Source organism: Actinocorallia populi, from assembly GCF_002995495.1.
Classification (GTDB): Bacteria; Actinomycetota; Actinomycetes; order Streptosporangiales; family Streptosporangiaceae; genus Actinocorallia; species Actinocorallia populi.
In genome coordinates this window covers 443,121-555,303 of record NZ_PVZV01000004.1, presented here as the reverse complement: position 1 = coordinate 555,303, position 112,183 = coordinate 443,121, and the positions used below count along the sequence as shown (strand labels likewise).

General features: G+C 70.8%; 106 protein-coding genes, 1 tRNA gene and 1 pseudogene (1 of these 108 running past the window's edge). 55 read left to right on the top strand and 53 right to left on the bottom strand.

Features of this window, described 5'->3' with window-relative positions; translation table 11 throughout:
* Positions 1 to 119: 119 nt before the first annotated feature.
* From C2865_RS19335 to C2865_RS19315, 5 genes are all read right to left on the bottom strand, one after another.
* Positions 120 to 530 carry a VOC family protein gene (locus C2865_RS19335; RefSeq protein ID WP_106399874.1) on the bottom strand — a complete coding sequence of 137 codons (411 nt, stop codon included), beginning with the start codon at positions 528 to 530 and terminating at the stop codon, positions 120 to 122.
* 87 nt (positions 531 to 617) lie between these two features.
* Positions 618 to 1,481, bottom strand: coding sequence for a hypothetical protein (locus tag C2865_RS19330; protein WP_106399873.1), 864 nt, complete (start codon positions 1,479 to 1,481; stop codon positions 618 to 620).
* 71 nt (positions 1,482 to 1,552) lie between these two features.
* Positions 1,553 to 2,185 (bottom strand): DJ-1/PfpI family protein, encoded by a 633-nt coding sequence (locus C2865_RS19325; RefSeq protein ID WP_106399872.1) that lies wholly within the window; start codon positions 2,183 to 2,185, stop codon positions 1,553 to 1,555.
* 11 nt (positions 2,186 to 2,196) lie between these two features.
* On the bottom strand, positions 2,197 to 3,132 hold the full coding sequence (locus tag C2865_RS19320; RefSeq protein ID WP_106399871.1) for a GlxA family transcriptional regulator: 936 nt from the start codon (positions 3,130 to 3,132) through the stop codon (positions 2,197 to 2,199).
* Positions 3,133 to 3,226: 94 nt separating this feature from the next.
* A complete protein-coding gene (locus C2865_RS19315) occupies positions 3,227 to 4,960 on the bottom strand; it encodes an FAD-dependent oxidoreductase (RefSeq protein ID WP_106399870.1) in 1,734 nt (577 codons plus the stop codon).
* 142 nt (positions 4,961 to 5,102) lie between these two features.
* Here C2865_RS19315 and C2865_RS19310 point away from each other — a divergent pair, with 142 nt between their 5' ends.
* A complete protein-coding gene (locus tag C2865_RS19310) occupies positions 5,103 to 5,360 on the top strand; it encodes a DUF6401 family natural product biosynthesis protein (RefSeq protein ID WP_106399869.1) in 258 nt (85 codons plus the stop codon).
* A gap of 49 nt (positions 5,361 to 5,409) precedes the next feature.
* Here the strand turns inward: C2865_RS19310 and C2865_RS19305 are convergent, their stop codons facing one another.
* The 6 genes from C2865_RS19305 to C2865_RS19280 all read right to left on the bottom strand — a co-directional run bounded on the left by C2865_RS19305 (position 5,410) and on the right by C2865_RS19280 (position 11,046).
* A complete protein-coding gene (locus C2865_RS19305) occupies positions 5,410 to 6,183 on the bottom strand; it encodes a mechanosensitive ion channel family protein (RefSeq protein WP_106399868.1) in 774 nt (257 codons plus the stop codon).
* A 111-nt stretch (positions 6,184 to 6,294) separates the two neighbouring features.
* Positions 6,295 to 7,551, bottom strand: a complete 1,257-nt coding sequence (locus C2865_RS19300) for an ABC transporter substrate-binding protein (protein ID WP_106399867.1) — start codon at positions 7,549 to 7,551, stop codon at positions 6,295 to 6,297.
* Complete coding sequence (locus tag C2865_RS19295; protein ID WP_106399866.1) at positions 7,548 to 8,123, bottom strand: GTP-binding protein; 576 nt, start codon at positions 8,121 to 8,123, stop codon at positions 7,548 to 7,550. The genes C2865_RS19300 and C2865_RS19295 overlap by 4 nt, the downstream gene beginning before the upstream one ends.
* On the bottom strand, positions 8,104 to 8,475 hold the full coding sequence (locus C2865_RS19290) for a DUF742 domain-containing protein (RefSeq protein ID WP_106399865.1): 372 nt from the start codon (positions 8,473 to 8,475) through the stop codon (positions 8,104 to 8,106). The genes C2865_RS19295 and C2865_RS19290 overlap by 20 nt, the downstream gene beginning before the upstream one ends.
* Positions 8,475 to 8,897, bottom strand: a complete 423-nt coding sequence (locus C2865_RS19285; RefSeq protein ID WP_198653428.1) for a roadblock/LC7 domain-containing protein — start codon at positions 8,895 to 8,897, stop codon at positions 8,475 to 8,477. The genes C2865_RS19290 and C2865_RS19285 overlap by 1 nt, the downstream gene beginning before the upstream one ends.
* The gene (locus C2865_RS19280) at positions 8,881 to 11,046 is read right to left on the bottom strand and encodes a sensor histidine kinase (RefSeq protein ID WP_198653427.1); all 2,166 of its coding nucleotides are present in this window, start codon (positions 11,044 to 11,046) and stop codon (positions 8,881 to 8,883) included. The genes C2865_RS19285 and C2865_RS19280 overlap by 17 nt, the downstream gene beginning before the upstream one ends.
* 212 nt (positions 11,047 to 11,258) lie before the next feature.
* On the opposite strand from C2865_RS19280, the gene C2865_RS19275 reads away from it, so the two are divergent.
* The 4 genes from C2865_RS19275 (at position 11,259) to C2865_RS19260 (ending at position 14,381) form a co-directional block, all read left to right on the top strand.
* A complete protein-coding gene (locus C2865_RS19275; protein WP_106399863.1) occupies positions 11,259 to 12,164 on the top strand; it encodes an LLM class F420-dependent oxidoreductase in 906 nt (301 codons plus the stop codon).
* Between the two features lie 97 nt (positions 12,165 to 12,261).
* Positions 12,262 to 12,777, top strand: a complete 516-nt coding sequence (locus C2865_RS19270) for a helix-turn-helix domain-containing protein (protein WP_106399862.1) — start codon at positions 12,262 to 12,264, stop codon at positions 12,775 to 12,777.
* A 234-nt stretch (positions 12,778 to 13,011) separates the two neighbouring features.
* Entirely contained in the window at positions 13,012 to 14,283 is a 1,272-nt protein-coding gene (locus tag C2865_RS19265) for an MFS transporter (RefSeq protein ID WP_106399861.1), read from the top strand.
* Between the two features lie 24 nt (positions 14,284 to 14,307).
* Positions 14,308 to 14,381, top strand: a tRNA-Lys gene (locus C2865_RS19260).
* A gap of 516 nt (positions 14,382 to 14,897) precedes the next feature.
* Here the strand turns inward: C2865_RS19260 and C2865_RS19255 are convergent.
* The 5 genes from C2865_RS19255 to C2865_RS19235 form a co-directional block, all read right to left on the bottom strand.
* Positions 14,898 to 15,377 carry an ATP-binding protein gene (locus C2865_RS19255; protein WP_106399860.1) on the bottom strand — a complete coding sequence of 160 codons (480 nt, stop codon included), beginning with the start codon at positions 15,375 to 15,377 and terminating at the stop codon, positions 14,898 to 14,900.
* A 73-nt stretch (positions 15,378 to 15,450) separates the two neighbouring features.
* A complete protein-coding gene (locus C2865_RS19250) occupies positions 15,451 to 16,290 on the bottom strand; it encodes an aldo/keto reductase (RefSeq protein WP_106399859.1) in 840 nt (279 codons plus the stop codon).
* Positions 16,287 to 16,943, bottom strand: coding sequence for a dTMP kinase (gene tmk / locus C2865_RS19245; protein WP_106399858.1), 657 nt, complete (start codon positions 16,941 to 16,943; stop codon positions 16,287 to 16,289). The genes C2865_RS19250 and tmk overlap by 4 nt, the downstream gene beginning before the upstream one ends.
* Positions 16,918 to 17,508 (bottom strand): 3'-5' exonuclease, encoded by a 591-nt coding sequence (locus tag C2865_RS19240; RefSeq protein WP_106399857.1) that lies wholly within the window; start codon positions 17,506 to 17,508, stop codon positions 16,918 to 16,920. The genes tmk and C2865_RS19240 overlap by 26 nt, the downstream gene beginning before the upstream one ends.
* Complete coding sequence (locus C2865_RS19235) at positions 17,505 to 18,716, bottom strand: radical SAM family protein (RefSeq protein ID WP_198653426.1); 1,212 nt, start codon at positions 18,714 to 18,716, stop codon at positions 17,505 to 17,507. The genes C2865_RS19240 and C2865_RS19235 overlap by 4 nt, the downstream gene beginning before the upstream one ends.
* 73 nt (positions 18,717 to 18,789) lie before the next feature.
* Here C2865_RS19235 and C2865_RS19230 point away from each other — a divergent pair, with 73 nt between their 5' ends.
* The 4 genes from C2865_RS19230 to C2865_RS19215 all read left to right on the top strand — a co-directional run bounded on the left by C2865_RS19230 (position 18,790) and on the right by C2865_RS19215 (position 21,789).
* Positions 18,790 to 19,890: a helix-turn-helix domain-containing protein gene (locus C2865_RS19230; RefSeq protein WP_332873372.1), complete on the top strand. Its 1,101-nt coding sequence runs from the start codon at positions 18,790 to 18,792 to the stop codon at positions 19,888 to 19,890.
* A 263-nt stretch (positions 19,891 to 20,153) separates the two neighbouring features.
* Positions 20,154 to 20,762, top strand: coding sequence for a YdcF family protein (locus C2865_RS19225; RefSeq protein ID WP_106399855.1), 609 nt, complete (start codon positions 20,154 to 20,156; stop codon positions 20,760 to 20,762).
* Positions 20,763 to 21,297: 535 nt separating this feature from the next.
* Positions 21,298 to 21,480 carry a hypothetical protein gene (locus C2865_RS19220; protein WP_106399854.1) on the top strand — a complete coding sequence of 61 codons (183 nt, stop codon included), beginning with the start codon at positions 21,298 to 21,300 and terminating at the stop codon, positions 21,478 to 21,480.
* Positions 21,481 to 21,603: 123 nt separating this feature from the next.
* Positions 21,604 to 21,789, top strand: a complete 186-nt coding sequence (locus tag C2865_RS19215) for a hypothetical protein (protein ID WP_106399853.1) — start codon at positions 21,604 to 21,606, stop codon at positions 21,787 to 21,789.
* A gap of 321 nt (positions 21,790 to 22,110) precedes the next feature.
* Here C2865_RS19215 and C2865_RS19210 read toward each other — a convergent pair whose 3' ends face one another.
* Both C2865_RS19210 and C2865_RS19205 read right to left on the bottom strand, forming a co-directional pair.
* Entirely contained in the window at positions 22,111 to 23,844 is a 1,734-nt protein-coding gene (locus C2865_RS19210) for an AIPR family protein (RefSeq protein ID WP_106399852.1), read from the bottom strand.
* Between the two features lie 155 nt (positions 23,845 to 23,999).
* The gene (locus C2865_RS19205; protein WP_157963804.1) at positions 24,000 to 24,302 is read right to left on the bottom strand and encodes a helix-turn-helix domain-containing protein; all 303 of its coding nucleotides are present in this window, start codon (positions 24,300 to 24,302) and stop codon (positions 24,000 to 24,002) included.
* A 954-nt stretch (positions 24,303 to 25,256) separates the two neighbouring features.
* On the opposite strand from C2865_RS19205, the gene C2865_RS19195 reads away from it, so the two are divergent.
* From C2865_RS19195 to C2865_RS19180, 3 genes are all read left to right on the top strand, one after another.
* A complete protein-coding gene (locus C2865_RS19195; protein ID WP_106399849.1) occupies positions 25,257 to 25,619 on the top strand; it encodes a type II toxin-antitoxin system RelE/ParE family toxin in 363 nt (120 codons plus the stop codon).
* A gap of 2 nt (positions 25,620 to 25,621) precedes the next feature.
* Complete coding sequence (locus C2865_RS19190; RefSeq protein ID WP_106399848.1) at positions 25,622 to 25,972, top strand: helix-turn-helix domain-containing protein; 351 nt, start codon at positions 25,622 to 25,624, stop codon at positions 25,970 to 25,972.
* An 831-nt stretch (positions 25,973 to 26,803) separates the two neighbouring features.
* On the top strand, positions 26,804 to 27,121 hold the full coding sequence (locus tag C2865_RS19180) for a helix-turn-helix domain-containing protein (RefSeq protein ID WP_106399847.1): 318 nt from the start codon (positions 26,804 to 26,806) through the stop codon (positions 27,119 to 27,121).
* Positions 27,122 to 27,405: 284 nt separating this feature from the next.
* Here C2865_RS19180 and C2865_RS19170 read toward each other — a convergent pair whose 3' ends face one another.
* Positions 27,406 to 28,281: an LLM class flavin-dependent oxidoreductase gene (locus tag C2865_RS19170; protein WP_106399846.1), complete on the bottom strand. Its 876-nt coding sequence runs from the start codon at positions 28,279 to 28,281 to the stop codon at positions 27,406 to 27,408.
* Positions 28,282 to 28,300: 19 nt separating this feature from the next.
* Positions 28,301 to 29,320 carry an aldo/keto reductase gene (locus tag C2865_RS19165; RefSeq protein ID WP_106399845.1) on the bottom strand — a complete coding sequence of 340 codons (1,020 nt, stop codon included), beginning with the start codon at positions 29,318 to 29,320 and terminating at the stop codon, positions 28,301 to 28,303.
* A 153-nt stretch (positions 29,321 to 29,473) separates the two neighbouring features.
* Here C2865_RS19165 and C2865_RS19160 point away from each other — a divergent pair, with 153 nt between their 5' ends.
* On the top strand, positions 29,474 to 30,064 hold the full coding sequence (locus tag C2865_RS19160; protein WP_106399844.1) for a TetR/AcrR family transcriptional regulator: 591 nt from the start codon (positions 29,474 to 29,476) through the stop codon (positions 30,062 to 30,064).
* Between the two features lie 112 nt (positions 30,065 to 30,176).
* Here C2865_RS19160 and C2865_RS19155 read toward each other — a convergent pair whose 3' ends face one another.
* The 4 genes from C2865_RS19155 to C2865_RS19140 all read right to left on the bottom strand — a co-directional run bounded on the left by C2865_RS19155 (position 30,177) and on the right by C2865_RS19140 (position 32,920).
* Positions 30,177 to 31,070: a YwqG family protein gene (locus tag C2865_RS19155; RefSeq protein ID WP_106399843.1), complete on the bottom strand. Its 894-nt coding sequence runs from the start codon at positions 31,068 to 31,070 to the stop codon at positions 30,177 to 30,179.
* Positions 31,071 to 31,214: 144 nt separating this feature from the next.
* Complete coding sequence (locus C2865_RS19150) at positions 31,215 to 31,856, bottom strand: NAD(P)-dependent oxidoreductase (protein ID WP_106400068.1); 642 nt, start codon at positions 31,854 to 31,856, stop codon at positions 31,215 to 31,217.
* Positions 31,857 to 31,887: 31 nt separating this feature from the next.
* Entirely contained in the window at positions 31,888 to 32,583 is a 696-nt protein-coding gene (locus C2865_RS19145) for a hemerythrin domain-containing protein (RefSeq protein ID WP_106399842.1), read from the bottom strand.
* The gene (locus tag C2865_RS19140; RefSeq protein WP_106399841.1) at positions 32,576 to 32,920 is read right to left on the bottom strand and encodes a hypothetical protein; all 345 of its coding nucleotides are present in this window, start codon (positions 32,918 to 32,920) and stop codon (positions 32,576 to 32,578) included. Before C2865_RS19140 ends, C2865_RS19145 begins: the two co-directional genes overlap by 8 nt.
* A gap of 84 nt (positions 32,921 to 33,004) precedes the next feature.
* Between C2865_RS19140 and C2865_RS19135 the strand changes: the two genes are divergently transcribed.
* The gene (locus tag C2865_RS19135) at positions 33,005 to 33,874 is read left to right on the top strand and encodes a LysR family transcriptional regulator (RefSeq protein WP_106399840.1); all 870 of its coding nucleotides are present in this window, start codon (positions 33,005 to 33,007) and stop codon (positions 33,872 to 33,874) included.
* 188 nt (positions 33,875 to 34,062) lie between these two features.
* On the opposite strand, the gene gdhA is transcribed toward C2865_RS19135, so the two are convergent.
* Positions 34,063 to 35,403: an NADP-specific glutamate dehydrogenase gene (gdhA, locus tag C2865_RS19130; protein ID WP_198653425.1), complete on the bottom strand. Its 1,341-nt coding sequence runs from the start codon at positions 35,401 to 35,403 to the stop codon at positions 34,063 to 34,065.
* 244 nt (positions 35,404 to 35,647) lie between these two features.
* Here gdhA and C2865_RS19125 point away from each other — a divergent pair, with 244 nt between their 5' ends.
* From C2865_RS19125 to C2865_RS40085, 3 genes are read left to right on the top strand one after another with little or no spacing between them, the layout of a single operon-like run.
* Positions 35,648 to 36,493, top strand: a complete 846-nt coding sequence (locus C2865_RS19125) for a peptidoglycan-binding domain-containing protein (RefSeq protein ID WP_106399838.1) — start codon at positions 35,648 to 35,650, stop codon at positions 36,491 to 36,493.
* Between the two features lie 41 nt (positions 36,494 to 36,534).
* Complete coding sequence (locus C2865_RS19120) at positions 36,535 to 37,422, top strand: peptidase inhibitor family I36 protein (RefSeq protein WP_106399837.1); 888 nt, start codon at positions 36,535 to 36,537, stop codon at positions 37,420 to 37,422.
* A gap of 33 nt (positions 37,423 to 37,455) precedes the next feature.
* Entirely contained in the window at positions 37,456 to 38,397 is a 942-nt protein-coding gene (locus tag C2865_RS40085; protein WP_198653424.1) for a SpoIID/LytB domain-containing protein, read from the top strand.
* 72 nt (positions 38,398 to 38,469) lie between these two features.
* On the opposite strand, the gene C2865_RS19105 is transcribed toward C2865_RS40085, so the two are convergent.
* On the bottom strand, positions 38,470 to 39,453 hold the full coding sequence (locus C2865_RS19105; RefSeq protein ID WP_232835722.1) for an NBR1-Ig-like domain-containing protein: 984 nt from the start codon (positions 39,451 to 39,453) through the stop codon (positions 38,470 to 38,472).
* A 323-nt stretch (positions 39,454 to 39,776) separates the two neighbouring features.
* Positions 39,777 to 40,397, bottom strand: a complete 621-nt coding sequence (locus C2865_RS41460) for a DUF305 domain-containing protein (RefSeq protein WP_106399835.1) — start codon at positions 40,395 to 40,397, stop codon at positions 39,777 to 39,779.
* Positions 40,398 to 40,568: 171 nt separating this feature from the next.
* On the opposite strand from C2865_RS41460, the gene C2865_RS19095 reads away from it, so the two are divergent.
* From C2865_RS19095 to C2865_RS19085, 3 genes are all read left to right on the top strand, one after another.
* On the top strand, positions 40,569 to 41,993 hold the full coding sequence (locus C2865_RS19095; protein ID WP_106399834.1) for an LVIVD repeat-containing protein: 1,425 nt from the start codon (positions 40,569 to 40,571) through the stop codon (positions 41,991 to 41,993).
* 162 nt (positions 41,994 to 42,155) lie between these two features.
* Positions 42,156 to 43,970, top strand: coding sequence for an ABC transporter ATP-binding protein (locus tag C2865_RS19090; RefSeq protein ID WP_198653423.1), 1,815 nt, complete (start codon positions 42,156 to 42,158; stop codon positions 43,968 to 43,970).
* Between the two features lie 36 nt (positions 43,971 to 44,006).
* Positions 44,007 to 44,615 carry a phosphoribosylanthranilate isomerase gene (locus C2865_RS19085; protein ID WP_106399833.1) on the top strand — a complete coding sequence of 203 codons (609 nt, stop codon included), beginning with the start codon at positions 44,007 to 44,009 and terminating at the stop codon, positions 44,613 to 44,615.
* 16 nt (positions 44,616 to 44,631) lie between these two features.
* Here C2865_RS19085 and C2865_RS19080 read toward each other — a convergent pair whose 3' ends face one another.
* The 3 genes from C2865_RS19080 to C2865_RS19070 all read right to left on the bottom strand — a co-directional run bounded on the left by C2865_RS19080 (position 44,632) and on the right by C2865_RS19070 (position 48,447).
* A complete protein-coding gene (locus tag C2865_RS19080) occupies positions 44,632 to 46,365 on the bottom strand; it encodes a class I adenylate-forming enzyme family protein (protein WP_106399832.1) in 1,734 nt (577 codons plus the stop codon).
* Positions 46,366 to 46,507: 142 nt separating this feature from the next.
* Positions 46,508 to 47,788, bottom strand: coding sequence for an acyl-CoA dehydrogenase family protein (locus C2865_RS19075; protein ID WP_106399831.1), 1,281 nt, complete (start codon positions 47,786 to 47,788; stop codon positions 46,508 to 46,510).
* A gap of 41 nt (positions 47,789 to 47,829) precedes the next feature.
* On the bottom strand, positions 47,830 to 48,447 hold the full coding sequence (locus tag C2865_RS19070; protein ID WP_106399830.1) for a helix-turn-helix domain-containing protein: 618 nt from the start codon (positions 48,445 to 48,447) through the stop codon (positions 47,830 to 47,832).
* Between the two features lie 144 nt (positions 48,448 to 48,591).
* Here C2865_RS19070 and C2865_RS19065 point away from each other — a divergent pair, with 144 nt between their 5' ends.
* Positions 48,592 to 49,194, top strand: coding sequence for an NUDIX hydrolase (locus tag C2865_RS19065; protein ID WP_232835699.1), 603 nt, complete (start codon positions 48,592 to 48,594; stop codon positions 49,192 to 49,194).
* Between the two features lie 88 nt (positions 49,195 to 49,282).
* Here C2865_RS19065 and C2865_RS39485 read toward each other — a convergent pair whose 3' ends face one another.
* Complete coding sequence (locus C2865_RS39485) at positions 49,283 to 49,513, bottom strand: EF-hand domain-containing protein (RefSeq protein ID WP_157963802.1); 231 nt, start codon at positions 49,511 to 49,513, stop codon at positions 49,283 to 49,285.
* Between the two features lie 97 nt (positions 49,514 to 49,610).
* Positions 49,611 to 50,474 carry an alpha/beta hydrolase gene (locus C2865_RS19055; protein ID WP_106399827.1) on the bottom strand — a complete coding sequence of 288 codons (864 nt, stop codon included), beginning with the start codon at positions 50,472 to 50,474 and terminating at the stop codon, positions 49,611 to 49,613.
* Positions 50,475 to 50,614: 140 nt separating this feature from the next.
* On the opposite strand from C2865_RS19055, the gene C2865_RS19050 reads away from it, so the two are divergent.
* Entirely contained in the window at positions 50,615 to 50,956 is a 342-nt protein-coding gene (locus C2865_RS19050; protein WP_106399826.1) for a winged helix-turn-helix transcriptional regulator, read from the top strand.
* 39 nt (positions 50,957 to 50,995) lie between these two features.
* On the opposite strand, the gene C2865_RS19045 is transcribed toward C2865_RS19050, so the two are convergent.
* From C2865_RS19045 to C2865_RS19035, 3 genes are read right to left on the bottom strand one after another with little or no spacing between them, the layout of a single operon-like run.
* A complete protein-coding gene (locus C2865_RS19045; protein WP_157963801.1) occupies positions 50,996 to 51,676 on the bottom strand; it encodes a hypothetical protein in 681 nt (226 codons plus the stop codon).
* Positions 51,673 to 51,888 carry a matrixin family metalloprotease gene (locus C2865_RS41455; RefSeq protein WP_106399824.1) on the bottom strand — a complete coding sequence of 72 codons (216 nt, stop codon included), beginning with the start codon at positions 51,886 to 51,888 and terminating at the stop codon, positions 51,673 to 51,675. The genes C2865_RS19045 and C2865_RS41455 overlap by 4 nt, the downstream gene beginning before the upstream one ends.
* Before the next feature lie 18 nt (positions 51,889 to 51,906).
* Positions 51,907 to 53,307 (bottom strand): sugar porter family MFS transporter, encoded by a 1,401-nt coding sequence (locus C2865_RS19035; protein ID WP_106399823.1) that lies wholly within the window; start codon positions 53,305 to 53,307, stop codon positions 51,907 to 51,909.
* Between the two features lie 214 nt (positions 53,308 to 53,521).
* Here C2865_RS19035 and C2865_RS19030 point away from each other — a divergent pair, with 214 nt between their 5' ends.
* Positions 53,522 to 54,583 carry an NAD(P)H-dependent amine dehydrogenase family protein gene (locus C2865_RS19030; RefSeq protein ID WP_198653422.1) on the top strand — a complete coding sequence of 354 codons (1,062 nt, stop codon included), beginning with the start codon at positions 53,522 to 53,524 and terminating at the stop codon, positions 54,581 to 54,583.
* Here the strand turns inward: C2865_RS19030 and C2865_RS19025 are convergent.
* The 4 genes from C2865_RS19025 to C2865_RS19010 form a co-directional block, all read right to left on the bottom strand.
* Positions 54,543 to 55,937, bottom strand: a complete 1,395-nt coding sequence (locus C2865_RS19025) for a glucose-6-phosphate dehydrogenase (protein ID WP_106399821.1) — start codon at positions 55,935 to 55,937, stop codon at positions 54,543 to 54,545. The two genes, C2865_RS19030 and C2865_RS19025, sit on opposite strands and share 41 nt — an antisense overlap.
* A complete protein-coding gene (locus tag C2865_RS19020) occupies positions 55,934 to 57,763 on the bottom strand; it encodes a glycoside hydrolase family 15 protein (protein ID WP_106399820.1) in 1,830 nt (609 codons plus the stop codon). The genes C2865_RS19025 and C2865_RS19020 overlap by 4 nt, the downstream gene beginning before the upstream one ends.
* Before the next feature lie 156 nt (positions 57,764 to 57,919).
* On the bottom strand, positions 57,920 to 58,822 hold the full coding sequence (locus C2865_RS19015) for a sensor histidine kinase (protein ID WP_106399819.1): 903 nt from the start codon (positions 58,820 to 58,822) through the stop codon (positions 57,920 to 57,922).
* 3 nt (positions 58,823 to 58,825) lie between these two features.
* Positions 58,826 to 59,734, bottom strand: a complete 909-nt coding sequence (locus tag C2865_RS19010; RefSeq protein ID WP_106399818.1) for an MEDS domain-containing protein — start codon at positions 59,732 to 59,734, stop codon at positions 58,826 to 58,828.
* A 191-nt stretch (positions 59,735 to 59,925) separates the two neighbouring features.
* On the opposite strand from C2865_RS19010, the gene C2865_RS19005 reads away from it, so the two are divergent.
* Positions 59,926 to 61,293, top strand: a complete 1,368-nt coding sequence (locus C2865_RS19005; RefSeq protein ID WP_106399817.1) for a hypothetical protein — start codon at positions 59,926 to 59,928, stop codon at positions 61,291 to 61,293.
* A gap of 89 nt (positions 61,294 to 61,382) precedes the next feature.
* Here C2865_RS19005 and C2865_RS19000 read toward each other — a convergent pair whose 3' ends face one another.
* Complete coding sequence (locus tag C2865_RS19000) at positions 61,383 to 62,228, bottom strand: LLM class F420-dependent oxidoreductase (protein ID WP_106399816.1); 846 nt, start codon at positions 62,226 to 62,228, stop codon at positions 61,383 to 61,385.
* A gap of 211 nt (positions 62,229 to 62,439) precedes the next feature.
* Here C2865_RS19000 and C2865_RS18995 point away from each other — a divergent pair, with 211 nt between their 5' ends.
* The 3 genes from C2865_RS18995 (at position 62,440) to C2865_RS18985 (ending at position 64,286) form a co-directional block, all read left to right on the top strand.
* Entirely contained in the window at positions 62,440 to 63,726 is a 1,287-nt protein-coding gene (locus C2865_RS18995; protein ID WP_198653421.1) for a cytochrome P450, read from the top strand.
* Positions 63,726 to 63,914 (top strand): ferredoxin, encoded by a 189-nt coding sequence (locus C2865_RS18990; RefSeq protein ID WP_106399815.1) that lies wholly within the window; start codon positions 63,726 to 63,728, stop codon positions 63,912 to 63,914. Before C2865_RS18995 ends, C2865_RS18990 begins: the two co-directional genes overlap by 1 nt.
* A gap of 69 nt (positions 63,915 to 63,983) precedes the next feature.
* Positions 63,984 to 64,286 carry a DUF1330 domain-containing protein gene (locus C2865_RS18985; RefSeq protein ID WP_106399814.1) on the top strand — a complete coding sequence of 101 codons (303 nt, stop codon included), beginning with the start codon at positions 63,984 to 63,986 and terminating at the stop codon, positions 64,284 to 64,286.
* A gap of 179 nt (positions 64,287 to 64,465) precedes the next feature.
* Here the strand turns inward: C2865_RS18985 and C2865_RS18980 are convergent, their stop codons facing one another.
* Positions 64,466 to 65,233 (bottom strand): group II truncated hemoglobin, encoded by a 768-nt coding sequence (locus tag C2865_RS18980; RefSeq protein WP_106399813.1) that lies wholly within the window; start codon positions 65,231 to 65,233, stop codon positions 64,466 to 64,468.
* Between the two features lie 422 nt (positions 65,234 to 65,655).
* On the opposite strand from C2865_RS18980, the gene C2865_RS18975 reads away from it, so the two are divergent.
* The 4 genes from C2865_RS18975 to C2865_RS18960 all read left to right on the top strand — a co-directional run bounded on the left by C2865_RS18975 (position 65,656) and on the right by C2865_RS18960 (position 69,975).
* The gene (locus C2865_RS18975; RefSeq protein ID WP_106399812.1) at positions 65,656 to 66,900 is read left to right on the top strand and encodes a helix-turn-helix domain-containing protein; all 1,245 of its coding nucleotides are present in this window, start codon (positions 65,656 to 65,658) and stop codon (positions 66,898 to 66,900) included.
* Positions 66,901 to 66,975: 75 nt separating this feature from the next.
* On the top strand, positions 66,976 to 68,493 hold the full coding sequence (gene adh, locus C2865_RS18970) for an aldehyde dehydrogenase (protein WP_106399811.1): 1,518 nt from the start codon (positions 66,976 to 66,978) through the stop codon (positions 68,491 to 68,493).
* The gene (locus C2865_RS18965; protein ID WP_106399810.1) at positions 68,493 to 68,939 is read left to right on the top strand and encodes a DUF779 domain-containing protein; all 447 of its coding nucleotides are present in this window, start codon (positions 68,493 to 68,495) and stop codon (positions 68,937 to 68,939) included. The genes adh and C2865_RS18965 overlap by 1 nt, the downstream gene beginning before the upstream one ends.
* 520 nt (positions 68,940 to 69,459) lie before the next feature.
* Positions 69,460 to 69,975 (top strand): hypothetical protein, encoded by a 516-nt coding sequence (locus tag C2865_RS18960; protein WP_106399809.1) that lies wholly within the window; start codon positions 69,460 to 69,462, stop codon positions 69,973 to 69,975.
* Between the two features lie 127 nt (positions 69,976 to 70,102).
* On the opposite strand, the gene C2865_RS18955 is transcribed toward C2865_RS18960, so the two are convergent.
* Positions 70,103 to 71,107, bottom strand: a complete 1,005-nt coding sequence (locus C2865_RS18955; RefSeq protein ID WP_106399808.1) for a saccharopine dehydrogenase family protein — start codon at positions 71,105 to 71,107, stop codon at positions 70,103 to 70,105.
* A gap of 503 nt (positions 71,108 to 71,610) precedes the next feature.
* Between C2865_RS18955 and C2865_RS39480 the strand changes: the two genes are divergently transcribed.
* The 8 genes from C2865_RS39480 to C2865_RS40080 all read left to right on the top strand — a co-directional run bounded on the left by C2865_RS39480 (position 71,611) and on the right by C2865_RS40080 (position 80,517).
* Entirely contained in the window at positions 71,611 to 72,117 is a 507-nt protein-coding gene (locus tag C2865_RS39480; protein ID WP_157963800.1) for a hypothetical protein, read from the top strand.
* 182 nt (positions 72,118 to 72,299) lie between these two features.
* On the top strand, positions 72,300 to 72,950 hold the full coding sequence (locus tag C2865_RS18945; RefSeq protein ID WP_106399807.1) for a histidine phosphatase family protein: 651 nt from the start codon (positions 72,300 to 72,302) through the stop codon (positions 72,948 to 72,950).
* 302 nt (positions 72,951 to 73,252) lie between these two features.
* Positions 73,253 to 74,425 (top strand): cytochrome ubiquinol oxidase subunit I, encoded by a 1,173-nt coding sequence (locus C2865_RS18940; RefSeq protein ID WP_106399806.1) that lies wholly within the window; start codon positions 73,253 to 73,255, stop codon positions 74,423 to 74,425.
* Between the two features lie 10 nt (positions 74,426 to 74,435).
* Entirely contained in the window at positions 74,436 to 75,155 is a 720-nt protein-coding gene (locus tag C2865_RS18935; RefSeq protein ID WP_106400064.1) for a cytochrome d ubiquinol oxidase subunit II, read from the top strand.
* Positions 75,152 to 77,080: a thiol reductant ABC exporter subunit CydD gene (cydD, locus tag C2865_RS18930; protein ID WP_198653420.1), complete on the top strand. Its 1,929-nt coding sequence runs from the start codon at positions 75,152 to 75,154 to the stop codon at positions 77,078 to 77,080. The genes C2865_RS18935 and cydD overlap by 4 nt, the downstream gene beginning before the upstream one ends.
* Complete coding sequence (gene cydC / locus C2865_RS18925; protein WP_157963799.1) at positions 77,077 to 78,759, top strand: thiol reductant ABC exporter subunit CydC; 1,683 nt, start codon at positions 77,077 to 77,079, stop codon at positions 78,757 to 78,759. The genes cydD and cydC overlap by 4 nt, the downstream gene beginning before the upstream one ends.
* A gap of 89 nt (positions 78,760 to 78,848) precedes the next feature.
* Complete coding sequence (locus tag C2865_RS18920; protein WP_106399805.1) at positions 78,849 to 80,243, top strand: FAD-binding oxidoreductase; 1,395 nt, start codon at positions 78,849 to 78,851, stop codon at positions 80,241 to 80,243.
* A 124-nt stretch (positions 80,244 to 80,367) separates the two neighbouring features.
* A complete protein-coding gene (locus C2865_RS40080) occupies positions 80,368 to 80,517 on the top strand; it encodes a hypothetical protein (protein WP_198653419.1) in 150 nt (49 codons plus the stop codon).
* Between the two features lie 185 nt (positions 80,518 to 80,702).
* Here C2865_RS40080 and gndA read toward each other — a convergent pair.
* Positions 80,703 to 82,040: pseudogene (gene gndA / locus C2865_RS18915) on the bottom strand (NADP-dependent phosphogluconate dehydrogenase); the annotation flags it as partial.
* A 462-nt stretch (positions 82,041 to 82,502) separates the two neighbouring features.
* On the opposite strand from gndA, the gene C2865_RS18910 reads away from it, so the two are divergent.
* The 9 genes from C2865_RS18910 to C2865_RS18870 all read left to right on the top strand — a co-directional run bounded on the left by C2865_RS18910 (position 82,503) and on the right by C2865_RS18870 (position 91,698).
* Positions 82,503 to 83,942 carry an MFS transporter gene (locus tag C2865_RS18910; RefSeq protein ID WP_232835697.1) on the top strand — a complete coding sequence of 480 codons (1,440 nt, stop codon included), beginning with the start codon at positions 82,503 to 82,505 and terminating at the stop codon, positions 83,940 to 83,942.
* A gap of 124 nt (positions 83,943 to 84,066) precedes the next feature.
* Complete coding sequence (locus C2865_RS18905) at positions 84,067 to 85,230, top strand: low temperature requirement protein A (protein WP_232835696.1); 1,164 nt, start codon at positions 84,067 to 84,069, stop codon at positions 85,228 to 85,230.
* 547 nt (positions 85,231 to 85,777) lie between these two features.
* Positions 85,778 to 85,885, top strand: coding sequence for a keywimysin-related RiPP (locus C2865_RS18900; protein ID WP_198653418.1), 108 nt, complete (start codon positions 85,778 to 85,780; stop codon positions 85,883 to 85,885).
* 24 nt (positions 85,886 to 85,909) lie between these two features.
* Positions 85,910 to 87,760: a lasso peptide isopeptide bond-forming cyclase gene (locus C2865_RS18895; protein WP_106399802.1), complete on the top strand. Its 1,851-nt coding sequence runs from the start codon at positions 85,910 to 85,912 to the stop codon at positions 87,758 to 87,760.
* 12 nt (positions 87,761 to 87,772) lie between these two features.
* Positions 87,773 to 88,030 carry a lasso peptide biosynthesis PqqD family chaperone gene (locus C2865_RS18890; protein WP_106399801.1) on the top strand — a complete coding sequence of 86 codons (258 nt, stop codon included), beginning with the start codon at positions 87,773 to 87,775 and terminating at the stop codon, positions 88,028 to 88,030.
* On the top strand, positions 88,027 to 88,455 hold the full coding sequence (locus C2865_RS18885) for a lasso peptide biosynthesis B2 protein (RefSeq protein ID WP_106399800.1): 429 nt from the start codon (positions 88,027 to 88,029) through the stop codon (positions 88,453 to 88,455). Before C2865_RS18890 ends, C2865_RS18885 begins: the two co-directional genes overlap by 4 nt.
* 55 nt (positions 88,456 to 88,510) lie before the next feature.
* Positions 88,511 to 90,256 carry an ABC transporter ATP-binding protein gene (locus C2865_RS18880; protein ID WP_198653417.1) on the top strand — a complete coding sequence of 582 codons (1,746 nt, stop codon included), beginning with the start codon at positions 88,511 to 88,513 and terminating at the stop codon, positions 90,254 to 90,256.
* 201 nt (positions 90,257 to 90,457) lie between these two features.
* On the top strand, positions 90,458 to 91,078 hold the full coding sequence (locus C2865_RS18875; RefSeq protein ID WP_106399799.1) for a TetR/AcrR family transcriptional regulator: 621 nt from the start codon (positions 90,458 to 90,460) through the stop codon (positions 91,076 to 91,078).
* Between the two features lie 80 nt (positions 91,079 to 91,158).
* The gene (locus tag C2865_RS18870) at positions 91,159 to 91,698 is read left to right on the top strand and encodes a DUF7822 domain-containing protein (protein WP_106400059.1); all 540 of its coding nucleotides are present in this window, start codon (positions 91,159 to 91,161) and stop codon (positions 91,696 to 91,698) included.
* A 139-nt stretch (positions 91,699 to 91,837) separates the two neighbouring features.
* On the opposite strand, the gene C2865_RS18865 is transcribed toward C2865_RS18870, so the two are convergent.
* The 9 genes from C2865_RS18865 to C2865_RS18825 all read right to left on the bottom strand — a co-directional run bounded on the left by C2865_RS18865 (position 91,838) and on the right by C2865_RS18825 (position 104,337).
* Complete coding sequence (locus C2865_RS18865) at positions 91,838 to 92,716, bottom strand: NAD(P)-dependent oxidoreductase (protein ID WP_157963798.1); 879 nt, start codon at positions 92,714 to 92,716, stop codon at positions 91,838 to 91,840.
* Between the two features lie 174 nt (positions 92,717 to 92,890).
* Positions 92,891 to 95,866, bottom strand: coding sequence for a glycosyl hydrolase (locus C2865_RS18860; RefSeq protein WP_106399797.1), 2,976 nt, complete (start codon positions 95,864 to 95,866; stop codon positions 92,891 to 92,893).
* Positions 95,867 to 96,016: 150 nt separating this feature from the next.
* Entirely contained in the window at positions 96,017 to 98,077 is a 2,061-nt protein-coding gene (locus C2865_RS18855) for a bifunctional aldolase/short-chain dehydrogenase (protein WP_106399796.1), read from the bottom strand.
* 5 nt (positions 98,078 to 98,082) lie between these two features.
* On the bottom strand, positions 98,083 to 99,240 hold the full coding sequence (gene rhaI, locus C2865_RS18850; protein WP_106399795.1) for an L-rhamnose isomerase: 1,158 nt from the start codon (positions 99,238 to 99,240) through the stop codon (positions 98,083 to 98,085).
* A gap of 42 nt (positions 99,241 to 99,282) precedes the next feature.
* Positions 99,283 to 99,603 (bottom strand): L-rhamnose mutarotase, encoded by a 321-nt coding sequence (locus C2865_RS18845; protein ID WP_106399794.1) that lies wholly within the window; start codon positions 99,601 to 99,603, stop codon positions 99,283 to 99,285.
* Positions 99,604 to 99,670: 67 nt separating this feature from the next.
* A complete protein-coding gene (gene rhaS, locus C2865_RS18840; protein WP_232835695.1) occupies positions 99,671 to 100,735 on the bottom strand; it encodes a rhamnose ABC transporter substrate-binding protein in 1,065 nt (354 codons plus the stop codon).
* A 74-nt stretch (positions 100,736 to 100,809) separates the two neighbouring features.
* The gene (locus C2865_RS18835) at positions 100,810 to 101,799 is read right to left on the bottom strand and encodes an ABC transporter permease (RefSeq protein WP_106399792.1); all 990 of its coding nucleotides are present in this window, start codon (positions 101,797 to 101,799) and stop codon (positions 100,810 to 100,812) included.
* Complete coding sequence (locus C2865_RS18830) at positions 101,789 to 102,829, bottom strand: ABC transporter permease (RefSeq protein ID WP_106399791.1); 1,041 nt, start codon at positions 102,827 to 102,829, stop codon at positions 101,789 to 101,791. Before C2865_RS18830 ends, C2865_RS18835 begins: the two co-directional genes overlap by 11 nt.
* Positions 102,826 to 104,337 carry a sugar ABC transporter ATP-binding protein gene (locus tag C2865_RS18825; protein WP_232835694.1) on the bottom strand — a complete coding sequence of 504 codons (1,512 nt, stop codon included), beginning with the start codon at positions 104,335 to 104,337 and terminating at the stop codon, positions 102,826 to 102,828. Before C2865_RS18825 ends, C2865_RS18830 begins: the two co-directional genes overlap by 4 nt.
* A gap of 204 nt (positions 104,338 to 104,541) precedes the next feature.
* On the opposite strand from C2865_RS18825, the gene C2865_RS18820 reads away from it, so the two are divergent.
* From C2865_RS18820 to C2865_RS18800, 5 genes are read left to right on the top strand one after another with little or no spacing between them, the layout of a single operon-like run.
* Positions 104,542 to 105,564, top strand: a complete 1,023-nt coding sequence (locus C2865_RS18820) for a LacI family DNA-binding transcriptional regulator (RefSeq protein WP_106399790.1) — start codon at positions 104,542 to 104,544, stop codon at positions 105,562 to 105,564.
* Entirely contained in the window at positions 105,561 to 106,289 is a 729-nt protein-coding gene (locus C2865_RS18815) for a (Fe-S)-binding protein (protein WP_106399789.1), read from the top strand. The genes C2865_RS18820 and C2865_RS18815 overlap by 4 nt, the downstream gene beginning before the upstream one ends.
* Positions 106,286 to 107,686 (top strand): LutB/LldF family L-lactate oxidation iron-sulfur protein, encoded by a 1,401-nt coding sequence (locus C2865_RS18810; RefSeq protein ID WP_106399788.1) that lies wholly within the window; start codon positions 106,286 to 106,288, stop codon positions 107,684 to 107,686. The genes C2865_RS18815 and C2865_RS18810 overlap by 4 nt, the downstream gene beginning before the upstream one ends.
* Entirely contained in the window at positions 107,670 to 108,269 is a 600-nt protein-coding gene (locus C2865_RS18805; protein WP_106399787.1) for a LutC/YkgG family protein, read from the top strand. Before C2865_RS18810 ends, C2865_RS18805 begins: the two co-directional genes overlap by 17 nt.
* On the top strand, positions 108,266 to 109,684 hold the full coding sequence (locus tag C2865_RS18800) for a rhamnulokinase (RefSeq protein ID WP_106399786.1): 1,419 nt from the start codon (positions 108,266 to 108,268) through the stop codon (positions 109,682 to 109,684). The genes C2865_RS18805 and C2865_RS18800 overlap by 4 nt, the downstream gene beginning before the upstream one ends.
* Positions 109,685 to 109,761: 77 nt before the next feature.
* On the opposite strand, the gene C2865_RS18795 is transcribed toward C2865_RS18800, so the two are convergent.
* Positions 109,762 to 110,673 (bottom strand): hypothetical protein, encoded by a 912-nt coding sequence (locus tag C2865_RS18795; RefSeq protein WP_106399785.1) that lies wholly within the window; start codon positions 110,671 to 110,673, stop codon positions 109,762 to 109,764.
* 157 nt (positions 110,674 to 110,830) lie between these two features.
* Between C2865_RS18795 and C2865_RS18790 the strand changes: the two genes are divergently transcribed.
* Positions 110,831 to 112,156 carry an SWIM zinc finger family protein gene (locus C2865_RS18790; RefSeq protein ID WP_106399784.1) on the top strand — a complete coding sequence of 442 codons (1,326 nt, stop codon included), beginning with the start codon at positions 110,831 to 110,833 and terminating at the stop codon, positions 112,154 to 112,156.
* A 1-nt stretch (position 112,157) separates the two neighbouring features.
* Positions 112,158 to 112,183: the 5' portion of a DUF6493 family protein gene (locus C2865_RS18785; RefSeq protein ID WP_106399783.1), read on the top strand. 2,650 nt of this gene lie beyond the right edge of the window; 26 of the gene's 2,676 nt are visible here — the first part of the coding sequence; it begins with the start codon at positions 112,158 to 112,160; the stop codon falls past the right edge of the window.

Genomic DNA, 112,183 nt, shown 5'->3' with positions numbered 1-112,183 from the left:
GGACGAGCCCGAGCACGGACCCGAACGCGAGGCCGGGCACGAGAGGTCACGGCCTGGTCGCGGGCACCGACGCGAGGAGCCCCCGGGCACCGGAGTGTTTCGGTGGCTTCGGAACAGCCCTAGCCGCGCTCGGGCCAGATCGGGCCCTGGTCGGTCCAGATGACGCCCTTGTTGCGGCACAGGCAGAAGGGGTGGCCGATCGGGTCGGTGTAGACCCGCCAGCCGTAGCCGTCGGGGCCGATGAAGTCCTGCCGCAGCGTCGCGCCGAGGTCGAGGACCCGGCGCTGCTCCGGCTCGATCTCGTCCACTTCGAAGTCGAGGTGGAACTGCTTGGGGTGCTCGCTGTCGGGCCACTGCGGAGCGCGGTAGTCGTCCACCCGGATGAAGGCCAGTTCGATCTCGCCGAACTTGATGCCGGCCCAGTCCTCGTGGCTGCCTTCCTTGATCGGGCGGCCCGTCACCTCGGAGTAGAAGGCCGCCAGGCTCATCGTGTCCGGGCAGTCGATGATGAAGTCGGTGAGTCGCAGCATCCCGCGATCTTGCCACGAGATCACGGGAGCCGGGCCCTGCCTCGGAGTGAGGTCGGGCCGGTCGCTCGCCCCGGGCCGGAGGCCCGGTCATCGCGAGACGGCCGCGGGTCGGTTGAGCTCGGCGATCAGGGAGCGCAGCCAGGGCTCGCCGCGGGTCGGTTCCGACGCCATCACCCGGGCCAGTCGCGCGCGGACCTCGGTGCTCCGGCCCCGTTCGGTCAGGGCGACGGCCTCGGCGAGCGCGGTCCGGGTGGCGAGGTCGTGCCGGGGTGCTCTGACCTTCTCGTCCTGCCAGCGCTTCCGGTGGAACGAGGGCGTCAGTTTGGTCTGGGTGTTGCCGAGGTAGTCCCAGAGCCGCCCGCTGATGGACACGTTGGTCACGGACCGTGCGGGCAGCCGGTCCGTCCAGCCGGCGTGCTGGTGCCAGCGCCAGGTGCGGGGGCTGGTCCTGCGCCGGCCGGTGATCCCGACGAACCGCAGGCTGCGGCGGAGGATCCGGTCGTCGTCCGCCCAGCGGGCCAGGAAGGTGAACAGGTTCTCGAAGGTCGATCCCTCGCTGACCAGGTCGGCGAGGACGACCGGGCCGCGGCGGTGGGCCAGCCGGTCGGGCGACAGGCCCTGCGCGGCGAGGTTCGCGCGGAGCGCGTCCCGTTCCGCGGCGTCGAGGTCGTCGGCCGACCGGCCGTAGAGGGAGAGCGGGAGCTGGAACATCCTGTCCTGCCGGGAGGTACCGCTGAAGGCGCCGCTCAGCAGGTCGAAGACGCTGTCGGGGGACCTCCCCACGAGGTAGAGGTCGCCTCCCGCCGACCGTGAGACGACCTTGGCGGCGCACTCGACGAGTTCGTCCAGGAACCAGAGGTCCGGCGGCTCCACCCCGTCGAGGAGGGTGCCGAGCCGGTCGGCCCGGATCAGGTCCCACCGGAACGGCCTGTTCGCCTCGGATGTCCGCATGGCTCAGTGAAGCAGCGACGGCGGCGGGACGGCAACGCGATAAGGGACGTTCCGGGTCCGTTTCCGCCCGTTCAGACCTCGGACAGGATCTGCTGCCGGACGCGCTCCACCATGGGGGCCGGGGCCTTGGCCGGAGAGCCGGTGTCGAAGGGGGGCTGGGGGTCGTACTCGATGAAGAGCTGGATGGACTCGGCGGTCTCGCGGTCGGTGAGCTCGGCCGCCAGGGCCAGCGCCATGTCGATGCCGGAGGCGACGCCGGCCGCGGTGACGACCTTGCCGGTGAAGACCGTGCGCCGGGCCGTGGGGGCCGCGCCGTACACCGGCAGGAGCTCGGTGACCGCCCAGTGCGAGGTGGCGGGCAGCCCCTGGAGGATGCCGGCCGCGCCGAGCAGCATCGAGCCCGAGCAGACCGAGGCCGTCCAGCGGGTCTTCGGGTGGACGGCGGCCAGCCAGCCGGTGTAGGCGGCGTCGTTCCCCGCGGCCACGCAGCCGGGTCCGCCGGGGACGACGACCACGTCGCATTCGGTGATGTCGGCGAGGGCGGTCTCGGCGAGCACCGTGAGGGCGCCGGTGTCCGTGGTGACCGGGCCCGGCTCGACGGCGGCGAACACCGCCTCGGCGCCGGGCAGCCGGGAGAGCACCTCGTACGGGCCGATCGCGTCCAGCGCGGTGAAGTTCGGGTAGAGGGGGAAGACGATGCGCATGAGCGCCTCCTTCAGTGGGTGCCGAACCGGCGCCGGTAGGCGCCGGGGGTGACCGAGATGCGGCGCCGGAAGCTCCGGTGCATGGTCTCGGGGGTGCCGAACCCGCAGGTCCGGGCGATCACGTCCACCGGGAGCGCGGTGGACTCCAGCAGCCGGCGGGCGGTCTCGACCCGGACCGACTCGACGTAGGAGCCGGGCGTCACGCCGACCTCCCGGACGAACATCCGGGCGAAGTGCCGGGGGCTCATCGCCGCGCGTTCGGCGAGGGCGGGCACGCTCAGGTCGGCGTCCAGATGCTCGGGGATCCAGCTCTGGAGCCCGGCCAGCGCGGGGTGCCGCGGCCTGGACGCGCTGAGCTGGGCGCTGAACTGCGCCTGGCCGCCGGGCCGCTGGACGAACACCACCAGTTCGCGGGCGACCCGCAGCGCCGCCTCCGGCCCGAGGTCGCTTTCCACCATGGCCAGCGCCATGTCGATCCCGGACGTGACGCCCGCGCTGGTCCACAGCGGCCCGTCCACGACGAAGATCCGGTCCTCGTGCACGTCCACCCCGGGGAAGAACTCCCCGAGCATCCCGCAGGCCCGCCAGTGCGTCGTGGCGGCCCGTCCTTCCAGCAGTCCCGCCGCGGCCAGGACGAACGCCCCGCTGCACACCGAGGACACCCTGCGGGACCGTCCGGCGGCCTCGCGCACCCAGTCCAGCAGCGCCGTGTCCGCCACCGCCTGGCGGGTGCCCTCGCCGCCGACCACGACGAGCGTGTCGATCGGCCCCGCGCACTCCTGCGCGGCCCGGTCCGGCGCGAACCCGAGCCCGCTGTGCGCCCGCACCACGCCCCCGCCCATGCCGACGGTCTCGACCTCGTATCCCCCCGCGAGGCTGAACACCTCCAGGGGCCCCGTCAGGTCGAGGCTCTGGAACCCCGGGTAGATCAGGAACACCACTCGCACACCCCCAGGTTCCCGTCCGGCCCGGATGGCAGCAAGGACACGAACCTGACGTTTCCTGCCACCGGCCCGCCGGGCCCGGTGCGGGGAGGGGCGCTCAGGTGGGCCAGCCGGCGAGGTTCTCCAGGTCGGCGAGGGGGGTGACGCCGGGGAGGCGGACACGCAGGGCGGCGGGCGCTTCCTCGGGGACCCGGGGGTGGCGGGGCGGGACGGGCGCCAGGCGGGCGTAGGGCTCGCCCTGGGCGGGTCGGGTGTCGGGGTCGCCCTTGTTGGGCCACAGGGACATGGCGCGTTCGGCCTGGGCGAGGATGGTCAGGACCGGGCTGGGGCCGGGGTCGGCGGTGAGGGCGGAGCCGTCCGCGACGTGCAGGCACGGGTGGCCGAAGACGCGCTGGTAGGGGTCGATGACGCCGGTCCGGCGGGACGAGCCGATGGCGCAGCCGCCGAAGAAGTGGCCGGTGGGCGGCAGGCCGAGCAGGTCGAGGAGCGAGCCGGACGGCGGGCCGCCCAGGCGCCGGGCCAGCAGCCGGGCGGCCCGGTGCGCCAGGGGGATCCATCCGGGCCGCTGCTCGCGCGCTCCGGGGCCGGCCGCGTGCAGGGCGCGGCTGAAACGCCGGGGGCGCAGGGTGAGCGGGGCGTCCCAGGGCTGCCGGACGAGGGCGGTCATCCCCCGTTCCGACCAGCGGCGCACGTCCCGCAGGTCCAGCGCCCGGAAGGGGTGGCGCAGGGTGTAGCCGAGGAGCTTGAGCGGGCGCGGCAGCCCGGTCCCGTCCAGCAGCGGGACCCGCAGCAGCCCGGTGAGGTCGGAGCCCCGGCCGAACCGGAACGCCTCGATGACCGTGCGGGCCTCGGGGTGCAGCGACGAGGTGACGGCCACGCCCTCGTACAGGGGCCGTCCGGTCGGCCTGGGACGCGCCGCCCCGGCGTAGGCCTCGGCGTAGACGCGGGTGAGCGCGCCGAGCCGGTCGGACAGTCCGGGCAACGCGCCGGTCGCCTTCATCCGGTGCAGCAGCCGCTGCGTGCCGTACGCGCCCGCGGCGAGGACCACCTGGCGGGCGGTGAACGTCCGTCCGGTGCCGGGCGGCCGCATCCCCGGACGGACGGCCCGGACGGCGTACCCCCCGGAGCGCAGGGGGCGGACGCGGACCGCCTCGCTGTCGGGGTGGATCACCGCGCCCGCGCGTTCGGCCAGGTGGAGGTAGTTCACGGTGAGCTTGTTCTTCGCCCCGTGCCGGCAGCCGATCACGCATTCGCCGCACTCGATGCAGCCGCGCCGCGGCGGTCCGGCCCCGCCGAAGTAGGGGTCGGGCACCTCGGCCCCGGCGGGCTCGTTGAAGAAGACCGCCACGGGCGCGCGCCGGTAGGTGGCGGCCAGGCCGAGGTCCTCGGCCACGTCGTGGAGCAGGATGTCGGCGTCGGTGGTCGAGGGGTTCTCGGTGAGGCCGAGCATCCGCGCCGCCTGGTCGCAGTGGGGGGCGAGCTCGCTCCTCCAGTCGGTGATGTGCGCCCAGCGGGGGTCGGCGTAGAAGTCGTCGGGCGGCTGGCGCAGGAGGTTGGCGCTGACGAGGGAGCCGCCGCCGACCCCCGCCCCGCCCAGCAGCAGGGCGCGGCCGCGCCGGCCGCGCAGCAGCTGGAAGCGCTGGATGCCGCGCAGGCCGAGGGCGGGCAGCCACAGGTAGTCGCGCACCCGCCAGGTGGTGCGGGGCAGCTCGTGGTCCCCGCGCCGGGGCCCCGCCTCCAGGACTCCCACCCGGTAGCCCTTCTCGCTGAGCCGCAGGGCGGCGACGGCGCCGCCGAAGCCCGAGCCGATCACCAGCACGTCGTAGTCCATGGCTCGGGACGTACCCGGCGGCTTCCACCCACGAATCTGGACATTCTTCGCCTTACCGGATTCTTTGCGGAAGCGAGAAGGCCCGCTCCGGCGACTCCGGAGCGGTGCGAGCATGACGGAACTTTGACTATCTTTGGGGCTTATGCCGGAATCTTCGTTCCTCCCCCTCCTGAGCCGCGCCCCCTGGGCCCCCGGCCTGGGCGCCGCCGCCGACCAGCACGCCGCCGCGGTGCGGGACATCATCGAGGCCAGCGGGCTCCCGGTCACCAGGGCCACCCTGCGGGACTACCTCGACGGCTTCCTGGAGGCGCTGGAGGAGACCGGCTGGCGGCTGGGCTCCCGGCTGGACTGGCACGCCCAGCGCATGCTCGCCGTCCAGCGGCTGATCGACCAGAGCTGACAGGCCGTCCCGCCCGCCGGGATCCGGCGGGCGGGACGGCCTGTCAGGGTCAGATGTTGCGGGTGCGCTGCTCGGCCTCCCACGCGGTCCCGGACGTCGCGCCCTCGCCGCGCAGGGCGTCCTCCCGGCCCCGGGTGCGGGCGGCCCCGGTGTTGATGCCGCCCTTGCGGGCCGTCTCGTCCTCGACGCCGCTCAGCCAGCGCTCCCAGCGCTGCTGCATCGGCCGGACCAGGCCGCCGCCGACACCGATCGCGATCACCGCGCCGACCGTGGCCAGCACCGCGACCAGCACCGGAGTGGTGACGGTGGTGGCGATGCCCACCTGGTTCAGCGCCGCGATCACACCGAGGACCACCACGAAGATCTCCGCGATGACCGCCAGGATCCGCCCGTAGGACAGATGGCCGATCGCCCCCTCCACGAGGTTCCTGATCGCATGCCCGATCGCGGCGGCGATCACGACCAGCACGATCGCGACGATCGCCCTGGGGATCCAGGCCACGATGGCGCTCAGCAGCTCGCTGATCGGGTTGGGGCCGAACACGCCGAACGCCAGCTGCAGCGTGATCAGCAGGATCGCGTAGTAGACCAGCGCCGCGACCAGGCCGCTGGCGCTGTACTCGCTGCGGTCCATCGCCCGGCCCAGCCAGCCGCGCTCGGTGAGCCGGTTGAAGTGCAGCTTCTCCAGCACCTTGGCGACCACTTTCCGCAGCACCTTCGCGATGATCCACCCGATGACCAGCACCACGATGAACACCACGATCTGCGGCAGTGTCCGGATCACGGTGTCGAACACGTCCCGCAACGTATCGCCGAAGTTCATGGCCTCTCCCCCGGAAGGTGACTATCTGTGATGTCCTTACCCTGGGGATAGATGCAGAAAGTACGCCTCTGTCAAAGCTCCGGCATGGAGCGGACATATGGCATCAGCGGGTCAAGCCTCGGCGCACGGCTCCGTGAGTTCGTGGGTGCGGGCCGTCGGTCCCTCGTAGAAGTCCTCCACGACCCGGATCCCGGTGTACTGCCGCTTGTCCGGCACGCTGAACACCGTCTGCCGGAAGGGGTGGCTCATGTTCCCCGCCTCCTCCGGGAGGATGCCCTCGTAGTCGACCTGCGTGAGCTCCCCCGCGGCCTTCAGCAGTCCCGCGCGGGTGAGGCGGCCGGTCTTCACCGTGTTCTCCAGGGCCGCCTTGAGCCCGTAGGAGTACGTCCAGCCGCTGACATAGGCGTCGGACTCGGCGACGTCGCCGAGCGCGGCGCGCATCGCCGCGTGGCCGGGAGAGTCGGTGGCGTAGGGCCGCCACGGCCCCGCCAGCCAGAAGCGGCCGCGGAAACCCTGCATCCCGGCCATCGACTGGATCCAGGACGGGTTGTTGCCGATGAACCTGCCCTTGTAGCCCTGCTGGACCGCCGCCTTCACGATCGCGGTGGTGTCGCCGGGAGCGGCGGCGATGACGACCAGGTCGGGTCTGCGCTTCAGGATCTGCGCGACGGGCTTCGCGCCCGTCCCCTGGTCCATGAGGACGGGGTGGTAGTCCAGGCCCCGCCGCTGCGCGGCGATCCGCGCCCCGCCGGCGGAGTCGGCGCCGAACTCGCCCGGGTAGCCGATCGACATCACGCTCTCGACCTTGTAGGGCTTCTTCTCCCGCGCGAACGTGTCGGCCGCGTAGTCCACGGCGTTCATCGCCTCCACGCAGTAGCTGCCCCCGGCCTCCAGCACGTTCGGGACGAAGTTCCACTGCGACGTCCAGCTCAGCGGCGTGGTGATGACCTTCTCCGCCAGCATCGCGTGCAGGACGCGGTTGGTGTGCGGGGAGCCGATCATCTGGGCGTAGGCCAGGACGTGGTCCTTGGTCTCCGCGTAGAGCCTCTCGTGCGCCGCCTCGTCGTACCCGGTGTCGCGCAGGTACCGGGTGACGTCGATGTCGTGGCCGCCGATCCCGCCCTGCTGGTTCACCCGTTTCCAGAACGCCTCCTGAGCCCGGGTCGCCGGCGAGGAGATCGCGCTGAACGGGCCCGTGAGGTCGGTGAGCGTGCCGAGGTAGATGCAGCCGTTGTCCGGGTTGGTCGCGTCGGGGCAGGGCGCCGCGGTGACGCCCGGCGTCCCCCGCGCGTCCGCGCGCCCGTCCTCCCCCGAACAGCCGGAGAGCGCCAGCAGCAGCGCCGCCGCGGCCAGACGAGCCCTCCTCACGCCCTCGACCCCACTCCGTCCAGGACGTGGCCGACCAGCGTGATCAGCGCCTCCTTCGCCGACTCGCGGGAGCGGGCGTCGCAGAGCACGATCGGCACCCTCGGGTCGAGGTCCAGCGCCGTCCTGATGGCCTCGGTGGAGTGGCGCCTGGCCCCGTCGAAGCAGTTCACCGCGACGATGAACGGGAGGCCGCGCCCCTCGAAGTAGTCGATCGAGGCGAAGCACTCGGCCAGCCTGCGGGTGTCGGCGAGCACCACCGCGCCCAGCGCCCCGTGCGCCAGCTCGTCCCACATGAACCAGAACCTGTCCTGGCCGGGCGTGCCGAACAGGTAGATGCTCAGGCCCTCCCGCATGGTGATGCGGCCGAAGTCCATCGCGACCGTGGTCGTCGTCTTGCCGCGGACGTGCCCGGTGTCGTCCACGCCCTCGCTCTTCTCGGTCAGGGCGGCCTCGGTGCGCAGCGGCTTGATCTCGCTGACCGCGCCGACCATGGTCGTCTTGCCGACACCGAAGCCACCCGCGATCATGATCTTGATCGCGACGGGGTCGTGGCTATAGGGCTGAGAGTCCATCGATCACTTCCTTGAGCAGTCGCGCATCCGTCAGGCGCGACACCGATGCCGGCTTTCGCAGGCGGACCAGCCCGTGTCTGAGCAGATCCCCCAGCAGGACGCGGACCACGTCCAGCGGCAGATCCAGGTCGGCGGCCACCTCGGCCACCGAGAGCGGTTCGGCGGTGAGCCGCCGGATCCGCAGGTGTTCGGGACCGAGGTCCGCCTTCCGCTCCGGCTCCTCGCCCGTCGTCTCGACGAGGTCGAGCAGGTCCAGCCGCCCGCCGAGGTCGTCCCGGGTCCGGCCGCCGGTCAGCGCGTACGGGCGTACGATCGGGCCGGCGTCCTCGTCGGCCCAGGCGGGCTCGTCCATCAGGCCGGGCCCGGCTGCCTCGCCTCGGCGGACAGGTGCTGCCCGACCCGGCTGACCAGCAGCGCCATCTCGTAGGCGATCACGCCCACGTCCGCGCCCTCCTCGGCGAGCAGGGCCAGGCAGGCGCCGTGGCCCGCCGCGGTGACGAACAGGAAGCCCCGCTCCATCTCCACGATGGTCTGCCGGACCGCGCCCGCCTGGAAGTGCTCGGCCGTGCCCCTGGCCAGGCTCTGGAACCCCGAGGCGACGGCGGACAGGTGCTCGGCCTCCTCCCGCTCCAGACTCCTGGACGAGGCGATCCGCAACCCGTCGCCGGAGAGCAGCACGATGTGCCGAGCCTCCACCACCCGCTCGAGCATCGCGTCGAGCAGCCAGCTGAGTTCCCCCTTGACCTGCGTGGAGAGGTCACTGGTCATGGTCATCCCGTCCTTCTTCTCGCGCCTGCGACGCGACCTCGTCCCTTCCGCGCTGCCAGCCCTGCTGCATCGCGGACATGAGATCGCGCGCCTGTTCCGGTGGGCGGACCGCGGGGCCGCCGGCCACCGCCGCCGGCCCCGCCTCGCCCTGGTCCCGCAGCTGCGGCGCCAGGTTGCGCTGGCGCACCCGCCGCGGCAGCTCGCCCTCCCCGGCCGCGGGGATCGCGACCGGCTGCTCCATCCGCGGCCGGGGCCGCGGCTCCGGCCGCGGCTCCGGCACGGCCGGCTCCTCCTCCGCCGTCACCAGCACGCCCGGCGGCAGCAGCACGATCGCCGTCGTCCCGCCGTAGGGGGACGGGCGGAGCCGCACCCTGATGTCGTGCCGCCGGGCCAGCCTCGCCACCACGAACAGGCCGAGCCTGGCGCTGTCGAACAGGTCGAAGTCCGGCGCCTCGGCCAGGGTCTGGTTGAGGCTCTCGCGCTTGTCGTCGTCCAGGCCCAGACCCCGGTCCTCCACCTCCAGCGCCAGGCCGTGCGCGACGGCCTGCGCGGTGATCTGCACCTGCATCTCCGGCGGGGAGTACATGGCGGCGTTCTCGATCAGCTCGGCCAGCAGGTGCACGACGTCGGCGGTGGCGGTGCCGGCCACGGCCAGGTCGTCCGGGATCGGCGGGACCTTGACCCGCTGGTAGTCCTCGATCTCCGCGACCGCGGCCCGCACCACGTCCACGACCGGGACGGGGCGGCGCCAGGTCCGCCCGGCGGGCCGCCCGGCGAGGATGACCAGGCCCTCGGCGTGGCGGCGCATCCGGGTGACCAGGTGGTCGATCTCGAACAGGTCGGTGAGGTCCTCGGGGGTCTTGGCCTTGCGCTCCATGGCGTCCAGCAGGCGCAGCAGCCGCTGCAGCAGCACCTGGTTGCGGCGGGCCAGGTTGACGAACACCTCGCCGAGACCGCGCCGCGCGGCGACCTCGCTGACGGTCGCGGCGACCACCGCCCGGCGGGACTGGGCGAAGGCCTCGTGCACCTGGGCGACCTCGGTGATGGTGAAGTCGCGAAGCGGCGCGCCCTCGTCCGGGTCGATCTCGACGCCCTCGTGCACCAGTTCGGCGATGGTCGGCAGCCGCTCGTTGGTGAACCCCTCCAGGGCGCGGACCATCCGGCGGTTCTCGCGGACCAGCCGGCGGCCCGTCCGGATGCCGAACACGATCGAGACGACGACCGCGACGAGGCCGAGGCCCCCGGCGAGCGCCAGCCGCAGCAGGACGCCACCGGCGTAGTCGGTGGCCCGCACGGACAGCGAGGCGCGGGTGTCGGCGTGGAAGCGCACCAGGTCGTTCAGCCAGCGCTCGCTGGCAGTGTGCCACTGCCCGGCGTCGACGGTGGGGTCCGCCTCGGTGCCCGGGTCGGCCACCAGTCTGTCCTCCAGCTCCCGGAAGTCCAGGTAGTGCGCGGAGCGCTGGAGCCGTTCGAAGTAGAGGCGGTCCTCGACGTTGAAGCCCTTGAAGATCTCGGTGTACCGGGAGCGGTGGGCGCCGACCGCCTTGACGAACTCGGCGTGCTCGGCGGGGGTGGGGGCGCCGGCGGTGAGGGCGCCGGTCAGCAGCGCGTCCTCGTAGGAGATGATCTCGTGGGCGTGGGCGAGGGAGACGTGGATGCGGATCTCGCGGTTGAGGGTGGCGTCGCCGGTCTCGGCCGAGTCGTAGATCATGTTCCCGGCGGCGACCAGCGAGGAGTAGCGCTCCAGGACGGTCGCCCGGTCGATCACGTCGCGGTCGGCGGCGTGCCGGTCGATCTGCGCGCGCAGGACGTCCAGCCCCTCGAGGTCCTGGACGAGGGCGTCGGCCCGCAGGTCGAGCAGCTCGGTGGAGACGTCGTCGAGCTCGGGGCCGCGGTGGACGGCGAGGAGCCGCTCGCGCGCCGCGTCGGTGCGCGAGCGCTGGGCCTTGAGGCCGACCTCGCCGACGGTGGGGCTGTCGGCGAGCAGCGCCATCGACATGCGCCGCTCGTGCTGCAGGGCGGCGGTGAGCGTCTCGACGGGTTCCACGACATGGGTGAGGAAGGTGTTCGCCCGCACGAGCCGGAGGCTGTCCTTCAGCGCCACGGAGACGGCGAATCCCCAGAGTACGACCAGCGTCGCCAGGGGTACCGTCAACAGCGAGATGATCAACCGCCGGATGGAACGGGTCGGACGCCGCTGCTCACCACCCATCGCACCAATCCCCCAATGTGACCCATTTCACAAAGATATCGATCATAGCGTGCGACTTCGCCAAACATAAGGAGGCTTCGGAAACAGATTGGCAACCATCTCGACACATGACCTTCCGTGACAATACAGCTACACGACACTTAAGGGGATGAAACATGCGTTTGCGTATCTTCACCGAGCCCCAGGAGGGGGCGACCTACGAACAGCTGCTCGCGGTGGCCAGGCGGGCCGAGGAGTGTGGTTTCGATGCCTTTTTCCGCTCTGACCACTACCAGGTCATCGGCGGTGGCGACGGCCTGCCCGGACCGACGGACGCCTGGCTGACGCTGGCGGCCCTGGCCCGCGAGACCTCGACGATCCGGCTGGGGACCATGGTCACCAGCGCCACCTTCCGGCTGCCCGGACCGCTGGCCATCAGCGTCGCCCAGGTGGACCAGATGAGCGGCGGGCGGGTCGAGCTGGGCCTGGGCGCCGGCTGGTTCGAACGCGAGCACGCCTCCTACGGCATCCCGTTCCCGCCGACCGCCGAGCGCTTCGCCCGGCTCGAGGAGCAACTCGAGATCGTCACGGGGCTGTGGCGCGCCTCGGGCCCCTACTCGTTCTCCGGCGAGCACTACACGCTGACGGACTCGCCCGCACTGCCCAAGCCCGTCCAGGACGGCGGGCCGCCGATCATCATCGGCGGGGTCGGCCGCAAGAAGACGCCCGCCCTCGCCGCCCGGTACGCCGCGGAGTACAACGTGCCGTTCCACTCCGTCGCCGAGACCGCCGAGGCGTACGAGCGGGTGCGCGCGGTGGCGTCGCGCGAGCTCGTCTACTCCGCGGCGCAGGTGCTGTGCTGCGGGCGGGACGAGGCGGAGCTGGCGCGGCGGGCCGAGGCGACCGGCCGCTCGCCCGAGGAGCTGCGCAACGACGGGCTGGCGGGGACGCCTTCCGAATTGGTGGACAAAATCGGACGGTTCGCCGAGGTCGGCACCGGAAGGCTGTATTTGCAGGTCCTCGATCCTTCTGATCTGGACCATCTCGATCTGGTGGCCTCCGAAGTGCTTTCCCAACTATGAGAAATTGCTGCACAATGCAGTGACAGAAGGCTATACCGGCGGTTAGGATCCCGGCTTATCCGAACGGGCAAAGCCTTAGACATCGGGAGAAACCGGTATGGCCACGGGCACGACCACGGACGGACGCGAACCGCTCAGAGTCCTGGTGACACACGCGGACCCTGAGGCGCGCGCGTCCATGGTCGTGCGCCTGAACGCCGGCGGCGAGGCCGTCGTCATCGGTGACACCCCCGGCGACCCGCTCCCGCTCGTCCTGCAGTTGCGGCCCGACGTCGTCATCCTGGACGACCCGGCCTTCGCATCGGCGGTGAACCAGCGCTGCAGGGTGCTCGTGCTGGGAACCGACCTCGCCGCGGACTTCGGCCACCTGGACTTCGTGCGGGCGGTGCGGGCGGCGGCCCGGGCCGGGCTCGGGCTGTCCGCCCGCGAGGCGGAGGTGATGGACCTCATCGCGGCCGGGCGCTCCAACGGGGAGATCGCCCGCGAGCTGTATCTCAGCGAGAAGACCGTGAAGAACCACGTGAACCGGATCTACGCCAAGCTCGGGGTGCCCAACCGGGCCACGGCCATCTCGTTGTGGCGCGGGGTGCTGAGCGAGCGGCTCATCGGCTGAGGCCGCGCCGCGGTGAGTAAATTGTCACCCTGGGTAATCGCGCCGAAGCCGAGTGTGCCGGGTCCGAACGGGGAATGCTTGCCCTCGATAAATTACTCTTTTAGTTGAAGGAGGGCAGTCGTCCATGTATTGGACGTGATCGATGAGGCCGCTGTGTTCAGGGCCACGCACCCCGAGGCCAGGGCACCTTCCCCATCCGGCATAAAGTGTTGGATCGTGCCAAACGCCCCACAAATGCCCGCCGTCCTTCCGTCCGAGCGCACCCGCGCCCCGCGGCTCGCCTGGATCCTGTGGGCGGTGGGCATTTGCGCCTACATCACCGCCGTGCTGCACCGCACGTCCTTCGGCGTCGCCGGCATCGAGGCCGCCGAGCGCTTCGGGACCAACGCGAGCATGCTGTCGACGTTCACCGTCCTGCAGGTGCTCGTCTACGCCGCCTGCCAGATCCCCGTGGGGCTGCTGCTCGACCGGTTCGGACCCCGGGTGATGATCACGGCCGGAGGGCTGCTCATGGCCGCCGGGCAACTCCTCCTCGCCTTCGCCCCCGACGTCGGGACGGCCATCGGCGCCCGCGTCCTCGTCGGCGCCGGCGACGCCGCCACGTTCATCAGCGTCCTCAGCCTCGCCTCCGGCTGGTTCCCCGTCCGGCAGGTCCCGCTCATCACCCAGCTCACCGGCCTCCTCGGCCAGGGCGGCCAGGTGATCAGCGCCCTGCCGCTCGTCGCCCTCCTGCACGGCCCCGGCTGGAGCGCCGCCTACGGCTCGGCCGCCGCCCTCGGCGTCCTCGTCGCCGTCCTGTGCCTCGCCGTCCTGCGCGACCCGCCCCGCACCGCCGCCGCCCCCACCCTCGGCCAGACCCGCGCCAACCTCGCCGACGCCTGGCGCAACCCCGGCACCCGCCTGGGCCTGTGGACGCACTTCGCCACCCAGTTCGCCGCCAACACCTTCGCGCTGATGTGGGGCTACCCCTACCTCGTCTCCGCCCAGGGCCTCTCCCCCACCGCCGCCGGCACCCTGCTGATCATCTTCGTCCTGGCCAACATCGCCTCCGGCCCGGTGATCGGCCGCTGGCTCAGCACCCACCCCGCCCACCACCTCCGCGTCACCGCCGGCGTCATCTGGGCGATCATCCTCACCTGGACCGCCGTCCTGGCCCTGCCCGACCGCGCCCCCCTCTGGCTCCTGACCGCCCTCGTCATCGTCACCGCCGTCGGCGGCCCCGCCAGCATGGCCGCCTTCGACCACGCCCGCACCCACAACCCCCCGGCCCGCCTCGGCACCGCCACCGGCATCGTCAACGCCGGCGGCTTCACCGCCGCCCTCATCGCCATCCTCGCCATGGGCGTCATCCTCGACCTGGCCGGCGGCTCCGGCGGCACCTTCACCCCCGAGGCCTTCCGCCTCGCCTGGCTCGCCCAGTACCCCCTGTGGTTCCTCGGCCTCTGGCAGATGCACCGCGCCCACCGGACCGTCCGCCGATTCGCACAAGTCCCCGGACCCCGGTAATGTTCTCTCCGTCGAAAGACATCCGCGCCGCTAGCTCAGTTGGTTAGAGCAGCTGACTCTTAATCAGCGGGTCCGGGGTTCGAGTCCCTGGCGGCGCACTCTCCGTCTACCAGCGCGTTCATGATTTCGATCATGGGCGCGCTGGTGGCGTTTACGAGGTGGTTCGTCCGGCGGGTTAGCTCCATGTCGGCTCGACCGCCCATCCGGCAAAACGATCATTCGGCCGACGGCCATCGCCCGAGGCCCATCCACTTCAGGCCCTCGCTCTCCACACGCGTGGCCCCTCGCTCCGCTCGGGACCGTGCCCATCGGGGGCCGAGCCCCCGAACCCCGGCAAGGGGCTCCGCCCCCTGCACCCCCGGCCTTCCAGAACGTCAAGGGTCCTCCCGTTCAAGAACGAGGTGAAGGACTCGTCCATAGACAGAGACGTCCACCCGGGACGAAAAGCCGTCCCCGATCCGAATCAGTCGCCCCACACAGTTCAGCTCAGGGCACCCGGCATCTTCAAAAGCAGGAGGCCCCACCCAAATCGGGCAGGGCCTCGGTCAGCACGGCTTGCGCGCCTTATGCTCGGCCTTGGAGGGCCAGCCTGTTAGCGGCAGGCTGGGTCTCCTTCACCAGGCTCCCGGAAGTGCTTCGGGTTCGGTGTCCAAGTCGATGTCGGCCCACACGGTGTGCCCGTGAGCGGGGCTTCCGTGGACGCCGATGCCGACCGTCTTCGCCCGGACCAAGAACAGGCCCCGGCCGCTGGTGCACAGCTCTGACCCGGCGAGCAGTTCGATCCGGACGTTCGGGGTTCCGGCTCCGCCGAGGTCACGGACCGCGATGCGGACGAGCTTGTCGATGATGACCTCCAGCCCGAACCAGCCTCCGGGCCGACCGGAGCGCGTGTGCACCACCGCGTTGGCGGCCAGCTCCGAGACCAGCTCCCGGACGTCCTCCTGGCGCTTGGATCCCTCGAAAAGGGATGCGGCGAAGTTCCGTGCGCAGCGGATCTGATCGGTTCTGCCCGGGAAGGTGCGACGCCACACCATCGCACCCGGCCAGGTCAGCCATTCCTCCGCCGAGGCATGGCCCGGCGTCTTGTCGATCATCCTTGTCGTACCTCCTGTGTCAGCGCCGCCCGCTGCCGCTGTCCGGCCCTGATATCGCGGACGGCTGTGGCCCCTATGGGCGGACATCTCGTGCGGAAAGGTCAAGCCTGTGATCTTCGTAGACACCTCGCGCGCGGAGGTTCTCTTCCAGGTGGTGGACCTTGGAAGTGCCAGGGATGGGCAGCATGACGGGCGACTGGGCGAGGAGCCATGCCAGTGCTCGTTGGCTGGGCGTACCGCTGAGGACAGCAGTCGTCTCGGTGGGCTGCTCGGCGAGTCGTCCCTGGGCGAGCGGGCCGTAGGGGATGAAGCCGAGGCCCAGGACGGTGCAGCGGTCGAGAACGTCCTGGCTGGTCCGGTCGTGGAAGTGGTAGCGGTTCTGGATTGTCGCTATGGGGCTGATCTGCAGAGCGTTCTCGAGATCGGTGACGGTGGCCTTGGACAGGCCGATATGGCGGATCTTGCCTTCAGTCCGCAGCTCAGCAAGGACGCCGATCTGATCTTCGAGCGGCACGCTCCGGTCGATGCGGTGGAGTTGGTAGAGGTCGATGGTCTCCTTTCGGAGGCGGCGCAGGCTCATCTCCGCGCACTGTCGTAGGTACTCGGGGCGTCCGACCGGCGCCCACCGGTTGGGGCCTTGGCGGGTGAGTCCACCCTTGGTGGCGATGACGAGCTCGTCCGGGTAGGGGTGGAGGGCTTCGGCAATCAGGTTCTCGGCGGTGTGGGGGCCGTAGGCGTCGGCGGTGTCGATGAAGTTGACGCCGAGGTCGATGGCACGGCGCAGGACGCGGAGGGCTTCGTGCCGATCGGCCGGCTTGCCCCAGTGTCCGGGTCCGGTGAAGGACATCGTGCCCAGGCCGAGCCGGTTGACGGTGAGGTCTCCGCCGATGCGGAAGGACTCGGGTTCGGTCATCGCACGGTCTCCTGATCCGGGACGGCGAAGAACGCTCGGAGTCGGTCGCGGATGGTGGCGGCGAGTTCTTCGGCGGGCTTGTCGGTGCAGTCGATGGGCAGGACGTCGTATCCGGCTCGGATGAGGCGGTCACAGGCCTGCCGGTAGAAATGGGTCTCAGCGTGGGAGGAGCCCGGCGTGAGCTGGAACCGGTTGTGGGCACCTCGGACGGCGAGGCGTTCGGCGATGGTTTGCGGGTGGGCTTCCAGGATGACGGCGAGGTCGGGCCGGTCGGCGTGGGAGTTCAGGCCCCACAGGAAGGCGGGGTCGAGGCCGTCGAAGCGTTGCATCACCAGACCGGAGGGCACGTACCGGTCGCAGATGACGAGCTGTCCGGATTCCAGACGGGGTCGGATCTCCTGGTCGAGGTGGTGGTAGCGGTCCGCGCTGTACAGGCAGGCCAGCGCCGGGCCGGTGACGGTCTCGGTCAGCTCTCGGGCGAGCACCCCGATCCGGCTGCCGGACGGTTCGGCGGTTGTGTGGACGTCTTCTCCGTCAGCGGTGAAAAGTTCGGCCAGGTGCGCGACGATCGTTGACTTTCCCGTTCCGGACGGGCCGTCCACCGAGACGAACAGGCCGCGCCGCTGCTCAGAAAAGGGTCTCAGCTTCGTCATCCCTCGCCTCCTTTCCCAGGAGTGCCGCCAAGGTCAGCGCGGGTTCGTCCGTCGGGGACGCAAGCCGGACCAGGAGGCGGGCGCAGACGAGCGCGTCATAGGCCGCCCGGTGAGGCCGGAGCTCCTGGCCGAGACCGGCGGCCAGCGAGAAGGCTTCGACCAGGGAGCCCAGCCGGTAGGACACTTGGCCGGGGACGAGTCGACGCGCGAGCTTGAGAGTGTCGACCACCTCGGCCGGTTCGTATCCGGGCAGGGTGCGGGTCAGGACGCCGAGATCGACGTGCGCGTTGTGCGCGACGAAGATCGCTCCGTCGAGTTCTTTGCGGATCTCGTCCGCGACCTCGTCCATCGCAGGGGCGGTGGAGACCTCGGCGTTCGTGATGCGGTGGATTCGCTGGGCCATCGGGGTGATCGGGCGAGGGGGCCGCACCAGCCACGAGCGGGCCTGGCCGACTTCCCCTTCCGCGATGGGGACGATGGCGAGTTCTACGAGGTCGGGCGGCTGCTGGCCGTTGCCCTCGACATCGACGACGGCGTACCGGTGCTGGCTCCATGCGGTGCTCATGAGGTCTGTTCCCATCCGATCTCGGCGCGTCTGTGGCGGTGCAGCAGGTGTGGGTGCCCGGCGTCGTGGATCTGGAAGGCGAATTTGTGCTGGAGGAAGTACCGCGGTTGCTCGTCCGCGAGGCCCTCCACTCGTGCGGCCCGTTCGGTGACGTCGAGCACCTGCAACCCTGCCGCTTCCGGCAGGCCGGCGGTGGCTTCTTGCAGTTGGCTCGCTGTCGGGACTCGGTGGGCGTCCGCGCAAAGCTGGAGTTGGCGAACCGGGCAGATGTCGCACAGCTCTCGGATGCCGAAGTGCCCGTTGTAGTCGGGCAGGCCGTGTGCGTAGGAGACCGCGCAGGAGGTCTTGCGGAAGAGCGTCGCAGCGTGCTCGGTCTTGGCGAACGCTTCCAGCACGCGCTGTTCCAGCGTCTCCGGCACGATCTTCCGCCGCGCCGTCCCCTGGTAGGGCTCCGGGAGCCCGTTCGCCTTGTAGTAGTCCGCGATCTCGTTCCGGTAGAAGAGGCCCGTGAACACGGCCGCGTCGGCATGCTTGGACAGCTCAGCCGCCCGCGCCAGGTGCTCGGGGGTGTCGTTGAGGCCGGGCACCAGCGGCCGCCAGTAGAAGACCGTCCGGAACCGACGGGGCCGGTAGCCACTCGCCAGGATCATCGAATCCGCGGCGACGGTCGAGGGGAACGGCTCGATCTTCTCGTCATCGATCCCCGAATAGGTGAACAGCAGCGTCACCTTCAGATTCACCAGCCCTTGCAGGCGCTCGTAGTCAGACTCCGTCACACGGAACCTGGTGATCACCAGAACGTGGTTCGTCAGGCCCCGGCCGTCCAGGTCCTCCAGGCACGCGAACAGGTGCTCCTTCACCTTGGGAAGGAACGGGTCGGTCGCCCGGTTGAAGATCTGAACCGGCGTGATGTCCGCCTGGAAGTAGCGGTGGTTGACGAGTTGCTCGACCGCTTCCGCATCAGACATGAGGGCGCGCGGCTGGCGGGAGTCCCACAGCCCGTAGGTGTGCCTGATGCAGTAGGCGCAGTCCAGCGGGCAGCCCTGTACGTGGTTCAAGGACAGACCCGACTTGCGGTACTCCACCACCTCCCGGGCACGGGACGGAAGTGCAGCAACCGCCTCCACGGACAACAGCGGCACGCGATCGCCGCGCCTCGGCTGATCGAGTGACTCGCCGACGGTTCTCTTCCGCTCGGACGATGGCATCGGTTGCCTCCTGGCTCGCCTGCCTCGGCAGGGCATTCGGTAGGGCGTTCACCGGTAACCGAACCGCTACGGCGTGCATCATGGAATCTGCCAGCCTCAGGCAGGCAGCTGGCAGGCATCCTCAACGGGAAGGGACTCGCAGGTGGACCCCCGGCTCTCCTTCTCACCGGCCCGACTGAAACTCCACCGAATACAGGCCGGAATGTCGCAGGCCGCTCTCGCTGCGAAACTCCGCGAGCTGACCGGGACAGCGACCGTGACCGCCAACTACGTCTACCGATGGGAAACTGGACGCCGCACCCCGGACGACTGGCTGGTCGCCCTCGCACTGGCGCTCGGCGTCGAGGTCGGCGACCTGTGCGAACCGGTCCCGTCCTCCCAGCGCAGGCCCGACCGATGGGAAGAGGTGAGTGACGTGCTGCGCAGAGGCTTCCTCGCACGAGGACTCGCCCTGACCACGCTCCCAGCCGTCGTCCGAGCCATGGACATCATCGGAGACGGCCACATCGGCACCCTCACCGACGGACTCGGCGAACTCGTCGACCACTACGCCCAGGCGGTCCCCCTGCTCCCGCCCAGCACCGCCTATGACGAGCTGCTGGCCGTCCGCTCCTACGCCGGTTCCGTCCTCCAGCGCTCCAATACGACACCGCGCAAAACCGACCTCGCCCTCATCTGCGGCTGGCTGTCCGGGCTCCTGGCGGTCGCCGCCCACGACATGGGAGAACACTCCTCAGCACGGCTGTGGTGCTCGGACGCCGAACGCTACAGCGAGCAGGCCAGACACCCTGAGCTCGCTGGATGGGCCTACCTCACCAGAGCGATGATCGCCCACTACCAACGACTCCCCCGCCAATCCGCAGCCCTCGCCGCCAAAGGACTGCGGAAAGCACCCCTGGGTACCGTGGCACATGCCCGACTCGCCGCCCATCAGATGCGAGCCACCACGATGGCCGGAGACGCCGACGCCTCGGCCGAGACCCGATGCCACGCGGCCGCTGCGATCAAAGCGCTCCCGACCGATGCTCCAACGACCGGCGTGTATTCCATCAACCTCGCCGAAGACCCTCCCTACACCGCAACTTCTCTACTCCTCGCCGACCAGTACTGGGAAGCCGCAGCAGCCACCCGACGCGTCATCCAAAGCTGCTACGTGAACGAAAGCCGCCAGTAAGGCGGCGGTAACCCCTCCGGGTACGCGCGCTCTCTGCTCATCCTCGGCTTGGCCCAAGCCGGAACAGGAGACCTCGACCAAGCCGCCGAAACCGGGCTCACCGCGCTCAACATCGATCGTCCCGTCTGGTCGACGATGGCGCTGGCCAGGCAACTCGATCGGACGCTTACCGCGTCCCGGGCAGGACAGATGGCATCCACTTTCGGCGCTCGGTACCGTGAGGTCTCCGCCCAGCTCAGCAGCTGCCCAGAGGACTACTGAAAATGTCCGACAGAGAGATCTCCGCCGAACAAGCCGCTGCCATCACCGCCTTCGTCGACATCCAAGCCCCACCGCCCGACGACCTGCCCACCGCACACTTCATCTTCGGCACCAACCAACTCATGCCCGTCACGGTCCTCGTCACCGAACGCCATAAACGCGGCTTGGCTCCCCTGATCATCGTCACTGGCGGCGTGAACCGACACACCGGCATCATCGAAGGCCGTGAATTCCATCGTGTCCTCACCGAGAACGGTGTCCCCGACGAGGACATCCGCGTCGAAGACGCCTCCGCCAACACCTGGCAGAACGTCGAGAACGCCGCGCCCTTCATCCACGAGGCCCTCGCTGCCGGACTAAAGATCACCGCCGTCAGCAAGTGGTTCCACCGCCGCACCGTCCACGCCCTCAAAATCCAAACCCCCGGCCTCGGCGGCTTCTACGCGCTCGGCTGGGAACCGGAATATCATGGACAACCCGTTACCAGGACCAACTGGCTCACCATTCCGGACGGCAAACGCCGCGTCATCCGCGAGTGGGAAGAGATCAACCGCCGCCTCGCAGCCCACGACATCGTCCCCAGCGATCTAGTCGACGGCACCTGGCAGTGAGGACCGTGCACATCAGCAAAAACAAAAACCGTTACGTGACCAACATCCGGTGATCGTGGCAGCCCATGCAGGCCGCAAGGATGATGTCCGCACTCTAGGGGAAGCTCAGAGAGCATGGCGTACTTGAGGGGTACCGATTCCGACTTGTCCGCCGTAACGACTGTGCCGCAGAACAGACACGGTGCCGAGGTTCTGGCACAATTATCGTTAGCGTTCCGGCATGTCGACAAGACGAGTGCATCCGTTTGTCACCCCGTTCGCCTGCCTTTTGAGCGCTCTTGCCGGGGTCGCGCTAGCCCTGTACTTCGGCAATGTGACCGGCATGTTCGACGGGGAAGTGGGGGAGCGCGGAGCGCCGGGCAACATCATGCCGTATGCGGAGATCTGTCCATCCCCGGCATACGCGTGGAGACAGACAACGATCGTGGAGAAGAGCCTTTTCGGAAAGTACCGAGACAGACAAGTCGTTGCATGTGTCCTCCGGTAAGGGGCCGATGGAGGATTCCCGACCCCCTGTGCCACGTTCGGCGAGCACATGCCGTGGGAAGCGGCCTACGCCGTCCAGCTCAAGCAGGCGATCGACACCTCCTGCAAAGAGCCGGCCGAGGCCGCCCACACCAAGGTCGAGCGCCTCTTCGTCTTCAAGAACACCAACCTCCACGCCGCCACAGACCTCCTGGACAAGGTCCTCATCGAGTATGACATCAGCGGCATGTAGAGCATCCTCGACGAACGCGCCGCCCGTCTCGACATCGCAGACCAGTCCGAACGCTGGGCACGCGGCATCGTCGAACGCCCCTTCTCCATCGCCCTCCGCTCCCTCCAGTTCAACTGGACCTACATGAAGGACCACGGCGTCCGGGCCTTCTACGAGATGACCAACTGCTACGTCGCCGACCTCACCGCCAGCAACACCCACTGGCACAAGGCCTGGACCGCAGAACTCACCACCGGCACCCTCGACCGCATCACCAGCATCGAATGCGACCTCACCACGAGGAAGCCCCCACCCGCTCCGCCACCGTGAACCAGCAGCCTTCCATGGAGCTGGGCCAGCAATCCATCCGCTGGCCCAGCTTCTCCTCAGGGCCCTCGAAGAGCGCGTTCTTCCGAAACTCTTATACGTAGACGTGTCCGACCGTCGCGGGACGGAGTCCGCGGAATCCACGGGAAGAAGAGAGAAGCGTCGGCCCATTAAGAGAATTAGCCCATGCGCCCGGCCCGTACAGGCTTGACTAACCTCGACCTTGGTGCAAGCCCTCATAGGGCTCCACCCCAGAGCGAAGGACAACAAGAGGAGATTCGACCCTCTGCAGGAACTTTCGATATATGACCGATATTCGGGCAGCTATCGCAGAATACCAAAATGGCGTGTCGCGATGGTGGCTTGACGGATCTTGTCAGTGAAACTCGAGCTTCGGGCGATCCTGTCTATACCCTCGGTCCGACTTCCTCGGAGAGCCGTTCTGTACTCTTTTTCGAGTATTTTCGTCATCTTCTCCAAGAGGTCGTCGGACAAGTTCTCCCTGTTGATGTTCAACAGGTCTTTGTGCGAGGGTCTGCGTAGGCGTGTCAGCGTGAAAGAGGACATGTAGGCCAGGTGGAAGCGCCAGTTCTCTGCTGTGTCGCCCAGGAGCGGATTGTCTTCAGCGTATGATGTCAAAAACTCGCCGATCCGGACATGGACGTCGAGAACTAGGCGGTATAGGTCCAGGTCATGATCCGCAGAGAAGACCTTGTAGTAGTGGGAGTCCGCCAGCAGGCTGCTGTCCGAGCAACTGAGAGCCGAATGCGGTTCGCCTATGACGAATGCAGTGAACTCCCTTGAGAGGCGGGACATGCTGACAACCTGATCCAGCAGGAAACCCAGGTTCTTGTAGTAGTTTGCGCGCCTCTCATAATAGTAGCCGTCCCTCTGGAGAGACTCCTCGAGATCCTTTTGAATCTGCTCAGTGGCTCGGAGAGCTCCGGGAGGGAGCTCCGTCTGACTGTTTGTCGCCCTGATGATGCTGTCGCGTGATCTGCCAGACGTGGGTGGGACCAGTATCCTCACGAGGATGCAACGGTCGTAATGATTCCCGGCCTCTTGGAAATAGTTATAGATTTCATGGCTGGTTTGCAGGCCGTTGACGATCTGAGGATCCTTCATCACGATCTTCTTGCCCGCGATGCGAACCTCCTCGGCTACGATCGTGACCCCATTGTTGAACCACCAGAAGTCGTCTCGATGACTGGAACGCAGTGTCTCGCCGATCGCGGTGTTGATCGATGTCCTACCGGCGTAGTCTCTGACGTTCGACTCGAATAGCTCCAGTCGCAGGGCGTCATTATTCGACGTGATGAACTTATAGTATTCGTCCAGACGCGATAGGCACACATACCCCTCTCCGAGAGACGTACTCATCGGAGTATCCATGAAGACCAGTTCAGAGACGACGACCGCGCCACGACCCGAGAGTTCACGGAGCTCAGCGGCGCCCAGATATTCGATCGCGCACTTTGTCCCAGATGAGACCTTTCCGAGTTCGTGCGCGAGTCTATTTCCTTTTGCCTTTACATTTGGATGCGGACGTTCTGCCGAGCGAGTTGCGTAGATTACCCGAATGGAGACATCAGGGAAGGATGAGGCCAGCGCCTCCAGAACATGAAGGAATCTGCCAGTACGTTCGAGCAGCTTTGCATTGGTCGACTCTGCCAAACTTCCGATATCCCGACCCATGTCAAGCAGAATCGGCAGGTGATAATACAGCTTCTCGAAAGCAGTTTCCTGATAGCCAGGAGAGGTTTTCGCCTGGAGGATTACAAGCTCGATCTTCTTGGATCTGAGGGTAGTGTGGCGATCGATGTCCGCGGATACGTAACGATCATCAACGAGAACCCATATGCCGTCGACACCGCAGTCGTGGGCGCCGTCTACAATTCCGTCTCTCAACTCGTCAATGTCTAGGTCGAGGTCCTGTAGCGCAACACTCGCGGAGAAGTAATTGAAGAAGGCGTCAAGCTTCTGCTGGGGAGCGAGGCGGGACCGTTGATCTTCGAGGATGCGGTCCAGGAGGCGTTGATCATTGCTCTGCGGTGCCATTTAATCCCCCATCGGAATCCGGGAGACATATCGTTCCAACCCTCTATGCGAAGCGCAAGAGGAGTTATGTAACGTTCACCTTCGTGGTTACTCTGCCGCTGTTCGCGCTGCTTACACGAATTGGGACGACACAAAAACGTTGCACGACCTGATACTTATCGCTGGTCGTCCCAGCCATAAGCGGCCGGGCCCCGCCGCAACTCGGCCTGAAGGACCGCGACTTGCCCTTCGTCAAGTTTGGGGGCCGAGCCACCCGGCCCCTTCGACAGCAGCGCGGCCGTCCCATCGGCCTGCCAGGCCCGCCGCCAGCCGTTCACCGCCTGCCGGGTCACCCGCAGCCTCACCGCTACTGCAGATGTGCTCATGCCGGCCGCGAACATCTCGGCCGTCTCCAGGCCCGCCCGCTCCCGCCCGGCACGGCCTTCAGCCGTCAGCCCGCCACCATCGGGATATCTCACACCACCGGTTGTACAGCGAAAACACACCAAAGTGATTAGCCGGTGACGCTACGGAAACCTACCCCTTCAAAGTCAGTAGCCACGCCGTGACTAGCAGAAACCCGCCGCGTGATCCATACACGGCCACCTGTGTTGGCTCCATGTTGGCTCCATCGCCATGGCACCGGCTGTCAGCAGGCGACACCCACCGGTAAGCCGAACTGTGTGAATGCGGGGCACCGAGGTATCAAACGGCATCATCGATCAAATGCCAGCATGGGTTGATCATGGGTGGAGCTGGCTCTTAATCAGCGGGTCCGGGGTTCGAGTCCCTGGCGGCGCACCTTCCGCTCACCAGCGCGTTCATGATTTCGATCATGGGCGCGCTGGTGGCGTTTATGGGGTAGTTCGTCCGGCGGGTTAGCTCCATGTCGACTCGACCGCCGCCCGTCCGGCACAAACGATCAACCGGCCGACGGCCATCATCCGGGCTCCGCCCGCTTCCGGGCGGCTCGCTCTCCGCACGCGTGGCCCCTCGCTCCGCTCGGGACCGTGCCCATCGGGGGCCGAGCCCCCGAACCCCGGCAAGGGGCTCCGCCCCCTGCACCCCCGGCCTTCCAGAACGTCAAGGGTCCTCCCGTTCAAGAACGAGGTGAAGGACTCGTCCATAGACAGAGACGTCCACCCGGACGAAAGGCCGTCCCCGATCCGAGACCAGCCATCCCGTGCGCCGGGCATCGTTCCTCTGCGTCGTCTCCTATAAACGAATCGGGCGGAGCATCGACAGGGCCAAGGGCACCATGACCGGCAGCTTCCTGGGCTTTGGGGGCATTGGTCAAGGCGGCAGGAGGATCGGTAGCCCGATCGGCACCTGAGCACTCCGGGTTTGCCGGATGCCGATTCCGCTGTCCATCAGCGCGGTATGGCCGAGGGGGCTAGGTTAAGGCTAGCCTTAACCTAGCGGAGGAGTCATCGTTGGCCTGGGCCGTGAAAGTCACCGAGGAGTACGCAGCATGGTTCCGCGGCTTGATCAAGGAAGATCTCGGCTCGGCCACGCAAGTGGCCCAAGCCGTGGCGGCACTACGCGAAGAGGGTCCCACCCTGGGACGCCCCCTCGTCGATCGGCTCAAGGGCGGCAACCTGCACCATCTCAAGGAGCTCAGGCCCGGCTCACGCGGCAGGTCCGAGATCAGGATCATCTTCGCCTTCGACCCGACCCGCTCAGCGCTCCTGCTGCTCGGCGGCGACAAGGCCGGCAACTGGGAGCGGTGGTACCGCGACAACATCCCGCTGGCCGAACAGCTCTACATCGCCTACACCGCTGAAGAGGAGGAGTGACCATGCCCAAGCACACCCCGCAGGACTGGGACATCCTGGAGCAGGAGCTGTACGACGCGGGTGTCTCCCCCGCCGAGGTGCAAGCCGGAGCACGCCGGCTGCTCGCCGAGACACGCGGACATCGGCTCTCCGAGGCACGCAAGCACGCAGGGCTCACCCAGAAGGACCTCGCCGCCACCATGGGCGTGAGCATCGCGCGCATCTCCCAGATCGAGCACGGCGAAGTGACCTCCATCGACGTCATCGCCCGATACGTCGAAGCGCTCGGTGGGCACCTCGACCTGGTCGCCGACTTCGGCGACCACACCATGCGGCTGCCCGTCAGTGACCGGTCCACCGGTACCGCCGCATGACATCGAGCCGCGTCGCCGTACGAGCGAACGCGTGCCCCCTTCGGTGCGCATCACCGACGACCGTTCGCTCCACGTCAGCTCCAACGGCTGATCATTAGCCGTCAGAGCCCGGTGCTGCCCGACCACCTGGACCTGGCAGACAACGTCCAGGACGAGACAAAACAGCACAGCCGAGCACCGTCCAGCACTCGTGGATCATGGGTCGATCGGGCTCTTCATCAACGGGTCCGGGGTTCGAATACCTGGCGGCGCACCAAACGTTCACCAGCACGGTCATGATTTCGACCGTGGGCGCGCTGGTGGCGTTCATGGGGTGGTTCGTCGCTCGGGTCGGCTCCATGTCAGCTCGACCGCCGCCCATCCGGCACAACGATCATTCGATTGACAGCCGTCGTCCGAGGTCCACCCGCCTTCAGGCCCCTCGCCTTCCACACGCATGGCCCCTCGCTCCGCTCGGGACTGTGCTCATTGAGGGCCGAGCCCCCAAACCCCGTCGGCCCCCTGCGCCCCGGCCTTCCAGAACGTCCAAGGTCCGCCCGTCCAAGAACGGCGTGAAGGACTCGTCCATGGAGATGAGCCGCCAGCATTGGGCTTCCCGCGTGCGGCGGACACCTCGCCTGAGGCTGGTCGACGGAACCGCCAAGAATCTCAAGGAGCTGTGGCCGGGCACCGTACGGATCCTGCGTTCGATCCCCGGAGATCCAGCATTCTGCTGGTGGTCGGCGACAAGGCCGATCGATGGAACGAAGGGTACGACAAGGCGATCCCGCTGGCCGAAAAGCGGCATGGGATCTATCTGCAGTCCCGCACGGAAGAGGAGGGAGACAGGCGATGAGCGGTCACTCACGGTGGAGTGACATCCGGGCAGAGCACGTCGAGCGGGCGGGCGGAGAAGCCGCCGTGGCCGAAGGTAGAAAGGAGCTCCTCGCCGAAGTCCTCGGGCATCGGCTCGCGGAGATCCGGCGGGCCCGCGGCCTCACCCAGGAACAGGTCGCCGAACGGATGGGCGTGACCAAGGGACGGCTCTCCCAGATCGAACAAGGCGAGATCTCCGGGCAGGAAGTGCTCGCCCGCTACGCCGCCGCCCTCGGCGGACGTTTCCACCAGGCCATCTACTTCGACAACGGTGACATCACCGCGATCGTCTGACCGCGATCCGATACGGCACGGTGGGAGGTCCTGGAGTGAGAACCCCACGATGCAGGAGGCTCTCCCCCGAGGACGAAGCCGGAGCGCGCGGGAACGGCGGACTCACCTGGACCTACCCGTCGCCATGGGTGTGAGCGCCACGTGCATCTACGGCGAAGTGACCTCCATCGACGTCATCGCCCGATACGTCGCGACGCTCGGCGGCCGCCTCGACCTGGTCGCCGACTTCGGCGACGCACCCGATGAGCGCGGCCGCCGTGCCCCCGGGTGCTCTCCTCGGTGGTTCAGGGCGGGGTGTTGATGAGTTCGTCGGCGACCCAGCGTGCGACGTTGTCGGGGTAGGGGGCCGGTAGGCCGAGGACCAGGTGGTGGAAGCCGGCGTCGGTCGCTTCGCCGATCGTGTTCCGCGTGGCGTCGGGCCGGTCGTAGGAGACGGGTAGGAGGATCGAGCGGGTGATCGAGGCGGGGTCGCGGCCGATCTCGGCGCAGTGGCGGTCGAGCAGTGCGCTGCGGCGGGCGGCGTCGGCGATGTCGCCGCCCGGCATGTTCCAGAGGTCGGCGTGTTCGGCGGCCACGCGCAGTGTCGGGGACGAGCGGCCGCCGACGAGGATCGGCGGGTGGGGGCGCTGGACGGGTTTGGGGTTGCCGAACGCTCCGGTGAGGTGGTGGTGGGCGCCGTGGAAGTCGAACGGTTTCTCCTCGGTCCACAACCGCCGGATCACCGTGCAGGCTTCGGCGAGGCTCTCCACGGCGTGTGCGGAGTCGTGGTACGGCAGGCCGTGGGCCTCGTACTCGCGGCGGGCCCGGGGGTGGCCGGGGCGTGAGCCGGCGCCGATGCCGAAATCGAGCCGCCCGCCGGAGACGGCGTCGACGGTCGCGGCGATCTTGGCCAGCATCGCGGGCGGCCGGAACCGGTTGCTGGTCACCATCACGCCGAGCCGCAGCCGCCGGGTGCGGGCGGCGAGGGCCGAGAGCAGGGTCCAGCCCTCGTAGGCCGGTCCGTCCGGATCGCCGCCGATCGGCATGAGGTGGTCGAACAGCCACGCGTGCTCGATCTGCGGGATCGTGTCCGCCTCGCGCCAGACCCGCAGGACGTCGTGGTAGCCGACCTGCGCGGGGGCGGTCATGATCCCGAAGCGGGTCGGGGGTGTGTGCGGCATGGTGCCGGTCCTTTCGCGGTCAGCGGCGCCGCAGTGACGGGTCGAGCAGCGCGGGCGGGGTGTCGTACTTCTCGTGCGCGGCCAGGTCGACGCCGGGGGCGACGATCGTGTCGATCGCGTCGAGCACGTCGGCGGAGAGCACGGTGTCGGCGGCGGCGAGCTGCGAGCGCAGGTGGTCCGGCGTGCGGGGGCCGATGAGCGCGCTGGTCACGGCGGGGTGCGCGGTCACGAATCCGAGCGCGAGCTGGATCATGGTCAGGCCGGCCTCGTCGGCGACACCGGCCAGCCGCTCGACGGCGTCGAGCCTGGCCCGGTTGGCGGGGAGGGCGGTGTCGAAACGCTCCGGCATGAACGTCGAGCGGCTGGTGGTGATCTCCCTGCCCGCGCGGACCGCGCCCGACAGCCAGCCCGAGGCCAGCGGGCTCCAGGCCAGCACGCCGAGCCCGTACTGCTCGGCCACGGGCAGCACGTGGGCCTCGATCCCGCGCTGCAGGATCGAGTAGCTGGGCTGCTCGGTGACGTAACGGCCCAGGTGGTGCTCGCGGGCGGCCCACTGGGCCTGCACGATGCGGTAGGCGGGGAAGGTCGAGGAGCCGAAGTAGCGGATCTTTCCCGCGCGCTGCAGGTCGGTCAGCGCCGACAGGGTCTCCTCGTCTCCGGTGCTCGAATCCCACCGGTGGATCTGGTAGAGGTCGACGTGGTCGACGCCGAGCCGGCGCAGGCTGTCGTCCAGCGCGGTGACCAGCCAGCGGCGTGAACCGCCACGGTGGTTGCGCTCCTCGCCCATGGGCATGCCCGCCTTCGTGGCCAGCACGAGGTCGTCGCGGCGGCCGGCGACGGCCTTGCCGACCATCTCCTCCGACTCGCCGCCGCCGTACATGTCGGCCGTGTCGATGAGGTTGATCCCGCCCTCGAGGGCGGCGTCGACGATGGCGGTGGCCTCGTCCTGGGTGGTGCGTCCGATCTGGCCGAAGTTCATCGCGCCGAGCGCGAGTGAGCTGACCTGCACGCCGGTACGGCCCAAGGTGCGGTACTGCATGATCGTTCTCCTCCGTTGCGGATGGGTGCGGGGTGACGCGCGGCTTGGCCGCCGGTCCCCGGTCTGGCATCATGAACAAGCGGAACGCTGTCCCGTTTGAAGATACGGAACAAGGTTCCGCTTGGCAAGTCCGGCAGCGGAGGGAACGGCGCGGTGAACGACGGAGACAGGGGCGCGGAACGCCCGGCCCGGCCCAAACGGGCGGACGCCCGGCGCAACGAGAAGGCCCTGCTCGACGCGGCGGCCGCGGTCTTCGTCGCGTCAGGCGTGGAGGCGCCGGTACGCGACATCGCGGCCAAGGCCGGTGTCGGGCTGGGCACGATCTACCGGCACTTCCCGACGAGGGCGGATCTCATCATCGCCGTCTACCGGCACCAGGTCGACGCCTGCGCCGAGGCCGGACCGGCCCTGCTGGCGACCGGGGCGACTCCGCACGCCGCGCTGGGGCAGTGGATCGACCTCTTCGTCGACTTCCTGGTCACCAAGCACGGGCTCGCCTCCGTGCTGCAATCCGACGAAGCGGGCTTCGACACCCTGCACGCCTACTTCCTCGACCGCCTCGTGCCCGTGTGCGCCCAGCTGCTCGAAGCCGCTGCCGCCGCCGGTGAGATCCGCTCCGGCCTGGAGGCCTACGAGCTCATGCGCGGTGTCGGCAACCTCTGCATCGGCGCGGACAGCGACCCCCGCTACGACCCGCGCCGACTGGTCGAGCTCCTCATCGCGGGACTGCGCCACCCGCACTGACGAAGCGTGATCCGGGCAGCGAAGACGCGGTGAACCGGGCGCCCGTGAGATCAGGTGACTCCGAGGTGGAAGCGTTTCCCAGGTACGCCTTGCCGGTCCTCTTCAGGGCGCCTCACATGGGGCGGCGCCGGATCGGGTGGTCCCAGGAGGCGGGACAGTAGAAGACCTGCAGGTACGTGTGGTCGCCGACGGCCAGGCCGGTCGGTTCGGTCAGAGCCTTTCCCGCGGGCTCTTCGGCGGGGACGCGGTAGGAGGACGGAGCGGTGTCCGGCGTGTGGCGGACCTCCATGCTCGCGATGGTGAGCAGCGCTTCGAGGGGCGTACCGCAGTCGCAGGTGAACCAGCCGTCGTAAGGGCCGCCGATGTTGGAGTCGGCGGGCCATCCACCGACTTTGCAGCCGTCGGCGTAGGAGCGGACGCCCAGGTACCAGGTGCCCAGGCGTTCGTCCTGTTCTGCGACGTGGTCGTAGAACTCCTTGCCGAGGACCCAGGCGGGCGGGTACTCGCCGACCCGTTCCGGATGCAGCGTGCACGGCACCGGCAGGTATTCCTCTTCCAGCAGGATGCCGTCGCCGGGGCCGGGCCGCGGCGGGTTGGGCAACGGGTCTGTGACGTCGGCGGCGGTGCGCCAGCGGACCTGAAAGCACTCGTCGACCGGGTCGCCCTGCCTCGACCCGTACAGGCAGTCGACGGAGTCGTCGGGAACCCAGAGCACCTGCAGCAGGTCCGCCCCGGGCGGATGGGGCAGGTCGGGCAGGTCGCGGACCCATAGCTGGGCCACCGCGATGAGCGGCAGCGGCTCGGTCTGCGGGGCCCGGTCGGTCCTGCAGCCGTAGGGGTGGCACGGCCACGGCTCCCCGGCCGGCCACAGCAGCGGCCCGCCGATCGAACTGTCCCACACCCCGGGATCGCCGGGAGTCGGGTGCAGCATCGTGGTGGTGCGCTCGTGGCCGCGCAGGGCCGGGAAGAACGCCGTGATGTCCGAGGGCGGGGGCGGTGTTCGCACGGCCCCGCATTCTTCCGGTCCCCAAGCCGCACGTCTACGCGCATCGGCTGATGGATCATGTCCCGGCAGTGAGCGGCGCTGTAGCGAGCGGGCTCCCGAGCGGTGGGTCCGGGGACGGAGTCCCTGGCGGCGCACCGTGCGTGGTCACCGGCGCAGGCTTGCGACGCCGATCGCGTGCCTGATCGTGGCCGGTTCGTCGAGGACGTCGAGGAGGGCTCTCGCGAGATCGGCTCGGGTCATGCTGCCGGGGACGTTGGCATCGACGGCGGAGCGGTAGCCGCCGGTCGCGGGGGCGTCGGTGAGGTAAGGGGGGCGGAGGACGGTCCAGTCGGATCCGCTGCGCGTCAGTCTCCTCTCCATCAGGTCGAGGTCGGCGTAGACGTTGCGGTAGACCGCCCGGACGAGTGGACGGACGGTCATCCGGGACCAGAGCGGCTCCCCCGCCCCGGTGCGGAGGACGGGTTGGGCGCTGAGGGCGACCACCCGGCGCACTCCGGCGGTCTCCATCGCTTCGAGGATGGCGCTGATCGCGGACGAGCAGACACCGGCGGTGTCCTTGCGCCCGTGCGGGCCCAGCGCCGACAGCGCGGCGTCCCGGCCGTCCAGTGCCGGTCGCAGGGAGGCGGCGTCGAGCACGTCGGCGACGACGGCGTCCAGTGCCGGATGGTCGATCGGCAGGCGGGCCGGGTCGCGCACGACGGCGGTCACGTGATGACCGGCTTCCAGTGCCTGCCGGACGAGCAGGCGGCCGGTGCCGCCGGTCGCGCCGAAGACGGTCAGTTTCACGGGGTCTCCCATCCGGTGTGCCTTCGGAAGGTCATGCGGGCGCCATCCGGCTCTTGATCCGGGCTGCGGGCGTGCCGGCCCAGACGCTCGGTCCCGGGACGCGGGCGATGAGCGACAGCGGTTTCACCACCGTCCAGTAGAGCGGGGCCGGCAGACCGGCCCGGCGGCGGACCGGCTCCTGCCACTCGACGCCGTCGGCCATCCAGGCGAGGAAGCGGACGGATTGCGCCGCTGTGAAACCGTCGATCCACGCGCGCTGCTCGAATTCCTTCCATTCCCGGTGGCTGAGCACCCGGGAAGCGATCGCCATGCCCTCTCCCTCTTCATGTGCCAGATGCTCCGTGAGCGGCTTGATGAGGGCGTTCAGCGCGGTGAGAGCCTCACTCGGTCCGGTGCGGCCGGCGACGAGTCCGCGTGCGTGGAATTCGAGCCGCAGCAAGGGTTCGTCGATCGCGTCGTGCTCGGCTTTCATCGCGTCGAGCACGGCCGAGCCGTCCGGGTCGCGTTCGAGGAGCAGCGGCCACAGGTAGTGGTCCTCTCCTTCGTGGTGCCAGCGGAGGTTGCCCGTCAGCCAGAGGAGGTGGCGGCCGAGGCGGCGGCTCCGGCGGGGTGAGAGCGCGCCGGGATTCTCCAGCAGGATCACGGCGCGTTCGAGGTCGCGGCGCAGCGCCGCGTGGAACAGCGACATCGTCAGGGTGTCGGCGGGCCTCGCCAGGTCGTCAGGCATAGCTCTTCCGCATCCCGAGCAGGCCGGCCGCCACGACCACGGCGCCCGCCGTCCGGCCGGCGGCGGAGGGCCATCGGGCACGGTCCTGAGCGGCTTCGATGCCGCCGAAGACCGGTTGCAGCACGGTGGCCAGGTACAGCGCCCACCAGCCAGCCGGGCTCCGGCGGGCCAGGGGCAGGACGGCCGCCGCGTACACGACCGCGTCCAGGCCGAACGCCACCCGGTTCACGGCGTCGAGCTTCGGCCACTTCGCCACGGCCGCTCCGGTCATGGCGACGGCCCCGGCGGCCGAAAGCCACGGCAGACCGGCCGCCACCTTGTCCTCGAGCTTCGACATGCGCCCTCCTTCGTGTCGGATCCAGTCTGGACGGCCGCAGTCGATTAATCCAACCGATCGAATTGATCGCTAGAATCGAAAAACATGATGGATACCCTCAAACTCGAGGCGTTCGTCGCGGTGGCCGAGGAGGAGTCCTTCGGTATCGCCGCCGCCCGGCTCCGCGTGGCGCAGTCGACCGTCAGCTCGAGGATCAAGGAGCTCGAGTCCTTCCTGGGGCAGCGGCTGTTCGCCCGGACGAGCCGCCAGGTCCGGCTCTCGCCCGCCGGCGAGGCGGCGCTGCCGAAGGCCCGTGCGGCGCTGGCCGCGCTGGACGGCGTGCGCCAGGCCGTGGACGACGTCGCGGGGATCCGCCGCGGAAGGGTGCGGCTGGGGCTGGTGGCAGGTGCCGACATCCTCGAGCTGGGCGAGGTCCTCGCCGCGTTCGCGGCCGAGTTCCCCGGCGTGGAGCTCGTCGTCACCTCCGCCTCGTCCTCCGACCTGGAGCAGGCGGTGTCCGCCGGGACACTGGACATCGCCATCGTGGTGCGCACGGGTCAGACGCCGCTGCGGTGGAGGGAGCTGATGCGCGATCCGCTCACGGTGGTCGGTCTGCCGCCCGCGACCGCCTCCGTCCCGATCACCGACCTGCGCACCCGGCCGCTGGTCGTCCTCGACGCCGGTGCCGGCTCGCGCAACGCCCTCGAATCCGCCGCGCGGCGGGCCGGCGTCCACCTCGAGATCGCCGTCCAGGTCTCGACGCCCGGCATGGCGTGGGACCTCTACTCCCGCGGCATGGGCCTGCTGGTCGTCCCCCGCAGCCTCGCCCCGGACGGCGGTTCCGTGGTCCTCGACGCCGAAGGCACCGAGACGAGCGTGCGCGTCGGCCTGATCAGCCACCCCGACGTACGCACCCCCGCCACCGAACTCCTCCTGGAACGGCTCGCGGCACGCATGAGCCCGACCACCCCGTGAAGGCGGCCCTCCGGCATCCGGTCACCGCAGCCGGACCCGCGGTGAGAACGAACCGCGGGTCCGCGACCTCCAGGCCGGGTTCGGCGTTCTCGTCCTCGGCCCGCACCGGCTCGCCGCCCCGCTCCCGGCGGGGAGCATCGCGGTGCAGCGGGGCGGGCTGGTTTCGGGCGCGGAGGGCGGGTGGTGGTTCAGATCACGCCGAGGGAGAGCATCGCGTCGGCGACCCTGCGGAAGCCGTCGATGTTGGCGCTGGCCACGTAGTTGCCCGGCATGCCGTACTCGTCGGCGGTCTGGAGGCAGCGGGCGTGGATGTCCTGCATGATCTCCTGGAGGCGGCGCTCGGAATGTTCGAAGGTCCAGGAGTCGCGGCTGGCGTTCTGCTGCATCTCCAGGGCGCTGGTCGCCACGCCGCCGGCGTTGGCCGCCTTGCCGGGGGCGAACGCGACGTTCGCCTCCAGGAAGGTCTTGATGCCCTCGGGCGTGGTCGGCATGTTGGCGCCCTCACCCACCGCGACGCAGCCGTTGGCCACCAGGAAGGCGGCGTCGCTGCCGGTGATCTCGTTCTGGGTGGCGGACGGCATCGCCACCTCGCAGGGCACCTCCCAGACGCTGCGGCCGGGGACGAAGACGGCCTGGCCGCCGCGGCGTGCCGCGTACACCTCCAGCCGGGCGCGTTCTACCTGCTTGACCTGCTTGAGCAGGTTCAGGTCGATGCCCTTCTCGTCGAGCACGTAACCGGAGGAGTCGGAGCAGGCCACGACGACGCCGCCGAGCTGCTGGACCTTCTCGACGGTGTAGATGGCCACGTTGCCGGAGCCGGAGACCACGACCCGCTTGCCGTCGAACGACGTGCCGCGGGCCTTCAGCATCTCCTCGACGAAGAACGTGCAGCCGTAGCCGGTGGCCTCCGTGCGCACCTGGGCGCCGCCGTACACGAGTCCCTTGCCGGTGATCACGCCGGATTCGTAGCGGTTCGTAATGCGCTTGTACTGGCCGAACAGGTAGCCGATCTCCCGGCCGCCGACGCCGACGTCACCGGCGGGGACGTCGGTGTACTCGCCGATGTGCCGGTAGAGCTCGGTCATGAAGCTCTGGCAGAAGTTCATGACCTCGCGGTCGGAGCGGCCCTTGGGGTCGAAGTCGGAGCCGCCCTTGCCGCCGCCGATGGGCAGACCCGTCAGGCTGTTCTTGAAGATCTGCTCGAAGCCCAGGAACTTCACGATGCCCAGGTAGACCGACGGGTGGAACCGGAGCCCGCCCTTGTACGGCCCAAGCGCGCTGTTGAACTCCACGCGGAAGCCGCGGTTGATCTGCACCTCGCCCTGGTCGTCCACCCACGGCACCCGGAAGATGATCTGGCGTTCGGGTTCGCAGATACGCTCAATGATCTTGCTCTCGGCGTACTCCGGATGTTTACCGAGAACCGGGCCGATGCTGTCGAGCACCTCGCGCACCGCCTGGTGGAACTCGATCTCGCCAGGGTTGCGGCGCAGGACGCTCTCGTAGATCGACGCCAGTTTCTCGTGCAAAACGTACTCTCCCAGGTCGTGATGTAGCTCCTAACTTTACGGGCAGTACATGGCGAACCAGACGCGCCCTCCCGTTTCCATGGGGGAAACATTGAGGTCAGCGCGCTCCCCTGACGGCGCGTACGGCTGTAAGGGACGCCGTCAGATGAGCTGACAACACCGATCTTCTTGTGGAACCGAGTGCGTTCCGTGACCGTGAAGCTGCCGCGGACGAAGCGCCCCGGCACTCGCGACAGGAGGAACGATGAAGCTGCCCTCACGCGCCGCCGCCCTCGCGGTGGCCGTCCTGATCGGCTCCGCGGCCGGGGTGTGCCGGGCGCCGGCGGCGCAGGCGGCCGTCAAGGTCCTTCCGAACGTGGACATGGAGGCCACCGTCAAGGCGGCCCAGATCGACCCGCGGCGGGCCGACAGCACGCTGACCCCGGGCGCCAGGGACAGCGTGCTCCTCGTCGAGCAGGCGTTGCGCGACCGCGGCCTCCTCGACGCGCAGTGGGTGGACGGCTACTTCGGCACCACGACGATCGCCGCCTACGCGAAGTACCAGAAGTCGCTCGGCTACACGGGTCTCGACGCCAACGGCCTTCCGGGCAGGACATCGCTCACCGGGCTCGGCACGGACCGCTTCAAGGTCACGCGGGTCATCACCCCGGGCCCCCGGGTCCCCACCGACGAGGGCTTCGTCGTCAACGCCCGCACGCAGGGCATGCTGGCCGAGGCGGAGCGGCTGCTCGGCCACGGGCTCGTGCTGGAGCAGGGCTCGTACAACCCCGGCGGCGACCCCACATCCGCGGGCACCCACGACGGCGGCGGCGTCGTCGACATCTCGGTCCAGGGGATGACCTCCGCCGCCCGCACCGCGGCCGCCCGCGCGCTGCGCCGCGTCGGCTTCGCGGCATGGGTGCGCAGCCCCGCGCAGGGCGACTGGCCCTGGCACATCCACGCCGTCGCCCTCAGCGACACCGACCTCTCCAGCCAGGCCCAGCACCAGGCGGGCGACTACTACCTCGGACTGAACGGGCTCTCCGGCCGCGGCCCGGACGACGGCCCGAAGGTGACCATCCGTACCTGGGAGGAGTACCAGCGTCTCTGATCCCGTCCGCGACCCCCATCTGCAGACAGAAGGAGAACGGCATGCGAACGCTCAACAGGATCTTCACCGCTGCGGCCGCCACGTTGGCGCTCGGCGGATCGGTCATCGCCACCGCGACGCCCGCCTCGGCGGCCGCCCGCGACGGCGTCTGCGACAGCGGCGAGTTCTGCTACTACTACAACAGCAACCACGCCGGATCCCTCTCCGACTTCACCGGCTCCCTCGGCGACTACGGCACGGAGCAGCCTTCCTGCTACGAGTTCAAGAGCGCCGGGTCCGGCCAGGGCCTGTGCATCAAGAACGAGGCCGCCTCGGCCTGGAACCGCAGCAGCGTGACCGTCCGCGTGTACTACAACAGCGGCTACGCGGGCAGCTACCAGGACCTCGCCCCCGGCGCCAAGGTCAACCTCAACGCCACCCTCAAGAACCAGAACGCCTCGCACGAGTTCAACCCGTCGACGCGCACCGACCTGTCGGACGCGCTCTACTCGGGCGGCGGCGGCAGGGTCACCTGCTACTTCGACCAGTACACCACCACCCCCGGCCGGCATGAGGGCATCGACTTCGCCAAGGCCGTGGGCGCGGACGTCCGCGCCCTGGTGAGCGGCCAGGTCATCTACATCGCGCGCGGAGCCAACGGCAGCGGCGGACTCTCCACGATCTCCATCTACAACTCCTCGCTGAACAAGTCGATCATCTACCTGCACACCGCTCCGCGGTCCTCCCTGGCCGTGGGCCAGCAGATCAGCCGCGGCCAGGTCATCGCCGACGAGGCGTGGCGCGGGGTCTCGTCCAGCTCGGGCGCGCACACCCACGTCGAGATGCGCTTCGGAAGGCAGACCCATGCCTCCAAGAGCGTCAACGACCCGGTCCTGGACAACCCGAACCCCAACTCGTTCTGGCAGAGCCAGGGCTACAACGTCCGCTAGCACCACGGCCGCACGAGAAGGGAAAGGCCTCCTGTGTCCTCACGCATCACACGGCTGATCTCGCGGCTCACCGCTGCGGCCGCCGCGATCGTCCTCGGTGGAACGGTCATCGCCACCGCGACGCCCGCCTCGGCGGCCGCCCGCGACGGCGTCTGCGACAGCGGCGAGTTCTGCTACTACTACAACAGCAACCACACCGGGTCTCTCTCCGACTTCACCGGCTCCCTCGATGACTACGGCACGGAGCAGCCCTCGTGCTACGAGTTCAAGAGCGCCGGGGCCGGCCAGGGCCTGTGCATCAAGAACGAAGCCGCCTCCGCCTGGAACCGCAGCAGCACCACAGTCCGCGTCCACTACAACAGCGGCTACGCGGGCAGCTACCAGGACCTCGCCCCCGGCGCCAAGGTCAACCTCAACGCCACCCTCAAGAACCAGAACGCCTCGCACCGCTTCCTGGCCTCCGGGCCGACCGGGTGCACGACCGACGGCACGCACAGCAGGCTGCCCACGACGATCCTCGTCCACCGGGTGTCCCTGGGCCGCGTGGACAGGGTCGACTTCAAGACCTACGTCAAGAACGTCCTCCCCAACGAGTGGGTGCCGAGCTGGCCGGCGGAGTCCCTCAAGGCCGGTGCGATGGCCGTCAAGAGCTTCGGCTGGCACTGGGCGCTGACCTCGACGCGCAAGACGTCGTGGGGCGAGTGCTACGACGTCAGGGACGACACGGCCAGCCAGGTGTACAGGCCCGGCTCCGCGACGGCCGCGACGAGCGCCGCGGTGGACGCGACGTGGAACACCCGCATGACCCGTGACGGAAAGATCCTGCAAGCCCACTACTGCGCGACGACGACGGCGTGCGGCGCGTGGGTCAGCGGGGACTGGATGTCGCAGTACGGCTCCCGCGACAAGGCCAACGCGGGCCAGAACCACCTGACCATCCTCAAGGCCTACTACACGCGGATCGTTCTCTCCTGAACCCCGTCCCTCTCCGGGTTCCCCGCCGTGTCGCGCACGGCGGGGAACCGCCGTTCAGCGACGCAGGCGGGCTCAATTCCTGACATGCACCACGAAGAAGATAGGCCGGGCCCCCGGCAGGAACGGAATGCCCTCGCCATCGACCATCTTCCAGCCGACCCAGCACGATCCGGGTGTACTCGGAGCCGTCGCAGGCACGCTCACCCGCACTTTCTCGCCCGGCTTCGTAACGGGAACGGGCACCTTCGCCGGTGTTTCACAGGTTCCATTGTCCGCCGGGTAAGCGCCGCGGGCCAGAAAGCGGCCGCGCCATGTGACGGTGCCCGCGTTGAGGATCTCCCAGGTCTTCACGAACCGTTCGCCCGGACTCACCACGGTGCCGTCGGGAATGGTGACGTCGGCGAGGAACTGGCTTATGTCGCCGGGAATTCTGGGCTCGGTCGGCGTCTGGGACGGTGCTGCGGGCGTCCGGGGCGGGGATTCGGGCCGACGCTCGACGGCTACCGCTGTTCCGACGGCGACGGCCGCTGTCGCGAGCACGGCCGCGGCCGGGACGGCCAGACGGCGCCGTCTTCGGTTCCCCGGCACGGGAAGGGCGGGTTCCACATCGCTCACGATCTCATCGGGCGGCGGGGGCGGCGAGGCCGCGGGCGCCGAGGCCTCGCCTGCGGGCGGGGGCGTCCGGGACTCGCCGGCGGCGCGCGCGCCGTGGTGTTCCGCCTCGCCCGCGGAGGAGAAGGCGAGCTCGCCGGGAGGGCCGGCCGCCGGGACGCCCGCGCGCTCCTCGGGGCTCCAGGCCCTCGTCGATCTGACCGGCAGGTTCGCCCGTTCCCAGCGTTCGCGGTACGCGGCAGGGTCGGCGCCGCAGGCCTTGACGAACTCGACGGTGGTCTCCCAGCTCGGAAGCCGGTTGCCCTTCGTGGCCTCGTGCAATGTCGTGTGGGAGATCGCCCCTGACCGGCCGGACATTTCCCGAAAAGATGGATTGCCGACCGAGTCGCGCAATTCCCGAAGAGCCGCCGCGAAGTCCTTGATCGTCTCCGCCCGTGCACGCATAGGGTCCACAGGGCGAAGCTAACAGCGCCCACACGCTCCACTCAAGTACACAACGGAAACGACAGACAAAGCCCAGCAAACTGCTGTCACCGCCCCAAATCCGGATCTTCCGCAGCCAAGCGTCCCGCGGCCGCCGACCGGCTGGACGCGGCGCGCGAACGGCCCGTGAAGATCGCCGTGAGCCCGATGGGCGCACGAAAAGCCACCCGCCGTCCGGATTCCCGAAACCTGGACCGGAAACACCCCCGGCGGGCACAGAACGGGCACAGAAGACGACCGCCTCGCGCAGCGGCGTGTTCCTCAGGACGGGCCGGTCGGGGCCGTCAGAGCAGGGCGCGCATGCGGTTGATCTCGGCCTGCTGGGTGGCCACGACGTCCTTGGCCAGCTGGAGTGCGGTGGTGTCGGTGCCGTCGGCCAGGACGGTGTCCGCCATCTCCAGGGCGCCCTCGTGGTGCTTGATCATGAGGGTGAGGTAGAGCCGGTCGAAGGTCGTGGAGGTGGACGACTCGAGGTCCTCCAGCTCGGCGGGGGTGATCATGCCGGGCATGGAGTGGTGGTCGTGGCCGGTGGCGGGGAGCTTCTCGTTGCGGCGGAGCCAGTCGCGCATCAGGGTGATCTCGCCGGCCTGGGCGGCGCTGATACGGGAGGCGAGGGACTTCACGCGGGGGTCGGCGGCCCGGGTGGGGGCCAGCTCGGACATCACGACCGCCTGGCCGTGGTGGACGACCATCATGCGCATGAAAGTGACGTCGGCTTCGGCGGGTTCGGGCACGGCCGTGGGGCCGGCGGTGACGGTGGCGTTCGGCTCGCCGGGGTGGCCGGGGGCCAGCATGGTCGCGGTGGGGCCCTCGACCGGGGCGTCGCCGTCGCTGCAGGCGGTGAGCAGCCAGGCCGCCAGCACCACGAGGGCCAGGGCGCGGAGACCGGGTTCAGAGACGCTCATGTGAAGCACTCCCCTTCGTCCTTCGACGACGTGAAGGTACCTTCCGCGCGCCTCGGACAGGGCTGCCGAATCGTACCAACATCGTTACAACGTTGTAAGGACTCCCCCGAAAGCGAAAAAGCGGGCGATACTCACGGCGATCGATCAGTGTCCCTCGAAGGAGATCCCTGTATGGCCTCCAGAGTCACGCACAGACCGACAGCCCGCATCCTGACCGCCGTGCTCGCCTCGTTCGCCCTCGTCCTCGGCGCCGTCTCCGCGTCCGCCGCCCCGTCCATCCCGGGCGTCGACGAGATCGTGTCGAGCCCCAACCTCAAGCAGATCGCGAACATCCCCAAGCAGGGGCCGTTCGCCTCGGTCAACGCCCTGAACTCCGACCTCGCCTTCAAGGGCGACCTGGCGTTCGCCGGCAACTACAACGGCTTCACGGTGTACGACATCAGCAGACCGGCCAAGCCCAAGGTCGTCAGCCAGGTGCTCTGCCCCGGATCGCAGAACGACATCTCCGTCAGCGGGAACCTGCTGTTCCTGTCGACGGACTCCTCCCGCAGCGACGACTCCTGCCAGAGCGCCGCCAAGCCGGTCACCGATCCGACCGCCTGGGAGGGCATCAAGATCTTCGACATCAGCGACCCGGCGAACCCCCGCTACGTCAAGGCGGTCGAGACCAAGTGCGGGTCGCACACCCACACCCTGGTGCCGGCCCAGAGCAAGCGGACCGTCTACCTGTACGTCTCGTCCTACCTGCTCGGCGAGTCGAGCGTGGGGCCGGACTGCTCCTACCCGCACGACAAGATCTCCGTGATCAAGGTGCCGGTGAGAACGCCGGACAAGGCGTCGCTGGTCGCCGAGCCCGTCCTGTTCAGCGACGGCGGCAACCCCGGGGACGGCCTGCCCTACCCCGAGGACACCGCCCAGACCACCGGCTGCCACGACCTCACCGTCTACGCGGAGAAGAACCTGATGGCCGGGGCCTGCATGGGCGACGGCGCGCTGTTCGACATCTCCGACCGGGAGGATCCGCGCCTGATCACCGCGGTCCGCGACGACGCCAACTTCTCGTTCTGGCACTCCGCCACCTTCAACAACAAGGCCGACAAGGTCGTCTTCACCGACGAGCTCGGCGGCGGCGGCACGGCGACCTGCAACGCGGCCATCGGCCCCGAGAAGGGCGCCAACGCCGTCTACGACATCGTCGGCAAGGGAGACCGCCGCAAGCTGGTCTTCCGCAGCTACTTCAAGATCCCGCGCGCGAACGCCGACACCGAGAACTGCGTCGCGCACAACGGCAACCTGCTCCCCGTCAGGGGCAAGGACATCATGGTCCAGGCCTGGTACCAGGGCGGGATCTCGGTCTGGGACTTCACCGACTCGCGCAAGCCGAAGGAGATCGCGTTCTTCGAGCGCGGTCCGCTGTCGGAGACGTCCCTGATCGTGGGCGGCTCGTGGTCGTCGTACTACTACAACGGCCACATCTTCTCCAACGACATCCAGAAGGGCTTCGACGTCCTCGACCTCACCGACCGGCGCACCGACCGCGCCAAGCGCCACACCTACCGGGAGATGAACCCGCAGACCCAGTTCGACCTGTTCTGACCCTCTGATCACCGCGGGGCGCCCGGCCCGTCCGGACGCCCCGCGACCCTTTCCCCGCCGGATAGAGCTGTGTCTCGCAGCCCGCTGTTCGGCCTTCGACGAGTCGACCGGGACGGCGGGGCCGGGGCAGCATGGGGGCTGCGGCTGCTGCGGGGAGGGCGGATGGAAGAGTCCGGGGAATCCGGATCCGTGCGGAAGCGGGCGATGCTGCTGGTGGTGCGCCGGTATCTCGGGGAGATGAGGCGCCAGTGGAAGGTGACGCTGCCCGCGCTGATGCTTCCGGCCCTGGGCAACGTCTGCCTGTTCTACCTGGCCCCGCTGTTCGTGGGGGCGCTCGTGGGACGGCTGGCCGAGGGCCGCGGGGGCACGGCGGGCGAACTGCTGCCGTACGTGCTCGGCTTCGGCGGGATGCTGCTCGCCGGGGAGGTGCTGTGGCGGGGCGGGCTGCACTTCCTCAACCGGACCTGCGCCCGGGGCATCGAGCGGCTCGGCGTGCAGGGAATGGACGCGCTGCTGGTCAAGGACACGGCGTTCTTCCAGAACTCCTTCGCCGGGTCGCTGACCAAGCGGGTCCTGGGGTACTGCGGAGGTTTCGAGTCCTTCGCCGACACCCTCACCTTCTCGATCATGGCCAGAGTGATCCCGGTGCTGTTCGCCTCGGTGGTGCTGTGGTTCTACGATCCGGTGCTGGTCCTGGCGCTCGTGGGCCTCATCGTGGTCACCGGGCTGGTGGCGACGCCGTTCATCCGGCGGCGGCAGGCGCTGGTGAACGCCCGGGAGGCCGCGAAGGTCCGGGTGTCGGGGCATGTCGCGGACGTCCTGACCAACATGGAGTCCGTGCGGGCGTTCGCGGCCGAGGAGAGGGAGGCCGCCGAGTACCGGGAGAGGCTGGCCGAGCAGAGCCGGCTCGCGCTGCGCGCCTGGGACTACGGGAACCTGCGGGTCGACGCCGTCGTCGCCCCGATGTCGGTCCTCACCAGCGCGGTGGGGCTGCTGCTGGCGGCGGCGCTGCGCGGGGGGCTCGGCGCCGAGGCCATCGTGGTGACGTTCGCGTACTACTCGAACGCGACGCGGATCATGTTCGAGTTCAACCAGGTGTACCGGCGCCTGGAGAGCACCCTGACCGAGGCAGCCCAGTTCACCGAGCTGCTGCTGGAGCCGCCCACCGTCGTCGACCAGGATGATCCCCAGCCGCTGCGGCCGGCCGACGCGGCGGTCCGCTTCGAACGGGTCCGCTTCTCGCACGGCGGCGCCTCCCCCCTGTTCGACGGGCTCGACATGGACATCGCCAGCGGGTCGAAGGTCGGGCTCGTGGGCCGTTCGGGCGGCGGCAAGAGCACCCTGACCCGGCTGCTGCTGCGCCTCATGGACGTCGACGGAGGCCGCATCCTCATCGGCGGCCAGGACATCGCGCGGCTCCGCCAGCGGGACCTGCGCAGCCTGATCTCCTACGTCCCGCAGGAGCCGGCGATGTTCCACCGGTCGGTCCGGGACAACATCGCCTTCGCCCGGCCGGGCGCCACCGACGCCGAGGTGCTGCGGGCCGCGCGGGCGGCGCACGTCACCGAGTTCACCGAGGACCTGCCCGCCGGATGGGACACGCTGGTCGGGGAGCGCGGCGTCAAGCTCTCGGGCGGGCAGCGGCAGCGGGTCGCGCTCGCCCGCGCCATCCTGCGGGACGCCCCCATCCTGCTGCTCGACGAGGCGACGAGCGCCCTGGACTCCGAGAGCGAGGTCCTCGTCCAGGAGGCGCTGTGGCGCCTGATGCAGGACCGGACCGCCCTGGTCGTCGCGCACCGCCTGAGCACCGTGGTCCGCATGGACCACCTGGTGGTCCTCGACCGGGGGCGCATCGTCGAGCAGGGCTCGCACCGCGAACTCCTCGAGACCCGCGGCCCTTACTCCCGCCTCTGGCACCACCAGTCCGGCGGTTTCCTCACCGAGGACGACGACTCCACGGCGCGGGCCGGGAGGTAATTGGCGTTCGCGGGGCGATGAGGGAACGATGGCGGTATGGAGAAGTTGTTCGTCAAGGTGTGCGGGCTGCGCCTGGAACGTGACGTGGACACCGCGGTCGAGGCCGGGGCGGACGCCATCGGGTTCGTCTTCGCCGAGAGCCCCCGGCGCGTCGACGCCGAGGCGGCGGCGAGGCTGGCGCGCCGGGTGCCCGAGAACGTGCTCACCGTGGGGGTGTTCCGCGACCAGCCCGCGGACGAGGTTCGGCGGCTGGCCGACCTCGCCGGGGTCCGCGGGATCCAGCTCCACGGAAGCGAAGGCCCGGACCACTACGCCGCGCTCCGGCGCGACGGGCTGACGCTGATCCGTGCGACCTCCTACCGGGAGGGCTCGCCGCGTCACGGCGGGTTCGGCGAGGACCTTCTCCTGCTCGACGCGCCCGTCCCCGGTTCCGGCTCCACCTGGGACTGGACGGTGAAGGGCCTCACCGAGCCCGGCGAACGCTGGCTCCTCGCCGGAGGCCTGTCCCCCCGGAACGTCCGGGAGGCCGTACGGTCCGCCCGTCCCTGGGGCGTCGACGTCTCCAGCGGGGTCGAGAGCAGCCGCGGCGTCAAGGACCCCGCCCTGATCACCGCGTTCGTCGAAGCCGCACGCTCGGCGCGTTGAGCCGTCGCGCGCCGGCTCAGCCGAGCAGGCTGTCGCGCAGCTCGCGCTTGAGCAGCTTGCCCGCGGGGTTGCGCGGCAGCTCGTCATCGACGAACCACACCTTCACCGGCACCTTGAACGCCGCCAGTCGTTCCCCGACGTGCCGGCGCAGCTCGTCCTCCGATGCCGGGGCGCCGTCCTTGAGGCGGATGACCGCGCCGACCTCCTCACCGAGCTCCCGGTGCGGGATCCCGATCACGGCCGCGTCGTACACCGCGGGGTGCTCGTACAGCGCGGCCTCGACCTCCGCGCAGTACACGTTCTCGCCGCCGCGGATCAGCATGTCCTTCGCGCGGTCGACGATGTACACCGAGCCTTCGCCGTCGAGGCGCGCGAGATCACCGGAGTGCAGCCAGCCGTCGGTGATCGCCGCCGCGGTCGCCTCGGGCTTGTTCCAGTACCCCTTCACGACGTTCGGCCCTCGGATCCAGAGCTCGCCGACCTCCCCGACCGGCAGCGCGCGGCCCTCGTGGTCGACGACCCGCACGTCGACCACCGGCACGGGCCTGCCGACGCTGTCCGGCTTGCGCAGGTAGTCGATCCCGGCGTTCATCGTCGTCAGCGATGACGTCTCCGTGAGCCCGTAACCGTTGCTCGGCACCCGCCCCGGCAGCAGTTCCTCGATCCGCCGCACCAGCTCCGGCGGTGCCGGCGCGCCGCCGTACCCGACGGAGGTGACGCTGGAGGTGTCGCGCCTGCCGAAGTCCGGTGACTGCAGAACCTGCCACACCACCGTCGGCACACCGCCGAACGTCGTCACCCGCTCGCGCTCGATCAGTTCCAGCGCGCGCTCCGGGTTCCACTTGCGCATCAGCACGAGCTTCCCGCCGATCGCGAGGTTCGCGACGAGAACCGAGTGGCAGCCGGTCGCGTGGAAGAACGGAACCGAAAGCAGGTACGACGGCCGCTGGGCGTCGGATGCGGAAGCACCCGTCGGTGTCCCCGATCGCAGTGCCGCGGCGGTCCGCGCGTACGCGAGCGAGAGGAGGTTGCCGCAGATGTTGCGGTGCGTGCCGAACACTCCCTTGGGTGCGCCGGTGGTGCCGGACGTGTAGAAGATCGTGGCGTCGTCCTCGGGCCCGAGGGTCACCGCGGGCAGCGTGACGCCGTCCGGTACGTCGCCGAGCACGTCCTCGTACCGCGCGACGCCCTCCGGGATCTCGCCTTCCGCGCGTGCGACGACCACCGCCGAGGCCTGCCCCGCGAGTTCGGGCGCGAGCCGGTCGAGCCGCTCTCCGTCGACGAACACGACCTTCGAGCCGGAATCGGTGAGCCCGTACACCAACTCCGGCGCGGTCCACCACGCGTTCAGCGGCACGACGACGGCGCCGACCGCGGCAGCGGCCCAGAACACCACCGACCACTCCGGGAAATTGCGCATCGCGATCGCGACACGGTCACCCTTGCGTATGCCGTAGTGCTCCACCAGCCGGTGCGCGAGCGTCGCGACCTGCCGGAAGTGCTCCTCGAACGTCGTCCGCTCGTCCTCGTACACGAGGAACGTCCTGTCACCGTGCAGCCGCGAGATCTCCAGCAGTTCCCGCAGGCTCGACGGCGCGTTCTTCCATACCCGCAGCCGCTCCCCGCGCACCTCCGCCTCGACGATCTCGAACATCTCCCCGGGGGCGGTGAGTGTCGCCTCCACCTCCGGCCACGACATCGCAGGCTCCGTCTCGAGCCTCAGCGACCCGTTGGAATCCGGCACCTTCATGCTTCCTCCTCGGGGCTCCGCAGCGAGCGGCACGGTTCCGGGATCCACCGGAGACCTTCAAGCACGCATACGTTCGAGGTTACGAGCGATGCGATCCCGGCGCCAGAGGGCGGCACGACCGTGAACGGTGATACTTCTGCGGCTATGAGCGGGTGGTGAAGAACCTCTTCCAGTTCTCCGCCGCCTCGGCGAGTTCAGGCCGGTCGGCGAAGACCGGCTGCATCCTCTCCCACGCCTGCTCCCGCTTGTAGGGAAGGAACTCGCGGGGGAAATGGCCCTCGTGGGGCTGGTAGCCCTTGAGCAGCCGGCGGGCGACCGTGGCCTTGTGCACCTCGTCGGCGCCGTCGGCCAGGCCCATCGTGGGCGCGGACGCGTACATGTCGTGGAGCGGGGTGAGGTCGGTGGTGCCGAGGGAGCCGTGGATGTGCAGGGCGTCGAAGGAGATCTCGCGCAGCACCCGCGCCATGGTGAACTTCACCCCGGCGATGTCGGTCCGTGCCTCCTTCGTCGAGGTCCGGTCGATCTTCCACGCGGTCTCCAGCACGTAGAGCCGCAACATCTTGAGCTTCACGTACGACTCGGCGATCTTCTCCTGCACCATCTGGTGCTCCGCGATGACCGACCCGTGCGACTCGCGCGACAGCGCCCGCTCGCACATCATGTCGAGGGCCAGCCTGCACTGGGCGATCGTGCGCATCGCGTGGTGGATGCGGCCGCCGCCCAGCCGGCGCTGGGCCAGCGTCCTGGCGCCGTCCTCGGGGCCGAGGAGGTGGTCGAGCGGCACCCGGACGTCCCGGTAGACGATGTGGTTGTGGTTGCGGGGCTCGGGCCGGATCTCGACGCCCGGCGTCCTGCGCGGCACCACGAACATTCCGTTCACGCACATCACGAAGAGGAGGTCGGCCACCCGCCCGGCCGAGGTGAACCACTTCTCACCGTTGATCACCCACTCGTCGCCGTCGCGCACGGCGCGGGTCCGGAACAGGCTCGGGTCGGACCCGCCCTGGGGCTCGGTCATCGAGTACGCCGAGAACATCTCCTGGTCGAGGAGCGGTTCGAGCCACCGCTTCTTCTGCTCCTCGGTGCCGTAGGCGGCGAGCATCTCGATGTTGCCGGTGTCGGGCGCGGCGGCGCCGAACAGCTGCGGCGCGGCCGGGTACCGGCCCAGGATCTCGTTGACCAGGGCCAGCTTCAGCTGGCCGAGGCCGGGGCCGCCGAGCTCCTCGTCGAGGAACAGCGCCCACAGCCCCTGGTCCTTGACCTCCTGCTGCAGTTCCCTGACGTAGGCCTTCACCGCCGGATCGGGCAGGCGGGCGGCGTGGGGGAACACGTGGTGCAGCGGCTCCACCTTCTCCTCGCAGAACCGCTGGATCCAGTCCAGCTTCTCCTGGAACTCCGGTTCGGTGTGGAAATCCCAGGCCATGGCAGCACTCCCGTGGTCACCTTAATGCGAGTGCATTGACCCTAACACCGCAGGAGCCGCCGCGTCTCGTCCGAGACGGGAGCGCCGAGCAGCGCCGTGACGAGGTCGGTGAGCTGGCTGGTGAAGAGCCGGTGGTCGCGCCGCCCCGTCCGGGCGCGGCGCGCCAGCTCCGAGGCCGCGAACCGCAGCGCGTCGAACCGGCGGTGCAGCCGGACGGCCTCGGGGCTCAGCAGCGGAAGCGCCAGGGCCCGCCAGCGCACGTAGCTCGACATCCGGTCCTCCATGGCGTCGAGGTCGAACTTCGGGTCGGGCTGGTTGTACAGGTCCGCGATCAGCTGGAGGTAGCCCGGCCCGCCGTCGGTCCCGAGCTCGGCGGCCAGGGGCTCGACCAGCGCGGCGGACAGCGCGCGGGGCCCGGGGGCGCCGCCCGCCTCGTAGGCGTCCAGCATCGCGTGCCGGCGGCGCTCGATGTGGACCTCGTGCTTGTCCAGCACCGCCCGCATGAGCCCTCTCCGGCCGCCGAAGTGGTACTGGATCGCGCTGGCGTTGGTGGAGCCGGCCGCGGCGTTGATCTCCCGCAGGCTGACGGCGTCGGAGCCGCGCTCGGCGAAGAGCCGCTCGGCCGCACTGATCAGGGCATCGGGCACCGCGTTGGACATGGCGACAGTTCTACTCCATGCGCGGCCGCCGTTCCCATGCCGTCCGCTCCCGGGCCGCCGGCGACCGGTGCTCCGGGCGCCCGTCGACGGCAGGATGGTGCGGGTGCATTAACTCCCGTGCCGGCGTGAAGGACAATGTCCCGCATGAGAGAGAGACGGCAACAGATCGCCCAGCGCCTGACGGAGTCCGGCCACGTCGAGATCGGCGACAGCCCCGGCATGCGCCGCGCCTCCGTCGTCGTCTGCGTCACCGAACAGGACGGAGAACCCTGCGTCCTGCTGATCCGCCGCGCCATGCGCGGCCGCAACCCCGGGCAGTGGGCCCTGCCCGGCGGCCGGAGGGAACCGGGAGAGACCGTCGAGCAGACCGCCCTGCGCGAACTCCACGAAGAACTCGGTGTCGCCCTCGCCCCGGCCGACGTCCTGGGACGCCTCGACGACTTCCCCGCCTTCTCCGGATTCGTCATCTCCCCGGTGGTCGCGGTCCCGGAAAGCCTCGGCCCGCTCGCGCCTAACCCCGACGAGGTCGGCTCGGTCCACCACATACCCCTGGCCCGTCTGGCCGCCGACGACGTCGTCCACTTCCTCGACACCCCGCAGGGCCCGCTCCTGCAGATGCGCCTCGGCCCCGGCACCACCATCCACGCCCCCACGGGCGCCATCCTCCTCCAGTTCCGCGAGAGCGTTCTCCTCGGCAACCCCCTGCGCGTGGCCGACCTTCTCCAGCCCGACTGGACCATCTCCTGAAGGCCCTTCTCCGCCCAGGGCGGCGGCGCGCTCGTAGGCCGGGCCGCAGCTCCGCCCCGGACCGGCCGGTGGAGACCCGGCCGGGCGGTCAGCCGAGTTCGGGGAGGTTCTGGGCCAGCGGGACGAACTCGGTCACGGACAGCCGTCCGTCGTGGTCGGTGTCGTACTCGGCGAACAGGGCGCGGACGATCCCCGACAGGTCGTTCAGTTCGGTCGTCGGGAACATGCCCGCGATCGCCGCAGCCACCTCGTCCGCGGTGAGCCGTCCGTCCCCGTCGGTGTCGTATCGGGCGAAGACCGCTCTGTACTGATCGGACATGATTCCCTTCCGCTGAAGCAACCGTGGCTCCCGATCGTAACCACTCGCGGAAGCGGCCACGAACCCCGAACGGGAGCGCTCGCATGCCGGGGAGCGTTCACGCCGCCGGGCGTTCGAGGACGCGGCGCAGGAAGGCCGAGGCGGCATCGATCGCGGTGGTGACGTGGGGTTCGACGTCGTAGAGGTCGATGTGTTCCCGGGTGTCCAACCAGTGGATCTCCTTGGGGCCGGGAGAGCGGGCGTGGAGGGCGCGGGCGAGGTCGGGAGAGCAGTAGGCGTCGGTGCGGCCGTGGACGACCAGGAGAGGGGTGGTGCCGAGGAGGTCGGCGGCGCTCAGGGCGTCGAAGGTCATCAGGGAATGGAGTGAGCCCCGGGTGACCTGGCCGTCCCAGTACGGGGAGGCCGAGCGGGACGTGCCGTAGTAGGCGTAGGGCTCGTCGCCGCCCATCGCCGCCTCTCCCCCGTCGGGCGCCACGGCGGGCAGGAACTCGTCGTAGCGATCGAGAAAACCGGCCAGGGCCGACCGGTAGCTCGCCACTCCCATCGCCTCGACGATGTGAGCGGGACTGTTGTAGGCGCCCGCGATGCCTGCGACGGCTTTGATCCGCGGATCGGAGGCCGCAGCGCGGACGGCGTATCCACCGCCCAGGCAGATGCCGACAACAGCGATTTCGGTGACATCGGGCCGGGCCGTCAGGACGTTCACGGCGTCGCGGAGGTCCTCCAGCTTGCCCTGGGTGTCCTCATGGCCGCGCCGTCCGCCGCTCTCGCCGAAACCGCGGTGGTCGAAGGCGAGCGTCGCGAAGCCCTCGGCCGTCAGGCGCTCGGCGTACAGCCCCACGACCTGCTCTTTCACGCCGGTGAACGGGCCGGTGAGGACGACGCCGGGCCAAGGGCCCGTTCCCGAAGGGAGGCGCAGGGCTCCTACGAGTCCGGCGGATCCGAAGACAAGGCGTTCCATCAGCGCTCCCCTGCGAGTTCGGCAGCGACTTCGGCCGGATGAACGCGGACTTTAAGATCTGTCATGAAAGGGACGCTAGACCGCCCGTTCCCAATCGAAAAGAAGGCACTTTCAAGTGCCCTTCAACGCGGGGAGATCTCATGTCACTGGTGATACCGGATGTTCTCGAGGAGACATGCTCCACGCGCCAAGCCCTGGAACGGTTGGGTTCGAAGTGGCGGATCCTGCTCATCTACGGGCTCCTGGCGGGGCCGCAACGCCATTCGGAGCTGCGCCGACGGATTCCCGGCATCACTCAGAAGATGCTGACGGAGACGTTGCGCGGTATGGAGACGGACGGCCTGGTGCGACGTGAAGTCCTCAAGGAGAGCACGCCACAACACATCGAATACTCCCTGACCGCTCTCGGCAAGACCCTCCAGGAGCCTTTGGCCGCAATCTGCACGTGGGCGACAGCGAACTTGAACCAGCCGACGCGCTGAGCCTTCTTCGGAACCCGCCGACCATGGGTGCGTGCGACCTCAGCCGGTCTTCTTGATCCTGGTGGCGAGTTCGCTGAGCTTGGTGGACTTCTCGCCCTCGGCCGCCGCACCGTCGGTACGGCCACGCGGGGAGCCGGCGTCGGAGTGGCGTTCGGCGAGCGGCGCGACGACACCGTCCGTGCCCTGAAGGTAGAGGCCCTGGGACGAGAGAACCCGGTAGAAGCCGCGTTCGGCGGGATCGACGGGCGGCGGGTCCGGCAGGTGCCGGGTCGGATCGCCCTTGCGGTGGAGGAACCAGATGGCCTTGCCCTCGGGGAAGGAAGTCCCTTCGGGCGCGCCGACGAACTCGATGACGAGTTCCCGGCGGTGCTCGGAGGGCAGTTCGCCCCAGAGGACTTCATCGATCTTCAGCCGGTAGGCGGAGAGCCGGACGACGTCGGACGGGACCTCGCCGACGATGTCACGACCCGGCTCCTCCCCCGCCACCGCGGCGATCATCACGGCGGTCGAGTCGCGGACGGCCCCCTTGAGGGTCTCGTGCAGATCCGCCTCGATCGCGCCCGAGACGCGGCAGCGGGAGAAGAACTCGATCGCGGCAGGACGCGGAACGTCCAGATCGGAGAGCACCGGCGACGCGGGCGCGGGCGCGGTCCGTACCGGAGTAGAGGACGCGCAGCTGGCAAGGGCCAGCACGAGGGCGACGGCGATGAGACTTCTCACGAGTAGTTCCCGTTGATCTCGGACCGTTCGGTCGACGTCAGGGTGGCGGAGTCGGCCGCGGCGGGAGCCTGGTACATGCAGGTGCCCTTGCTGGAATTGTGCCGCAACCCGACGGTATGGCCCAGCTCGTGGCAGGCGACTTTGCGCGCGTCGGCGGTGGTGGCCGGGGGCGTCCTCGGCGGGCGGCGTCGGCGACGCGTCCTGGGGGACAGGGCGGGCGGGGGGGTCGGCTAGGGGCGGCCGAAGCGGGTTCGGAGGTCGCTGTCGATGGCGGGGAAATCGCGGTCCTTGGTCTCGGGGACGAACCTGGCGGAGAACAGCAGGGCGAGTCCTGAGACGACGGCGAAGATCCAGAAGGTCTGGCCCTCGCCGATGGCCTGGACCACCGAGAGGAACACCAGGGTCACGGCGAAGTTCGACGTCCAGTTCACGGCCGTGGAGACGCCCGCTCCGACCGCGCTCGCCTGGGGCGGGAAGACCTCGCCGATCAGCGTCCAGAACACGGGTCCCACCCCGACCGCGTACCCGGAGATGTACATCACCATGAAGACCAGCGTCACCACCGGGTGCCAGCCGAGCACCAGGGAGAGGCCGAGCAGGCCCATGGTGGCCGTCATCACCGCGAAGGAGAAGAGCAGCAGGGCCCGGCGGCCGGCCCGGTCGATCAGCCGGAGTGCCACCAGGGTCGCCGCCAGGTTGATGACCCCGATGGCGATCGAGTAGAAGATGGCGTTGGAGGCGGTCAGCCCGGTCTGCTCGATGATGGTCGGCGCGTAGTAGATGATCGTGTTGATCCCGCCGAACTGCTGGGCGGCCGCCAGCACGAGCCCGACGACCAGGGCGGGCCTGACCGCCCGGTCCAGCAGGACGCCCCACCCCGTGCGCAGGTTCCGGTCCTGCCGGGTCTCCTCCCGCCGCTCCTCCTCGCGCAGCGCGACGACGCGCTCGACCGTCGCGCCGCCGCCGGGACGGCCGTGGAGGCGGCGCGGCCCGCCGGCCCCGCCGCGGGCGGCGAGCCAGGCCGGCGACTCGGGCAGGATCCACAGCGAGGAGGCGACCATCAGCAGCGCGGGGACCGCGCCGGCGCCGATCATCGCCCGCCAGTTCCCCGAGCCCGAGAACACCAGGTTGATCACGTAGGCGGCCAGGATGCCCACGGTGATCATGAGCTGGTTGAGGGAGAGCAGCCGGCCCCTGATCTCCTTCGGGGAGATCTCCGAGAGGTAGGGCGGCACCGTCGCCGAGGCCGCCCCCACGGCCAGGCCGAGCACCAGCCGGGCCGCCATCAGCGTCAGGTAGTCGGCGGACAGGACGGCGATCAGCGTTCCGGCGAGGAACACCAGGCCCTCCAGCCCGACGAGCCTCCTGCGGCCGATCCGGTCGGCGATCCGGCCGGCCGCCAGCGAGCCCGCCATCGCCCCCAGGACCAGCACGCTGACCACGCTGCCCTGCTCGAAGGCGTTCAGCCGGAACTCGGTCTTGATGAACAGCAGCGCGCCCGAGATGACACCGGTGTCGAACCCGAACAGGAAGCCGCCGACCGCGATCAGGACGGCCCAGAACCGGATCCTGCGCTCGTCCGCCGCCGGGACCTCCGGCGGCCCGTCCGGCGCCCCAGGGGCGTCCGCCATGTCGTGTCCTCTCCGGCGGGCCCGCCACCGGCCGCGGCCCCGCGCCCGTCCCGGCACCCAGGGTTCAACTACCCTGCGTGATCGTTCGAAAACAGCGGCCCCGTCCTTCACTAGAACGTGTTCTAGAAAAGTCTGGAAGTGGACCGCTTGCCGGAATAGGGTGTGCGGGCGCGGCCGGATTTCGGCCGGCGGCCGTGCTGCGGAGGAGGATCCGTTGACCTTGCGTGTCATCCAGTGGGCGACCGGCGGCGTCGGCAGGGCCGCCATCGAGATGATCCTGAAGCACCCGGAGCTCGAACTGGTCGGCTGCTGGGTGCATTCGGCGGACAAGCAGGGCCGGGACGTGGGCGAGATCATCGGGACCGAGCCGATCGGGGTGATCGCGACCGGCAGCGTCGAGGAGATCCTGGCGATGGAGGCCGACGCGGTGATCTACGCGCCCGCGTTCTCCCGCACCAGGGAGATCGCCGCGCTGCTGCGCTCGGGCAAGAACGTCGTCACCCCGCTGAACTGGTTCTACCCCACGCCCGAGGACGCCGCGCGGGTGCGGGACGCCTGCCTGGAGGGCGGCGCCACGCTCCACGGGACGGGCGTCGACCCCGGAGGCGCCACCGACCTGCACCCGTTGATGTTCGCCGCGCTGTCGTCGGCGGTGACCTTCGTGCGCGGCGAGGAGTTCAGCGACCTGCGCGACTACAACACCCCCGAGGTCCTGCGCGACGTCATGGGGTTCGGGCACTCGCCCGAGTACGTGCGCGACAGCCCGCTGCTGGAGCGGATCGGCCACGGGTACACCCAGTCCGTACGGATGTGCCTGGACGCGCTCGGCTTCGCCGACGCCGAGATCCGGCCCACCCTCGAACTGGCGGTGGCGACCGCGCCGATCGACTGCCCCTTCGGGACGATCGAGCCGGGGCAGGTCGCCGGCGAGCGGCTCCACTGGGACGCCGTGATCGGCGACGAGGTCGTGGTCCGGGTCGGCGCCACCTGGCTCATGGGCGAGGAGGACCTCGACCCCGCCTGGACGCTCGGGCCGGGCGGCCAGCGGTTCGAGGTGGAGGTGCAGGGCGACCCGCCCGCGTTCGTGACCATCCACGGCTGGCACGCCAGGACCATCGAGGAGGGCCTGGCGCGCAACCCCGGCGTCGTGGTGGCCTCGGCGCACTGCGTCAACTCGATCCCGTACGTGTGCGCCGCCGAACCCGGCGTCAAGACCTACCTCGACCTGCCCCTGATCACCGGCCGGGCCCACCCCGACCTGGCCCGGAAGCCCTGACGGGCGGACCGGCCGAACCCGCCGGGTACTCCTCCAGCGGCACGAGGCCGCTGGACCAGGCCGAGATCACGGGAGTGACGACCCGCCACGCCTCCTCCGCCTCGTCGGCCCGGATGGACAGGGCGGCGTCCCCGTTCAGCGCGTCCAGGATCAGGCGGCTGTAGGCCGGGAGGGCCGGCGGTCTCGGCGAGGAGGACAGCTCCAAGGGCGCCAGGGTGTGCGGCTGGGCGCCCAGGCCGGTCAGGGACAGGGACACGTCCTGCGGCTCGAGGCCGAAGCGGAGCACGTTGGGGGCCGCCTGCACCGTGTCGCCGAAAGGCAGGCCGGGCACGGGCTTGAAGCGCACCGCGATCTCCTTCCGGTCGTCCTCGATCGCCTTGCCGGTGCGGAGGCGGAAGGTGGTGCCGGACCAGCGCCAGCTCTCCAGCCGCAGCTCCACCTCGGCGAACGTCTCGGTGCCGCGCTCGGGATCCACGCCCTCCTCGTCGGTGTAGGCGGGGATCTCGCGGTCCCCGATGCGGCCGGCCAGATAACGCGCGCGGCGGGTGTGGCGTACGACGTCGTCTTCCGTGAGAGGGCGGATCGAGCGCAGCACGTCGACCTTGCGGTCGCGGAAGTCGCGTTCGCCGAGGCTGAGCGGCGGCTCCATGGCCACCAGGCACAACACCTGGAGCAGGTGGTTCTGCACCATGTCCTTGAGCGCCCCGGTGCCGTCGTAGTAGCCCGCCCTGTCCTCCAGCGCCAGGGTCTCGTTCCAGACGATCTCCACCTCGGAGATCTGCGCGCTGTTCCAGATGGGTTCCAGGACGCGGTTGGCCAGCCGGACGCCGAGCACGTTCTGGACGGTCGTCATGGCCAGGAAGTGGTCGACGCGGAACACGGCCTGCTCCGGCACGACGGCGGACAGCAGGCGGTTCAGCTCCACCGCGCTGCGCAGGTCCTCGCCGAACGGCTTCTCCAGGATGATCCGGCTCCCCTGCGGCAGCCCCGCCCGGTGCAGGGCGGTGACCGCGGCGGCGAAGACGCCCGGCGGGAGGGCGAGGTAGACGGCGACGGGCCCGTCTCCGGCGATGACCGACGCGACGTCGGCGGCGTCGGTGGCGTCGGCCCTGCGGTAGCGCACGCGGTCGGCGACGGCCTTCCTGGCCTCGGCGGGCGAGGCGGCGGCGTGCCGATCGAGCCGGTCGGCCGCCCACTGCCGGTACCGGTCGTCGCTCCAGTCCTTACGGCCGGTGCACGTCAGCTCGAACCGGTCGTCGAGCCGGCCGGCCGCGCGCAGGGCGGCCAGCGCCGGCAGCAGGTAGCGCGCGTTGAGGTCGCTTGTCGCGCCGAAGACGACGAGCCTGTTGATCATTTCGTTTCCCCCGTTTCCGCTCGTGCGAGGTTGACCCCGCTGGAGATGACTCCGATGTGGCTGAAGGCCTGGGGGAAGTTGCCCATGAACGTGCCCGTCGACGGGTCGATCTGCTCCGGCAGCAGGCCGAGCGGGGACGCGCGGGCGCACAGGGAGGCGTACAGCTCCCCGGCCTGCTCGGCACGGCCCTGCATGACCAGGTTGTCGACCAGCCAGAAGCTGCACAGGACGAAGGCGCCCTCGTCGCCGGGCAGGCCGTCGGGCGACCGGTCGTGCAGGTAGCGGTGGAGCAGGCCGTCGCCGGCGGACAGGCGTTCGGCGATGGCCGCGGTGGTGGCCGCCATCCGGGGGTGGCCGGCCGGGACGATCTTCCGCAGCGGAAGCGCCAGCAGGCTCGCGTCCAGCCCTCCGCGGCCGTCGAGGTGCTCGCTCAGGCTCTGGAGCTCCTCGTTCCACGCCTCGTCCACGATGAGCCGCCGCAGCTCGTCGGCCGTGGCGCGCCAGGAGGCGACCGGCCCGGGGAGTCCGCACCGTTCGCCGATCGTCGCGGCCCGGTCCAGGGCCACCTGGCACATCCCCGCCGAGTAGGTGAAGACCCGTCCTTCGTCGCGTACCTCCCAGATGCCCTGGTCCGGCTGCCGCCACGCGGTCGCGGCGGTCCCGGCCAGCTCCGCCAGGCCGGACCACAGCCCCGGCTGCAGTTCACCGCCCGAGCGCAGCCACTGGTAGGCGCAGTCCAGCACCTCGCCGTACACGTCGTGCTGGCGCTGGTCGGCCGCGCCGTTGCCCCACCGCACCGGGGCGGAGCCGCGGTAGCCCGCCAGTTCGGCGTCCTGGACCTCCTCGGGCACGGGATCTCCGCAGAGGCTGTACATGATCCGCGGCCGGCGGCTCCGTTCGAAGGAGTCGAGGACCCAGCCGAGGAAGCCGTCGGCCTCCCCCGCGAAGCCGACGCGGCGCAGCGCGAACACGGCGTAGGCGGCGTCCCGGATCCAGGCGTAGCGGTAGTCCCAGTTGCGGACCCCGCCGACCGGCGCGGGCAGCGAGGACGTGGGCGCCGCGACCATCGACCCGTTGGCCCAGTCGTCGCACAGCTTCAAGGTGATCGCGGAGCGCCGGACCAGCGGCTCCTCCGGGCCGTCGTAATGGAACCTGCGCATCCAGCGCCGCCACGCCGCGGCGGTGTCCGCCAGCAGCGCCTCCGGATCGAACCGGTGGTGGCGGTGAACGCGGCCCCAGGCCAGCACCAGGTCGAGGCGGTCGCCCCGCTCCAGGTCGTGGGCGGTGCGCAGGCCGGTCAGCGGGCGGTCGGAGCGCAGGTGCAGCCGCAGCTCCGGCCGCCGGGAGGCCAGTACCTCCAGACCGCTGCCCAGATCCCGGACCCGGGCGCCGCCGCGGGGCGCCAGCTCCGCCCGCAGGCGGACGGTCCCGTCCAGGACCCGCGCGGAGCGGACGAGCTCGCCCCGGCTCGCGCCCGCGTCGTCGCTGAGGTCGGCGCCGGCGTGCAGGACCAGCGCGTCGGTGATCCGCACCAGCCCGGTCGAGCTGCGCAGCTCGGTCACCAGCACCGCTGTGTCCGGCTCGTAGTACTGCCGCGCCTCGCGCAGGTCCTCCGCCGTCAGCGTGAAATGCCCGCCCCGTTCGTGGTCCAGCAGGCCGCACAGCAGCGGCTCCCCGTCGAACCGGGGCAGGCACAACCACGGGATCGACCCGTCCAGGCCGACCAGCGCCGCCGTCGTGCCGTCCCCGATGAGGCCGAGGTCCTCCAGCGGCGGGTACCCCTCCCACCGGCGGACCGGCCGGAACGGCGGATCGGTGTCGAGCACGCGGAGCCCCCTTCGTCACCCGGCCGCCGACGGCCCGGCCGGCTGACAACACCACTACCCGCCAAACAGACCATGAATGGGTCTTATCTCCCACCATGCCGCTATCGGCAACAGACCTACCCTTTCAGTGACACTCCTTAACACCGCGGCGGCCGGTCAGGCGAGGTGCACGTGGAGGCGGAAGACGGTGCCGTCGCGGCCCGAGCGGATCTCGACCAGGTCGCACAGCTGGCGGACCGCCCACATGCCCGCCTCGCCCGTGCGGTCCGCACGCGGGGGGATGAAGCCGAGGAACGGGTCGGCCAGGACGAAGGCCGGGTCGATCAGGTCGCAGACCACCGAGGCGCCGTCGGACCAGACGCACAGGACGCCCTCGCCGCCGCCGTGCTTGAGGATGTTGGTGGCCACCTCGTTGACCGACAGGAGCATCGGCATCGTGCGGCGCAGGCCCAGGGCGCGGGCGTGCTGGTCGGCGAACGCGCGCAGGGACGTCAGGTCGCCGCGGCGGAAGTGCCGCACGGCGACCGGGTCGCGGGGGACGGGCAGGGGGGAGGCGTCGCACTCGGCGACGAACGCGGCGGGATCGGTGTAGTCCTCGCCCTGATGGGTGCGGGGCGCCGCGCGCAGGACGTCGGCAGGGACGCGCTCGGCGTCGAAGGCGCAGAGCATCCGGGTGGGGGTGCCGGCCAGCACCACGTTGAGCAGTGCCTCGTACCTCTTCCATTCGCGCAGTTCCCGCCGGGAGCGACCCACCCACCGCTGCTCCACCAGGATGCTGGCGGTGCCGTCGCGCCACCAGCGCTCCCGGCCCTCGGTCATCAGCGCGGCCAGCGCGCGCGGCGGAGTGCCGAACCAGTCGTCCGCGCGGTGGCATTCCAGCTCCCCGGTGACGACCTCGCGCAACGCGTCGAGCCTGCGCGGCGAGGCCACCGCGACGAGACGGGTGCCGTGCCCGGCCGACCCGAAGAACGCGCCGCCCGCCGTCAGGAACTCCGCCTCCTCCCGGTAGGAGAAATGACGGTGGACCAGAGACCTCTGGTCGTTCCGGACAGCGGGCACCGGCTAGGCCTCCTCCACGTGGATTCCCGGCATCTCCCCCCACCCTGCCGCATGGATCAGTTCCGCGACCGGCTCGGGTACCTCCCGGAGCATCAACTGGCGTTGCCCGCCCTCCTCGGACGTGCGGGCGTCGAGCATCACGCGCAGCCCCGCCATGTCGCAGAAGTCGACCTCCGCCAGATCGAGGCAGAGCAGGTCGGTGTGCTCGCCGAGCCGCTTCATCGCCGCGGCCAGCGCCGCGAACGTCGACTCCTCGACCGCGCCGTGCAGGGACAGGCCCGGCGGCAGGAAGAGCGGGGAGATGCGCAGGACGCCGTCGTCGTAGACGTCGTCGGCCCGCACGTTGCCGCTCCCGTGCACGCCCAGGAGGTACTCCAGGGAGCGGCGGCCGAACCAGCGGGTGTCGTACTGGCACAACGCCATCGCGTTCACCGGGGCGCTCTGGAAGATCGCCTCGATCTTCTCCTCGAACTCGGCGAACCGCTCCGAGCCGGGCCAGCCCCGCAGGGAGAAGGTCTTCTCGCAGGTGAGGCGCAGGCCGGTGTGCTGCTGGAGCACCGCCATCTCCAGATGGGTGCCGAACAGCGCGACGACCTCGTCGGGGTCGAACCGCCCGGTCGTCAGGTAGGCCGACGCCGCGGGGATGATCACCAGATGGCCGCTCTCGACGGCGCCGTCGAGGTCGGCGGGCCCGGCGTCCGGCTCCCCGCGGAGCCAGTCGAGCACCGCGCCGGGGTCCTGGCCGTCCGAGACGTAGAGGACCTTCTCCCCGGCGAGCAGGCCGTCCGCCACGAAGGAGGCGAGGACGGACCTGCGCTCGATGTCGTTGTCGTAGGGGAGGCAGAGGTGGTCGCCGAACTTCATGCCGCCGACGGCCCGGCTTCCGGCCTTTCGGGCGTGTGGAGAGGTCATGGGGGCTCCGAGGGGTCGACTCCTGGTAGCCGGACATTAACAACACGGAGTGGCGTTCGTCTGGAGCTTCACACAATGCACCAAGGCGTCCGGCCGAGGACTTCCCGTCGTTTTAAGGTTGCCAAGCCGGTCACTGACGGCTCTCTTTCCTCACGCGTGGCTACGGTGCTCTGGGGAAGGAGAACACGATCATGCAACTGCTGGACGCGTTTGACCGCCACCCGGTCGAGGCCGCCGTCGTCGCCGGGTGCGGTGTGGTGGCGATGCTCCTGGTCATGGCCCTCACGGCCAGGATGCTGCGTGCGCTGCGGCGCGGGAAGGTCGAGGGGCAGCGGGTGGTGACGCTGCTGGGCGCGGCGATCGCCACCGGGCTCTCGGCCCAGGGCATGTACGTCTTCTTCCGGGACTCGGTGGAAGTGCCGCCCGTGCTGCGGATCGTGTTCTTCGCGTTCCTGGAGATCATGGTGCTGGGCTCGGCGCTGCGGGCGAAGGCCTCGATGCAGGAGAAGTACAGCGCCGGCATCGACGGGATCGCGATGTGGACGTTCACGATCCTGTCGGCGGTCCTGGCCGCCACCCACGCCCACGGCCTGGGCGAGACCCTGTTCCGCCTGTCGGTGCCGCTGGCCGCGGCGTGGGCGTGGGAGCGGGAGATGAAGCTGGAGCGGCGCCGCCGCACCGGCGTGAGCGGGCTGAACTGGACGCTCACCCCCGAACGGATCCTGACCCGGCTCGGCCTGGCCGACCCGACCGACCGCACGGCCTCGGAGGCCGGCTCGCAGCACCGGCTGATGCGCCTGGCCCTGGCCGCCAAGAAGGCGCGCATCGCCCGCGACAGCGGCGACCGCAGGGCCTACACGAAGGCGCTGCGCAAGCTGGACAAGGCGATGGACCGGGCCGCGGAGCTGACCGGCCTGGGCACCGACGCCGGCCGCCCCCAGGCCCCCGAGGAGATCCTCGTCGGCCGCCTGGCGGTGCTCTACAACACCGAGTCCCTGCTGGACCTCCGGCCTCCCGCCCCCTGGGCGCCCCCCGCGCCCGCCAGGGCGGAGACGGCTCCGGCGACGGTGCCGCGGCAGGCGCCGCCCCCGAAGGCGGAGCGGCTCGCCGCCCCCGTCACGCCTCCGGCGCCGCCCGTCGCGGAGCCCGCGCCCCCGGCACCTGCTCCTGTCCCTGCTCCGGTCCAGGCTCCGGCTCCGGCTCCGGCCGAGGCTCCCGAGCCGGCCGAGACCGCGACCGAGACCGCGGCGAAGGCCGCGAGGGCGGCGGCGGAGGCCGCCCGGGCGGCGACCGCCGAGGCCGACTCCATGGCGGCCGCCGCACAGAAGCGGCAGGCTGCCCCCGTCCAGCCCGAGGACGCCGCGCCTCTGGACGACCCCGACGCGCTGTGGCCCTTCCCCCCGCGCCGCGGCCGCCGCACCGCCGCCACCGCGACGAGGACCTCCTCCACCCGCGCGAAGCGCGAGGACGGCGAGGCCGCCCCGGCCGACGGGACCGCGGCCCAGGCGCCGAGCAGGACCACCCGCCGTCCCCGGAACACCCGGCCGAAGGCCGAGTGACGCCGAAGGCCGAATGACGCCGAAGACCGAGTGACCCCGAGGCCGAGTGTCCCGGAGACGGGTGCGCCCGCGGAGCCCGCGGGGGCGGGTCAGAGGCCCAGGCGCCGGGCGTGGCGGGTGAGGAAGGCGCGGACGTCGTCGGCGGGCTTGTCGGGCAGGCCCCAGATGATCTCGGTGACGCCGGCCTCCTGCCAGGAGGCCATGGTCTCGGGCGTGGGACGGGCGGCGGCCAGGACGCGGATCTCGGGATCCCCGGGACGGGACGCGGCCGCCCACGCCTTCCGCAGGGCCGCGGCCTTGGGGAGGATGTCCTGTTCGACGGGGGTGGTGATCCAGCCGTCGGCGTGGGCGGCGATCCAGGCGAAGGTCTTCGGGCCGCCGCCCGCGCCGATCAGCAGGGGGATGCGGGGCTGGACGGGCTTCGGCCAGGCCCAGGACGGGCCGAAGGAGACAAACCTCCCGGAGTAGGACGCCTGTTCCTCGGTCCACAGGGCGCGCATCGCCTCGACGTACTCGCGCAGCACCGTACGGCGTTCGCCGGCGGGCACGCCGTGGTCGGCGAGTTCGTCGGTGTTCCAGCCGAAGCCGGCGCCCAGGGTGACGCGGCCGCCGGAGAGGTGGTCGAGCGTGGCGACGGCCTTGGCCAGGGTGATGGGGTCGGACTCGACCGGCAGCGCCACGGCCGTCGCCAGCCGGATCCGCGAGGTGGCCTCGGCCGCCGTGGCCAGTGACACCCACGGGTCGAGCGTGCGCGCGTAGCGGTCGTCGGGCAGGTCGGCGCCGCCCGTCCCGGGGTGCGCGGCCTCGCGCCTGACGGGGATGTGCGTGTGCTCCGGCACGTAGAACGTGGCGAAGCCGCTCTCCTCGGCGGCCTTGGCCGCGGCGGCGGGCGTGATGCCCCGGTCGCTGGTGAAGAGCACGATGCCATGGCGCATGCGCCCGATACTAGAACAGGTTCTAGGTCGGTTCCCGATCGCTCGCGAACGACCATGGGCCGCCCTCTATGAAAACAGAATGCTCTTCTGTGAGAATGATACTCTCGTGACTGGGGAAGCCGCATCCGTCCACCGCGGGGGCGCCTCCCCCCTCACCTCATGACCGGCGAGGACACTCGCGCGCTTGCGGTGTCGATAGGGAGCAGGAACGTTGAACCGGTTCGAAGAGATGAACTTTTTCCAGGACCCGGAGCTGGTAGCCGACCCGTATCCGTACTACAAGGCCCTGCGCGACAAGTGCCCCGTCTCGCACGAGCCCCACCACGGCGTGGTGATGCTGAGCGGATACGACGAGGTCGCCGAGGTCGCGCAGGACGCCGAGAAGTGGTCCTCCTGCACCTCGGTGATCGGCCCCTTCGCGGCCTTCCCCGTCCCGCTGGAGGGCGACGACATCACCGCCCTGATCGAGGAGCACCGGGACAAGCTCCCGATGAACGACCAGCTCCCCACGTTCGACCCGCCCGTGCACGCCAAGCACCGCGCGCTGCTCATGAAGCTGATCACCCCCAAGCGCCTCAAGGAGAACGGCGACCGCCTGGTCGAGTTCGCCGACGGCGTCCTGGACGGCTTCCTCGCCGACGGCGAGGGCGAGGCGATCGGCGAGCTGGCCGTCCCGTTCTCCCTCTACGTCATCGCCGACCTGCTCGGCGTGCCGGAGGAGGACCGCGACAGGTTCGCCGCGGTGCTGCAGGGCAAGGACGTCTCGGAGAACACCCTGGGCAGCACCGAGGGCCAGCTGTCGCACTCTCCGATGGAGTTCCTGTACAAGAGCTTCGTCGGGTACATCGAGGACCGCCGCCGGAACCCGCGCGAGGACGTGCTCACCGCCATGGCGCAGGCGACGTTCCCCGACGGCTCCCTCCCCGAGGTCATGGACGTCGTGCGCGTGGCGGCCAACCTGTACTCGGCGGGCCAGGAGACCACCGTCCGCCTCATCAGCTCGGCGATCCAGATCCTCGCCGACAACCCCGGCATCCAGAAGCGGCTCCGCGAGCAGCCCGAGCTCATCGGCAACTTCATCGAGGAGACGCTGCGCACGGAGAGCCCGATCAAGGGCGACTTCCGGCTGTCGAAGGTGCCGGTCACCGTGGGCGGGGTCGACCTGCCCGCGGGCACCACGGTGATGCTGATGAACGGCGCCGCCAACCGCGACCCCAAGCACTTCGAGGACCCCGACACCTTCGACCTCGATCGCAAGAACGCCCGCCACCACATCGCGTTCGGGCGCGGCATCCACACCTGCCCCGGCGCTCCCCTGGCCCGTGCCGAGGCGAAGGTCTGCCTCGAGCGGCTCCTCGCCCGCACGACCGACATCCGGGTGTCGGAGAAGGCGCACGGCCCCGCGGGCGCCCGCGACTTCCAGTACCTGCCGACCTTCATCCTCCGCGGCCTGATGAACCTGCACGTGGAGTTCACCCTCGCGGAGGGCGGAGCCTGATGCGGGTCACGATCGACGACGACAACTGCCGCGGACACGGCGTCTGCTGCACCGTCTGCCCCGATGTCTTCGACATCAACGACGACGGTTACGCCGAGGTCCTGCTGGACGTGATCCCCGCCGGCCTCGAGGACTCCGTCCGCAAGGCCGCGGCCAACTGCCCCGAGCGCGCCATCACGGTGAGCTGACCCCTCTCCGCCGCGCCCGCCCCACCCTCGGGCGCGGCGGTCCCCCTTCCCCCCTTTTGAGGAGTTCCCATGCCGAAGGGCTACGTCCTGCTGACCGAGGCCATCGAAGACCCGGAGGGCATGGCCGCCTACGAGCGCGCGTCCGTGCCGACCCTCATCCAGGGCGGCGCCGCCATCCTCGCCGTCGACGACTCCCCCCGCCTCCTCGAGGGCGAATGGCACGGCACCCGCACGATCCTCCTCGAGTTCCCCTCGGTCGAAGCGGCCCGCGCCTGGTACGAGTCCCCCGAGTACGCGGAGGCCAAGCCGCTCCGCCAGGCCGCCGCCACCAGCAACGCCGTCCTCCTCACCGGTTTCGAGATGCCCTCCTGACCCGGCGCCTCGGCCCCGGGCGGGAGCCCGGGGCCGGCCGGCTGCGGCCTGCGCCCGGTGCGGGTGCCGCGGCCGGCGAGGGCGGCCCGGCCTCGGACGGGACCGCCGCGCCCTTCTTCAGCGCGGCCGGAGCGCCTTCGCACGGCTCGCCCTGACCGTCCCCGGCGGGCGCGGCGAGGTCACGGAGCGGGGATGTAGGGCGGGGCCACACCCCAGCCCCAGCGGGGGACGGGGGCCTGCTGCGGGGGTCGCGCGCCGGGCTGGGAGTTGGCGAAGGCCAGGCGGGTGCCCCATTCGATGTAGCCGAAGAAGGCCGCGCGGAACTCCGGGTCGGCGGGGAGGCCGACTTCGTCCGCGGCGTCCATGAGGAGGGACACCCAGCGTCGGCGCTGGGGTTCGGTGATGGCCTTGCCGAGGTGCTGGACGAGCATGTGGTGGTAGCCGCCGCGTTCGTCGGTGTAGCGGGACGGGCCGCCGAAGACCTCGGACAGCCATATCGCGACGTACCTGGGGTGCCCGGGATCCATGTGGGCGAAGAGAGGACCGATCAGCTCGTCCTTGAGGACCTGGGCGTAGAACGTCTCGGTGAGGCGCTCGAACGCCTCGGTGCCGCCGGCCCACTCGTAGAGGCTGGGGACCGAGCCTCCGGTGCCGCGCACGGCGGTGCGCTCGTAGTGGCGCATCTCCTCGATCTGCTGGACGTACGGCCTGATCTCGGTGAAGAACGCTTTGAAGTCCTCGCCGCCGCGAAAACCCCGCAGGTGGTCCTCGGCCGAGGTCCAGGTGATGCGCAGGACGTACCACTCGGGCTCCTCGACGCAGCGGGAGAGCTCGTAGTCCACGCACTGCGACGCGGCCGACAGGGGCACCGCGGCGCGCCCGTAGGCGGCCTCGAACTCCTCCGCGTCCCGCTGGTCGATTCGGTAACGGATGTACTCCACGATCATGTGAACACTGCCCCGAAGTCGGTTGATATTCGGAAATCGAGATCACTGTAATCACGCCCTCCGGCCCCCCGCGCCCCGACGACCGCAGCCGAGAAGGTTGATCATTCAACGTCGGGTGCCCGGCTATCCTGGACGGCCGCCGCCGCGGAATCCGCCCGGACCGCGTGCGGAACCCAGGACGTTCGCCCCGCCCCGGAGCCGACCGTCCGGCCCGGCGAGAAGAGTCTCGATATATCGATGTCCGCATCCGGTCACCCGGGCCGCGGGCGCGTACGGCATGTCCGTGCTCCACCGGGGTCGCGGTCGACGGGCGCCTCCCTCACGCGCGGTCGTGGCGAACGCAGAAGGCGCGGGCCCGAGGGGATGGCGGAGCGGGCTGACGTTTCGTACGATCCTGGACACGGGCCGAAGTCGGAGAGGGCATGCCTTCACGGGAGAGTCTGCGCAGGCGGCGTACGGAGCTGCAGGCGGTCTGGACGCGGTATGTGCAGGGCGGCGCCGTGCGGGCGGGCGGGGGCGCGGCGGAGCTGCGGGACGACGTGGCCGAGTCGTGGCGGCGGTCGCTGGCGACGGTGGATCCGGGGCAGGTCAGCGCGCCCAGCGTGGACGGCGACGCGGAGCGGCGGTGGCGGGAGTCGCCGTTGCGGGAGCCGGTGCTGGCGGTGGCGGACGAGCTGCGGACGATCACCGATGACGCGGGGTTCGTGGCGGCGGTCACCGACGAGTCGGGCACGATCCTGTGGACGTGCGGGGAGCGGGAGATGCGGCGCCGGGCCGGGGCGGTCAACTTCGCGCCGGGCGGGCGGTGGGGCGAGGAGGCGATGGGCACCAACGCGCTGTCGCTGGCGCTGCGCAACGACACCGCCTCGACCGTGTTCTCGGCCGAGCACCTCGTGCACGCGCTGCACGGATGGGTCTGCTACTGCACACCGCTGCACGGGCCCGACGGGTCGGTGCTCGGGGTGCTCGACCTGTCGAGCACCTGGGACCGTTCGCACCCGCTGGCCATGCCCGCCCTGCGCACGCTCGCCGGCGCCGTCGAGACGCGGCTGGCCGAACGGTACCGCGGCGGCCCCGACGGGAGCGGGCTGGTCGAGGGGCACGGCGGATGGCACCTGAGCTGCCTGGGCGGGACCGGCCTGGCCCGGGGCGGCGCGCCGGTGCGGTTGCGTCCCCGGCAGATCGAGATCCTCACGCTGCTCGCCCTCGAGGGGCGCGCGCTGACTCCGGAGTTCCTGCGCACGGCGCTGTACGGGGACCGGCGGGTGACGTCCGCGACGTTGAAGGCGGAGGTCTCCCATCTGCGCAGGGCACTGCGCGGGGCGCTGTCCGTCCGGCGGTACGAGCTGACGGAACCGGTGGGCTGCGACGCGTCCGACGTTCTCGCCGCGCTCCGGGCGGGCCGGACGGGTGAGGCGCTCCGCTCGTACGGCGGGCCGTTGCTGCCCGATTCCGAGGCGCCCGGGATCGTGGTGTGGCGCGACCACATCGAGGTCGCGTTGCGTGAAGCCGTGCTGAGTTCCGCCGATCCGCAACACGCGTTGCACTACGGCGAGCTGCATCCCGAGGACCTGGAGGTACACGAACACGCACTCGTCCTCCTCGGCGGCGATCCCAGGCGCGGTCTCGTGCTCGCCCGGATCAACCAGGCGGCCCTCGAAGGCTGACCGGCACCAACCTTTCGCCAACCTCCACGCCGCATCGTGTCCCACGTCACATCCGCGAGCGAAAGGGGTCGTCACATGACTTACGCGAAGCCGGGGGCCGAGGGAAGCGTCGTCGAGTACGCGGCACGCTACGAGAACTTCATCGGAGGCAAGTGGGTGCCGCCGGTGGAAGGCCGGTACTTCGACAACCCCTCGCCCGTCGACGGGAAGGTCTTCACGAGCGTGCCGCGTTCGACGGCCGCCGACATCGAGCTCGCCCTGGACGCCGCGCACGCCGCCGCCGAGCCTTGGGGCCGCACGTCCGCGGCGGAGCGCGCGAACATCCTCAACCGGATCGCCGACCGGATGGAGGAGAACCTCGAGCGCCTGGCCGTCGCGGAGTCGTGGGAGAACGGCAAGCCGGTGCGCGAGACGCTCGCGGCGGACCTGCCGCTGGCCGTCGACCACTTCCGCTACTTCGCAGGGGCGATCCGCGCGCAGGAGGGCGGACTCAGCCAGCTCGACGACGACACCGTCGCCTACCACTTCCACGAGCCGCTCGGCGTGGTCGGCCAGATCATCCCGTGGAACTTCCCGATCCTGATGGCGGTGTGGAAGCTCGCGCCCGCGCTGGCGGCGGGCAACGCCGTCGTGCTGAAGCCCGCCGAGCAGACCCCCGCGAGCATCCTGCTGCTGATGGAGCTGGTCGCCGACCTCCTGCCTCCGGGCGTCCTCAACGTCGTCAACGGCTTCGGGGTCGAGGCGGGCAAGCCGCTGGCGTCCAGCCCGCGCATCTCCAAGATCGCCTTCACCGGGGAGACCACGACCGGCCGCCTGATCATGCAGTACGCGTCCGAGAACATCATCCCGGTGACGCTGGAGCTGGGCGGCAAGAGCCCCAACATCTTCCTGCCGGACGTGATGGCAGCCGACGACGACTTCCTCGACAAGGCCGTCGAGGGGTTCGTGATGTTCGCCCTCAACCAGGGCGAGGTGTGCACCTGCCCGTCGCGCGCCCTGGTCGCGTCGTCGATCTACGACGCGTTCATGGAGCGGGTGCTGGAGCGGACGCGGGCGATCGTCGGCGGCGATCCGCTCGACCCGGCGACGATGATCGGCGCGCAGGCCAGCAACGACCAGTACGAGAAGATCCTGTCGTACTTCGACATCGGCCGTAAGGAGGGCGCGGAGGTCCTCACCGGCGGCGGTCCGCGTACCGTCGAGGGCCTGGAGGGCGGCTACTACATCGAGCCCACCATCTTCCGCGGCACCAACGACATGCGGATCTTCCAGGAGGAGATCTTCGGCCCCGTGGTCTCGGTGACGACGTTCGACTCCCCCGACGAGGCCCTCAGGATCGCCAACGACACGCTGTACGGGCTCGGCGCCGGGGTCTGGACGCGCGACGGCAGCGCCGCCTACCGCTTCGGCCGCGCCATCAAGGCCGGCCGCGTCTGGACCAACTGCTACCACGCCTACCCGGCCCACGCCGCCTTCGGCGGCTACAAGCAGTCAGGCATCGGCCGCGAGAACCACAAGGCCATGCTCGACCACTACCAGCAGACCAAGAACCTGCTGGTGTCGTACTCCCCGAAGAAGCTCGGCTTCTTCTGATGGCCGGTTCCGAGCCGGGGGTCCGGGCGGTGCGCCCGGGTCCCCGCGTCCAGCGGGTGTGCCTGTCTCCGGCGGCCGAGGAGCTGCTGGAACGCCTTGCGGGGATGCACGGTCCGCTGATGTTCCACCAGTCCGGCGGGTGCTGTGACGGAAGCTCACCGATGTGTTATCCGCGGGGCGAGTTCCGGGTGGGTTCCGGGGACGTGCTGCTCGGGCTCGTGGGGCGGGACACGCCCTTCTGGATCAGCGCTTCGCAGTACGGGTACTGGAAGCACACGCACCTGACGGTGGACGTCGTCCCCGGGCGCGGGAGCGGGTTCTCGGTGGAGGCTCCCGAGGGCGTGCGGTTCCTCATCCGCTCACGGTTGTTCACCGACGAGGAGCTGACGCGTCTCGAAACCGAGCCTCCGCTTCCCTCCGGGCGGACCGAGCATCCCGAAGGCTGACCGGACCGGTCTTCGCGCGCCGGCTTTCCGTTCACGGAAGTGAACGGAAAGCCGGCGGTTTCAGTCGGCGAATAGGGTGGGGAATCGAAAACCGTGGTTCTCTCCCGGCACTTCTCAATCACTGGTGCCATCTTCTCCGCTGCCGCCGGTTCGGCCAGGATCGTTTTCACGACCGCCCTTCCCACCGGCCCGAACCGCCTCCTGCGGGAAGACACGCGACTCTGCCGCCATTTAGCACATAAATGCCCTCTTGTGTCGGAAACGTCACCATCCGGCCAGGCCGAGCGGCCCCTCGGCATTGACCGGGTCACGGGCTTCGTTAATGTTTTATATGAATCAGTTACCGAAGAGGGCGGTCAGAAAAGATTCCCGCCCCGGAGCGGCACCCTCGGCAGCGGTGCCCCTCCGAAGCCCCGGATCCGGCGCCGCCCACCCGACAGGGGCGGAACGGGCTCCCCCGGCCGTGTCAGGCCACCCCACCCCCGGCGCTCTCGCGCCCCCTCCTGAAGAGGAGACCTCCATGTCCCGTGCCACCAGATTCGCTCTCGCCTCCGCCGCCTCCGTCGCGGCGGTCGCCATGACGGCGACCGCCGCCCACGCCTGGACCGGCGGCTCCGTCTCGGCCTCCCTGAGCCAGCCCCTGACGGTCTCCCTGGCCGGAGCGACCTGCACCACCTCCAACCTGTCCGGCAACCTGGCCTCGGGCGGCGGCCTCACCATCACCAGCGCCACCGTCAGCGGCTGCACGGCCCTCGGCCTCGGCGTCACGGTCACCCCCCAGAACCTGCCCTGGAGCGGCAGCCTCACCGACGGCGGCGGCCCCGCCACCTTCAGCGGCTTCCAGTTGCGCGCCCGGCAGCTGTTCGTCGACTGCCTCTACGGCGGCGACATCGCCGGCGTCAACACCGGCGTGACCGCCGGGGCGGCGACGGTCACCTTCACCGACGCCCCCGTCGACAAGATCTCCGGCGGCGGCATCTGCCCGGACACCGCCGAGGTCAGCGGCCAGTACACCTTCACCGGCCCCGGCCTGTGATCCTCGGCCCGGACCCGGCCGTTCCGCGGCCGGGTCCGGGCCCCGCCGCGGAACGGTTGACCCGACACCAGCCGTTCCGCGATCCGCATGTCCGGCACCGCCCGCCGGATCCCGCCCTCCACCCGGGTCAGCTTCCCGGGTGGAGGGCGACGGCTTCTTCGGCCGCCAGCGTTTCGAGGAGACCGGCCAAAGACGGGAGTTCCTCGATGTGGTGAACGCCCGGGGGGAGCGTGCCGGCCATCAGCGCGCGGGTGACGTGCGCGGCGACCAGGCCTGTGACGCGGCTCTGGCCGTTGCCGGTGAGGGCGTGAGAGGACGTGCGGTCGGCGTTACGGGCGTCAGCGCGTATCGCGAAACTGTCTCCGCCCAGGTGGACGCGTTGGAAGGCGGCCGTCAGCAGGCGGCGCGCGCTCGGCGTACGGGCGGCGCGGCGCAGGGCGAAGAGTGCGGCCGTCAGCGGCCTTGAGTCCAGGCACAATCGCGTCGTCACGTCCGGGACGCCCAGCGTGTGCGGGAGGGTGTGCTGGTCGGAGAACGGGAACGGGTGGGCCGTCCGGGTGCCGTGGCCGGGCAGGAAGGCGCGGCGCGCACGTGCCGTGGCGGGCTCCGCGAGACCTTCCACGGTCCAGCGCACCGCGTCCCCGCCGTGACGTTCGCCGGAACCGAGCAGCACCGTCAGGTCGAGCCGTTCCGCACCGCCCACCGCCTCGTGGGCGCGGCGGGCGAGCAGGTTCGTCAGGCCGGGGGCGACCCCGACGCTGAGCACGCCCGTGGCTCCGGCGGCGGAGGCCTTCCCGTGCAGGCCGGAGACGGCCCGCACGAGCTTCGGGGTGGCGCCGACATCCACCAGGTGGACGCCGTTCTCCAGGCACGCGCGTGCGATGCCGACGTCGGGTGGTTCGACGCACAACACCACGGCCGCCACGTCGCCCAGCTCTTCGAGGACACGGCGAAAGCCTCCTGGATCCGTCACGTCGACGCGTACGCCGCCGTGCTCGCGCGCCCGTTCCGCGTTCCGTCCGCCGGGCACGACACGGCCGGGGAGCCACTCGCCGAGGGCCGCACTCACCGCGGAGCCGACCGCGCCGTAGCCGCCGGCGACGAGGACGCGCCCGGAGATCACTGAAGTCATGCTCTAGTGAAACACTAGAGCCATTCTCTAGTCAAAAATCGACAGCCGGTGGAATGAATTTCACGGCTGTGGAGATCGCCGGGACGGTAACCCGAACACCCTCCGTGAAGGGGGACAGAACTGGCCACCATGATCGCCAAACCGCAAATTCTGCGACGATCAAGTCACTACGAGCGAGAATCGTCGGCTCACCACGGGTTTCAGCGTGCGATGCGCCCCGAGGCCTGATCCGGCCACACCAAGCAAACGCTAGGGTATTGACCGTTTCTCACGCGCTGCTACTTTCATTTTTAGAATGAAATTCATCGCAGGAAGGTAGACAAGAGCTCCGCGGCCGGACCGGCTGACCCGACATCAGCCGGTCCGGTACGCGGCCCCGTCACCGCTCACCCGACATGAGCGGACACGGGTCCCGCCGGTCCGACGGACCGGCGGTGGCGGCCGCCCCCCGGCCGTCCCACCCCTGGGCGTCCCCGGACGCCCGACCAGAAAGAGGAGACCCCATGTCCCGTATCGCCAAGTTCGCCGTGATCGCCGCGGCGTCCGCCGCCGCCGTCGCCGTGTCCGCCGTCCCCGCCAGCGCCTGGACGGGCGGCTCCGTCACCGCCGGCCTGGCCCCCGGCACCTCCCTGGTCGTCAGCATCGGCGGCAGCCCCGTCGCCAACTGCAACACCGCCGATCTGACCGGCAGCATCACCGCCGGCGGCGCACTCAACGTCTCCTCGGCGAACATCGCCGACTGTGACAACGGCGTCGTGGCCACCGCCCAGAACCTGCCCTGGGGCGGCAACCTCACCGACCCCTCCGGCGCCTCCTCCCTCACCGGTTTCCGGGTGAGCGCCAAGTGGATGGGGCTCACCTGCGTCTACGGCGGCAACATCGCCGGCACCAACGACACCTCCCCGACCGCCACCTTCACCAACCAGACCGTCAACAAGGTCAGCGGCTTCCTCTGCCCCGGATCCGCTCAGGTCAGCGCCCAGTTCGCCTTCAGCGGCCCGGGCGTGTGACCCTGCGGCCAGGCCGCCTCACCAGCGGCTGAACCTCTCACACCGTGGCCCCGGCGGGTTCGTTCTCCCGCCGGGGCCACGGCCTTCCCTCCTCGGCTCCTCCGTGGACCCTCGGAACCGGACGCCTCCCGGCACCCGCTACGGTGCCGACGGGTCGTGCGGAAGCGGTGGAGGGGGACGGAGTGCCGGTCGTTCATCTGGTGCGCCACGGACAGGCGTCGTTCGAGGCGGAGGACTATGACGTCCTGTCGGATCTCGGGCGCAGGCAGGCCGAGATCGCCGGAGCGGAGCTGGCGCGGCGGGGGCTCCGGGAGCCGCTGGTCGTGTGCGGGACGCTCAGCAGGCAGCGCGACACCGCCGAGCTCCTGATGAAAGGCGCGGGACTGGACGGAAGACCCCGGATCGACGCCCGGTGGAACGAGTACGACCACATCGAGCTGCTGCGCCGGTACGGCCGGGAACCGGACGAGTCCTCTGCGGACAGGCAGGGTTTCCAGCAGCTCCTGGACCACGCGCTGACCGCCTGGATCTCCGACGTCGACCACGGAGGATGGGAGGGCTTCCGCACGGGCGCCCGCACCGCCCTGGAGGAGCTGATCGCGGAACTCGGTCCGGGCAGGGACGCCGTGGTCGTCACCTCGGGCGGGGTCCTGTCGGCGGTGTGCGGGTCGCTGCTCTCCGCATCTCCCGCGGGAACGGTCGCGCTGCACAAGGTCGTCGTCAACGCCGCCATCACCACCATCACGGCGGGCCGTTCGGGCATCGGCCTCCTGGCCTTCAACGACCACGCCCACTTCACCGGAGAGCGCCGGGCACTCCTCACCTACCGTTGACACCCGTGTGTGGCCGCCGAGCCGGTGCACGCCGTGCGGGTGGCGACGCGCTGCTCGCGCCGGGTGTCACCCGTCGGCCCATCGCGGAGTTCGCCTCCAGGGTGAAGCTCTCCTCACCCGCGCCCGTCCCGGTCGTCCTGGCCTACGAGAGCGGCCCGATCCTGCCGGGGTGGAAGGGCGGCATACAACCGGGGATGTAGTCCGTACACCTCCGGGAGTGGAAGCCTCCCCCCGGAGTGTCGGTGGGGATGACAGCCCTGGCCGGATGTGCCGGGACCCCCGCGCGCGGGAGTGTGTGCGGCATGGACGGCACCGTGCTCCTCGCCCGGCTCCAGTTCGCGCTGACAGCCGGCTCCCATTTCCTCTTCGTGGCGCTCACCCTGGGCCTCGTGACCCTGGTCGCGCTGCTCCAGACCCGCGCCGCCCTCACCCGCAGCGAACTCCATGCCCGGATGGTGCGCTTCTGGGGCGGGCTCTACGTGATCAACTACGCGATGGGCATCATCACCGGGCTGGTGATGGAGTTCCAGTTCGGGATGAACTGGACGGGCCTGCTGGAGTTGACGGGCGGGGTCTTCGGCGTCCCCCTGGCGCTGGAGACCATCGGCGCGTTCTTCATCGAGTCCACCTTCCTCGGACTGTGGATCTTCGGCTGGGACCGCTTCTCCCGCTGGGCCCACCTGGCGATGATCTGGGTGGTCGCGCTGACCGCGTACGCGTCGGCGTTCTTCATCCTGGTCGCCAACGGCTGGATGCAGCGCCCCGTCGGCTACGTCATGGAGAACGGCCACGCCAGGCTCAGCGACCTCGGGGCGATCCTGACCAACCCGACGGCACTGCTGGCCTTCGGACACGTGGTCTTCGCCGCGTTCCTGACAGCGGGGCTGTTCATGGCCGCCGTCAGCGCGTACCACCTGTGGCGGAAGACCGCGGAGACGGAGTTCTTCCGGCGCGGCCTGCGCACCGGGATGCTGGCGACGATGCTCTCGGTCATGCCGGTCGCGGTGTTCGGCGGCATGCAGTTCGGCTACCTGCAGGACACCAAGCGGCCGGAGCTGGTCTCGCCCCTGGCCCTGACCGGCGAGGTGCTCATGCTGCTCGCCTGGCAGGGCATGGCCGTCATGGCACTGGTCTTCCTGGTGAAGTTCCTCTACCGCCCCCGGCGCTTCGGCCGCGTCTTCCTCTTCACCACGATGGCCGCGCTCCCCCTGCCCTACCTGGCGATGATCTCCGGCTGGATCTACCGGGAGATCGGCCGCCAGCCCTGGGCCGTCACCGGGCTGCTGCGCGTCGAGGACGCCGTCGCGCCTCTCAGCAGGGGCGAGGCGTGGTCGTCCTTCGGCGCTTTCGTCTCGCTGTTCGCCGTGCTGGCCACCGTCAACTTCTGGCTGCTGTTCCGCCACGCGCGGCGCGGCCCCCAGCGCGCCGACGCCCCGCGCGCCGAACCCGCCACCCTTCCCGTCCCGACGTTCTGAGGTGACCGACATGGAAACCCTCGCCCTCCTGCTGCTCGCCTTCTTCACCTTCGGCACCCTCGTGCTGGCGGGCGGCGACCTCGGCGCCGGCATGCTGCTGCCGCGGCTCGGCCGGACGCCGGCCGAGCGGCGCACGGTCCTCGCCGCGGTCGGGCCCTTCTTCCTCGCCGACGAGGTGTGGCTGGTGGCGCTGGCCGGAATCATGATCGGCGCCTTCCCCGGGCTGGAGCACGAACTGCTCCTCGGGCAGCGGACGGCGTTCGTCGTGCTGCTCGCCGGCTGGATCGTCCGGGACGCCGGGTTGTGGTGGCGCGGCCGGGTCGAGGCGCGCGCCTGGGCCGCCGCGTGCGACACGATGATCGTCGCCGGGAGCTGGACGGCCGCCCTGGCGCTGGGCGCGGTCCTCGGCTCGGTGCTGGGCAGCGTGCTGCTCGCGCCCCTGTTCGCCCTGCTGCTCGCCTTCCACGGCGCCGGGTTCTGCAGGACGCGGCTGACGGGCGAGCCGCTGGAACGCGCCCGGCCGGGGAACTACGCGGTGAGCACCCTGGTGCTCGGGGCGGTCACGGTGGCCGCCGGACTGCGGCTCGACCTGCGGGAGATGCTCGCCGAACCCGCCACCCTGCGGGTGGTGACGGTGTTCGTCGCCGTCCTGCTGCCCCTGCTCGTCGGCGGGCAGCTGCTCACGCGGTGGGCCTTCCGGCAGCGGGTGACGGGGCCGGGATACCTGTGAAGCCGGTCGAACGCAGGCTGCTCGGGCTGGTCCCCCGAAGGCGGCTCGGCGTCCTCGGAACGCTGGCGGCCGGTCAGGGCGCGCTGCTGCTCGTCCAGGCCGAACTGCTGGCCCGGGCGATCGCCGGACCGTCCGCGGGGCCGCTGCCGTGGCTGGCCCTGGCGGTCGCGGCGCGGGCCTCGCTGGGATGGGCGGGCCAGCGGATGGCGGCGGGGACCGCCGCTTCGGTGAAGACCTCGCTGCGCGGGCGGCTGCTGGAGGCTCCCGCCTCCTCGGCCGGGGAGCGGGTCGCGCTCGTGACGCGCGGGCTGGACGCGCTCGACCCGTTCTTCACCGGGTACCTGCCGCAGCTGTTCCTCGCCGCGGTCGTGCCCGTGCTCGTCCTCGCGCGGCTGGTGGCCGCGGACTGGTCGTCGGCGCTGCTCGTGCTGGTGACGCTGCCGCTGATCCCCGTCTTCGGCGCTCTCGTCGGGATGCGCACGGCGGACCTCACCCGGCACCAGTGGTCGGCGCTGGAACGCCTCGGGGGGCACTTCCGCGACGTGCTGGCGGGGTTGTCGACACTGCGGGCACACGCGCGGATCCACCACCAGAGCGAGGTGATCGCGGAGCTGGCGGACGCGCACCGCCGGTCGACGGTGTCCGTGCTGCGGGTGGCGTTCCTGTCGTCGCTCGTGCTGGAACTGGTGGCCTCGGTGTCGGTGGCGCTGGTGGCCGTCCCCGTTGGGTTGCGGCTGCTGGACGGCTCCCTGGCCCTGTCCACGGGGCTGCTCGTGCTGCTGCTGACCCCCGAGGCCTTCCTCCCGCTGCGGGCTCTGGGCATGCGCTTCCACGCCAGCAGCGAGGGCATCGCCGCCGCGGAGCAGGCCTTCACCGCGCTGGACGCCCCCGCCGCCGCTCCGGCCGTCCGGCGGAACGGCGGGCGGCGTCCGACGGGGAGGGCGCCGCACCTGGTGCTGGAGAACGTCGGGTTCGCGTACCCGGGGGCGTCGCGGCCGGTGTTCACGGGGCTGAGCCTGGAGGTCCGCCCCGGGGAGAAGGTCGCGCTGGCCGGGCCGAGCGGGGCGGGGAAATCGACGCTCCTGCGCCTGGTCCTGGGGCTGCTCGAGCCCACCGAGGGACGTGTCCTCGCCGACGGCGTGGACCTGCGGGAACTGGACCTCGCCGCCTGGCACGCGTCCCTGTCCTGGGTCCCGCAGCACCCCCGGCTGTTCGCCGCCTCGGTCGCCGAGAACCTCGCGCTGGGACTGCCGGACGTCTCCGGGGAGGCGCTGCGCTCGGCGGCCGCCGCCATGGGCGCCGACACGTTCATCACCGCGCTCCCCCGCGGCTACGACACCGTGCTCGACGAGCGGGGCACGGTGTTGTCGGCCGGGCAGCGGCAGCGGCTGGCGCTGACCCGGGCGCGGCTCCGCGGCGCGCCGTTCTTGCTCCTCGACGAGCCGACCGCCCACCTCGATCCGGCCACCGAGGCCGCGCTGCTGGCGGCCGACGCCCTGTTCGAGGACCGCACGGTGCTGCTGGTCGCCCACCGCCCCTCCCTCCTGGCCCGCGCGGACCGCATCATCCGGGTCCCCGCTCCCGCCGGAACCCCGGCACCACAGGCGGACCCGGAAACACCGTTCGGCGGGACTGCAGGTGCACGAGCCGGGAGACCGGCCAAGGCCCCAGGGCCGCAGGCGGACCCGGAAACGCCGTTCGGCGGGACTGCGGGCGTACGAGCCGGGAGACCGACATCGCAGAAGGTTCCGGAAACGCCGTTCGGTGCGGCTGCGGACACACGGGCCGGAAGTCCGACCGGAACACCGCCGTCACAGGCGGACCCGGGAGCTCCGTTCGGCGAGGCCGGGGGCGTGCGGGGCGGGAGGCCGGGCGGGGTACCGGCTGTGATGGCCGCTCATGGGGTCGTGGAGGAGGGCGCGTGAGGCGCGAGGTGTCGTGGTGGCGGTTGGCGGGGGCCGTGGGGGCCGGGGCGCTGGCGCAGTGGTGCGGGCTGGGGCTGGCCGCGGCGTCGGCGTGGATGATCGCGCGGGCGGCGGAGCGGCCGCCGCTGGTGGCGCTCGGCCTGGTGATCGTGGCGGTGCGGGGCTGCGCGGTCTTCAAGGGGGTGTTCCGGTACGCCGAGCGGCTGGCCGGGCACGACGCGGCGCTGGAGTCGCTGGCGGGGGTGCGGGTCCGGTTGTTCACCGCGCTGGGGCGCGGGCGGTGGCGGGGCGGGGACGCCGCCGCCTTGAACGGGATGCTCTCGGACGTCGACTGCGTTCAGGACCTGCTGCTGCGCTGCCTGCTGCCCGCCTCCGGGGCGCTGCTCGGCGGGGGAGCCGGGCTCGCCCTCGTGACCGTCGTGCATCCGCGTTCGGGTGCGGTGCTGGCGGCCGGGCTGCTGGCGGCGGGCGTCCTGCTCCCGCTCGCGGCGGCCCTGGCGTCGTGCCGGACGGGCGAGGCGGTGTCGGCGCAGCGGGACGCGCTCGCGGCGGCCGGGCTCGACCTCGTCGAAGGGGCGGACGAGCTGACCGTCCACGGCGCCGCGGCGGGTGCGCGCGCGGACGCCGGGCGGGCGGCCGCGCGGCTCGCGGTGCTGGAGCGCCGGGACTCGCTGGTCGCGGACACGGTGGCGGCCCTGGGGCTCGTCGTCCAGACGGCCACCGCGCTGGCCGTGCTCCTGGCCGTCCGGGAGGCCGGGACGGTGACGACGGCGACGCTCGTCCTCACCGCGCTGGTCGCCGTCGAGCTGGTCCTGCCGCTGGGCGAGGCCGCGCGGCAGGGCGTGACGGCCTGGCCCGCGGCGCGGCGGATCGCGGCCCTGCTGCGGGCTCCGGAGGCCGGCGGCCCCGCGGATCCCCGGCCGGTGCCCCCCGGCCCGCTGCGCGTGGAGCTGCTCGGCGCCTCCGTCCGCTACGGCGCCCGTACGGCGTTGGAGCAGGTCGACCTGCGGGTGGAGCGCGGCCGCCGGATCGCCGTCGTCGGTGCGAGCGGCGCGGGCAAGAGCACCCTGCTGGCGGCGTTGTCCGGTGCCGTGCCGCTGGACCGGGGCACCGCCCTGCTGGCGGGCCTCCCCCTGGCGTCGTACGCGCCCGACGACGTCCGCCGCGCCGTGTGCGGGCTCGCGCAGGACGCGCACGTCTTCGCCACCACGGTCCGGGCGAACCTGCTGCTGGCCCGCCCCGGCGCGACCGACGCCGACCTGACCGGCGTGCTCCGCCGGGCCCGGCTCCTCGACGACGTCGAGGCGCTGCCGCTCGGCCGTGACACCCCCGTCACCCCGCAGTCCCTGTCCGGCGGGCAGCGGCGGCGGCTGCTGCTGGCCCGCGCGCTCCTGGCCGACCCGGGCGTCCTGCTGCTCGACGAGCCGACCGAGGGCCTCGACGCCGCCACCGCCGACGAACTCGTCCGCGAGCTGTTCACCTCCCCCGGAGGCGGCACCGTCGTCCTGGTCGCCCACCGCCTCGCCGCCCTCCGGCACGCCGACGAGATCGTCGTCATGGACGGGGGGCGGGTGGCGCAGCGCGGCACGCACACGGCGCTGGCCGCCGTGCCCGGACCGTACCGGGACCTCCTGGAGATCGAATCCCTCACCACCGGAGGGGAAATGGCCCGTATTTAACTGAAATAGACCTATATGTGCATATTTGCAGGGCGTAGGAGGCCGGTCGCCGGGGATTCCCGAAGGGATGGCTGCGGGAAGGGGAGACCATGACCACCGCCGCGTACGAACGGCTGGCCGGCACCCTGCGGGGAGAGCTGGTACGGCCGGAGGACCCGGGATACGACCAGGCGCGCGCCGTCTACAACGCGATGATCGACCGGCGTCCCGCCGCGATCGCGCGGTGCCGTGACGTCGCCGACGTCATCGCGTGCGTACGGTTCGCCCGCGAACACGACGTCGAGCTCTCCGTCCGCGGCGGCGGCCACAACGCCGGCGGCCTGGGCGTGTGGGACGACGCGCTGGCCGTCGACCTGTCGGCGATGCGCAGCACCACCGTCAGCCCCGAGCAGCACCGGGTGCGGGTGGACGGCGGCTGCGTGTGGGGCGACGTCGACCACGCCACGGTCGAGTTCGGCATGGCCACCCCGTCGGGCTTCGTCGCCTCCACCGGGGTCGGCGGGCTGACGCTCGGCGGCGGCATCGGCCACCTCTCCCGCAGGTTCGGCCTCACCGTCGACAACCTGCTCTCCGCCGACGTGGTGCTCGCCGACGGCTCCTTCGTGACGGCGAACGACAACTCCCACGACGACCTCTTCTGGGCGCTGCGGGGAGGCGGCGGGAACTTCGGCGTCGTCACCTCGTTCACGTTCCGCTGCCACGACATCGGCGAGCACGGCACGATCATCGGCGGCCCCGTCATGTACGACCTCGTCGACACCGCCGACGTCATGCGCTGGTACCGCGACCTGATCCCCACGCTGCCGGAGACCCTGAGCGGCTGGTTCGGCCTGGCCGCCGTCGCGCCCGCCCCGCCCTTCCCCGAGGAGCTGTGGGGCCGCAAGGTGTGCATGGTCATGTGGTGCTACACCGGCCCGCACGACCGGGCCGACGAGGTCCTCGAACCCGTCAGGTCCTACGGCTCGCCGCTGCTGACCGGCCTGCACCCGATGCCGTTCGACGTGCTGCAGAGCTCCTTCGACGCCCTCCTGCCCCCCGGGCTCCAGTGGTACTGGAAGGCGGACTTCTTCGAGGAGATCTCCGACGCCGCGATCGACGTCCACTGCAGGTACGGCGAGCTCCTGCCCACCGGCCTGTCCACCATGCACCTCTACCCGATCGACGGCGCCGTCGCCCGCGTCCCGTCCGACGCCACCCCCTTCGCCTACCGCGACGGCGGCTGGGCGGGCGTCATCGTCGGCATCGACCCCGACCCCGCCAACGCGCCCCGCATCACCCAGTGGGCCCGCGACTACTGGAGCGACCTCCACGCGACCTCGGCGGGCGGCGCCTACGTCAACTTCCTCATGAACAACGAAGGCCAGGACCGCATCCGCGCCTCCTACCGCGGCAACTACGACCGCCTGTCCGAGATCAAAGCCCGCTATGACCCCGACAACGTCTTCCACATCAACCAGAACATCCGCCCGGCCTCCCTGGTCTGACCGGCGCGGCCCCGACGCGGCGCGGGCGGACCCCCGTTGCCGCGTGCGGGAACGCCCTTGGGGGAATCCCCGTTGAACAGGATGGACGGCCGGTTTCCATCCGGCAGTGACCGAAGGGGACGGCATGGCTTCCGTGATCACCCGTATCCGACGATTCCTGAACAGCCCGCAGGGCCGCCAGGCCCGGATGAGGGCCGAGCAGCTCGCCCGCGACCCTCGCCACCAGGCCAAGGCCCGGGGACTCCTCCAGCGTTTCCGCGGCCGCCGCCACTGACGCCGCCCGCGAGAAGCAGGGGCGCCGGGATCCTCCCGGCGCCCCTTCCCGTTCTCCGGCGGCCCTGAAGCCGCGCGAACCCTCCGGAAGGCACGGACCCCGACCGGCCAGGTGTCGGTGCGGACCTCCGTGCCGTCCTGGGCCCAGCGGGTGTGGAAGGCGCCCTCGGCGTCGACGCGGCGGTAGGTGTGCGCGCCGAAGAAGTCGCGCAGGCCCTGGATGAGGGAGGCCGGGCCGCGTTCGCGGCGGTAGCCGTCGTAGTAGGACAGCGAGGAGGAGAACGCGGGGATCGGCACGCCGCGTTCGGTCGCCGTCGTCACCACGCGCCGCCACGCGTCCTGCGCGTTCGCGACGGCCTCGGTGAAGTACGGGACGGTCAGGAGGTTCTCCAGGTCGGGGTGCTCGGCGTAGGCGTCGCGGATCCGGTCGAGGAAACGGGCGCGGATGATGCAGCCGCCGCGCCAGATCGTCGCCATCGCGCCCAGGTCGAGGTCCCAGCCGTAGGCGCGGGAGGCCGCGTGCATCTGGGCGAAGCCCTGCGCGTACGCGACGACCTTGCTCGCGTACAGCGCCTGCCGGATGTCGTCGACGAGCTCCTCGCGGACGGACCCGTCCTCCGGCACGGGCCCCCGCAGCACGGCCGACGCCCTGCCCCGCTCCTCGCGCAGCGACGAAAGGGTGCGCGCGTACACCGCCTCGGTGATGCCGGTCAGCGGGACGCCGAGCTCCAGGGCGTCCTGCGCGGTCCAGCGGCCGGTGCCCTTCTGCTCGGCCTCGTCGACGATGACGTCGACGAGCGGCCCGCCGGTCCGCTCGTCGGTCTTGGCCAGCACCTTCGCGGTGATCTCGACGAGGAACGACTCCAGGTCGCCGGAGTTCCACTCCTCGAAGGTCCGGGCGATCACCGGCACGTCCAGGCCCGCGACGTTGCGCAGCAGGTCGTAGGCCTCGGCGATGAGCTGGATGTCGGCGTACTCGATGCCGTTGTGCACCATCTTCACGTAGTGCCCGGCGCCGTCCGGCCCCACGTACGTGCAGCACGGCGTCCCGTCGACCTGCGCCGCGATGCCGGTGAGGATCTCCTCGACCTCGGCGTAGGCGGCGCGGTCGCCGCCGGGCATGATGCTCGGCCCCAGCAGCGCGCCCTCCTCGCCGCCGGACACCCCCGCCCCGATGAACCGCAGCCCGTCCCGCGCGCACCGCTCGACGCGGCGGCGGGTGTCGGTGAAGTGCGAGTTGCCGCCGTCGATGAGGATGTCCCCCTCCTCCAGCAGCGGCACGAGTTCGTCGATCACCGTGTCGACCGGCCCGCCCGCCTTGACCATGATGATGATCCGCCGCGGCCGCTCCAACGCCCCGACGAAGTCCTCCACCGTCTCGGCCGCCGTGAAGGCGCCCTCGTCCCCGTGGTCCTTCATGAACTTGCGCGTCCGCTCCGCCGTGCGGTTGTGGACGGCCACCGGCACCCCGCGACGCGCGATGTTGCGGGCGAGGTTCGCCCCCATCACCGCCAGCCCCGTCACTCCGATACGGCTCGTTGCGGTCACTGTTCTCGCTCCTTCGCCTCGCCCTGCGCCGGTCCTCCGGCCGCTCCCCTTCGCACGGGAGCCCTTGGAAGGTCTGTCCGCACCCGGGCCGGGAAAACACCCGGCCACTCCGTGTCACGGTCCCCGGCTGTCCCCGCGTCGCCGTCTTCTCCCCCGCCGACGCCCGCGCGGGCCGTCCGGGTCCCGCGGACCTCCCGGCCGAGCAGGCGCTCCCCGACCGACCGGCCTCGGCCGGTACGTCCACCCGGTCTCCGGCACCGCCTTCCGCGTTCGGCTCCCGGACGGAAAACCGTTCCGGAAATGTCAGAGGCCCCTTGTAGTGTCACATCGAACAGAGTTCCGATTAGCAGGAGTTCCCCCTTGTCAGAAACCTTGCAGAAAGCCCGTCCTGAGCCGGAAGGAGATACTCCAGCGTCACCGCATGCGGGTCTCGCCCTGGTGGTGATCGCGGCGGCGCAGCTGATGGTCGTGCTGGACGGCACCATCACCAACATCGCACTGCCGAGCATCCAGACCGATCTCGGCATGTCGTCCTCCGGGCTCGCCTGGGTGATCAACTCCTACGCGCTCGCCTTCGGCGGGCTGCTGCTGCTGGGCGGCAGGTCCGGCGATCTCTTCGGCCGCCGCCGCATGTTCCGCGTGGGACTGGCCGTCTTCACCGTCGCCTCGCTCCTGGGCGGCCTGGCGCAGAACGACGTGCAGCTGATCGCCGCCCGGATCCTGCAGGGGGTGGGAGCCGCGATCGCCGCGCCGACCGCGCTGTCGCTGATCACGGTGAACTTCCCCGAGGGCAGGCCGCGCAACAAGGCGATGGGCGTCTACGCCGCGATGGCGGGCATCGGCTCCACCGTCGGCCTGCTGCTGGGCGGCGTGCTGACGGACTACCTGGACTGGCGCTGGGTCATGTTCGTCAACGTCCCCATCGGCCTCGTCGTGCTCGCCGGGACGAAGGTCCTGGCCGAAGGCGAACGCAACACCGGCGGCCTGGACGTCCCCGGCGCCGTCACCGGCACCGGCGGCCTCCTCGCCCTCGTCTACGGCATCACCCGGGGCGGTGAGGACGGCTGGACGGACTCCCTCACGCTGGCCTCCGGCGCCGCCGCGCTCGTCCTGCTCGCCGTCTTCCTGGTGATCCAGACGCGTTCCGCCCACCCGATGATGCCGCTGCGCCTGTTCGCCGACCGCAACCGCGCGGGCGCGTACGCCACCGTGATGTTCATCGGCGCGGGCATGTTCGCCACCTTCTACTTCCTCACCCTCTACCTCCAGCAGGTCCACGGCTACAGCCCCGTCCGGACCGGCCTGGCCTACCTGCCCTTCAGCCTCGGCATGGGCGTCGCCGCGGGGGTCGGCACCCAGCTCGTCACCCGCCTGGCCCCCCGGCTGATCGCCGGGCCCGGCCTGGTGGTCGCCGCGCTCGGCATGTTCTGGTTCTCCGCCCTGGAGCCCGGCTCGCCGTATCTCACCCACATCCTCCCGGCGATGTTCATCACCGCCGTCGGGCTCGGCGTCAGCTTCGTCCCGATGACCCTCGGCGCCGTCAGCAAGGTCCGCGACCAGGACGCCGGCATCGCCTCCGCGCTGCTCAACACCACCCAGCAGATCGGCGGCGCCCTCGGCCTCGCCGCGCTCAGCACCATCTCCGCCGGCGTGGCGAACGGCGATCTCCCCCACGCCTCGGAGAGGTTCTTCCAGGCCCTGGCCCTCGGCGACCTCCCCCTGCTGAAGCAGGCCTCGGAGGCGCTGACCCACGGCTACACCGCCGCCTTCCTGGTGGCCTCCACCCTGTTCGTCGCGGCGCTCGTCATCGTCGCCGCCGCCGTCAACGCCCCCCGCCAGGAGCAGTCCGAGAACGGCACCGCCGTCCACATGGGCTGACCCCCGGCCCTCTCCCACGGGTCCCGTCCTTCTCCGAAGGGCGGGACCCGTGTTCTTTCCAGGCGAACCACGACGCCGCGAGACCCGGGTCCTCACCCGTTAAATTGAGGGAATGCCATCCCCCTTGCGCGATCGCACGGCCGCGACCTCGACGAAAGTCTCCTTTTTCGAGCTTTTCTTCGACCTCGTCTTCGTGTTCGCCGTCACCCAGCTGTCCCACCGGCTCCTCGGGGAGCTGACGCCGGGGAACGCCCTGCAGACCGGGCTGCTGCTGCTGGCGGTCTGGTGGTGCTGGATGTACACCACCTGGGCCACGAACTGGTTCGACCCCGACCATCCGGTCTTCCGCATGGTGCTGACGGGGGTGATGCTGGCGGGCCTGCTCATGGCGACCGCCATCCCCGAGGCGTTCGAGGAACGCGCCCTGTGGTTCGCGCTCGGTTACACCGCCGTCCAGGTCGGCCGCACCCTCTACGGGGTCCTGGTCACCCGCGGCACCCCGCTCGGACCGACCTTCCAGCGGATCCTCTGCTGGTTCGTGCCGTCCTGCGCGCTGTGGATCGCCGGCGGCACCCTCGGCGGCACCGCCCTCGTGGCGCTGTGGGTCGCCGCCGCCCTCATCGACCTCGCCGGGCCGTCCAGCGGCTACTTCGTCCCCGGCCTCGGCCGTTCCGCGACCTCCGACTGGTCGTCGATCGACGGCGCCCACATGGCCGAACGCTGCCAGCTCTTCGTCATCATCGCGCTCGGCGAGTCGGTGCTGCTCACCGGCGTCACCTACGCGAAGCACCCCTACGGCGCGGCGGCGACCGCCGCGTTCGCCCTGGCGTTCCTCTCCTCGGTGGCCTTCTGGTGGATCTACTTCGACCGGACGGCCGAGGCCTCCGCCGAGGCGATCGCCACCTGCCCCGACCCCGGCCGGGTCGGCCGCAACGCCTACACCTACGGGCACCTCCCGATCGTCGCCGGCATCATCGTCGCCGCGGTCGCCGACGAACTCGTCATCGCCCACCCCACCGGCCACACCACGGCGGGCACCGCCGCGGCCGTCCTGGGCGGCGCGGGCCTGTTCCTCACCGGGCACCTGCTGTTCACCCGCACCGTCTTCGGCCACTGGTCCCGCCCGAGGCTGACGGCCCTGGCCCTGCTCGCCGCGCTGGCCTTCGCCCACCCGCTGCTGTCCCCGATCCTGCTGGCGTTCGCGGCACTGCTGGTCCTCGCCATGGTCCCCGTCTGGGACCTGGCCTCCTCCCGCCGCACCGAAGAGCCCGAAGTCGACTTCGACTAGGCACCGAAGCGGCGGCCGGATCAGGCGAACCGGTCGTAGAGCCGCGATCACAACGATCCCGGCGTGAGGCCTTCCATCCTCTTCAAGCCCGTCCGCACGGTGCCGTCCGCCTCCCGTCCGAAACCACTGCCGCATGATCCCGCTCCCCTTGACACGACGGAACGGGAAACAGAAGCACACGCCTCCTCCCGCCATGCAAGCGCGACCGGGTCTCGCCGCCCTCTCCGCTTCGCGGGAATCCGGTACCGCGCGATAGACGCGGCCCGCAGGAGCGCCAAAAAAATGTCACCACCACGGTTGTTTAGTCGACCATGGCGACTCTCCCCACCACCGAAACCCAGTAACCAAATGCGCCTTTATCACCATTTCATGCTTGAGTCGATCTTTGACCAAAAGAGAAATCGGGAGAATAGCGACATTGGACGAGCCCTGCCGGAGCTGCGAAACTCCCTTTGCACTCCTCTACCGAAATCCGCTGGTCAGAGACCGTTGGATGAAGGTTCGAGGAAGGCTTAATCCTTCTCTCGTCCCCTCAGAAAGGGAGATCATGCAGCGCTACGAACCCCCCGCCCTGGTGGCATCCGGAACTTTCCGCAAGGTGACCGGCCTCCTCGGCAAGAACGGCAACGACCGTCTGATCCTCAGCAAGAACTGAGCGGAACGGATACCGGTCCGACCCATGCCAGAACGCTTCGGCATGCCGGGTCACGGCGAGTCGCACTTCGTGGTCCTTCCGGACCGCGAGGCCGCGCTCGCCGTGGCCCCGGCCTTCCGCTCCCCCGGCTCCCGCGTCCTCCCCCATCCCTCGGGCCGGCCCTGGCTGGTCGGCCGCTGGCCGGACGACCAGATCACCGTGGCCGAAGCCGGGAACACCCGGCTGGCGGTCATCGGCTCCTGCCCCGCCGACACCGCACGGCTGACCCGGGAAGCCGGGCGGCTGACCGACCCGGCGGGACTCGGCCGGCTCGCCCGGTCCCTGCCGGGCAGCTTCCACCTGGTGGCCGCGCTGGACGGACGGCTGTGCGTCCAGGGCACCGCCTCCGGTCTGCGGCTGGTGTTCCACGCCCGGGTGAACGGCGTCACCGTGGCCGCCGACCGCGCCGACGTCCTGGCCTCCCTCCTCGGCGCCGAACCGGACGTGCGGCAGATCGCGGTGCGCCTGTTGTGGCCCGTCCCGCACCCGATGCTCCGGACCTCGTTGTGGCAGGGCGTCCAGAGCGTCGACCCCGGCCACCGCCTCACCGTGCTGCCGGACGGGCTGACCTTCCGGCAGGACCGCTGGTGGGCACCACCGGAACCCGTGCGGTCCCTGGCCGAAGGCGCCGTCGACGTCAGGTCCGCGCTGGCCGAGGCGGTCGAGGCCCGCACCCGGGGCGGCGGTACCGTGAGCTGCGACCTCTCCGGCGGGCTCGACTCGACCTCGTTGTGCTTCCTCGCCGCCCGGGGCGAGGCCCGGGTCATCGCCGGCACCTGGCCGGGACTCGATCCCGCCGACGACGACCTTCCGTGGGCGCTGCGCGCGGCCGCCCACCTGCCCGAGGTGGAGCATGCCGTCTGGCCCGTCGAGGAGTCCCCGCTGGTCTACGCGGACCTGCTGGAGATCGACGATCCGCTGGACGAGCCGACCATCGGGGTGATGGACCGCGCCCGGATGCTCGGCCACGTGCCCCGGCTGGTCGCCAAGGGCAGCCGCCTGCACCTGACCGGCATCGGCGGCGACCACGTCGCCTGGTGCTCGGAGGCCTACTATCACCGGCTGCTGCGCAGACGGCCCCTGCTCGCGCTGAACCGGCTCCGCGGCTTCGGCTCCCTGTTCAACCGGCCGGCCGGGGACACCGCGCGGGCGCTGGCCGACAACCGCTCCTACCGCCGGTGGCTGGCGGACTCGGCCGCGGACCTGCGCCGCCCTCCTCCTTCGTCCGCGGCGAACGCGCTCGGCTGGGGAACGGCTCCCCGGATGTTCGACTGGGTCACCCCCGAGGCGGTGCGGGAGGCGGGCGAGGCGGTGCGGGAGGCGGCCGCCACGGCCACGCCGCTGTCCTCCGACCGGGGGCTGCACGTCGACCTCTACGCGATCCACGAGTGCACCCGGATCATCCGGCAGTGGGAGCAGATGAGCACCCGGGCGGGCCTGCCCATGGCCTCCCCCTACCTCGACGACCGGGTGATCGAGGCGTGCCTGGCCGTCCGGCCGCAGGACCGGGTGACGCCGTGGCGCTACAAGCCGCTCCTGGTCGCGGCGATGCACGGCATCGTGCCCGACGAGTGCCTGCGGCGCAGCAGCAAGGCCACGGCCGCGCTGGACGCCTCCGCCGGCCTGCGCGCGCACCGTGAGGACCTGTCGGCGCTGTGGTCGGAGTCCCGCCTGGCCGAGCTGGGACTGGTCGACGTGCGGCGGCTGAAGGAGCTGGCGGACCGCCCGGCCACCCCTGCCCTACGAGAGGCGATCTTGTACTCCACCATCGGCTGCGAGGTCTGGCTGCGCACGCTCACCGCGCGCGGCTCCCGGCATCCGGTGTCCCGTCCCTGAAAGGAGAACCCGTTGGGACTGCGACTGCGTCCCGGGGTGTCCACCGCGGACACCTCGTACGGCACCGTGCTGCTCGACGAGCGCAGCGGAGAGTACTGGCAGCTCAACCCCACGGGAGCGCTCATCGTCCGGCTGATGCTGGCCGGCGCCGGCCCGGAGCGGACCGCCGCGGCGCTGGCCGAGGAGTTCGAGGTCGAAGAACCGCGGGCGCTTCGGGACGTGACCGCGCTGCTGGAGGAGCTCCGATCCGCCCGGTTGGTGATCTCATGACGACGCCCAGCGCGCTCCACCGCCCCACCGGCATCCCCGCGGGCCGCCGGATCGCCGCCCGCGGCGCCGTGGTGTCGGCCCGCCTGCTGGCCCTGCTGCCGCCCCGCCGCATCCGGTGGATCCTGGCACTGCTGAGCCGGGGCGCCGTGCCCGCCGCCCACGACCAGGCGAAGGCCGCGCGTGACGCCGTGCTCGCGGTCAGCCTCGTCTGCCTCGGCCCGCAGGGCTGCCTTCCCCGGTCGTTGGCGACCGTCCTGCTGTGCCGGATGTCGGGCACCTGGCCGACCTGGTGCGTCGGCGTCCGGACGATGCCCCCGTTCGGCGCGCACGCCTGGGTCGAGGCGGACGGCCGGATGGTCGGCGAAGGGACGCCCGACGGCTACCTCAGCCCCCTGCTGTCCGTGCCCCCTCGCCATGAGCGGTGACCCGCGCGGCATCGGAGGCGATCGGGCCGAAGACGGGAGGGTCGAGGGCCGTCGGGTGGGACTGCGCGAGATGCTGGGGCTGCTGGCCGGGCAGCGCGGGGCGGCCGGGGGCGCGCTGGCGCTGGCGCTGGCCGCCTCGGGACTGGGGTTGGTGCAGCCGCTGCTGGTCAAGAGGGTGATCGAGAGTGCCGGCTCCGGCCCGGTGGCGTGGGGCGCCGTGGTGGCGCTGGTCGTGCTGTGCCTCACGCAGGCGCTGACCGAGGGGGGTGTTCGGTATGCCCTGGCGCGCGCCGGTGAGGCGGTGGTGCTCGGCGTCCGGCTCAGGCTGATCGACCGGCTGCTGCGGTTGCGGATGCCGGTGTACGACCGGCGCCGGCTCGGTGACCTGATCTCCCGGGCCGGCACCGACACCACCGCGCTGCGCCAGGTGGTCGCCACCGGGTTCACCGACGCGGTGACAGGCTGTTTCGGGCTGGCCGGGGCCGTGGCGCTGATGGTCTGGCTGGACCCGGTCCTGTTCCTGTTGGTCGCGGCACCGGTCGCCGTCGCCTGCTCGGTGCTCTGGCTCGCCCTGCGCAGGGTCCGGGCGGCATCTCTGGCGGGCCAGACCGCGACCGGTGAGCTGGCCGCCGACCTCGAACGGGCGCTGGGCGCGATCCGCACCGTACGGGCCTGCCGTGCCGAGGACAGAGAGGCGGGGCGCATCGCGCGGCGGGCCCACGACGCCTACACCGCGAATGTACGGATGGCCCGGTACGACGCGGCCGTCGCGCCCGCCGGTGATCTGGCGATCAACGGCTCGTTCCTGCTGGTCCTGCTCATCGGCGGGATGCGTGTCGCGTCCGGTGCGGGGTCGATCGCCGATCTCGTCGCCTTCCTGCTGTACATGGTGTACCTGGCCGGGCCGCTCGGCTCGGTCTTCGAGGCGGCCAGCGTCCTGCAGCAGGCGACCGGCGCGGTGCACCGGATCAACGAGGTGCTCGCCTGGCCCCGCGAGGGGAGCGGCTCAGCGGTGCCGCCGACAGCGTGCGAGAACACCCCGGTACTGGAGTTCCGCGACGTGTGGTTCGGCTACGAGCCGGAGCGGCCGGTACTGCGCGGGGTGTCCTTCCAGGTTCCCGACCGCGGGCACCTCGCGCTGATCGGCCCGTCCGGAGCCGGGAAGTCGACGGTCTTCGCGCTGATCGAGCGCTTCTACGACCCCGGCCGCGGCCGGATCCTGGCGGACGGCGCCGACCTGCGCCGGCTGGACCGCGCCGCCCACCGGGCCGGGATCGGCCTGGTCGACCAGGACTGCCCGATCCTGCACGGCACGCTCCGCGACAACCTCCTCTACGCCCGCCCCGAGGCGGCCGGAGCCGATCTCGAACGCGTGATCGGGCTGGCCAATCTCAGCGGACTGGTCACCCGGCTGCCGCTGGGTCTGGACACTCCGGTGGGCGAACGCGGGGCGGCGCTGTCCGGCGGTGAGCGTCAGCGGGTCGCGATCGCCCGCGCCCTCCTGGCCCGCCCCCGCCTGCTGCTCCTCGACGAACCGACCGCCCACCTGGACGCCGAGAACGAGGCCGCGCTACGCCGCACGATCGATCAGGCCGCCGCCGAGTGCTCCCTCATCGTCATCGCGCACCGCTTCACCACCATCCGCACCGCCACCCGGATCATCGTGCTCGACCAGGGCGCCGTCACCGCGTCCGGCACCCACCACGACCTGATGGCCTCCAGTTCCTACTACCGCGGGCTCGCCGCCGAATGGACCGGCTCCGGTTCCGAGAGCACCGCATCCCTGGCTCTCCCCGATTGAAGGGCACGGATCCGCCGCCGTACGGGACGGGAAAGTGGTGCAGGCGAATCCGCGGATGCGAAGACCGCAGGCGAGCGGCCCCCGGCCGATGCCCACGGGTACCGGCCGGGGGTCGCCTCCGTCCCCGCGGGTCCGTGACGGCGGCGCCGGTGCGGCATGGGGCGGCGGACGAGGTCTCCGGGTCGGGATACGGTCGACCGTATGGAGAGTGCCGTGGGCCGTACCACCGACAAGCGCCTTCTGCGCGGGGCCCGCACACGGGAGCTGGTGCTGCGGCACGCGGTCGACCTCGCCTCGCTCGAAGGGCTCGAGAACATCAGCTTCGGACGGCTCGCGGCCGAGGCCGGGGTCAGCAAAGCCGGTGTCCAGACCCTCTTCAAGTCCAAGGAGGCGCTGCAGGTGGCCGCCGTCGAGCACGCGCGGCGCATGTTCATCGACGCCGTCATCCGCCCGGCCCGGTCGGCGCCTCCCGGTGCGGCCCGCCTGCGCGCGCTGCTCGACCGCTGGGTCGAGTACGCCACGGCTCCGCTGTTCGCCGGCGGCTGCTTCCGCGCCGCGAACCTGGCGGGCTTCGACAGCAGGCCCGGCCCGGTCCGGGACGCGCTGTTCCGCGACCAGCAGGAGTGGACCGAGACCCTCGCGGGCGAGCTGCGCCAGGCCGTGGCGGCGGGCGAGATCGCCGACCTGGACGCCCCGCTCGCCGCCTTCCAGATCGACGCCCTGCTGTGCGCGGCGAACACCGCCCTGCGCATGGGAGACGACGACGCGGTCGGCAAGGTCCGCCGCGTCGTCGAGGGAATGCTGGCGCCGCCCCGGCCCTGACGCCGCCCGGTGCGGACGCCCGCCGGACGGTCGCGACAAGATCAACCGGCTTGGGTGATCTTCCGGCTAAAGTCGTGTCCGTGGCGAATCGTTCCTATCTTTACGCGGCCGACTCCCTGCCGACGGAGCAGGGCGTCCCCCGGCCGGTCAGATGCGTCTCCGAGCACAACTGGAGCATCCCGCTGGCCCATCTGCTCCTGGCCGGGCACGAACCGGCCGTCGTGCCGTCGATGATCTGGAATCACCGGATCTGCGTGGCCGCCGACTACGCCGCGGGCGCCGACCTTCTCACCGCCCTGCTCCGCCTGGTGGGCGAGGGGGAGGTCGACGACCGGGAGGGCTTCGACGACCTGGCCGCCCGCACCGCCCTGCATCTGGAGAAGCAGCGGTCCCGCCACTTCCTGCTGGAGCCGGGCGAGATCTTCAGCATCAACGAAGAGGATCTGGCGACGGCCGCCCAGAGCCTGATCGACGTCGAGATCGACATCGCCGTCACCCGGGCCCGGGCCGCCCTCGACGGCCGGGAGACGGCCTGGCTGGAGGAGCTCCGCAAGGATTGGTCGACGCCTTTCGCCTCCTTCTACGCCGACCACCTGTATTACTCCTTCCCCGACGACTGACGATCCGCTCCCACGCGCCCCGTGCCGCCTTCGGCGATCGTCCCGGATGGCCCTCCCGACGGCTCGTGGATCCGGCCGTACGAGAGGCGCGGCCGGACCGATCGGGACGCCCGCCCAAAGGCGCCGGGCGGCCCAGGCGTCAGGGGGTGCGGAAGGCGTCGACCAGGCGGGAGTAGCTGTCGTCGGCGTGGCCGTCGGCGAGGGCCCGGGCGACCAGGGACAGGGTGTGGGCGGGGAGCCGGTCGTCGACGCCCCGGTCGCGGCTTTCGCGGAGGAGGTCGTCGACGGACGGGTGGTGGTGGCGCAGGGCGCCGTACTCCGCGGCGTGCCGGGAGTGCTCGACCTCGTCGGCGATCGACGGCAGGAACGACATGAGCGCCGCCAGGGACGGGGCGGCTTGGTCGAGGAAGCGCTTCAACTCGACGCCCTCGTCCGTCAGCAGGGCGGCGGCGTGCAGGAAGCCGTTCAGAAGACCCCACATGATGCCGTGCACGGACATGCCGTAAAGGACCGGCACTCCGGGGTCGGCCGCCACCAGGGTCCCCTTTCCGCCCAGGAGGTCGAGCAGCGGACGGTGGCGGTCGTACACGGCCTGTTCTCCGCCGAAGAACACCACGGCCTCCGGGTGGCCGATGCCCGGGACGATCGTCATGATCTGGCCGTGCAGGTACTCCGCGCCCGATCCGGCGGCGAGGCGGGCCGTCTCCCTCGCCTCGGCGGACGTGCCGTCCGTCAGGTTCACCACCGTGCGACCGGCGAGGGCGCCACCCGCCTCCTCCAGGATCTTCCGGACGGCGGCAGCGCCTTTGACGCTGATGAACACCACCTCACCCGCGGCGACGGCGTCGGGTACCGTCGCCGCCCGCCTCGCGCCCCCGGCCACCGCCTCCTCGGCCTTCTCCGGAGTGCGGTTCCACACCGTGGTCCGGTGCCCTGCCGCCAGGAGCGCGCCCGCGATCGCGGCACCCATCTCGCCGAGGCCCAGGACCGCCACGTCCCGCGTGTTCTCAACAGTCATCTCGTTCTCCCGTTCAGCGGCGGCGGCCGCGTCCACGGCCGCTCGTCGATCACAGGAGATGCTAAAACTTTAACTTAACTTTAAGTCAAGCTCTTCGGCCCCCGACCCGAAGAAGAAGCGGAACGGCACCCCTCCGTCCCGCTTCTTCCGGCTCAGAAGTCCGCTGGCAGAGCGTCAGAGATTCTTCTTCGTGTAGGGGACGATACGAACGGGACCGGTCAGGCCGTAGGCCTGGCGGGGGTTGGCGCCGTAGACGCCCGGATCGGACAGGCGGAGGCGGTTGTTCAGGGTCGTGGTGACCTCGACGACCAGGGTGTTGACGCCCTTCTTGAGGTGACCGTCCAGGTCGAGGACCGGGTTGATGAGGTCGGCCGGCGGCAGCGCCTTGCCGTTGAGGGTGACCCGTACGGTGTCGAAGACCTCGCCGAGCTCCAGGTAGGCGCCGTTGTCGTCGGTCCAGGAGGCGTCGAGGGCGAAGGTGGTGGTGTAGCGGCCGACGCCCGAGACGTCCTGGAGGGCCGGGATGGTCGACCAGGGGGCCAGGGTGGTCAGCTCCGCGGTCACCTTCTCCTTCACCGTCTCCACGGGGGTCGCGCCGGGCAGCCAGGAATCGGCCGTCACGGTCCAGGCCGCGGGGGTGATGACCGCGGGCACCGCCTCGACCTCCGTGGCCACGGTCCGCCCGTCCGAGAGGGCCGTGGTGTAGGTGCCGGGGGCCTTGGCGCGGATCTGCAGGCGGCGGCTCCCCCGGTAGTGGACGGAGTCGGCCGTGGTGGACACCGCGTGCAGGCCGGTGCTCGCCTCCCGCAGCCAGGCCCTGCGCGCCAGGATGACCGCGCAGGTCTGGTTGACCTGCAAGGCCACCCGGACGGTCACGTCGTCGCCGTTCTCGGTGTAGCGGGCGATGCGCTCGACCTCGCCGCTCCACAGGTTCAGGAGGTACGGGACGCGGTCGCGGCCGCTGCGGGTGAACGTCACCTCGTGGTCGATGGCGACGACGCCCTTGCTGCTCTCGGCGTGCTTGCCGTTGGACAGGTAGTACAGGTCCATGCCCTTGTCGACGCGGTGGGCGTTGAGCAGCGTCGAGGCCGCGGCGTACCGGGCGTCGGGTGTGACGCCGAGGTCGGCCAGCGCGGCGGGCAGTTCCGCCTCGGTCGTGACGACGCGTGCCTTCGGGTGCGCGAACAGCTCGGTGAGAACCGCCCTGAGCCGCTCGTTCTCGTTCCCGACGGCCTTGCCGGGGATGGTCGCGGCGGACCACTCGCCGACGAAGACGATCGGCAGGCCCGCCTTGGCGTAGGAGAGGAACTTCCGCGCCACGTCCAGCGGAAGGGTGGCGGCGCGTCCGTAGAACCGGTCGCCCTCGATGACGACCGCCTTGTAGGCCGGGCCGTCGGGAGCCAGCCGCCCGCCGCGGACCCGCGCGGACGGCAGGTCGAGCAGGGGCGCGCTGATCATCTGGTGGGTCCAGCCGAGCGGGACGCCGTTCGAGGTCAGCCAGCCGACGCCGATACCGGTCTTGGAGTAGCCGGTCTGCCGGAAGACGGCGATGTCGGCGCGCATGGAGCCGGCCTGGGTGACGGCGTGGATCCGCGCGAAGTAGTCGGAGATATCGTTGATGTGGGTCCAGCTGGGCTGGCGCGGCCCCCACGACTCGGAGAAGCCGACCTTGCCGTCGTAGGGCGTGAACGCCGCGAAGCCGGGCCACTGCACGCCGGGCGCGGTGGCGTAGGAGAAGCCGTGGAACACCGTCTGGTTCAGGCCCGCCGCGTACGCGCCGGACATCGTCCGGATGATCTTCTTCCAGGTGGTGGCGTAGGCGCCGCCCTGGTAGGCGCCGGTCTCGGACGACATGACGAGGTGGCCGCCCATGTCGCGCCCGCCGGCCAGCGCCCGGTAGTCGTCGAGGTTCTTGAAGCCCAGCGACTCGCCCTCGGTGACGTCCAGGATCGCGGACGAGGCGATGGCGTCGGTGTTCAGCCCGTAAGGCTGGGCGCGCAGCTTCATGCCGAGCCGGTGCGCCCAGTCGCGCAGCGGCCGGAAGTGCCGCTCGTCGAACAGGTTCGCCACGGTCTCCCAGTAGTCGTGCCGGACCTCGCGGCTGAGCACGGCGTCGAAGGCGAAGACGGTGTTCTCGTTGTTCAGCAGGATCGCCGGCAGGACGGGCCACAGCGCGTAGCCGCGCCGCTTCTCGAACTCCTCGTCGATCTTCGGCGTCCACTGCAGGGCGTCGGTCTCCAGCTCGAAGGAGTCCTCGAACAGCGCGCCGCCGTTGCGCTTGAGCAGCCTGCGCAGCTCCCTGGTCAGGACCGACTCCTCCCAGAAGTCGATGACGGCGCGGGTGCCCTCGGCGCTGAAGTGGTCGACGACGTAGGACTCGGGGGCGGTGTGCGGGCCGGACTCCGGTTGCTGGCCCGAACCGCGCTCCCAGTAGGCGAACAGGTACCAGTCGCCGTCGGCGGGCGCGGTCCAGGAGATCTGCCCGTCGGCGACGGCATCGAACAGGGCGACGTGGGAGGCGGGCTCGAGTCCGACCTCCTTGCGCGTGTTGTTCGCGGCGTTGACGCGCATCGCGTGCACGTACCGGAGCTTCTCCTCGACGTCGCCGTGGGCGGCGACGAGGGGCGGCGGCACGGGGCCGGTGTACTCGGTCCCGGCGGCGACCTTGACCGCGCCGTACGCCAGCTCCTTGCAGGCCGCCGCGCTGTCGGGCGTGATCGTCGGGGTGGCGGAAGGCCAGGCCGGGCCGAGCGTCAGGTCGATGCCGATGCCGCGCCTGTTGGCACGCTCCAACGCGGCTTCCACACCGGCGATCCAGGGGGCGCTCCCCCAGCCGTGTCCGGCCGGGTCGAGCACCGACTTGTCCTTGATGCTGTGGTGGACCGCGGCGATCTCCGCACCGCCGAACCCGGCGTCGGCGATCTGGTCGATCTCGCGGGCGATCTCGGCCGGGTCGACGAGGCCGTCCGGCCACCACCAGCGGAACCAGGGCCGTACCGAGGCGGGGAGTGCGGGGAAATCGGTGGAACCGGCGTCGGCCAGCGCGGCGGGCGTACCGCCGGGACCACCCGCGACGGCGACGGCGGTGCCGGCCACGGCGGCGGTCTGAAGGAAGCGACGTCGGGAGAAGACGGGGCTGTTTTCGGGCATGCCGAACCTCGGTTTCACGAAGGCAGGGTGAGAAAGGAGCGGCGGCGTCCCCCGAGAACGCCGCCGTCCGGGACGGCCTGGAACGGCCGGGGCGGACCGGCCGGTGGAGCGCGCCCGGGCCGCGGCCGGAGGCGGCCCGGGCGGTGGGCGTCAGCGCAGGAAGGCCGCGGCGACGCCGGCGTCCACGGGGATGTGGAGGCCGGTGGTGTGGGTCAGGTCTCCGCCGGTGAGGGCGAAGACGGCGTTGGCGACGTGCTCGGGCAGGACCTCGCGCTTGAGGAGGGTGCGCTGGGCGTAGAACTCGCCGAGCTTCTCCTCCTCGACGCCGTAGACGGCGGCGCGGTTGGCGCCCCAGCCGGAGGCGAAGATGCCGGAGCCGCGGACGACCCCGTCGGGGTTGATGCCGTTGACGCGGACGCCGTGCTCGCCCAGCTCGGCCGCCAGCAGGCGGACCTGGTGGGCCTGGTCGGCCTTGGTCGCGCTGTAGGCGATGTTGTTGGGGCCCGCGAAGATCGAGTTCTTGGAGGAGATGTAGACGACGTCGCCGCCCATCGCCTGCTCGATCATGATGCGGGCGGCCTCGCGGGAGACCAGGAACGAGCCGCGCGCCATGACGTCGTGCTGCAGGTCCCAGTCGGCGACGGTGGTCTCCAGCAGCGGCTTGGACAGCGACAGGCCGGCGTTGTTGACCACCAGGTCGACGCCGCCGAAGGCCAGGACCGCCGCGGCCAGCGCCGCCTTGATCTCGTCCTCGCTGGTGACGTCGGCGGCCACCGCGATCGCCACGTCCGAGGCGCGCAGCGCGCCCGCCCCGAGCTCAGCCGCGACCTTCTCGGCGGCGGCCAGATCGCGGTCGGCCACGACGACGCACGCGCCTTCGGAGGCCAGGCGGCGGGCGGTGGCCGCGCCGATGCCCGAGCCGCCGCCCGTCACGAACGCCACGCGGGTGGCGAGCGGCTTGGGCTTGGGCATGCGCTGGAGCTTGGCCTCCTCCAGCGACCAGTACTCGATGCGGAACTTCTCCGACTCCTCGATCGGCGCGTACCTCGACACCGACTCGGCGCCGCGCATCACGTTGATCGCGTTGACGTAGAACTCGCCCGCGACGCGCGCGGTCTGCTTGTTCGCGCCGAAGGAGAACATGCCGACGCCCGGCACCAGCACGATCGCCGGGTCCGCGCCGCGCATCGCCGGGGACTCCGGCGTGGCGTGGCGGTCGTAGTAGGCGGCGTAGTCCGCGCGGTAGGCGGCGTGGAGTTCCTTCAGCCGGGCCTTGACCTCGTCCAGCGGGGCGCCGGGCGCCAGGTCCAGGACGAGCGGCGAGACCTTGGTGCGCAGGAAGTGGTCCGGGCAGGACGTGCCGAGCGCGGCCAGGCGCGGGTGCTCGGCGCGGGAGACGAAGTCCAGCACGGCGTCATCGTCGGTGAAGTGGCCGACCTGCGGCTTGTCCGTCGAGGCGAGCCCGCGGACCAGCGGGAACAGCTCGGCGGCGCGGGCGCGGCGCTCGGCCTCCGGCAGCGGCTCGTAGCCGGGGATGACCGGACCGAACGGCTCCGGACGCCCGTGCTCGGCCAGGAACGCCTCGGCCGTGCCGATGATCTCCAGCGAGTTGGCCTGGCACTCCTGGGAGGTCTCCCCCCACGCGGTGATGCCGTGGCCGCCCAGGATCACGCCGATCGCCTGCGGGTTCTCCGCCTTGATCGCTGCGATGTCCAGCCCGAGCTGGAATCCCGGGCGCCGCCACGGCACCCACGCCACCCTGTCCCCGAAGATCCTCCGGGTGAGCTCCTCCCCGTCCTCGGCGGTCGCGATCGCGATGCCGCTGTCCGGGTGGAGGTGGTCCACGTGCGCCGCCTCGACCAGGCCGTGCATGGCCGTGTCGATCGACGGCGCGGCGCCGCCCTTGCCGTGCGCGCAGAAGTCGAACGCGGCGACCATCTCGTCCTCGCGCTCCACCCCCGGGTACACGTTCACCAGGGCGCGCAGCCGGTCCAGGCGCAGCACGGCCAGGCCCGACGCCTTCAGGGTGCCCAGGTCGCCGCCGGAGCCCTTGACCCACATGAGGTCGACGGGCTCGCCGGTGACCGGGTCGGTCTCGACGCCCTTGGCGGAGGCGTTCCCTCCCGCGTAGTTGGTGTTCCGCGGGTCGGCGCCCAGCTCGTGACAACGGTTCAGCAGGTCCTGCACAACGGTGTTCACAGCATCGCTCATCAGAATCAGGCCCCCCAGCCGGCCTGGTTGCCGCCGACACGCTCGGCGGAGATCTTCTCGAGGTACCCGGACGCCTTGTACGCGGCGATCGGGTCGCCCGCCAGGCCCTTGGCCTCGCGCCACTCGGCGAGCAGCGGGCGGACATCGGTGTTGTAGGCGTCCATCAGGACGGCGTTCGCGCCGAGCACGTCGCCGGAGTCCTGCGCGGCCTTCAGCGCCGCGGTGTCGACCAGGAGGGCCTTGGCGGTGGCCTCCTGGACGTTCATGACGGACCGGATCTGGCCCTGGATCTTCGGCTCGATGTTGTGGCACTGGTCGAGCATGAAGGCGACTTCGGAGTCGGCGCCGAGGCCGCCGCCGCGGACCACCTCGTGCATGATCCGGAAGAGCTGGAACGGGTCGGCCGAGCCGACCATGAGGTCGTCGTCGGCGTAGAACCGGGAGTTGAAGTCGAAGGCGCCGAGGCGGCCGACGCGCAGCAGCTGGGCGACGATGAACTCGATGTTCGTGCCCGGCGCGTGGTGGCCGGTGTCGACGCAGACCACGGCCTTGGGACCGAGGGCGAGGCAGTGCAGCAGCGAGGTGCCCCAGTCCGGCACGTCGGTGGTGTAGAACGCCGGCTCGAAGAGCTTGTACTCCAGCTGCATGCGCTGGTCGTCGCCGAGGCGGGCGTAGACCTCCTGGAGGGCCTCGGCGAGGCGCTCCTGCCGGGCGCGGATGTCGTCCTGGCCGGGGTAGTTCGTGCCGTCGGAGAACCACAGCTTGAGGTCGCGCGAGCCGGTGGCGTCCATGATGTCGACGCACTCCAGCAGGTGGTCGGTCGCCTTGCGCCGGACCCGCGGGTCGGGGTTGGTGACCGAGCCGAGCATGTAGTCGTCGTCCTGGAAGACGTTGGCGTTGATCGTCCCCAGCGCGACGCCCCGCTCTCCGGCGTACGCGGCGAGCCCGGCGTAGTCCTCCACCCTGTCCCAGGGGATGTGCAGCGCGACCTTCGGGGCCGCCCCGGTGAAGGCGTGGACCTGCGCGGCGTCGGCGAGCTTCTCGAAGGGATCCCTGGGCACCCCTTGCTGGGCGAACACCTTGAACCTGGTCCCGGAGTTGCCGTAGGCCCAGGAGGGCGTCTCGATGGCCAGGGCGTCCAGCCCGGCCGTGATGTCAGTCATGGTCACGATCCCCGAATCGGATGTCGGTCAAGGTGGAGTCGTTCAGTCGAGGTGGAAGACCTCGGTGAGGGGGCGCATGCCCTCGTCGGGGCGGCCGTCCAGGTCCTCGAAGTAGGGGGCCATCGCGGCCTGCCAGCGGGCGTTGACCTCGGTGCGGGCCATGCCGTCGAGGGCCGCCTGGAAGTCGTCGGTCTCCAGGTAGCCGACGAGCAGCCCGTCGTCGCGCAGGAAGAGCGAGTAGTTGTGCCAGCCGGTGTCGCGCAGGGCCGCGAGCATGTCGGGCCACACCTCCGCGTGGCGCTCGGCGTACTCGGCCCGCTTGTCCTCGCGCACCTTCAGCAGGAAGCAGACACGTCGGCGCATGGGAGGTCCTCCGGTGGTGGTGGGGGTGCCGGACCCTCCTCCCCGTCCGAGGAGGGTCCGGACGTGATCAGAAGTCGAAGTCGTCGATGTTGCCCTTGTCGAAGGTGAAGGGCGGACCGAGGATGACCTCGCCGTCGGCGCCGATGGTCCGCTCGCCGAGGCGGCCGGCGGTGAACTTCTCGCCCTCGGCGCCGGTGATCTGGCCGGAGGACAGCGCGGCGGCGGCGTAGGAGGCCAGGTAGCCCAGGTCCTCGGGGTTCCACAGCGCGAACTGCGCGACGGTGCCGTCCTTGACGAACTTGCGCATCTGGTTCGGGGTGCCCAGGCCGGTCACGACGACCTTGCCCTTGTACTGGGAGCTGGAGATGTACCGTGCCGCGGCGGCGATGCCGACCGTGGTCGGGGAGATGATGCCCTTGAGGTTCGGGTACGCCTGCAGCAGGCCCTGGGTCTGCTGGAAGGACTTCTGGTCGTCGTCGTCACCGTAGGCGACCTTGACGAGCTTCATGCCGGAGTACTCCGGCTTCTTCAGCTCGTCCTTCATGAACTCGATCCAGGTGTTCTGGTTCGTGGCGTTGGCGGTCGCCGACAGGATCGCGATCTCGCCCTCGCCGCCGATCTGGTCGGACAGCAGCTTGACCTGGCTGCGGCCGATCTCCTCGGAGCTGGCCTGGTTGATGAAGATGTCGCGGCAGCTCTTGTCGGTGTCGGAGTCGTAGGCGACGATCTTGATGTCGCGCGAGCGGGCCTGGTTGAGCGGGCCGCAGACGGCGTTGGGGTCGTTGGCCGCGATGAGGATGGCGTCGTGGCCCTGCTGGACCAGGGTGTTGATGTAGGAGACCTGGGAGGAGGCGGAGGCGTCGGACGGGCCGACCTCCTTGGCCTCGCCCTTGAACTCCTTGGCCGCCTCGATGCCCGACCTGTTGACGATCGTGCTGTAGGGGTTGTTGATCTGCTTGGGCAGGAAGGCGAGCTTCAGGCCCTCCTTGATCGGGGCGTTCGGGTTCGCGGACGCCTTGGAGCCGGAGTTGGAACCGCTGTTGTTCTCGGCGGAGTCCTTGGTGGTGCCGCCGCAGGCGGCGAGGCTCAGGGCCAGGACGCCCGCGGTGGCGAGCGACAGCGCGGATCTCACGCTGGGGAGACGAACGGACATGTTCGATGACCTTCCGGGGTGGGAGGGGGGTCGGAGGGGAGAAGGGCGTGCCCTCAGACGGGCACCCGCCTTCGGGCTCTGGCCTCCCGGACGACCGCGGTCAGCCGGGGGGTGAGCACCGAGACGATGAGCAGGAGTCCGGTGACGATCGCCTGGATCTCGGTCGAGACGTCGTCGAGCATGAGCAGGTTGCGCAGCACCCCGATGAGCAGCACGCCGGCGATCACGCCGCCGAGGGTGCCCTTGCCGCCGTCGAAGTCGACGCCGCCCAGCAGGACGGAGGCGATGACGGTCAGCTCCAGGCCCATGCCGTTGTCGGCGCGGGCGCTGCCGTAGCGCAGGGTGAAGACGATGCCGGCGAACGCGGAGATCACTCCGGCGGCCACGAACAGCAGGAGCTTGATGCGCTTGACCCGGACGCCGGCGAAGAACGCGGCCTCCTCGGAGTTGCCGATCGCGAAGAGGGAACGGCCGAGGCCGGTGGCGTGCAGCAGCAGCGCGGTCGCGACGGCCAGCACCACGAAGAGGGCCACCGGGTACGGGATGGGCGTGCCGGGCACGTTGGAGACGGCCAGGTCGGCGTACTGCTGGGGGAACTGGGAGACGGCCTCGGTGCCGAGCACCACGTAGGCCAGCCCCCGGTAGAGGGTGAGCGTGCCGATCGTGACGGCCAGGGACGGCAGCCCCAGCCTCGTCACCAGCAGTCCGTTGATCAGACCGCAGACCAGGCCGACGACCAGGACGACCGGGACGATCGTCTCGAACGCCCAGCCGGCGTTCCACAGCGAGCCGGTCAGCGCGCTGGCCAGGCCCAGCACCGAGGCGACCGACAGGTCCACCTCGCCGCAGACCACCAGCAGGGTCATCGGCAGCGCGATGAGCGCGATCTCGCCCAGGTCGCCCAGGGCGAAGGAGAGGTTGCCGGTGTTGGCGAAGCCGGGGTTCATCCCGGAGCCGCCGAGGAAGACCGCGATGAGCAGGGCGGTGACCAGCACGTCCCAGCGGAGGAAGCGGCCCAGCACGCCGTCTGTCTTAAGAGCCATGGTGGGCGCTCCTCTTGCGCAGTACCCGGTTCATCCGCAGGGCCAGCAGCCGGTCCACGCTGATCGCCAGCAGGAGCAGCAGACCGGTCAGGGCGTCCTGCCAGAACGAGTTGACCTTCAGGACGACCAGCACGCTGCCGATCGTGGTGAGCAGCAGGGCGCCGAGCGCCGCGCCGTAGACCGTGCCGACGCCGCCGACGATCGCGACGCCGCCGACGACGACCGCGCTGACGACTTTCAGCTCCCAGCCGCCCGCGGCGTCGGCCACGACGGTGCCGAAGCGGGCCAGCCACAGCACGCCGGCCAGCCCGGCGAGCAGGCCGCTGACGACGTAGGCGGTCAGGACGCGGCGGCGGATCGGGACGCCGGCCAGGCGCGCGGCCTCGGGGCTGGAGCCGATGGCGTAGAACTCCCGGCCCGAGGGGTAGGCCCGCAGGTAGTAGCCGACGGCGGCCATCACCAGTACCGCGATCAGCGGCAGGTAGGGCACGCCGAGCACGCCGCCGCTGCCCAGGTCGAGCAGCGACTGCGGGACGTCCGCGGCGTTGATCTGGTCGCCCTGCGCGATGTAGTAGCCGATCCCCTGGATCACGTACAGGGTGCCGAGGGTGACGACCAGCGCCGGCACCCCGCAGAAGCTGACCAGCAGGCCGTTGACCAGGCCGCACAGCGCGCCGATCGCCAGGCCGATGAGGATCGCCATGACCACGCTGCGGTCGTCGCCGGAGACGTACTTGCCGGTGACGAAGGCGACGAGCCCGACGACCGAGCCTACCGACAGGTCGATGTTGCGGGTGATGACGACGAGCGTCTGCCCGACGGCCAGGAGCACCAGGATCGAGGCGTTGAGGAAGATGTCCTCGATGCCCTGCGCCGACAGGAAGCGCGGGTTGACGATCGCGGTGACCGCCACCAGGACGATCAGGGCTCCCAGGATGCTCAGCTCCCGGGCGCGCAGCACCAGGTCGAGCAGGCCTCCTTCGGCCTTGGGCGCCTTGTGCGCGGGTGGCACCGACGTGAGGGTCGTCATGCCGCTTCCTTTCCGTACCGGCCGGTGGCGGCGCTCATCACCGACTCCTCGGTGGCCTGCTCCCGGGGGATCTCGGCGGTGATCCGCCCCTCGTGCATGACCAGCACGCGGTCGGCCATGCCGATCACCTCGGGCAGGTCGGAGGAGATCATGAGGACGGCCAGGCCCCCGGCGGCCAGCTCCGACAGGAGGCGGTGCACCTCGGCCTTGGTGCCGACGTCGATGCCGCGGGTGGGCTCGTCCACGATGAGGACGGACGGCTCGGTGGCCAGCCACTTGGCGAGCACGACCTTCTGCTGGTTGCCGCCGGACAGCACGCCCACGGCGTCACCGGCCTTGGCGTACTTGAGCTGGAGCCGCACCGCCCAGTCCGCGGCGTTGGCGCGCTCGGCGGCGCGGGAGATCAGGGGGCCGCGGCTGAGGGCGCGCAGCCGGGTCAGGCCCATGTTGCGCTCGATGGACATCTCCATCACCAGGCCCTGCTGGCGGCGGTCCTCGGGCACCAGCGCCAGCCCGGCGGCCATCGCGTCGGTGGGGCTGGCGGCCTTGAGCGGCCTGCCGTCCACCTCGACCGAGCCGGCGTCCCAGCGGTCGACGCCGAAGATCGCGCGGGCGACCTCGCTGCGCCCCGCGCCGACCAGCCCGGCCAGCGCGACGATCTCGCCGCGCCGCACCTCGAAGGAGACGTCGGTGAAGGCCGCCTCGCGGGTGAGCCGGGAGACCTTCAGCGCCACCTCGCCGGGCTCGACGTCCTGCTTGGGGTAGAGCTCGTCGAGCTCGCGGCCGACCATGCGGGTGACGAGGTCGTCGGGGGTGAGCCCCTCGAGCGTCTCGCTGGCGATCCACTGGCCGTCCCGCAGGGTGGTGACCCGCTGGCACAGCTCGAAGATCTCCTCGAGGCGGTGCGAGATGAACAGCAGCGCGCAGCCCTGCTCGCGCAGCGCCTTGACCACCGAGAACAACCGGGCGGTCTCCTGGCCGGTCAGCGCCGCGGTCGGCTCGTCCATGATGAGGACCTTGGCGTCGCGGGAGATCGCCTTGGCGATCTCGACGACCTGCTGGTCGGCGATGGACAGGCCGCGGGCGGGCCGGCGCGGGTCCATGGGGACGCCCAGCCGCTCGAACAGCCCGGCGGCCTCGGCGTGCATCGCGGTCCGGTCGATCCGGCCGAACGCGCCGCGCGGCTGGCGGCCCATGAAGATGTTCTCCGCGACCGAGAGGTCGGGGAAGAGGGTGGGCTCCTGGTAGATCACCGCGACGCCCGCGGCCTGGGCGTCGGCCGGGCTGTTGAAGACGACCGGCTCACCGCCCAGCAGGATCCGGCCGCCGTCGGGGCGGTGCACGCCGGCGAAGGTCTTGACGAGCGTCGACTTGCCCGCGCCGTTCTCGCCGGCGAGGGCGTGGACCTCGCCCGCGTACAGCTCGAGGCGCACGCCCCGCAGCGCGCGGACCGCGCCGAAGGACTTGCTCACGTCGACCAGCGCCAGCACCGGTGTCGGTTCGCTCACCTGCCGCCTCCTGATCTCATCTGCCGGTTCTTCCGGTAAAAAACGTTTTAAAGCTATGTGAACGCTGGAACCGTAGATGTGAGCGGGCTTACCCGTCAAGACCCAGGTGGAGGGCAATTTTCAGGACTTGACACGTTTTAACTCGAGGGCGAGAGTATGCGAAGCTTCCCCCGGAAACCGCCCCCATCCAGTACAAGGACGTCCATGAGCACACCGCAGACCGGATCCCGGGGCGGCGCCGTGGGCATCAAGGAGGTCGCCGCGCACGCGGGGGTCTCCCCCGGCACCGTGTCGAACGTCCTCAACCGGCCCGAACGGGTCGCCGACACCACGCGCGCCAGGGTCGAGGCCGCCATCCGGGAACTCGGCTTCGTCCGCAACGGCTCCGCCTCCAGCCTCCGGGCCGGCCAGGGCCGCACCGTCGGGCTGATGGTGCTCGACCTCGGCAACCCCTTCTTCACCGACCTCGCCCGCGGCGTCGAGGACGTGATGAGCGAGCGCGGCTACGCGGTGATCCTGTGCAGCTCGGCCACCTCGGCCGAACGCGAGGAGCGCAACCTGCGCATGCTCGCCGAGCAGCAGGTGCGCGGCGTGCTCGTCACCCCCGTCGACCAGGGGCCCGACCGGCTGGCGCTGCTGCGCGAGCGCGGCGTCAACGCGGTCATGCTCGACCACCCCGCGACCCGCCCGCACCAGTGCTCGGTCACCGTCGACGACGTCTCGGGCGGGCACCTCGCCGTCTCGCACCTGCTGGACACCGGGGCCCGCGACATCGCCTACGTGTCGGGCCCGATGAGCATCCGGCAGTGCGCCGACCGGCACGCCGGCGCGCTGAAAGCACTGGAAGCGGCAGGAAGGGGAACGCTGAGACATGTGATCGTCCCCGAAATGACGCCCCGTGCGGGCCAGGAGGCCGCCTGGCAGCTGCTCGGCGAGCTGCCCGACGCCATCTTCTGCGCCAACGACCTGCTGGCGATGGGGGTCCTGCGGGCCATGCTCCAGCAGGGAGTGCGGGTACCCGACCGGGTGAGGCTCATCGGCTACGACGACATCGAGTACGCCACCGCCTCGGCGGTCCCGCTCAGCTCCGTCCGGCAGCCCACCTACCGGCTCGGCAGGATCGCCGCGGAGCTGCTGCTCGAGGAGTGCGAGGACCCCGACGGGCACGCGCACCAGCAGATCATGTTCCAGCCGGAACTCGTCATACGGGAATCGACGACATCGTGAAGATCGCACTTTTCATCACCTGCGTGAACGACACGCTCTTCCCCGCAACGGGCAGGGCCGTCGTCTCGCTGCTGGAACGACTCGGCCACGAGGTCGTCTTCCCCGAGGCGCAGACGTGCTGCGGGCAGATGCACCTCAACACCGGCTACCCCGAGCAGGCGCTGCCGATGGTCGAGTCCTTCACCCGCACGTTCGCCGGCTACGACGCGGTCGTCGCGCCGTCCGGGTCGTGCGCGGCCATGGTCCGCGACTGGCACGGCAAGCTCGCCGCCCGCCACGGACGCCCCGCGCTCGCCCGCGAGGCCGCTGATCTCGCGCCGCGCGTGTACGAGCTGTCGGAGCTGCTGGTGGACGTGCTGGGCGTCACCGACGTCGGCGCCGTCTTCCCGCACCGCGTGACCTACCACCCGACGTGCCACTCGCTGCGCATGCTGAAGATCGGCGACCGGCCGCTCCAGCTGCTGCGCGAGGTGCGCGGGATCGACCTCGTGGACCTCCCCGACGCCGCCGAGTGCTGCGGGTTCGGCGGGACGTTCGCGTTGAAGAACTCCGACGTCTCGGCGGCGATGTGCGCGGACAAGGTCGCCTCGGTGAAGGCGACCAAGGCCGAGGTGCTGTGCGCCGCCGACAACTCCTGCCTGATGCACATCGGCGGCACGCTCTCCCGGCAGCGGTCGGGCGTGCGGGTGATGCACCTGGCCGAGATCCTTGCGAGCACGTCATGACGATGCCGACGTACCTGGGCATGCCCTCCTTCCCCAAGGCCGCCCGCGCGGCCGTGGCCGACACGCGGCTGCGCAGCAACCTCGCCCACGCCACCGGCACGATCCGCGACCGGCGCGCCAAGGCCGTCGACGAGCTCGCCGACTGGCCGGAGCTGCGCGAGTCCGCCAAGCAGATCAAGGACCACGCCCTCGCCCACCTCGGCCACTACCTGCGGCAGCTGGAGGAGAAGGTCACCGCGGCGGGCGGGACGGTCCACTGGGCGCGCGACGCCGCCGAGGCCAACGCGCTGGTGACGCGGCTGGTGCGCGAGACCGGCGAACGCGAGGTCGTCAAGGTCAAGTCGATGGCCACCCAGGAGATCGGGCTCAACGAGGCGCTGGAGGAAGCGGGGATCACCGCGCTGGAGACCGACCTCGCCGAGCTGATCGTCCAGCTGGGGCACGACCGGCCCTCGCACATCCTGGTGCCGGCCATCCACAAGAACCGGGCGGAGATCCGGGAGATCTTCCGGCGGGAGATGCCCTCGGCGCCCGCCGACCTGACCGACGACCCCGCGGCGCTGGCCGAAGCCGCCCGTCGCCACCTGCGGGCGAAGTTCCTGACGGCCAAGGTCGCCGTCTCCGGCGCCAACTTCGCGGTCGCCGAGACCGGGACCGTCCTGGTCGTGGAGTCCGAGGGCAACGGGCGGATGTGCCTGACGCTGCCCGAGACCCTCATCACCGTGATGGGCATCGAGAAGCTCGTGCCGACCGCGCGGGACCTCGAGGTCTTCCTGCAGGTACTGCCCCGGTCGTCCACGGCCGAGCGGATGAACCCGTACACGTCCGCCTGGACGGGCGTGCACGCCGGGGACGGGCCGCAGAACTTCCACCTGATCCTGCTGGACAACGGGCGCACGCGCGTCCGCGACGACGAGATCGGGCGGCAGGCGCTGCGCTGCATCCGCTGCTCGGCCTGCCTGAACGTCTGCCCGGTGTACGCGCGCGCGGGCGGGCACGCCTACGGCTCCCCCTACCCGGGGCCGATCGGCGCGATCCTCTCGCCCCAGCTGCGGGGCATCGGCTCGGAGGTGGACGCCTCGCTGCCGTTCGCGTCGTCGTTGTGCGGGGCGTGCTACGAGGTGTGCCCCGTCGCGATCGACATCCCCGAGGTGCTGGTGCACCTGCGGGCCAAGGCGGCGAAGAAGCCGCTCGAGCGGGCCGCGATGGGCGCCGCCGGCTGGACGCTGCGTTCCCCCGCCCGCCTGAAGGCCGCGCAGCGCGCCGCCTCCGCGGGCCGCCGGTTCGCCCGGCATGTTCGTTTCCCTCGGGCCTGGTCCGACACCAGGGACCTGCCCACCCCGCCCGCCCAGTCCTTCCGTGCCTGGTGGAGGAGCACCCATGACGACAGCGCGTGAGGCCATCCTGGCCCGGCTCGGCTCACCCGGCGGCGACCCGGCCGCCGAGTACGCGGCGATCCGGCGCGACTACCTCGAGCAGCACCACCCCGACGCCGACCTCGTCGAACTGCTCGCCGAGCGGGTCGCCGACTACCGGGCCGTCGTCCACGTCGTCCCGGAGGGGGAGCTGCCGCGCGTCCTGGCCAAGGCCCTGCGCGAGGGCGAGTACGTCATCCCGGACGGCCTGCCCGAGGAATGGGTGAGCCAGGTGGGATCCGACCGCCGCGCCGCCGAGGACGCCGACCTGACCACCGTCTCCGGGGTGATCACCGACTGCGCCGTGGCGATCGCCGAGACCGGCACGCTCGTGCTCGACCACGGGCCCGGCCAGGGCCGCCGCGCCCTCACCCTGGTACCCGACCACCACCTGGTCGTCGTCCCCGCCGACCGCATCGCCGCCGACGTCCCCGGCGCCCTCGCCCGGCTCGACGTGACCCGCCCCCTCACCCTCGTCTCCGGCCCGTCCGCCACCAGCGACATCGAGCTGTCCCGCGTGGAGGGCGTCCACGGCCCCCGCACCCTGGAGGTCTTCCTCACATGACCGCGACCCTCGCCGCCATCGACCTGGGCGCGTCCAGCGGCCGTGTCATCACCGCGGAGGTGGGCGACGGACGGCTCACGCTGACCGAGGCGCACCGGTTCGCCAACCGGCCCGTCCGGGCCGGCGGGACCCTGCACTGGGACATGCTGGGGCTGTACCGGGAGATCCTGGACGGGCTCCGCGCGGCCGGACCCCGGCTGGACTCGGTGGGCATCGACACGTGGGCCGTCGACTACGGGCTGCTGGACGGTGCGGGGACGCTGCTCGGCAACCCCGTGCACTACCGCGACGAGCGCACCGCGGCGGGCGTGGAGCTGGTGCACGGCCGGGTGCCGTTCGAGCGGCTCTACGGGGTGAGCGGGCTGCAGTTCCTGCCGTTCAACACCCTCTACCAGCTCGCCGCCGAACGCCTCCTGGACCGGGCCGGGACGCTGCTGCTCATCCCCGACCTGATCTCGTACTGGCTGACCGGCGAGCTCGGAGCGGAGCGGACCAACGCCTCCACCACCGGCCTGTACGACGCCCGGTCGGGCGAGTGGTCCGACGAGCTCATCGGCGAGCTGGGGCTGCCGCGCGGGATCTTCCCCTCGCTGCGCGCACCCGGTGCGCCCGCCGGGATGCTGCTGCCCGAGACGGGGCTGCCCGGCATTCCGGTGACCGCCGTCGGCTCGCACGACACCGCCTCGGCCGTCGCCGCCGTCCCGGCGGAGAACGAGAACTTCGCCTACATCTCGTCCGGCACCTGGTCCCTGGCGGGCGTCGAGCTGACCGAACCGATCCTCACCCCCGAGAGCCGCGAGGCGAACTTCACCAACGAGGCCGGGGTGGACGGCACCGTCCGCTACCTGCGCAACGTCATGGGCCTGTGGCTCCTCCAGGAGTCCCTGCGCGTCTGGGACGCCCAGGCCGACCTGCCCGCGCTGCTGGAGGCGGCCGCCGCCCTGCCCGCGCTGCGCTCCGTCGTCGACCCCGACGACCCGGCGTTCCTGCCCCCCGGCGACATGCCGTCCCGCATCGCCGCCTACTGCGAGCGCACCGGCCAGGCCGTCCCGCGGACCCGCCCTGAGACCGTCCGCTGCATCATGGACAGCCTCGCCCTGGGCCACCGCGCCGCCATCCGCCAGGCCATGGACCTCTCCGGCAAGAAGGCCGAGGTCATCCACCTCGTCGGCGGCGGCTCCCGCAACGCCCTCCTGTGCCGGCTGACGGCCGACGCCACCGGCCTCCCCGTCATCGCCGGACCCGCCGAGGCCACCGCCCTGGGCAACATCGGCATCCAGGCCCGCGCCCTCGGCCTGGTGGACTCCCTGTCCGACCTCCGTGCCCTGGTCGCCGCCACCCAGCCCGTCCGCCGCTACGAGCCCTCCGGCCCGCTGACCCCCTGGGACGAGGCCGCCGCCCGCCTCCCGGCCTGACGCCTCCCGACGAAAGGCCCGTGCGCATGGCCGACGGACCCGCCCCCAAGGCGACCCGTCGGCCGACGCCCCCTGCGTCAGTCGAAGAGCTCCTCGACGGCGGTGACTCCCTGCGCACGCACGATCCATGCCTCGATCTGCTGCAGGTCGTCGCAGCCGCTGATGCGCTCCAGGGCCTCGTCGGTGACGGCGATGCCCCGGGTCTCGAGTGTCAGGAGCAGCGCCTTGACTTCTCCCGCAACTCGTCCACGGGCTTCTCCCCGTGCCTCTCCCCGGGCTTCCCCTCGTGCTTCTCCCCGTGCTTCGGCGGTGGAGACGAAGCGCTGGGTGCTGGTGCTCATGATGTCCTCCCACAGGGTCAGAGCGATCGGATTGTTCTGGAGGCTCGCTTGGACGAGTCCGGCGTAGCGGGCGACCCTCTCTTCCTCGCCGAGGGTGTTCAGGGCGTCTCTCAGCGCTTCCAGTATGCCAGGGGCATCCTCGGAAGAGCCGTTGACGAGGGCGGACAGGACCACGTCGGAGATGTCGGCACGAGCCTGGGCCGGGTCGGTGATCGGCGGGACGGTGACAGGGCCGACGACGGTGGGGCAGAGGACGAGGCTGGCGCGCAGACCTGCGAAGGACCGCGAGAAAGGGCCGTGGGCCCAGGCGGCGGTGATCTCGTGCTGGGTGATGACCAGCAGGATGACGGGGCAGTCGTACCGGTTCTGGAAGTGGGCGACGATCTGCGGCCAGACAGTCTCCTTGTCCGGGTCTTTTCTGGTCTGCGACTCCACGAGCAGGATGACGGTGCCGTGGTCTTCGACCTCCAGGCGCATGACGGTGTCGCAGCGGCGCTCGGTGACCTGGATGCTGGTGGCGTCATTGGTGATCTCCTCTGTCTTGATCACGTTCAGGCGGACTCCTGCGGCGTGGCGCAGGGCACTGCCGATCAGTTCCGGGTCGTCCCGGAGCGCGTGATGCAGTGCTTCGTGGATGGGACTGGGCATGCCCGGAATCTTGCTTCACCATGAGTGTTCGTATGACTACTTTTCGAAATCTTTGCCGCTAGTTCGAGGCGGGGGTCCGGTCGTCCTGGATCGGTATGAATTCAGGTGATCGCTGGGATCGAGCGTTCTGTCAGTGAGGTGATCTACCTTGCGGGGCATGACGACGCAGGCGTATTCGTATGCGGCTCCTTCGGGGCTGGTCGGGGGGCGGCTCGGGCTCGCCACTTCGGGCGGGACGACCAGCCGGGGGGTGGTGGCGCATCCGCATTTCTTCAGCGGGGTGCTCGCTCGGGGGGATGTGGGGGCGGCGGGGCTGCTGGGGCTCGCTGATGTGGCGCAGACGCGGTACTTCCAGCCGCGGCCGACCGGGTTTCGGGATCCGGTGGTCACCTGCAACGGGGACAGGTTGCGGATGGAGTCGTTCTCGGCCTGTGCGGGGGTGTACGCGCGGCTCGATGTGCTGTCCGAGGCGCTCGACGGGGAGGTGACGGCGCTCGGGACGACGAACGTGGACGTCAACGGGCCGTTGCGGGAGGCGCTCGCCCGGGTCGGGGGGTCGGAGCCTCTGCATCTGGCCGTGGGGGAGGACGAGCTCGTCGTCACCACCGTGGAGGGTTCGACCGTGGAGAAGAAGGTGCCGTTGCCCGAGAGGTGGCTGCGGTCCTTCGCCGAGGTGCAGGCGATCGCCTCGGGGTTCGATCTGCGGGCCGAGCTGCCTGCCGCCGAGGCCGTGCGGTTCGTGCGGGGGCTGCCTCGGCGGGGGCAGGTGCTGTGGGCGCAGCCCGCCGGGCGGGGGTTGCGGGTGGCATCGCGGCCCGCACCGGGTGCGGTGTGCCTCGCGGGGCCGGAGCGGCTTGCGACACTCGCGCCGCTGCTGCGCTTCGCCAAGGGGATGCGGGTGTACGGGCCCGTGGTCGCCGCAGGGTCTTCGCCGGTGGCGAGCGCGTGGGAGCTGGAGCTTCCGGGGATGCGGTACGTCCTGACGCTCTCGCCCGAGCTCAACCGGGGATTCTCCGGGGAGGGCGCGGTGCTGGACGCGCTCGCCGGGGACGAGACGGCCGCCGACGCCGAGCTCGTCGCGGCGCTGCTGGCGTTCAAACCGCGGCTCGAGCCCGGTGACCTCGCCGTCCGGGCGGGGCTGGAGCCGTCCCGGGTCCGGGCGGCCCTCACCCAGCTCGGCACCGGCGGGAAGGTCGGTTACGACACGGCGGAGGCGGCGTTCTTCCACCGGGAGCTGCCCTACGACGCGGCGCGCGTCAACGCGATGAACCCGCGGCTGCGTGCCGCCCGCGCGCTGGCCGAACGGGGCGGCGTACGCATCACTTCCCCCGGGGTGGCGCAGGTGACCGGTGACACGGGCGTGTACCAGGTGCGGTTGGAGACGTGGTCGTGCACCTGCCCGTGGTGGACGGGCCACCGGGGCGGGCGCGGCCCCTGCAAGCACGTGCTGGCCACCCGGATCCACACCCGCGAGGAGAACTGACATGCCCGTCTGGGAAGAGCTGCGCGA

Excerpts from the sequence above, each read along its gene's own strand:
- C2865_RS19250 (WP_106399859.1), bottom strand. The coding sequence starts at position 16,290 with ATGACCGAACCCGAGTCCTTCCGCATCGGCGGAGACCTCACCGTCAAC.
- C2865_RS18790 (WP_106399784.1), top strand. The coding sequence starts at position 110,831 with ATGACGACGCAGGCGTATTCGTATGCGGCTCCTTCGGGGCTGGTCGGG.
- C2865_RS18875 (WP_106399799.1), top strand. The coding sequence starts at position 90,458 with ATGGAGAGTGCCGTGGGCCGTACCACCGACAAGCGCCTTCTGCGCGGG.
- C2865_RS19215 (WP_106399853.1), top strand. The coding sequence starts at position 21,604 with ATGAAGGACCACGGCGTCCGGGCCTTCTACGAGATGACCAACTGCTAC.
- tmk (WP_106399858.1), bottom strand. The coding sequence starts at position 16,943 with ATGACGAAGCTGAGACCCTTTTCTGAGCAGCGGCGCGGCCTGTTCGTC.
- C2865_RS18900 (WP_198653418.1), top strand. The coding sequence starts at position 85,778 with ATGCAGCGCTACGAACCCCCCGCCCTGGTGGCATCCGGAACTTTCCGC.
- C2865_RS18820 (WP_106399790.1), top strand. The coding sequence starts at position 104,542 with ATGAGCACACCGCAGACCGGATCCCGGGGCGGCGCCGTGGGCATCAAG.
- C2865_RS19315 (WP_106399870.1), bottom strand. The coding sequence starts at position 4,960 with ATGGACTACGACGTGCTGGTGATCGGCTCGGGCTTCGGCGGCGCCGTC.
- C2865_RS19010 (WP_106399818.1), bottom strand. The coding sequence starts at position 59,734 with ATGACCTCTCCACACGCCCGAAAGGCCGGAAGCCGGGCCGTCGGCGGC.
- C2865_RS19235 (WP_198653426.1), bottom strand. The coding sequence starts at position 18,716 with ATGCCATCGTCCGAGCGGAAGAGAACCGTCGGCGAGTCACTCGATCAG.
- C2865_RS19125 (WP_106399838.1), top strand. The coding sequence starts at position 35,648 with ATGAAGCTGCCCTCACGCGCCGCCGCCCTCGCGGTGGCCGTCCTGATC.
- C2865_RS19330 (WP_106399873.1), bottom strand. The coding sequence starts at position 1,481 with ATGCGGACATCCGAGGCGAACAGGCCGTTCCGGTGGGACCTGATCCGG.
- C2865_RS19120 (WP_106399837.1), top strand. The coding sequence starts at position 36,535 with ATGCGAACGCTCAACAGGATCTTCACCGCTGCGGCCGCCACGTTGGCG.
- C2865_RS19295 (WP_106399866.1), bottom strand. The coding sequence starts at position 8,123 with ATGGACTCTCAGCCCTATAGCCACGACCCCGTCGCGATCAAGATCATG.
- C2865_RS19050 (WP_106399826.1), top strand. The coding sequence starts at position 50,615 with ATGTCACTGGTGATACCGGATGTTCTCGAGGAGACATGCTCCACGCGC.
- C2865_RS19025 (WP_106399821.1), bottom strand. The coding sequence starts at position 55,937 with ATGATCAACAGGCTCGTCGTCTTCGGCGCGACAAGCGACCTCAACGCG.
- C2865_RS18960 (WP_106399809.1), top strand. The coding sequence starts at position 69,460 with ATGTCCCGTGCCACCAGATTCGCTCTCGCCTCCGCCGCCTCCGTCGCG.
- C2865_RS19005 (WP_106399817.1), top strand. The coding sequence starts at position 59,926 with ATGCAACTGCTGGACGCGTTTGACCGCCACCCGGTCGAGGCCGCCGTC.
- C2865_RS18885 (WP_106399800.1), top strand. The coding sequence starts at position 88,027 with ATGACGACGCCCAGCGCGCTCCACCGCCCCACCGGCATCCCCGCGGGC.
- C2865_RS18965 (WP_106399810.1), top strand. The coding sequence starts at position 68,493 with ATGGCCGGTTCCGAGCCGGGGGTCCGGGCGGTGCGCCCGGGTCCCCGC.
- C2865_RS19170 (WP_106399846.1), bottom strand. The coding sequence starts at position 28,281 with ATGCCGCACACACCCCCGACCCGCTTCGGGATCATGACCGCCCCCGCG.
- C2865_RS19085 (WP_106399833.1), top strand. The coding sequence starts at position 44,007 with ATGGAGAAGTTGTTCGTCAAGGTGTGCGGGCTGCGCCTGGAACGTGAC.
- C2865_RS18835 (WP_106399792.1), bottom strand. The coding sequence starts at position 101,799 with ATGGCTCTTAAGACAGACGGCGTGCTGGGCCGCTTCCTCCGCTGGGAC.
- C2865_RS19240 (WP_106399857.1), bottom strand. The coding sequence starts at position 17,508 with ATGAGCACCGCATGGAGCCAGCACCGGTACGCCGTCGTCGATGTCGAG.
- C2865_RS19265 (WP_106399861.1), top strand. The coding sequence starts at position 13,012 with ATGCCCGCCGTCCTTCCGTCCGAGCGCACCCGCGCCCCGCGGCTCGCC.
- C2865_RS19035 (WP_106399823.1), bottom strand. The coding sequence starts at position 53,307 with ATGGCGGACGCCCCTGGGGCGCCGGACGGGCCGCCGGAGGTCCCGGCG.
- C2865_RS19285 (WP_198653428.1), bottom strand. The coding sequence starts at position 8,897 with ATGACCATGACCAGTGACCTCTCCACGCAGGTCAAGGGGGAACTCAGC.
- C2865_RS18940 (WP_106399806.1), top strand. The coding sequence starts at position 73,253 with ATGGACGGCACCGTGCTCCTCGCCCGGCTCCAGTTCGCGCTGACAGCC.
- C2865_RS19275 (WP_106399863.1), top strand. The coding sequence starts at position 11,259 with ATGCGTTTGCGTATCTTCACCGAGCCCCAGGAGGGGGCGACCTACGAA.
- C2865_RS19090 (WP_198653423.1), top strand. The coding sequence starts at position 42,156 with ATGGAAGAGTCCGGGGAATCCGGATCCGTGCGGAAGCGGGCGATGCTG.
- C2865_RS19270 (WP_106399862.1), top strand. The coding sequence starts at position 12,262 with ATGGCCACGGGCACGACCACGGACGGACGCGAACCGCTCAGAGTCCTG.
- C2865_RS18795 (WP_106399785.1), bottom strand. The coding sequence starts at position 110,673 with ATGCCCAGTCCCATCCACGAAGCACTGCATCACGCGCTCCGGGACGAC.
- C2865_RS18830 (WP_106399791.1), bottom strand. The coding sequence starts at position 102,829 with ATGACGACCCTCACGTCGGTGCCACCCGCGCACAAGGCGCCCAAGGCC.
- C2865_RS18860 (WP_106399797.1), bottom strand. The coding sequence starts at position 95,866 with ATGCCCGAAAACAGCCCCGTCTTCTCCCGACGTCGCTTCCTTCAGACC.
- C2865_RS40080 (WP_198653419.1), top strand. The coding sequence starts at position 80,368 with ATGGCTTCCGTGATCACCCGTATCCGACGATTCCTGAACAGCCCGCAG.
- C2865_RS18800 (WP_106399786.1), top strand. The coding sequence starts at position 108,266 with ATGACCGCGACCCTCGCCGCCATCGACCTGGGCGCGTCCAGCGGCCGT.
- C2865_RS39480 (WP_157963800.1), top strand. The coding sequence starts at position 71,611 with ATGTCCCGTATCGCCAAGTTCGCCGTGATCGCCGCGGCGTCCGCCGCC.
- C2865_RS19095 (WP_106399834.1), top strand. The coding sequence starts at position 40,569 with ATGGCCTCCAGAGTCACGCACAGACCGACAGCCCGCATCCTGACCGCC.
- C2865_RS19190 (WP_106399848.1), top strand. The coding sequence starts at position 25,622 with ATGCCCAAGCACACCCCGCAGGACTGGGACATCCTGGAGCAGGAGCTG.
- C2865_RS18975 (WP_106399812.1), top strand. The coding sequence starts at position 65,656 with ATGCCTTCACGGGAGAGTCTGCGCAGGCGGCGTACGGAGCTGCAGGCG.
- C2865_RS19000 (WP_106399816.1), bottom strand. The coding sequence starts at position 62,228 with ATGCGCCATGGCATCGTGCTCTTCACCAGCGACCGGGGCATCACGCCC.
- C2865_RS18980 (WP_106399813.1), bottom strand. The coding sequence starts at position 65,233 with ATGATCGTGGAGTACATCCGTTACCGAATCGACCAGCGGGACGCGGAG.
- C2865_RS39485 (WP_157963802.1), bottom strand. The coding sequence starts at position 49,513 with ATGTCCGATCAGTACAGAGCGGTCTTCGCCCGATACGACACCGACGGG.
- C2865_RS18920 (WP_106399805.1), top strand. The coding sequence starts at position 78,849 with ATGACCACCGCCGCGTACGAACGGCTGGCCGGCACCCTGCGGGGAGAG.
- C2865_RS18985 (WP_106399814.1), top strand. The coding sequence starts at position 63,984 with ATGCCGAAGGGCTACGTCCTGCTGACCGAGGCCATCGAAGACCCGGAG.
- C2865_RS19080 (WP_106399832.1), bottom strand. The coding sequence starts at position 46,365 with ATGAAGGTGCCGGATTCCAACGGGTCGCTGAGGCTCGAGACGGAGCCT.
- C2865_RS18865 (WP_157963798.1), bottom strand. The coding sequence starts at position 92,716 with ATGACTGTTGAGAACACGCGGGACGTGGCGGTCCTGGGCCTCGGCGAG.
- C2865_RS18845 (WP_106399794.1), bottom strand. The coding sequence starts at position 99,603 with ATGCGCCGACGTGTCTGCTTCCTGCTGAAGGTGCGCGAGGACAAGCGG.
- C2865_RS19105 (WP_232835722.1), bottom strand. The coding sequence starts at position 39,453 with ATGCGTGCACGGGCGGAGACGATCAAGGACTTCGCGGCGGCTCTTCGG.
- C2865_RS19145 (WP_106399842.1), bottom strand. The coding sequence starts at position 32,583 with ATGCCTGACGACCTGGCGAGGCCCGCCGACACCCTGACGATGTCGCTG.
- C2865_RS18990 (WP_106399815.1), top strand. The coding sequence starts at position 63,726 with ATGCGGGTCACGATCGACGACGACAACTGCCGCGGACACGGCGTCTGC.
- C2865_RS18935 (WP_106400064.1), top strand. The coding sequence starts at position 74,436 with ATGGAAACCCTCGCCCTCCTGCTGCTCGCCTTCTTCACCTTCGGCACC.
- C2865_RS19325 (WP_106399872.1), bottom strand. The coding sequence starts at position 2,185 with ATGCGCATCGTCTTCCCCCTCTACCCGAACTTCACCGCGCTGGACGCG.
- C2865_RS19140 (WP_106399841.1), bottom strand. The coding sequence starts at position 32,920 with ATGTCGAAGCTCGAGGACAAGGTGGCGGCCGGTCTGCCGTGGCTTTCG.
- C2865_RS41460 (WP_106399835.1), bottom strand. The coding sequence starts at position 40,397 with ATGAGCGTCTCTGAACCCGGTCTCCGCGCCCTGGCCCTCGTGGTGCTG.
- C2865_RS19180 (WP_106399847.1), top strand. The coding sequence starts at position 26,804 with ATGAGCGGTCACTCACGGTGGAGTGACATCCGGGCAGAGCACGTCGAG.
- C2865_RS19305 (WP_106399868.1), bottom strand. The coding sequence starts at position 6,183 with ATGAACTTCGGCGATACGTTGCGGGACGTGTTCGACACCGTGATCCGG.
- C2865_RS18895 (WP_106399802.1), top strand. The coding sequence starts at position 85,910 with ATGCCAGAACGCTTCGGCATGCCGGGTCACGGCGAGTCGCACTTCGTG.
- C2865_RS19335 (WP_106399874.1), bottom strand. The coding sequence starts at position 530 with ATGCTGCGACTCACCGACTTCATCATCGACTGCCCGGACACGATGAGC.
- C2865_RS18855 (WP_106399796.1), bottom strand. The coding sequence starts at position 98,077 with ATGAGCGATGCTGTGAACACCGTTGTGCAGGACCTGCTGAACCGTTGT.
- C2865_RS19290 (WP_106399865.1), bottom strand. The coding sequence starts at position 8,475 with ATGGACGAGCCCGCCTGGGCCGACGAGGACGCCGGCCCGATCGTACGC.
- C2865_RS19255 (WP_106399860.1), bottom strand. The coding sequence starts at position 15,377 with ATGATCGACAAGACGCCGGGCCATGCCTCGGCGGAGGAATGGCTGACC.
- C2865_RS18805 (WP_106399787.1), top strand. The coding sequence starts at position 107,670 with ATGACGACAGCGCGTGAGGCCATCCTGGCCCGGCTCGGCTCACCCGGC.
- C2865_RS19220 (WP_106399854.1), top strand. The coding sequence starts at position 21,298 with ATGCCGTGGGAAGCGGCCTACGCCGTCCAGCTCAAGCAGGCGATCGAC.
- C2865_RS19065 (WP_232835699.1), top strand. The coding sequence starts at position 48,592 with ATGAGAGAGAGACGGCAACAGATCGCCCAGCGCCTGACGGAGTCCGGC.
- C2865_RS19055 (WP_106399827.1), bottom strand. The coding sequence starts at position 50,474 with ATGGAACGCCTTGTCTTCGGATCCGCCGGACTCGTAGGAGCCCTGCGC.
- C2865_RS19310 (WP_106399869.1), top strand. The coding sequence starts at position 5,103 with ATGCCGGAATCTTCGTTCCTCCCCCTCCTGAGCCGCGCCCCCTGGGCC.
- C2865_RS19070 (WP_106399830.1), bottom strand. The coding sequence starts at position 48,447 with ATGTCCAACGCGGTGCCCGATGCCCTGATCAGTGCGGCCGAGCGGCTC.
- C2865_RS18810 (WP_106399788.1), top strand. The coding sequence starts at position 106,286 with ATGACGATGCCGACGTACCTGGGCATGCCCTCCTTCCCCAAGGCCGCC.
- adh (WP_106399811.1), top strand. The coding sequence starts at position 66,976 with ATGACTTACGCGAAGCCGGGGGCCGAGGGAAGCGTCGTCGAGTACGCG.
- rhaI (WP_106399795.1), bottom strand. The coding sequence starts at position 99,240 with ATGACTGACATCACGGCCGGGCTGGACGCCCTGGCCATCGAGACGCCC.
- C2865_RS18955 (WP_106399808.1), bottom strand. The coding sequence starts at position 71,107 with ATGACTTCAGTGATCTCCGGGCGCGTCCTCGTCGCCGGCGGCTACGGC.
- C2865_RS19165 (WP_106399845.1), bottom strand. The coding sequence starts at position 29,320 with ATGCAGTACCGCACCTTGGGCCGTACCGGCGTGCAGGTCAGCTCACTC.
- C2865_RS19135 (WP_106399840.1), top strand. The coding sequence starts at position 33,005 with ATGATGGATACCCTCAAACTCGAGGCGTTCGTCGCGGTGGCCGAGGAG.
- C2865_RS19075 (WP_106399831.1), bottom strand. The coding sequence starts at position 47,788 with ATGGCCTGGGATTTCCACACCGAACCGGAGTTCCAGGAGAAGCTGGAC.
- C2865_RS19225 (WP_106399855.1), top strand. The coding sequence starts at position 20,154 with ATGTCCGACAGAGAGATCTCCGCCGAACAAGCCGCTGCCATCACCGCC.
- C2865_RS19210 (WP_106399852.1), bottom strand. The coding sequence starts at position 23,844 with ATGGCACCGCAGAGCAATGATCAACGCCTCCTGGACCGCATCCTCGAA.